102 protein-coding genes, 3 tRNA genes and 2 pseudogenes (1 of these 107 only partly in view) are annotated in these 112,445 nt (G+C 58.7%); 66 read left to right on the top strand and 41 right to left on the bottom strand.

The annotated features are described in order from the left end of the window. Together QSJ36_RS05350 and QSJ36_RS05355 are read right to left on the bottom strand one after the other, a co-directional pair. Window positions 1-78 carry the start of an MFS transporter gene (locus tag QSJ36_RS05350; RefSeq protein ID WP_022396223.1) on the bottom strand. The gene continues 2,475 nt to the left of window position 1, outside the view, so only the first 78 of its 2,553 coding nucleotides appear in the window; its start codon is at window positions 76-78; its stop codon lies beyond the left edge, outside the window. Between the two features lie 35 nt (window positions 79-113). Continuing rightward, window positions 114-965 (bottom strand): hypothetical protein, encoded by an 852-nt coding sequence (locus QSJ36_RS05355; RefSeq protein ID WP_285467521.1) that lies wholly within the window; start codon window positions 963-965, stop codon window positions 114-116. 262 nt (window positions 966-1,227) lie between these two features. Here QSJ36_RS05355 and QSJ36_RS05360 point away from each other — a divergent pair, with 262 nt between their 5' ends. After that, window positions 1,228-2,082, top strand: coding sequence for a hypothetical protein (locus tag QSJ36_RS05360; protein ID WP_285467523.1), 855 nt, complete (start codon window positions 1,228-1,230; stop codon window positions 2,080-2,082). A gap of 157 nt (window positions 2,083-2,239) precedes the next feature. On the opposite strand, the gene QSJ36_RS05365 is transcribed toward QSJ36_RS05360, so the two are convergent. Continuing rightward, window positions 2,240-3,049 carry a histidinol-phosphatase gene (locus tag QSJ36_RS05365; protein ID WP_285467525.1) on the bottom strand — a complete coding sequence of 270 codons (810 nt, stop codon included), beginning with the start codon at window positions 3,047-3,049 and terminating at the stop codon, window positions 2,240-2,242. Between the two features lie 141 nt (window positions 3,050-3,190). On the opposite strand from QSJ36_RS05365, the gene QSJ36_RS05370 reads away from it, so the two are divergent. Beyond that, window positions 3,191-4,282 carry a phosphate acyltransferase gene (locus tag QSJ36_RS05370; protein ID WP_022396219.1) on the top strand — a complete coding sequence of 364 codons (1,092 nt, stop codon included), beginning with the start codon at window positions 3,191-3,193 and terminating at the stop codon, window positions 4,280-4,282. Here QSJ36_RS05370 and tilS read toward each other — a convergent pair. Beyond that, on the bottom strand, window positions 4,236-5,243 hold the full coding sequence (gene tilS, locus QSJ36_RS05375) for a tRNA lysidine(34) synthetase TilS (RefSeq protein ID WP_285467527.1): 1,008 nt from the start codon (window positions 5,241-5,243) through the stop codon (window positions 4,236-4,238). The genes QSJ36_RS05370 and tilS overlap by 47 nt on opposite strands. Window positions 5,244-5,347: 104 nt before the next feature. Next, entirely contained in the window at window positions 5,348-5,623 is a 276-nt protein-coding gene (locus QSJ36_RS05380) for a type B 50S ribosomal protein L31 (RefSeq protein WP_022396217.1), read from the bottom strand. A gap of 159 nt (window positions 5,624-5,782) precedes the next feature. Between QSJ36_RS05380 and QSJ36_RS05385 the strand changes: the two genes are divergently transcribed. The 3 genes from QSJ36_RS05385 (at window position 5,783) to QSJ36_RS05395 (ending at window position 6,971) form a co-directional block, all read left to right on the top strand. After that, a complete protein-coding gene (locus QSJ36_RS05385) occupies window positions 5,783-6,649 on the top strand; it encodes a hypothetical protein (protein ID WP_146018163.1) in 867 nt (288 codons plus the stop codon). A 134-nt stretch (window positions 6,650-6,783) separates the two neighbouring features. Then, window positions 6,784-6,859, top strand: a tRNA-Phe gene (locus QSJ36_RS05390). A gap of 35 nt (window positions 6,860-6,894) precedes the next feature. Further along, window positions 6,895-6,971: transfer RNA gene (locus QSJ36_RS05395), tRNA-Pro, on the top strand. Between the two features lie 45 nt (window positions 6,972-7,016). Here the strand turns inward: QSJ36_RS05395 and QSJ36_RS05400 are convergent. Beyond that, a complete protein-coding gene (locus tag QSJ36_RS05400; protein WP_285467531.1) occupies window positions 7,017-10,373 on the bottom strand; it encodes an ATP-binding protein in 3,357 nt (1,118 codons plus the stop codon). Window positions 10,374-10,619: 246 nt separating this feature from the next. Between QSJ36_RS05400 and QSJ36_RS05405 the strand changes: the two genes are divergently transcribed. After that, window positions 10,620-10,904, top strand: coding sequence for a hypothetical protein (locus QSJ36_RS05405; RefSeq protein ID WP_285467533.1), 285 nt, complete (start codon window positions 10,620-10,622; stop codon window positions 10,902-10,904). A gap of 54 nt (window positions 10,905-10,958) precedes the next feature. Continuing rightward, on the top strand, window positions 10,959-11,939 hold the full coding sequence (locus tag QSJ36_RS05410) for an Amuc_1434 family mucin 2-degrading aspartic protease (protein WP_285467535.1): 981 nt from the start codon (window positions 10,959-10,961) through the stop codon (window positions 11,937-11,939). Between the two features lie 109 nt (window positions 11,940-12,048). Here QSJ36_RS05410 and QSJ36_RS05415 read toward each other — a convergent pair whose 3' ends face one another. Continuing rightward, window positions 12,049-13,371 (bottom strand): UDP-glucose/GDP-mannose dehydrogenase family protein, encoded by a 1,323-nt coding sequence (locus QSJ36_RS05415; RefSeq protein ID WP_285467537.1) that lies wholly within the window; start codon window positions 13,369-13,371, stop codon window positions 12,049-12,051. A gap of 189 nt (window positions 13,372-13,560) precedes the next feature. Here QSJ36_RS05415 and QSJ36_RS05420 point away from each other — a divergent pair, with 189 nt between their 5' ends. From QSJ36_RS05420 to QSJ36_RS05440, 5 genes are all read left to right on the top strand, one after another. Then, window positions 13,561-14,550: a malate dehydrogenase gene (locus tag QSJ36_RS05420; RefSeq protein WP_022396209.1), complete on the top strand. Its 990-nt coding sequence runs from the start codon at window positions 13,561-13,563 to the stop codon at window positions 14,548-14,550. A 281-nt stretch (window positions 14,551-14,831) separates the two neighbouring features. Next, complete coding sequence (locus QSJ36_RS05425; protein WP_285467539.1) at window positions 14,832-16,844, top strand: hypothetical protein; 2,013 nt, start codon at window positions 14,832-14,834, stop codon at window positions 16,842-16,844. An 18-nt stretch (window positions 16,845-16,862) separates the two neighbouring features. Beyond that, entirely contained in the window at window positions 16,863-18,767 is a 1,905-nt protein-coding gene (locus QSJ36_RS05430; protein WP_180970969.1) for an NPCBM/NEW2 domain-containing protein, read from the top strand. 77 nt (window positions 18,768-18,844) lie between these two features. Next, on the top strand, window positions 18,845-21,244 hold the full coding sequence (locus QSJ36_RS05435; protein ID WP_285467542.1) for a hypothetical protein: 2,400 nt from the start codon (window positions 18,845-18,847) through the stop codon (window positions 21,242-21,244). Between the two features lie 533 nt (window positions 21,245-21,777). Next, window positions 21,778-22,419: an NAD(P)H-dependent oxidoreductase gene (locus QSJ36_RS05440; protein WP_215443170.1), complete on the top strand. Its 642-nt coding sequence runs from the start codon at window positions 21,778-21,780 to the stop codon at window positions 22,417-22,419. Window positions 22,420-22,430: 11 nt separating this feature from the next. Here QSJ36_RS05440 and QSJ36_RS05445 read toward each other — a convergent pair whose 3' ends face one another. Then, window positions 22,431-23,207: an RNA pseudouridine synthase gene (locus QSJ36_RS05445; RefSeq protein WP_102730620.1), complete on the bottom strand. Its 777-nt coding sequence runs from the start codon at window positions 23,205-23,207 to the stop codon at window positions 22,431-22,433. A 14-nt stretch (window positions 23,208-23,221) separates the two neighbouring features. Next, the gene (locus QSJ36_RS05450) at window positions 23,222-23,914 is read right to left on the bottom strand and encodes a pseudouridine synthase (protein WP_102728915.1); all 693 of its coding nucleotides are present in this window, start codon (window positions 23,912-23,914) and stop codon (window positions 23,222-23,224) included. Window positions 23,915-24,051: 137 nt separating this feature from the next. On the opposite strand from QSJ36_RS05450, the gene QSJ36_RS05455 reads away from it, so the two are divergent. The 3 genes from QSJ36_RS05455 (at window position 24,052) to QSJ36_RS05465 (ending at window position 27,053) form a co-directional block, all read left to right on the top strand. After that, complete coding sequence (locus QSJ36_RS05455) at window positions 24,052-25,434, top strand: tetratricopeptide repeat protein (RefSeq protein ID WP_022396202.1); 1,383 nt, start codon at window positions 24,052-24,054, stop codon at window positions 25,432-25,434. A 302-nt stretch (window positions 25,435-25,736) separates the two neighbouring features. After that, a complete protein-coding gene (locus QSJ36_RS05460; protein ID WP_022396201.1) occupies window positions 25,737-26,288 on the top strand; it encodes a cysteine hydrolase family protein in 552 nt (183 codons plus the stop codon). Window positions 26,289-26,537: 249 nt separating this feature from the next. Beyond that, on the top strand, window positions 26,538-27,053 hold the full coding sequence (locus tag QSJ36_RS05465) for an adenylate kinase (RefSeq protein ID WP_102727386.1): 516 nt from the start codon (window positions 26,538-26,540) through the stop codon (window positions 27,051-27,053). Between the two features lie 95 nt (window positions 27,054-27,148). On the opposite strand, the gene QSJ36_RS05470 is transcribed toward QSJ36_RS05465, so the two are convergent. Further along, window positions 27,149-27,547 carry a hypothetical protein gene (locus QSJ36_RS05470; protein ID WP_285467548.1) on the bottom strand — a complete coding sequence of 133 codons (399 nt, stop codon included), beginning with the start codon at window positions 27,545-27,547 and terminating at the stop codon, window positions 27,149-27,151. A 109-nt stretch (window positions 27,548-27,656) separates the two neighbouring features. Here QSJ36_RS05470 and QSJ36_RS05475 point away from each other — a divergent pair, with 109 nt between their 5' ends. The 4 genes from QSJ36_RS05475 to QSJ36_RS05490 all read left to right on the top strand — a co-directional run bounded on the left by QSJ36_RS05475 (window position 27,657) and on the right by QSJ36_RS05490 (window position 30,982). Continuing rightward, the gene (locus QSJ36_RS05475; protein WP_146019571.1) at window positions 27,657-28,190 is read left to right on the top strand and encodes a hypothetical protein; all 534 of its coding nucleotides are present in this window, start codon (window positions 27,657-27,659) and stop codon (window positions 28,188-28,190) included. Further along, on the top strand, window positions 28,187-29,104 hold the full coding sequence (locus tag QSJ36_RS05480) for a hypothetical protein (protein ID WP_250715828.1): 918 nt from the start codon (window positions 28,187-28,189) through the stop codon (window positions 29,102-29,104). Before QSJ36_RS05475 ends, QSJ36_RS05480 begins: the two co-directional genes overlap by 4 nt. 104 nt (window positions 29,105-29,208) lie before the next feature. Next, complete coding sequence (locus QSJ36_RS05485; protein WP_102728912.1) at window positions 29,209-30,075, top strand: hypothetical protein; 867 nt, start codon at window positions 29,209-29,211, stop codon at window positions 30,073-30,075. 1 nt (window position 30,076) lies between these two features. Beyond that, window positions 30,077-30,982, top strand: coding sequence for a hypothetical protein (locus QSJ36_RS05490; RefSeq protein WP_285467555.1), 906 nt, complete (start codon window positions 30,077-30,079; stop codon window positions 30,980-30,982). A gap of 82 nt (window positions 30,983-31,064) precedes the next feature. Here QSJ36_RS05490 and QSJ36_RS05495 read toward each other — a convergent pair whose 3' ends face one another. The 4 genes and pseudogenes from QSJ36_RS05495 to QSJ36_RS05505 form a co-directional block, all read right to left on the bottom strand. Next, on the bottom strand, window positions 31,065-31,814 hold the full coding sequence (locus tag QSJ36_RS05495) for an amino acid ABC transporter ATP-binding protein (RefSeq protein WP_285467556.1): 750 nt from the start codon (window positions 31,812-31,814) through the stop codon (window positions 31,065-31,067). Beyond that, the gene (locus QSJ36_RS12800; protein ID WP_343123150.1) at window positions 31,807-32,496 is read right to left on the bottom strand and encodes an amino acid ABC transporter permease; all 690 of its coding nucleotides are present in this window, start codon (window positions 32,494-32,496) and stop codon (window positions 31,807-31,809) included. Before QSJ36_RS12800 ends, QSJ36_RS05495 begins: the two co-directional genes overlap by 8 nt. Before the next feature lie 81 nt (window positions 32,497-32,577). Then, window positions 32,578-33,291: pseudogene (locus QSJ36_RS12805) on the bottom strand (transporter substrate-binding domain-containing protein); the annotation flags it as partial. A gap of 159 nt (window positions 33,292-33,450) precedes the next feature. After that, window positions 33,451-34,521, bottom strand: coding sequence for a glycosyltransferase (locus QSJ36_RS05505; protein ID WP_285467557.1), 1,071 nt, complete (start codon window positions 34,519-34,521; stop codon window positions 33,451-33,453). Between the two features lie 461 nt (window positions 34,522-34,982). Here QSJ36_RS05505 and QSJ36_RS05510 point away from each other — a divergent pair, with 461 nt between their 5' ends. The 21 genes and pseudogenes from QSJ36_RS05510 (at window position 34,983) to QSJ36_RS05605 (ending at window position 59,544) form a co-directional block, all read left to right on the top strand. After that, complete coding sequence (locus tag QSJ36_RS05510; RefSeq protein ID WP_180971836.1) at window positions 34,983-36,074, top strand: EpsG family protein; 1,092 nt, start codon at window positions 34,983-34,985, stop codon at window positions 36,072-36,074. Beyond that, window positions 36,071-37,189, top strand: coding sequence for a glycosyltransferase family 4 protein (locus tag QSJ36_RS05515; protein WP_285467558.1), 1,119 nt, complete (start codon window positions 36,071-36,073; stop codon window positions 37,187-37,189). The genes QSJ36_RS05510 and QSJ36_RS05515 overlap by 4 nt, the downstream gene beginning before the upstream one ends. Then, window positions 37,186-37,797 carry a sugar transferase gene (locus QSJ36_RS05520; protein ID WP_285467559.1) on the top strand — a complete coding sequence of 204 codons (612 nt, stop codon included), beginning with the start codon at window positions 37,186-37,188 and terminating at the stop codon, window positions 37,795-37,797. The genes QSJ36_RS05515 and QSJ36_RS05520 overlap by 4 nt, the downstream gene beginning before the upstream one ends. After that, a pseudogene (locus QSJ36_RS12810) lies at window positions 37,794-38,024 on the top strand (serine acetyltransferase); the annotation flags it as partial. The gene QSJ36_RS05520 and the pseudogene QSJ36_RS12810, both read left to right, overlap by 4 nt. A 399-nt stretch (window positions 38,025-38,423) precedes the next feature. After that, window positions 38,424-39,581 carry an aminotransferase class I/II-fold pyridoxal phosphate-dependent enzyme gene (locus QSJ36_RS12815; protein ID WP_345783929.1) on the top strand — a complete coding sequence of 386 codons (1,158 nt, stop codon included), beginning with the start codon at window positions 38,424-38,426 and terminating at the stop codon, window positions 39,579-39,581. Window positions 39,582-39,592: 11 nt separating this feature from the next. Continuing rightward, on the top strand, window positions 39,593-41,575 hold the full coding sequence (locus QSJ36_RS05530; protein ID WP_180972969.1) for a nucleoside-diphosphate sugar epimerase/dehydratase: 1,983 nt from the start codon (window positions 39,593-39,595) through the stop codon (window positions 41,573-41,575). 18 nt (window positions 41,576-41,593) lie between these two features. Further along, window positions 41,594-42,379, top strand: a complete 786-nt coding sequence (locus QSJ36_RS05535; RefSeq protein ID WP_022396187.1) for a polysaccharide biosynthesis/export family protein — start codon at window positions 41,594-41,596, stop codon at window positions 42,377-42,379. Between the two features lie 4 nt (window positions 42,380-42,383). Further along, complete coding sequence (locus QSJ36_RS05540) at window positions 42,384-44,765, top strand: polysaccharide biosynthesis tyrosine autokinase (RefSeq protein ID WP_285467561.1); 2,382 nt, start codon at window positions 42,384-42,386, stop codon at window positions 44,763-44,765. A 21-nt stretch (window positions 44,766-44,786) separates the two neighbouring features. Further along, complete coding sequence (locus tag QSJ36_RS05545) at window positions 44,787-45,920, top strand: glycosyltransferase (protein WP_285467562.1); 1,134 nt, start codon at window positions 44,787-44,789, stop codon at window positions 45,918-45,920. Beyond that, window positions 45,917-47,065 carry a glycosyltransferase gene (locus tag QSJ36_RS05550; RefSeq protein WP_215443148.1) on the top strand — a complete coding sequence of 383 codons (1,149 nt, stop codon included), beginning with the start codon at window positions 45,917-45,919 and terminating at the stop codon, window positions 47,063-47,065. The genes QSJ36_RS05545 and QSJ36_RS05550 overlap by 4 nt, the downstream gene beginning before the upstream one ends. Window positions 47,066-47,071: 6 nt before the next feature. Continuing rightward, window positions 47,072-48,097 carry a glycosyltransferase family 2 protein gene (locus QSJ36_RS05555; RefSeq protein ID WP_022396183.1) on the top strand — a complete coding sequence of 342 codons (1,026 nt, stop codon included), beginning with the start codon at window positions 47,072-47,074 and terminating at the stop codon, window positions 48,095-48,097. Beyond that, a complete protein-coding gene (locus QSJ36_RS05560) occupies window positions 48,090-49,253 on the top strand; it encodes a polysaccharide pyruvyl transferase family protein (protein ID WP_180973700.1) in 1,164 nt (387 codons plus the stop codon). The genes QSJ36_RS05555 and QSJ36_RS05560 overlap by 8 nt, the downstream gene beginning before the upstream one ends. Then, window positions 49,250-50,440, top strand: coding sequence for a glycoside hydrolase family 88 protein (locus tag QSJ36_RS05565; protein WP_285467566.1), 1,191 nt, complete (start codon window positions 49,250-49,252; stop codon window positions 50,438-50,440). The genes QSJ36_RS05560 and QSJ36_RS05565 overlap by 4 nt, the downstream gene beginning before the upstream one ends. After that, a complete protein-coding gene (locus QSJ36_RS05570) occupies window positions 50,437-51,951 on the top strand; it encodes a hypothetical protein (protein ID WP_285467567.1) in 1,515 nt (504 codons plus the stop codon). Before QSJ36_RS05565 ends, QSJ36_RS05570 begins: the two co-directional genes overlap by 4 nt. Next, complete coding sequence (locus QSJ36_RS05575) at window positions 51,948-53,135, top strand: glycosyltransferase (protein ID WP_285467569.1); 1,188 nt, start codon at window positions 51,948-51,950, stop codon at window positions 53,133-53,135. Before QSJ36_RS05570 ends, QSJ36_RS05575 begins: the two co-directional genes overlap by 4 nt. A gap of 1 nt (window position 53,136) precedes the next feature. Next, window positions 53,137-54,252: a glycosyltransferase family 4 protein gene (locus QSJ36_RS05580; protein WP_102727404.1), complete on the top strand. Its 1,116-nt coding sequence runs from the start codon at window positions 53,137-53,139 to the stop codon at window positions 54,250-54,252. Beyond that, window positions 54,249-55,289, top strand: coding sequence for a glycosyltransferase family 2 protein (locus QSJ36_RS05585; protein ID WP_285467571.1), 1,041 nt, complete (start codon window positions 54,249-54,251; stop codon window positions 55,287-55,289). The genes QSJ36_RS05580 and QSJ36_RS05585 overlap by 4 nt, the downstream gene beginning before the upstream one ends. Continuing rightward, complete coding sequence (locus tag QSJ36_RS05590) at window positions 55,286-56,404, top strand: glycosyltransferase (protein WP_285467573.1); 1,119 nt, start codon at window positions 55,286-55,288, stop codon at window positions 56,402-56,404. The genes QSJ36_RS05585 and QSJ36_RS05590 overlap by 4 nt, the downstream gene beginning before the upstream one ends. Continuing rightward, entirely contained in the window at window positions 56,401-57,291 is an 891-nt protein-coding gene (locus tag QSJ36_RS05595; RefSeq protein ID WP_285467575.1) for a glycosyltransferase family 2 protein, read from the top strand. Before QSJ36_RS05590 ends, QSJ36_RS05595 begins: the two co-directional genes overlap by 4 nt. Before the next feature lie 5 nt (window positions 57,292-57,296). Continuing rightward, window positions 57,297-58,457: a glycosyltransferase family 4 protein gene (locus QSJ36_RS05600; protein ID WP_285467577.1), complete on the top strand. Its 1,161-nt coding sequence runs from the start codon at window positions 57,297-57,299 to the stop codon at window positions 58,455-58,457. Window positions 58,458-58,476: 19 nt separating this feature from the next. Then, window positions 58,477-59,544, top strand: coding sequence for a glycosyltransferase (locus QSJ36_RS05605; protein ID WP_285467579.1), 1,068 nt, complete (start codon window positions 58,477-58,479; stop codon window positions 59,542-59,544). A 22-nt stretch (window positions 59,545-59,566) separates the two neighbouring features. Here QSJ36_RS05605 and QSJ36_RS05610 read toward each other — a convergent pair whose 3' ends face one another. The 3 genes from QSJ36_RS05610 to QSJ36_RS05620 form a co-directional block, all read right to left on the bottom strand. Then, complete coding sequence (locus QSJ36_RS05610) at window positions 59,567-60,520, bottom strand: retropepsin-like aspartic protease (RefSeq protein ID WP_285467581.1); 954 nt, start codon at window positions 60,518-60,520, stop codon at window positions 59,567-59,569. A 419-nt stretch (window positions 60,521-60,939) separates the two neighbouring features. Beyond that, window positions 60,940-61,689, bottom strand: a complete 750-nt coding sequence (locus QSJ36_RS05615) for a tail fiber protein (RefSeq protein ID WP_285467583.1) — start codon at window positions 61,687-61,689, stop codon at window positions 60,940-60,942. Between the two features lie 357 nt (window positions 61,690-62,046). Continuing rightward, window positions 62,047-62,123 (bottom strand) — tRNA-Pro (locus QSJ36_RS05620). A gap of 102 nt (window positions 62,124-62,225) precedes the next feature. Here QSJ36_RS05620 and argC point away from each other — a divergent pair. From argC to QSJ36_RS05635, 3 genes are read left to right on the top strand one after another with little or no spacing between them, the layout of a single operon-like run. Beyond that, on the top strand, window positions 62,226-63,269 hold the full coding sequence (argC, locus tag QSJ36_RS05625; protein WP_102722594.1) for an N-acetyl-gamma-glutamyl-phosphate reductase: 1,044 nt from the start codon (window positions 62,226-62,228) through the stop codon (window positions 63,267-63,269). 32 nt (window positions 63,270-63,301) lie between these two features. After that, window positions 63,302-64,555, top strand: coding sequence for a bifunctional glutamate N-acetyltransferase/amino-acid acetyltransferase ArgJ (argJ, locus tag QSJ36_RS05630; protein WP_285467585.1), 1,254 nt, complete (start codon window positions 63,302-63,304; stop codon window positions 64,553-64,555). A gap of 11 nt (window positions 64,556-64,566) precedes the next feature. Then, on the top strand, window positions 64,567-65,070 hold the full coding sequence (locus tag QSJ36_RS05635) for a YkgJ family cysteine cluster protein (protein ID WP_285467587.1): 504 nt from the start codon (window positions 64,567-64,569) through the stop codon (window positions 65,068-65,070). A 159-nt stretch (window positions 65,071-65,229) separates the two neighbouring features. Here QSJ36_RS05635 and QSJ36_RS05640 read toward each other — a convergent pair whose 3' ends face one another. The 5 genes from QSJ36_RS05640 to QSJ36_RS05660 all read right to left on the bottom strand — a co-directional run bounded on the left by QSJ36_RS05640 (window position 65,230) and on the right by QSJ36_RS05660 (window position 71,386). Beyond that, window positions 65,230-66,372, bottom strand: coding sequence for an SEL1-like repeat protein (locus QSJ36_RS05640; protein ID WP_180971835.1), 1,143 nt, complete (start codon window positions 66,370-66,372; stop codon window positions 65,230-65,232). Window positions 66,373-66,503: 131 nt separating this feature from the next. Next, window positions 66,504-67,499: an IdeS/Mac family cysteine endopeptidase gene (locus QSJ36_RS05645; protein WP_102722591.1), complete on the bottom strand. Its 996-nt coding sequence runs from the start codon at window positions 67,497-67,499 to the stop codon at window positions 66,504-66,506. Window positions 67,500-67,575: 76 nt separating this feature from the next. After that, window positions 67,576-70,077 carry an excinuclease ABC subunit UvrA gene (locus QSJ36_RS05650; RefSeq protein WP_102722590.1) on the bottom strand — a complete coding sequence of 834 codons (2,502 nt, stop codon included), beginning with the start codon at window positions 70,075-70,077 and terminating at the stop codon, window positions 67,576-67,578. Between the two features lies 1 nt (window position 70,078). Further along, window positions 70,079-70,717 (bottom strand): polymer-forming cytoskeletal protein, encoded by a 639-nt coding sequence (locus tag QSJ36_RS05655; protein WP_102727423.1) that lies wholly within the window; start codon window positions 70,715-70,717, stop codon window positions 70,079-70,081. 72 nt (window positions 70,718-70,789) lie between these two features. Next, window positions 70,790-71,386 (bottom strand): polymer-forming cytoskeletal protein, encoded by a 597-nt coding sequence (locus QSJ36_RS05660; RefSeq protein WP_251827961.1) that lies wholly within the window; start codon window positions 71,384-71,386, stop codon window positions 70,790-70,792. A 211-nt stretch (window positions 71,387-71,597) separates the two neighbouring features. Between QSJ36_RS05660 and QSJ36_RS05665 the strand changes: the two genes are divergently transcribed. Continuing rightward, on the top strand, window positions 71,598-72,611 hold the full coding sequence (locus tag QSJ36_RS05665; protein WP_285467594.1) for a hypothetical protein: 1,014 nt from the start codon (window positions 71,598-71,600) through the stop codon (window positions 72,609-72,611). A gap of 76 nt (window positions 72,612-72,687) precedes the next feature. Here the strand turns inward: QSJ36_RS05665 and QSJ36_RS05670 are convergent, their stop codons facing one another. Next, window positions 72,688-73,137, bottom strand: coding sequence for a hypothetical protein (locus tag QSJ36_RS05670; RefSeq protein ID WP_285467596.1), 450 nt, complete (start codon window positions 73,135-73,137; stop codon window positions 72,688-72,690). Between the two features lie 147 nt (window positions 73,138-73,284). On the opposite strand from QSJ36_RS05670, the gene hisA reads away from it, so the two are divergent. The 6 genes from hisA (at window position 73,285) to QSJ36_RS05700 (ending at window position 78,010) form a co-directional block, all read left to right on the top strand. Continuing rightward, a complete protein-coding gene (gene hisA, locus QSJ36_RS05675; RefSeq protein WP_285467599.1) occupies window positions 73,285-74,076 on the top strand; it encodes a phosphoribosylformimino-5-aminoimidazole carboxamide ribotide isomerase in 792 nt (263 codons plus the stop codon). Continuing rightward, window positions 74,073-74,363, top strand: coding sequence for a DUF167 domain-containing protein (locus tag QSJ36_RS05680; RefSeq protein ID WP_285467601.1), 291 nt, complete (start codon window positions 74,073-74,075; stop codon window positions 74,361-74,363). Before hisA ends, QSJ36_RS05680 begins: the two co-directional genes overlap by 4 nt. 135 nt (window positions 74,364-74,498) lie before the next feature. After that, window positions 74,499-75,053: a nucleotide exchange factor GrpE gene (locus tag QSJ36_RS05685; RefSeq protein ID WP_285467603.1), complete on the top strand. Its 555-nt coding sequence runs from the start codon at window positions 74,499-74,501 to the stop codon at window positions 75,051-75,053. Window positions 75,054-75,077: 24 nt separating this feature from the next. After that, a complete protein-coding gene (gene dnaJ / locus QSJ36_RS05690) occupies window positions 75,078-76,235 on the top strand; it encodes a molecular chaperone DnaJ (protein ID WP_102730601.1) in 1,158 nt (385 codons plus the stop codon). 22 nt (window positions 76,236-76,257) lie between these two features. After that, window positions 76,258-76,995 (top strand): 16S rRNA (uracil(1498)-N(3))-methyltransferase, encoded by a 738-nt coding sequence (locus tag QSJ36_RS05695; protein ID WP_102722582.1) that lies wholly within the window; start codon window positions 76,258-76,260, stop codon window positions 76,993-76,995. 22 nt (window positions 76,996-77,017) lie between these two features. Continuing rightward, a complete protein-coding gene (locus QSJ36_RS05700) occupies window positions 77,018-78,010 on the top strand; it encodes an HAD hydrolase-like protein (RefSeq protein WP_285467606.1) in 993 nt (330 codons plus the stop codon). Between the two features lie 13 nt (window positions 78,011-78,023). On the opposite strand, the gene QSJ36_RS05705 is transcribed toward QSJ36_RS05700, so the two are convergent. The 5 genes from QSJ36_RS05705 to QSJ36_RS05725 all read right to left on the bottom strand — a co-directional run bounded on the left by QSJ36_RS05705 (window position 78,024) and on the right by QSJ36_RS05725 (window position 84,180). Then, window positions 78,024-79,814 (bottom strand): hypothetical protein, encoded by a 1,791-nt coding sequence (locus QSJ36_RS05705; RefSeq protein ID WP_285467608.1) that lies wholly within the window; start codon window positions 79,812-79,814, stop codon window positions 78,024-78,026. Window positions 79,815-79,916: 102 nt separating this feature from the next. Then, entirely contained in the window at window positions 79,917-80,837 is a 921-nt protein-coding gene (locus tag QSJ36_RS05710; protein ID WP_022396152.1) for a squalene/phytoene synthase family protein, read from the bottom strand. 39 nt (window positions 80,838-80,876) lie between these two features. Further along, window positions 80,877-82,160: a signal peptidase I gene (gene lepB, locus QSJ36_RS05715; RefSeq protein ID WP_022396151.1), complete on the bottom strand. Its 1,284-nt coding sequence runs from the start codon at window positions 82,158-82,160 to the stop codon at window positions 80,877-80,879. Window positions 82,161-82,215: 55 nt separating this feature from the next. After that, window positions 82,216-83,592, bottom strand: coding sequence for an FAD-linked oxidase C-terminal domain-containing protein (locus QSJ36_RS05720; protein ID WP_022396150.1), 1,377 nt, complete (start codon window positions 83,590-83,592; stop codon window positions 82,216-82,218). 3 nt (window positions 83,593-83,595) lie between these two features. After that, window positions 83,596-84,180, bottom strand: a complete 585-nt coding sequence (locus QSJ36_RS05725) for a DOMON-like domain-containing protein (protein WP_022396149.1) — start codon at window positions 84,178-84,180, stop codon at window positions 83,596-83,598. Window positions 84,181-84,272: 92 nt separating this feature from the next. On the opposite strand from QSJ36_RS05725, the gene QSJ36_RS05730 reads away from it, so the two are divergent. Continuing rightward, window positions 84,273-84,926 carry an alpha/beta hydrolase gene (locus QSJ36_RS05730; RefSeq protein WP_285467610.1) on the top strand — a complete coding sequence of 218 codons (654 nt, stop codon included), beginning with the start codon at window positions 84,273-84,275 and terminating at the stop codon, window positions 84,924-84,926. 20 nt (window positions 84,927-84,946) lie between these two features. Here the strand turns inward: QSJ36_RS05730 and QSJ36_RS05735 are convergent, their stop codons facing one another. Next, window positions 84,947-85,669, bottom strand: a complete 723-nt coding sequence (locus QSJ36_RS05735) for an EpsI family protein (protein WP_022396147.1) — start codon at window positions 85,667-85,669, stop codon at window positions 84,947-84,949. Window positions 85,670-85,683: 14 nt separating this feature from the next. After that, on the bottom strand, window positions 85,684-86,634 hold the full coding sequence (locus QSJ36_RS05740) for an exosortase/archaeosortase family protein (protein ID WP_102722575.1): 951 nt from the start codon (window positions 86,632-86,634) through the stop codon (window positions 85,684-85,686). Window positions 86,635-86,716: 82 nt separating this feature from the next. On the opposite strand from QSJ36_RS05740, the gene QSJ36_RS05745 reads away from it, so the two are divergent. The 6 genes from QSJ36_RS05745 (at window position 86,717) to QSJ36_RS05770 (ending at window position 93,043) form a co-directional block, all read left to right on the top strand. Then, window positions 86,717-87,646 (top strand): ribose-phosphate pyrophosphokinase, encoded by a 930-nt coding sequence (locus QSJ36_RS05745; protein ID WP_102722616.1) that lies wholly within the window; start codon window positions 86,717-86,719, stop codon window positions 87,644-87,646. A gap of 133 nt (window positions 87,647-87,779) precedes the next feature. Further along, window positions 87,780-88,385, top strand: coding sequence for a 50S ribosomal protein L25 (locus QSJ36_RS05750; protein ID WP_102727434.1), 606 nt, complete (start codon window positions 87,780-87,782; stop codon window positions 88,383-88,385). Between the two features lie 143 nt (window positions 88,386-88,528). After that, on the top strand, window positions 88,529-89,755 hold the full coding sequence (locus QSJ36_RS05755) for a hypothetical protein (protein ID WP_022396142.1): 1,227 nt from the start codon (window positions 88,529-88,531) through the stop codon (window positions 89,753-89,755). Between the two features lie 290 nt (window positions 89,756-90,045). After that, the gene (gene hisB, locus QSJ36_RS05760; protein ID WP_102722573.1) at window positions 90,046-90,636 is read left to right on the top strand and encodes an imidazoleglycerol-phosphate dehydratase HisB; all 591 of its coding nucleotides are present in this window, start codon (window positions 90,046-90,048) and stop codon (window positions 90,634-90,636) included. A 4-nt stretch (window positions 90,637-90,640) separates the two neighbouring features. After that, window positions 90,641-91,249 (top strand): imidazole glycerol phosphate synthase subunit HisH, encoded by a 609-nt coding sequence (hisH, locus tag QSJ36_RS05765; RefSeq protein WP_022396140.1) that lies wholly within the window; start codon window positions 90,641-90,643, stop codon window positions 91,247-91,249. A gap of 246 nt (window positions 91,250-91,495) precedes the next feature. Further along, window positions 91,496-93,043 carry a serine hydrolase gene (locus QSJ36_RS05770; RefSeq protein WP_102727455.1) on the top strand — a complete coding sequence of 516 codons (1,548 nt, stop codon included), beginning with the start codon at window positions 91,496-91,498 and terminating at the stop codon, window positions 93,041-93,043. 122 nt (window positions 93,044-93,165) lie between these two features. Here QSJ36_RS05770 and rpsF read toward each other — a convergent pair whose 3' ends face one another. Further along, the gene (gene rpsF / locus QSJ36_RS05775) at window positions 93,166-93,450 is read right to left on the bottom strand and encodes a 30S ribosomal protein S6 (RefSeq protein ID WP_022396138.1); all 285 of its coding nucleotides are present in this window, start codon (window positions 93,448-93,450) and stop codon (window positions 93,166-93,168) included. A gap of 154 nt (window positions 93,451-93,604) precedes the next feature. On the opposite strand from rpsF, the gene QSJ36_RS05780 reads away from it, so the two are divergent. Beyond that, a complete protein-coding gene (locus QSJ36_RS05780) occupies window positions 93,605-94,627 on the top strand; it encodes a hypothetical protein (RefSeq protein WP_146021171.1) in 1,023 nt (340 codons plus the stop codon). Here QSJ36_RS05780 and QSJ36_RS05785 read toward each other — a convergent pair. From QSJ36_RS05785 to QSJ36_RS05795, 3 genes are all read right to left on the bottom strand, one after another. Beyond that, entirely contained in the window at window positions 94,624-95,493 is an 870-nt protein-coding gene (locus QSJ36_RS05785) for a 4-hydroxythreonine-4-phosphate dehydrogenase PdxA (RefSeq protein ID WP_102728880.1), read from the bottom strand. The two genes, QSJ36_RS05780 and QSJ36_RS05785, sit on opposite strands and share 4 nt — an antisense overlap. Window positions 95,494-95,512: 19 nt before the next feature. Beyond that, window positions 95,513-95,782, bottom strand: coding sequence for a hypothetical protein (locus tag QSJ36_RS05790; protein ID WP_285467616.1), 270 nt, complete (start codon window positions 95,780-95,782; stop codon window positions 95,513-95,515). A 244-nt stretch (window positions 95,783-96,026) separates the two neighbouring features. Next, a complete protein-coding gene (locus QSJ36_RS05795; protein WP_285467618.1) occupies window positions 96,027-96,437 on the bottom strand; it encodes a hypothetical protein in 411 nt (136 codons plus the stop codon). A gap of 175 nt (window positions 96,438-96,612) precedes the next feature. On the opposite strand from QSJ36_RS05795, the gene QSJ36_RS05800 reads away from it, so the two are divergent. Then, the gene (locus tag QSJ36_RS05800) at window positions 96,613-97,584 is read left to right on the top strand and encodes a serine hydrolase (RefSeq protein WP_102722569.1); all 972 of its coding nucleotides are present in this window, start codon (window positions 96,613-96,615) and stop codon (window positions 97,582-97,584) included. A gap of 44 nt (window positions 97,585-97,628) precedes the next feature. Continuing rightward, window positions 97,629-98,708 (top strand): ATP-dependent 6-phosphofructokinase, encoded by a 1,080-nt coding sequence (locus tag QSJ36_RS05805; RefSeq protein WP_022396132.1) that lies wholly within the window; start codon window positions 97,629-97,631, stop codon window positions 98,706-98,708. Window positions 98,709-98,778: 70 nt separating this feature from the next. Here QSJ36_RS05805 and QSJ36_RS05810 read toward each other — a convergent pair whose 3' ends face one another. The 5 genes from QSJ36_RS05810 to QSJ36_RS05830 all read right to left on the bottom strand — a co-directional run bounded on the left by QSJ36_RS05810 (window position 98,779) and on the right by QSJ36_RS05830 (window position 103,501). Continuing rightward, complete coding sequence (locus QSJ36_RS05810; protein ID WP_285467620.1) at window positions 98,779-100,014, bottom strand: DUF805 domain-containing protein; 1,236 nt, start codon at window positions 100,012-100,014, stop codon at window positions 98,779-98,781. 100 nt (window positions 100,015-100,114) lie between these two features. Then, entirely contained in the window at window positions 100,115-100,927 is an 813-nt protein-coding gene (gene zupT, locus QSJ36_RS05815) for a zinc transporter ZupT (protein ID WP_102722568.1), read from the bottom strand. A 51-nt stretch (window positions 100,928-100,978) separates the two neighbouring features. Continuing rightward, a complete protein-coding gene (locus QSJ36_RS05820; RefSeq protein ID WP_285467622.1) occupies window positions 100,979-102,001 on the bottom strand; it encodes a thioredoxin family protein in 1,023 nt (340 codons plus the stop codon). 16 nt (window positions 102,002-102,017) lie between these two features. After that, the gene (locus tag QSJ36_RS05825; protein ID WP_285467624.1) at window positions 102,018-103,019 is read right to left on the bottom strand and encodes a hypothetical protein; all 1,002 of its coding nucleotides are present in this window, start codon (window positions 103,017-103,019) and stop codon (window positions 102,018-102,020) included. 20 nt (window positions 103,020-103,039) lie between these two features. Next, window positions 103,040-103,501 carry a hypothetical protein gene (locus QSJ36_RS05830; RefSeq protein ID WP_146018153.1) on the bottom strand — a complete coding sequence of 154 codons (462 nt, stop codon included), beginning with the start codon at window positions 103,499-103,501 and terminating at the stop codon, window positions 103,040-103,042. A 108-nt stretch (window positions 103,502-103,609) separates the two neighbouring features. Between QSJ36_RS05830 and QSJ36_RS05835 the strand changes: the two genes are divergently transcribed. The 5 genes from QSJ36_RS05835 to QSJ36_RS05855 all read left to right on the top strand — a co-directional run bounded on the left by QSJ36_RS05835 (window position 103,610) and on the right by QSJ36_RS05855 (window position 108,982). Next, the gene (locus QSJ36_RS05835; RefSeq protein WP_022397290.1) at window positions 103,610-104,884 is read left to right on the top strand and encodes a valine--pyruvate transaminase; all 1,275 of its coding nucleotides are present in this window, start codon (window positions 103,610-103,612) and stop codon (window positions 104,882-104,884) included. Window positions 104,885-104,904: 20 nt separating this feature from the next. After that, on the top strand, window positions 104,905-105,780 hold the full coding sequence (locus QSJ36_RS05840) for a YicC/YloC family endoribonuclease (protein ID WP_215442174.1): 876 nt from the start codon (window positions 104,905-104,907) through the stop codon (window positions 105,778-105,780). A 5-nt stretch (window positions 105,781-105,785) separates the two neighbouring features. Then, entirely contained in the window at window positions 105,786-106,382 is a 597-nt protein-coding gene (gene gmk, locus QSJ36_RS05845) for a guanylate kinase (protein ID WP_285467629.1), read from the top strand. Between the two features lie 178 nt (window positions 106,383-106,560). Next, on the top strand, window positions 106,561-107,901 hold the full coding sequence (locus tag QSJ36_RS05850) for a hypothetical protein (protein WP_215451227.1): 1,341 nt from the start codon (window positions 106,561-106,563) through the stop codon (window positions 107,899-107,901). Further along, window positions 107,894-108,982: a hypothetical protein gene (locus QSJ36_RS05855; RefSeq protein ID WP_022397286.1), complete on the top strand. Its 1,089-nt coding sequence runs from the start codon at window positions 107,894-107,896 to the stop codon at window positions 108,980-108,982. Before QSJ36_RS05850 ends, QSJ36_RS05855 begins: the two co-directional genes overlap by 8 nt. A gap of 59 nt (window positions 108,983-109,041) precedes the next feature. Here QSJ36_RS05855 and QSJ36_RS05860 read toward each other — a convergent pair whose 3' ends face one another. Continuing rightward, window positions 109,042-110,916 (bottom strand): SLC13 family permease, encoded by a 1,875-nt coding sequence (locus QSJ36_RS05860; RefSeq protein ID WP_102722561.1) that lies wholly within the window; start codon window positions 110,914-110,916, stop codon window positions 109,042-109,044. A 131-nt stretch (window positions 110,917-111,047) separates the two neighbouring features. On the opposite strand from QSJ36_RS05860, the gene gluQRS reads away from it, so the two are divergent. Continuing rightward, complete coding sequence (gene gluQRS / locus QSJ36_RS05865; protein WP_285467630.1) at window positions 111,048-111,893, top strand: tRNA glutamyl-Q(34) synthetase GluQRS; 846 nt, start codon at window positions 111,048-111,050, stop codon at window positions 111,891-111,893. A gap of 56 nt (window positions 111,894-111,949) precedes the next feature. Here the strand turns inward: gluQRS and QSJ36_RS05870 are convergent, their stop codons facing one another. Continuing rightward, window positions 111,950-112,444: a hypothetical protein gene (locus QSJ36_RS05870; RefSeq protein ID WP_285467631.1), complete on the bottom strand. Its 495-nt coding sequence runs from the start codon at window positions 112,442-112,444 to the stop codon at window positions 111,950-111,952. Window position 112,445 lies beyond the last annotated feature (1 nt).

Here is a 112,445-nt window from a genome sequence, read left to right on the forward strand (position 1 = left end):
GGCCGCCATCAGCAGCAGGGCGGCGAAAGCGGAGCCGCATGCCCTGGAAAACCGGGTAAGGTGACGTGAAATGTGCATATGCTGGAAGATAGGGATGGGATGTGGGTGAAAAATCAGGAAAGGGTGATGCTCCACACTTCAGGGGAGCGCCTGCCGGGTTTAAGTTCTCCGTTCACGGCTGCAAAACGGCCCTGCCACGCGCAGCACGGAAGGACCGCCCTGGGCGCCGCGATGGGCCCTGCGTCGTGCCATTCCATGGCGGCTGTATCCAGGCACAGGGACTGGTTGTTGAAGCCGGGGTTGGTCTGCGGGGTATACTTCTTTCCGGAGCCGTCGTCCCCGCCCAGCAAATAAATCACGCCGTTCCGGGAAACCGGGGCCGGGGTGGGGGCCGCGGCGATGGCGTAAGGCATCTCCGGCAGGCGCGTCCATCCGCGTTCCGGCGTGAAGCTCCAGGCTTCCGTCAGCAATTCCCGGGCCTGTTTACCGTCCTCCTCCCGGAGGCCGATGCCGCCGAGCACGTAAAGGACGCCGTCCGCTGCGGCCATCTGGTGCAGGAAGCGTCCGCGGCCCGGCAGCGGGTCCAGCTCCTGCCAGCCCTGTTCCGGCTGGCGCGCATCCAGCATGAACATCCGGTTGGTGCAGTCCTGTTCCCCCGGGCGTTCACAGCCCCCCGTCAGGTAGACCTTTCCGTCCAGAACGGCGGCGGCCGTATAAGCCAGGGCGGCGGGGAGGGAAGGGAAGGGAGTCACGGTCACGGCGCCTTTTGCCGCGCTCAGCAGGTAAACGTCTCTCCGGTGGCCTTCCTTGCCGCAGCCGCCGATGCACAGCAGGCCTTCCCTGGTGCTGGCGGAGGCTCCGTACGCGTAAGGCGCAGGGAGCGTTCCTGCCTCCGTCCACCCATTCTCCCCCGGAGACAGCGTGAAAATGCGGTCCGTCCACGTTTTGGCGCCGCCTTCAAGCATGGGTTTGTCCGGGAAATTGGTGCCGCCGGCACAAATCATTGTTTCTCCGCATGTTCCGGCATACATGCCGGCGAAACCTTCCGGATCGGGAAGAGAGGGTAAAGGGGACCAGGATGAAGAATAGAGACTCATAACATGTGTAAATGACTCGCGTGATGCTAGCGAAAACCGGGCCGCGGCGCCAGTATTAACCTCTGGTTCTATTTTTTTTGAATAAATTTCTTTCCTCACGCCTCTTACCAACGTAGAAGAGGAGAATCATATGAAGCCTGGAACCTGTTTTTTGATGTTGTGCGCCCTGCTGCCTGCGGCCCTGGCGGAAAATATGACCCTGCGGTCCGGCAGGGTGCTGGAAGACGCCAGCGTGGTGTCTTCCGGAGACGACTTTGTCAGCGTCCAGTACACGGACGGGGTGGCCAAGGTCCCCTACAAGGAGCTGACGGACGAACAGCAAAAGGATTACAGGATGACGCCGGAGGAAGTGGAGGCCAGGCTGGGCCAGCGGCGCCTGGAGGACGCGGCGCGCAGGAAAAAGGCGGAAGAGGCCAGAAAGGCGGCTGATGAAGAAGCCAGGAAAATCAGGGAATCCCTGTCTGAAGCGGAGCGGCATCCCCGTTATCTGGAAGGAGCGGATATCTCCCGCATGTTTCTGCTGCTGGGGGAACTCTCCCAGGTGGAGGCGGAAGTCATGGCCCTGCAATGGAATGCCCTGGAAGCGGACCGCGTGGGACTGCCGGAGGATGCCCGTACCTTCCGTGCGAGGATGGGAACCTATCAGGAACAGGTGAACGCCATCCGTAAAAAAAGGGAGACCGCCGAACAGTACTGGCAGGATTTGGAAAAGAAATACCTGGCTCTGAAGGACGGAACCCAGAAGAAAATTGCGGACTTGAACAAGCAGGTCTCCCAGTTGCAGGGGGAAGTAAGGGAGGTGGCCAGCCAGCCGAGAACGGAGCGCATCATTGTCCCTCCGATTATCAGGACGTGGAACTATCCGCCGCCGCCCGTCATTATCCGGCCTTCCCCCCTGCCGCCAAGGCCCCATCCCGTCCCTCCCCGCCCCGTTCCACCTCGTCCGATGCCTTTGCCTGTGAAGCCTGGCTTGTACGGTGGTTGAAAGTGCGTCCGCGGGTTCCTCCTCTTCTTCCGGAAAGCGTGCGCCAGCCTCCGCAGCAAACGGACTGCCGGAACAGGAAACTCAAGGCACGGGCTGCCCAGGCGGCAGACGCCGCGGCCCCGGGAAGCATTCCCTTCCCGCAGAGGAAAGGGGAAGGTCAGATTCCGGGGAGGGGATACAGCTCCATGCGGCCCTCCTGGAAGGAGGCCAGATGCGTGAAGCCCGCCTGGCGGGCCAATTCCGCGGCGCGCTCAAAATCCCGGCCCACGTCCTCCGGCTTGTGGGCGTCTGAGCTGATAGTGAGGGGAATGTTCATCTCCGCCGCCATCTTTAAAAACTGCGCGTCCGGATACTGTTCGGCGCACTTGTTGCGCCAGCCGGCGGTATTAAGCTCCAGGCAGGCGCCGGACTCCTTCATGGCTTCCAGAGACGGTTCGTAATAAGGACGCAAATCTCCGGAAGGGCGGAAGCCGAACTTCTTGATCAGGTCTGCATGGCCCATGATGTGGAACAGGCCTGAAGCCGCCATCTCCCGGAAGCGTTCCCAATACTGCCTCCATGCGTCCTCCACATCCGTCCGGTTCCAGAAATCCATCTTGTAGGGATTGTCAAACTCCTCCTTCTCCCCCAGATAATGGACGGACCCGATCAGGTAATCCCATGCGTGCAGGCTCTGCAAGTGCTCTATCCATGGCCCAATGCCGGGAAACCAGTCGCATTCCAGCGCGGCGCGGACCGTCAGGCCGTGCGGTGCGGCGCATTCCCGGGCCTCCGTGAGCCAGTCCAGATAGGCCGGCATGTCCGCCTGCTTCATGCGCCAGTCGTCAAAAGGCTCCCCGGGCATTGGGGCGTGATCTGAAATGCCGTATTCCCGGAGGCCGGCGCGGACGGCTGCCTGCACATATTCCTGCGGAGTGCCGGAGGCGTGCAGGCACAGGGGGGTATGGGTATGGTAATCGCAGTACATGGAGGAATGCCCATGTTAGCACGGCGGCGCAGGCGGTTCAACCCGGAGGACGTATTTGCCGATTATTTGCCGTCTTTGACATTATGGGTTGATTTTATGGACAGGATTTTTTAGAGTCACGTTAAATAGGACACGTGACATATGAGTGATTGGCAAGGCTTTTCCCCGCTGAATGATTTTACAGGACCGCTCCTGGACAACCTGAAGCGTCATCCCAAGCGCATCGTTTTCCCGGAAGGGGAGGATGTTCGCGTGCTGCGCGTGTCCGAACGCTTCGTGGCGGAACAGGCAGGCGTGCCCATCCTTCTGGGCAGGAAGGAAGTCATCAGGAGGATGGCGGAAATGAACGGAATTTCCCTGAAATTCGTCCGCATCATTGAGCCGGAAAAAAGCTCGGACCTTCAAATGTTCTGCGACCGCTATGAACGGGCGGAACAAATGTTCGGCAACGGATTGCCCATGAACACCCGTGAAATCGTCTCCGAGCCGGTCCACTTTGCCGCCATGATGGTGCTTTACGGCCAGGCGGACGCCATTGTGGCCGGGAACATGAAAAGGGTGGCCTCCGTCTTCCGCGCCGTGAACAAATACCGGCAGGAACCCGTTCCTACCAAGCCCCTCTTTGCCATCTCGATCGTTCTCGTTCCCGAATTTGCCAAAAAATTCGGCGGCCGCGGCATCTACTTCCTGGCTGATACCGGGGTGACCCCTGATCCCACCGTGGAAAACATGGCCTACTTTGCCGTGGAAACGGCCAAAATGGCCCGCCATATGCTCGGCAAAAGCGTTCGCGTCGCCATGTTGAGCGCCTCCACCGCCGGGTCCGTGCCGGAACTGGCTGCGGACCGCACCAGGGCCGCTACCGCGCTGGCCCGGAGCATGGTGCAGAAGGACTGCCTGAACAATGAAATCTCCGTGGAAGGGGAAATCCAGATTGACGCCGCCCTGTCCCCGGACTCCTACAGCGTGCGCGTTCACCGCAACTCCATGCTTCAGCCCAGTGACGTGTGGGTCTTCCCGACCCTGGACGCCGCGGACATCTCCAAAAAGCTGCTCTGCATGATGCCGTCCGTATACAACTACGGCCTCATTCTGGGAGGGCTGCTCTTCCCGATTGCCCAGCTCCCGCGGCTGACGGATGAAGACAGGATGTTCGGCACCGCTCTGGTGGTGGGGAATGAAGCCATTAAATTCCACCTGCTGTACCCGCAGGGGGTTGCTCCCCTTTATTGATTGGGCGCGGCGCATCCGTGACCATCAGGCGCTTCTCCTTGCGTACGGCCAGCTTGCCGCCGGGCAGGGAAGTCCGGGAAGGACCGTCCGTATCCAGAATGCTCATCACCCGGAGCACGGCGTCCTCCGTCAGGTCCGGAATATGCTGCCGGCGCAGGTAATCATGCACGGCGCATTGCCTCAGCTCCGCGGGAAGCTGGTTGACCTTGGGCAGGAACAGGCGCCCCTGGGGGTCTGCCAGATTCATGGAATCCAGCGCCTGGGAAAGCGCCGTGCGGATTTGGTTCTCAATACGGCAGGCGCGTGAAAAGGAAAGGCTGGTGTCTCGCTGGAACAGCGTGTCCAGCCTGGGAATGACCTCATGGCGCAGGGCGTTCCTGGTATACTCTGCAGACTGGTTGCTGGAATCCTCCCGCCATGGAATATGGAGATGCTCCAGGTAGGCGGTAATATCCTTCCGGGAAAAATCCAGCAGGGGGCGTACGACAGTTAATCCGTTGGCCCAGGTGGAAACGGGTGACATGCCGTGAATGCCGGAAGCCCCGCGGCACAGGTGGAGAAGGGCTGTCTCCTGCTGGTCGTTCCGGTGGTGGGCCAGGGCCACGAAAGCCCCCGGATAGCCGGCAGCCCATTTCAGGAACAAGGCCTGCCGGGCATCCCGCGCCGCTTCTTCAATGGAAATTCCACGGGAACGGGCCATGCCGCGGACGTCCGCCCGTTCCCGGACACAGGGAACCCCCAGGCAGGCGGCGTACCGGCATACGAACTGTGCCTCCTCCTCCGCCTCCGGGCGCAGCCCGTGATTCACGTGGCAGGCAATGAGGTGGCACCCCGGCATTTGGGAAAGCAGGGAAAGCAGCGCCATGGAATCCCGTCCGCCGCTGATTCCGGCAAGGACGGGACGGCCGGAGCGGAGAAGCTCCGCAGACTGCTTGTCAAAATGGTCTGGTGTCAACGTCATGCTGCCGCCAGTGAAGCAGGAAAAAGGGGCAAAGAGAAGCCTGCAAATAAAAAACCCCGCTTTCCGGAAAGGAAACGGGGTTGGAAAACTGTTGGGGACAAGCCTTACTTGTTGAGCTTGGGCTTGCCGCCGCTGCGGCGGACAGCGCCGAAACGCTTCTGGAACTTGTCGATGCGGCCTTCCGTGTCCACGAACTGGTTCTTGCCGGTGAAGAACGGGTGGGAGTCGGAGGTGATGCCGCAGGAAACCACGAAATGTTCAACCCCATCAATAACTTCCGTTTTGGGGGAGCGAACGGTGGAATGGGTGATGAAGCGGCGTCCGGTGGTGATGTCGACAAAAACGACCGGATTGTACTGGGGATGAATATCTTTCTTCATGGTGATGTATTGCGTTTCCGACGCAAGGGGAGCACCAGTATAGGAGTGTTTTATTGCATGTCAAGCATCCCCGCATAAAAATGCGGAAGTTTGTGAATGACGGTTCGGGAGCTTGCGGGAGGAACGGTTATGGGGATGATGTAACGGAAAATGGAGCAGGTGCTGAAGAGACCCCCCTGGTGGGCGTGGTTTTCCCTGATGGGACTGGAGATTCCTTCTGCAGCCATTGCATGGGCTTTTGCCGTCAGCCAGTCCCATCTGGTGGTAGTCTCCACCCCCTGGCTGTACCAATTCCTCTTTGTGGCCGTCTGGTGCGTCAACATGCTGGACCGGGTGCTTAAAATATTCCGGGGAGGCCCTGCGGCATACTCGGATGAATGCCTGCTGTTTGCCAAAAAGCACTGCTTCGTCATCTCCCTGCTCATTGTGGTGGCGGCCGTGACGGGGCTGTGGATCATGTTCTTCCAACTGGGTGTGGTCATCTTCCAGTTTGCCCTGCTTCCGGGTATTTGCAGCCTGCTCTTCCTCTACTTTTCCTCCAATCCGCACAAAAAGGGGAGCCTGTCCTCCGGATTCGTCATGGCATCATTCTTTGCCGCCGTCTCCTTTTCTACGGGAGCGGGAATCCCTGCCTACTTCTATGGAACGATGGGCGGAGGCTGGGGCGGCCAGCTGTCCACGCCCACTTGGTATCTCGTCGCCCTGGTCATCCTCAGCATGTTCAGCCGCAAACGGTGGAATGAAGAAGAGGAGGAAGACGGGCAGGACTCCGCCGCCCGGGACATGGTTTCCCTGGTCTGGATGGGGGTGATTGTGATCTACGTCGTCTTCTGCCTGGCCGCCGCCGCCCGGGAATACACCGGTGACGCGTGGATCTATTACGGGCTGGCCATGGCGGGGGTATTCATGTTCGTGCTGGACAGGTTGAAGAAGAACATGCCCCCTCTCCTGCTGTACACCCTCTCCTGGGTGGCGCTGATCTTTCCGCTGTTGCTGAGCGGTATTCTGGCTCAGGCTTCCTCCTGATTGACAGGGAAGAACTTCCTTGGGCCGGACACGGCAAAACGCAGGAAAATTGGAAAAATGATATTTTGTGGTTGCAATACCGGAGATGCGGTGCTAGATTCTGCCCCGCAAACACGTTCTGCGTGCAAGCAAGTGGCTCGGTAGCTCAGTCGGTAGAGCAGGGGATTGAAAATCCCCGTGTCGGCGGTTCGATCCCGTCCCGAGCCACCATTTTTTTCTCCCAATTTTTTAATCCCTCTTTTATACGGGAAGTAGCTCAGCCTGGTGGAGCGCCTGCTTTGGGAGCAGGATGTCGCAGGTTCGAATCCTGTCTTCCCGACCATTTGCAAAGAATCTAATTTGAGACAGATTCAAATTATTTTCACAATTAGCATAAATCATCTTCCGTAAGGAAAATATTTTCTGGTATGTCGATTAACCCTTCAGGTAAAGTACGCAAATAAAATAGCATTTCATTAATATTTTTTATTAACCCGCTTTCTTCTTCGGATAAGACACGCAATATTTCATTAAAAATTCCTGGCATGGAATTGTTTAATTTTTCACAGTTTTTTATTATGAATTGTGATAAACGATGGTTTATATTACATGAATAACGTGAATGTAATTCTCTAGTTGTTAAATAGGAGCAATTCTTCTCAAATGGTGTAAGGAAAAAAGTAGATGGGAATATATCTTCGTAGTTTTCAGGAGGACTATCGTCTTTAATACTAATATAAATGTTATGTCCGTATTTTCCAAAAGCCGCTTGCAGTGAGAAATTTTCTCGTAGATGTGCAGCACATAGATAATCATATAAATTTGGAGTTGCGCTCCAATGAGGTTGATTAGATAAAAGTGGTGCATTTTCGAATTTTAATTTTTTATATTTTTGTAACATTCCGTGCAAGATTTCTTTTGTGCACCATCCCTTATCAGTCTTAATAATTAATTGATTTTTTAGATCTGATCGTTCGTCTAATAATTTTTTATATTCTTTCATAGGAAGAGAAGAATAATTATTATTTTTTAAATCTAATATATCTTTTTTGAATCTGAATCTAGATTTTTGTCTGTTGATGCAATTTTTTATTATTTCAATATCACAAGCAGTTTCTAACGTAAGAAAGCGGATATTATCTCGTGAAATATCCATAATTGGTCGATATTTGTCTTTTAAAAGAATAATCGCTCCGAGGTTTTCATTCTTGTTTTCTGTTTCAAAGAAGGAATCGGCCTCACCACATGAAATTCCATTATGAGCAGCAATGCTATTTATCCCGCTTTTTTTGCGGGTAGAGACAAAATATTTTTTATACCAATCAAATTTTGATAATTTGCATACTGGAAATCTCCAACTTTGCTTAAAATTTCTATAATCTAAGTAGGTTATAATATCTGTTTCATCAGTTTTATTGATTTTTTTAAAGATTTTACTTACTTCATTAATCTTTTCTCTTAGTATACTGTATGAAATATTAAAACGATTAATTATAGATTTTTCCCATTGGGTTCTACAAATATCTTTATGTAGGAAATATTTTATAATTTCGCTTCGATAGTCGTCTTTATCATAAAGATTGTAAAAATTATTATATTTGGGTAAGAGCTCAAGATGTTTTTTCTGAATAAGATCCATCTGCTGATAAAAGTTTGGCGTAAAATTTAAAAATACGTACAAATATAATTCGTTGGTTGATTTATTTTCTTCTAACCGAACTCTAACATTAGCTTGGACTTTTTGATCTCCAAGACGAATAAAAATGGGAGCATGTTCTCCCACTGCTTTAGCAATTAAAAGGGCTCCTGACAAATAAGGGGAATTTGTATATTGGTCTAAAGAAATACATTTGAGAATAATTTTAGGGCATTCTTTAAACGAGATTTCTGGTCGCTCACTATATATTTCAGAAAGCTGATCTTTTGTGAGACTAAATTCAATGAGACCATTTTTATCAATATCACCCGATGGTTGAATCTGATGAATATCATTTATAAATTCTTTTTCCGTTAGATAGTCAAATGATCCTTCTGTTCCATCATAGTGAATAGCTACAGGAGGGTAGACAACAAAACGATCCACAATTTCTTTGAAGCTTCTATATTTTCCCATGTCGTAGAGATTAGTGCGCACTGCTATAACGGTTCCTGCTTGTTTTAGGTATGGATCTTTTTCTTGTGGAGTAACACCTTTCATAGGTCCAGGTAAATGGTTTTTGGCCTTACTGGCCATATAATAATATCCATTCATTCCGTGCATGCTTAACCTTAGAGCTGGAGAATAATGCCCATTTTCATTAAAATGTTTTGTGCTGAGCTCAATTTGATTAGTGTGTTTATCTCCCATGAAGCAAGAGAGAATTCCAATTCCGAAACGGCTAATAGGCATATAATCTTCATTTGCTTTACAGCGAATTTTTGCTTGTTTGAATAAATCAGAATTATAATAAGAACATCCTATTTTCAGGAAATAATTCTTAATGATATTTTCTGTCATTCCAATTCCGTTATCCTCAATACGAAACCAGTGATATCCTTCATTGTCCATCCAGCAGCGAATATTTATTTGCGGTCTCCAGTCTGATGGTAAATTTTTATCCAATTGTTTTCTTGTTCTTACCGCATCAATTGAATTTTGAATTAGTTCACGGACAAACACAGAAGGATCACTATATAGATCTCTACCTACAAGAAGTTCTATAATTTGATCTTGATCAAGAGTCAATCTATACTGTCCTGATACATAACCTTCAGTTTTAATATTTCTTTTTATTTTTCCTGGAAGAATGAAAGTACTCCATTTTCCTGTAAAACGCCTTATTTGTTTACTGCAATTGATTAGTTCTTGATCGACCCAATCAAGATAGCAATTGATGGCTTGTTCCACTTGCATGGCTTTACTAGTTGCGCTATAGTTCAACAAATATGGATAAGATCTATTAATAACATGCTCAAAATCAAATCCATTTGAAGACATGTGCTTATTCCATTCTTCTTTACTTTTTATTGCATCAATACTTTCCTTTTTTTCAAAGTTACTGTATTCATATACTGCTTTAGGAGAACGACTCGTATCAAAATCCAAAATGTCAGCCAACCTTAACAATATAGCGCAAAAACGTAGATCAATGGTAGATGTTGGTTCTAGCTCTTCCAAAGAAGAGATGTCTTTTCCGTGACTTTGGCAAACACATATTAAATCTTCGCATTCCACTTTTCCTTCCATTACAGAAGGCCATTCAAAATTGGATAGTAAATCCTTAATTCTTTCGTGATGGATACTGCGTAAATATTTCTGTATCATTTCATCAGTTAAGATGGGTTTTTCTCCTCCTGATATATAAGCTTTGATATATTCGCTGTGATTATGGTCTAGATACTGGTTCAATCTGTCAATGTCAGTGAATAATTCTTCTTTCTCATTATCACTATAACTCATTCCTATATCATGACAGCAGGCTGCTAAAACAAGTAAGGCTGTTTCGTCACGTGACAGTTTTTCTAGATCATTTCCCAGCAAAGAGGCCATTAACCGCATGACGTTGCAGATATGTGTTTCATCATGTAAGGTATACATGGGAAAGCTATCTCTAATGGTGATAGATCTTTTTATGCCAAACAAGCAGATGTTTTTGATCCCAGAAAGGTATTCATTGCTAATTTGCTGATCAGGACGAAGTTTACTATCTTCTTTTTCAGCTTTGTCTTTTAAAGCTGTCCAAAGTTGTTCATCAAATACTCCCATGGTTTTTATACTTTAAATTTGTATTATTTTTTAATTAGAATAATACTATAAATTTATATAGCAAATAGAATAACTATCAAATTTTTGATAGAAAATCAATGTTTTTTGACGTTCGATACGTAGATGTCTTTCAAATCACAGTGACGAGGAAAATCTATTTTCCATTTATTTGAAAGGGGAGGAGGGATTAGGAGTACATGGAACTTTAAGGCTTGTGGTTTTTTGAGTAAGCGGCAGAGTGGGTGCATGAGTGAGAATCGGCAGAAGGCGGCAGCTTTTTCCTGGCTGGCGGGGTTGAGGTGGTCGTTTGCCGGGTATGTGATAGGGACGCTTCTTGCGGCGGGGGCAGGGGCGCTGGATTTTCCCATGCTGGCGCGGGCCATGCTTTTGGCGGCGGCGGTTTGTTTTGTCGTGTCTCTTGTTTGTGCGGGGGCGTGTATCCGGAGCAGCAAAGCGGCCCGCTGGTACTTACTTCTTGTACTCGTGATGATTATGATCGCGCTGCTGTTCGGGCGTGAAAATATTAATTAGTCATTTGTATATGTTTTGATTGACCGAGTGTGCACTGATATATAATTTCCGATCATGTTCCTTCGATTATTATCAAGTTTCTCTCTCATGGCTGGCATGACTCTGGTCGCCCAGGCGAACGCCCAGCCTTATCCGGATTCCGATTCCTCAGACGGTTATGATACCGGCTATTATGCGGAAGCTTATTCCGGAGGCTACAATAGCTCTCCGGCTCCCACGGGGGAGAACGCCTCCAAGCCCGTTTTTCCCACGCAGTCCTATTTTGAGCTGCTTGGCCCCATGGATTCCAGAAACGGACATGGGAGCGTGAATATACAGAATTGGATGACGGACTTGAATTTGTGCCGGATGTCCAGCGGTTCCTGGGGTTTTTCCTCCACGGCCGCCCTTCGTTTGAGCTGGTTCAACGGAGAAGGCGCGCGCGAGATGGATGTGGATGAGCTGTACACGATTTGGCTGAATGTGACCGCGTCTTACAAGCTCAGGGGGAAGACGAGCCTGGTTTTCGGCGTAACGCCGCAGATTTCCACGGATTTCGATACCTGGACGACCCATAATTTGTTTTTCGGCGGCCATGCCCTTCTCGCAGGTCCCTTGAATGACCGGTTCAGCTATGGTATCGGCGTCGGCTGTTATCCGCAGCTGGGAGATTTTCCCCTCCTTCCCCTTATCCAGTTTGAATGGAAGGCAACGAATAATTGGACCCTTCAACTGGAAGGAGCCCGGCTTTCCTATACCAGCAAGGTCAGCGACGGCCTGACGTGGGGGCCTTTCGTTTCCGTGGTGTCCGGCACCTGGACGATTCACCATGACCGCCGCGTCCGCCAGTTCGAGTGGATTTCCGGCGTCGCCGGCGTGGGCGCCGACGTAGGCCTGGGACACTGGGGCAGCGTTCGTCCCAGACTGGTGGCGGACGTCGGTTTTTCCTTTGGGAACTCCGGCACCATCAAGACCAGCAACGGGAGCCATGAGCTGGAGAAGTACCATTACGATCCCGGTTTCTACCTGCGCGCGGGATTGCAGTTTGAGTTTTGATCGGCCAACAGGATTAGCGAATACATAACAAAGGCCCCCGGAGCATTCAGCGCTCCGGGGGCCTTTCTGCAAATGGGGCGTTTGGAGCCGGAATTATTCCCGGCAGCGGTCAGGCTTCTTCAATGGAGGGCCTGCCCACGGAATGGTACTCAAATCCAACGGCCCGGATGTTGGCCGGAGAGAGGATGTTCCTTCCGTCAAAGATGATGCGGTTGCGCATGACGTCCGCCAGCTTTTGCAGGTCCGCATTCGCGTATTCGCTCCATTCCGTGGCGATGATCAGCACTTCCGCATCCCGGGCGCATTCGTACATGTCTTCCTCCAGCGTGACACCCATGGGTTCCAGGATTGGGGCGGCGGTGTGCATGGCCCTGGGGTCCGTAGCGGTGACGATGGCTCCTTCCCTGCGGAGCTTTTCGCACAGCTTGAGGGCGATGGATTCCCGGATGTCGTCCGTGTTCTGCTTGAAGGCCAGGCCCCAGACGGCTATTTTTTTATCCTTGAGCACCCAGAGGCGGTCCCTGATCTGGTCCAGGAAGTGGGTGTGCTGGGTGTCATTGATATGTTCCACTTCCTCCAGCAGGGTGAAGGGGATGCCCAGCGTGCGGCTGATGTTGATGAAGGCTTTGACGTCCTTCGGGAAGCAGGAGCCCCCGTAGCCCAGTCCCGCGTTGAGGAAGTGGCGGGAGATGCGCTTGTCCATGCCGATGCCTTCCGCCACCAGTTCCACGTCCGCTCCCGTTTTTTCGCAGACCTTGGCGACGGCGTTGATGTAGGAAATTTTCAGGGCCAGGAAGGAGTTGGCGGCGTGCTTGATGAGCTCCGCAGAGTTGACGTCCGTTTCCAGAATGGGCGCGTGGATGGGCTGGTAGACGCGCTTGATGACGTCCATGGCGCGTTCCGAGTTGGCGCCGATGACGATGCGGTCGGGATGCAGCAGGTCGTCCACCGCGCATCCCTCCCTCAGGAATTCAGGGTTGGAAACGATGTCGAATTGCACGTCCGTTCCTGCATAGCGCTTGATGGTCTGGCGGACTTTTTCACCGGTTTTGACGGGTACGGTGGATTTGTCCACAATGACCTTGTAGCCCATTTCCGGTTGGAGCACCTGGGCGATTTCCCGCGCCACTTTTTCAATGTAGGTCAGGTCCACGGAGCCGTCCGTATTGGGCGGCGTGGGCACGGCAATGAAGATGACTTCGCTTTCCGCAATGGAATCAGCAATGGAGGGGGAAAATTCCAGCCGCCCGACGGCCACGTTTTTTTTCACGAGTTCTTCCAGCTTGGGCTCGTAAATGGGAATGGACCCGGATTGGAGGGTGCGTATTTTTTCCGCGTTATTGTCCACACAGATGACGTGGTGGCCCATTTCCGCAAAACAGGTGCCCGTGGTAAGCCCCACGTAGCCACTGCCGATGATCGTTAAATTCATGGTATCAGTGCAAATATATGGTAAAAACTTGGTTGATTTAAAGGATAAGGCCTGCAGGGCTGATGTTCAAGCATAATGGGGAAGAGGATTTTTTCTGTCAAAATAAAAAGTTCCTGATTGAGCGCCGTTCTTCCCTGTGCTATAACCGGGACCAGACAGAAAAGATCTGTTTATTTTAATTTGAACGTTATGAAAACACCTATCACCGTTACCGTTACAGGAGCCGCCGGCCAAATTGCCTATTCCCTGCTGTTCCGTATTGCTTCCGGCAGCATGCTGGGACCGGACCAGCCGATCAACCTGCGCCTGCTGGAAATTCCCCCAGCCATGAATGCTCTGGAAGGGGTGGTAATGGAACTGCGTGATGCCGCGTTCCCGCTGGTCAATGAAATCGTTCCCACCTCTGATCCGGATGAAGCCTTCGCCGGCGCCAACTGGTGCCTTCTGGTAGGCTCCGTGCCCCGCAAGGCCGGTATGGAACGCAAGGACCTGCTGGACATCAACGGCAAGGTGTTCATCGGCCAGGGCCAGGCCATCGCCCGCAGCGCCGCCAAGGACGTGCGCGTGCTGGTCGTCGGCAACCCCTGCAATACGAATGCCCTGATCGCCATGCACAATGCGAGCGGCGTTCCCGCCGACCGTTTCTTCGCCATGACCCGCCTGGATGAAAACCGCGCCAAGAGCCAGCTTGCTGAAAAGGCTGGCGTCCATGTGACGGAAGTGACCAACATGACCATCTGGGGCAACCATTCCTCCACCCAGTACCCGGACTTCACGAACGCCAAGATCGGCGGCAAGCCCGTGACGGAAGTCATCAAGGATACGGAATGGCTCAAGGGTGATTTCATCACCACCGTGCAGCAGCGCGGTGCCGCCATCATCAAGGCCCGCGGCGCTTCTTCCGCCGCCTCCGCCGCCTCCGCCGCCGTGGATACCGTCCGCAGCCTGGCTACCCAGACGCCGGAAGGCGACTGGTATTCCGTGGCCGTGTGCTCCGATGGCTCCTACGGCATTGAAAAGGGCCTCATCTGCTCCTTCCCGGTCCGCACCACCAAGGACGGCGGCTGGGAAATCGTGCAGGGCCTGCCGATCAACGCGTTCTCCCAGGAAAAGATTGACGCCACCGTCAATGAACTGAAGGAAGAACGTGACGCCGTTTCCTCTCTGTTGAAGCATTAAAGTTGATTTGCTCTTGCGCCGGGCTTCCCGTTTTCGGGGAGCCCGGTTTTTTTGTGCCTTGAAAGCTCCGTAAGCCTCATTTTCTGCGGGACAGAAGTTTTCCCCCGTGTTAAAAAGAAAGATGGATGCAGCATCCGCTTATTTATGGACCAAGACCGCATATTATACCGGGGTGAGGCCTTTACACTGACCGGAAATTCCGTGCGCCAGGATGCCGCGCATTGGGCGGAGGTGCAGCCGGACGGCCAGGTGAAGACCATGAAGAACGGCCGTTATTCCGAATGGCGCGTTCTGCCGGAGGCCGGGAATGCCCCGCATTACCGGGGAGCTTTGAAGTGCTCAATAAGGCCTACAGCCTGGCGCTTAACGAGGCCGGCTCCCTGCTCAATGAAGAAGGGACGTTCCGGACGGGAGCCAACTGGCCCACCGTGTGGACCCGGGATATTTCCTACGCCACTCATCTGGGGCTGGGGTTGTGGAATGTCCATGCCTGCATGAAGAGCCTGAATGCCCGGGTGCGGAACGGGGAGGTGGAGCAGGATACCGGCACGGGCGGTTCCTGGCCCATTTCCTCTGACCGCGTGGTGTGGGGAATGGCCGCCTGGGAGGTTTACTGCCTGACGGGGGACGCCGGCTGGCTGGCCCGTTCCTGCCGCGTGCTGGAAAAGACGTGCATGCGGGATGAACAGGTGCTTGCGGCTACCGGCGGCCTGGTGAAAGGGGAGTCATCTTTCCTGGACTGGCGGGAACAGAGTTACCCGGCGTGGATGACTTCCGCGGACATCGGGGATTCATGCAGCCTTTCCACCATGGTTCTGCATGCGGAGGCCCGCAAGGTTCTGGCACGGATGTTCCGGGAACTGGGGCTGGAGGAGAAGGCGCGGGAATGGGAGGAAAAAAGCGTCTCCCTGTCCGCCGTCATCGAGCGGTTTTTCCGGATTCCGGAGCATGCCCTGTACGGGCAGTACCTGTATGGCCGGGGTTACCCCGTGCTGTCGGAAAAGGTGGATTCCCTGGGCAATCTGCTTTGCGTGCTTCTGGGGCAGGCTCACGGTCCGCATGCCGCCGGAATGGTAGCCGTCCTCCCCCATTGCGTGTACGGCATTCCCTGTTTCCATCCCCAGATGCCGGACGGCGTGCCGCCTTACCACAACCGTGCCATGTGGCCGTTCCTGGAGGGCTATTACGCGCAGGCCGCCGCCGCGGTGGAGAATGAGTCCGCCCTGGCCCTGGCGTTCGCCTGCATGGTGCGCGCCGCCCTGCTGTGTGGAACGAACAAGGAGAACGTGCTTCTGGAAACGGGCCTGGATGAAGGGCTGCTGCTCAGTTCGGACAGCCAGCTCTGGAGCATTGCCGGGATGCTGGGCAGTTTTTACAAGGGGTTGTTCGGCATCCGCCTTCAGCCGGATTCCATGGAGTTCCGCCCCTGTGTTCCGGAGTCTTTTGAGGGAGTTCATGAACTGGCCGGGCTGGAATACCGCGGCATGACGGTGGATGTGCGCTTGCGCGGCCACGGGCGCCGGATAGCGCGGTGCCTGGTCAACGGGCAGGAGGCTCCCCCCGTGCTTTCTCCGGGCATGAAGGGCCGCGTGTTCGTGGAACTGGAGCTGGTTGCCGCAGAAGAAGGGGCGGGGCAGGTGAATCTGGCCCACATGGGCGGCAGCCTGGAGGCTCCGGAGTGGAAGGCGGCCCGCCATGGAATCGCCTGGGAGGCCGTGGCCGGAGCGGATTATTACCGTGTTTACCGGAACGGCATTCCCGTGTCCCAGACGGAGTATTGCCATTACATGCCTGCCCCCAGCCGGGGGGACGTGTCTTTCCAGGTGATGGCGGTCGCTCTGGACGGCAGGGAGTCTTATCTGAATGAACCCAATGACTATCCTTCCGCGGATGCCCGCATGGAGACGCGCCCCTGCGGGCTGAGCGGGGATGAAGTCTGGTTTTCCCGCGTTACGGAGTCTCCGGACGCCCTGTGCTATAATGTCAACATAGACAAGCCCGGCGTGTACCGGGTGGACGCCTTTTTCGCGAACGGCACTTTTGACGTTTCAGACGGGAACACCTGCGCCCTGCGCAGCCTGTATCTGGACGGGCGGCGCGCGGGCACGCTGGCTTTTCCCCATACGTCACGCTCCGGCAACTGGGAGCATTTCATTTATTCCACGGCGGTGGAGGTGGTGATGACGCCCGGTCCCTGCCGCGTGGAAGTGGTGTACGACTCTTTTTCCGAGAATATGAACCGTCTGGTGAATGATATGGTGATAAAACACCTCCGGTTTACCCGTATATCCTGACATCGGTTCATGGATTTTATGTCGAAACGCTTTTTTGTCTTATTGCTGGCCCTGGGCGCCGGGGCGTGGAACGCCCCCGCCATGGGGAAGGATGCGGAATCAGCCTCCCGGTCTCCGGCTCCCGCGGCCCGGGAAGGGGCGGAGTTCACCCGCCTGCCCGTGAGCTGGACGGTGAATCCCGGGGATGCCGCCAACGCGCGCGCCGCATGGAAGGCCCTGAGCGCCTATCACCAGGGGAAGCCCAAGTCTTCCAGAAAGCTGCACGTGGTTTACGTAACGTTCAAGGACAGGCCGGCTCTTGAAGGATACCGGGAACGGTATGACCATATCCTGAAGAACATCCAGGCTTATTATGCGGACCAGATGCAGGCCAACGGGTTCCCTCCGCTTACGTTCCAATTGGACCTGGACGAACGGGGGAAGCTGGTCATTTACGATGCCTATGTGGACAGGCCCATGAGCGAGATGAACGTGCAGAGCTCCGGTCCCGTCTCCCGGGAGGCGGCCAAGAAGGTGCTGGCGTCCAAGGGGATTGACATTGAAAAGGAACACGTGCTGATCGTGTGCCAGCTGCCGGACGGCGTAGGGCCTTATTACGGCGGCGGCTTCAGCCACCAGGGAACGGGCTGGACCTGCGACCAGGAGGGGCTGGATCCCGCCAGCTTCCTGGATACGGAGATGATGCAGGGTGGCCGCTTCAAAGTGACCAAGGGGAAGAACGCCACCATTTACATAGGCGGCACGGCTCATGAGCTGGGGCATTCCTTCGGCCTTCCGCACACGGGCAACGGATGGGACTACCCTAACGCGGGGGATTCCCTGATGGGCCACGGCAATTCCTCGTACGGCAATGAACTGCGCAACGAGGGGAAGGGGGCTTTCCTGGCGCCTACGGACGCCCTGAAACTGGCCAGCGTTCCCCTGTTCAACGGCGTGGAGACAGAGCTTCCCGCGGATGCCTCCTACGGGCGCATGATCGGCAAATACGTTCCGGGGTCCTTTGAACGGCTGGAGGCCATTCCCGTCAAGGACGGCCTGCGGCTGAAAGGCCGGGTGCGCCTGACGCGGCCCGCTTATGGAATCGTAGTCCACCTGGACCCTCCCGGCGGTTCGGATTATGATTCCAATGCCGTGGGAGCTTCCCTGAATGGAAAGGGAGAGTTTGACCTTACCATCTGCCGGCCCGGCTACAGGGGCGGCTTTATAGAAATGCGGGTGGCCGTGCTGAACTGCGACAGCACCCGCAGCATGATTACGCTGCCCGTGTGGATGGACGCCCAGGGGGCCAAGACTCCTTCGCTGGCCCAGACCGTTTACTTCGGCGATGTTCAGAACCTGTGGATACGCGGCCGCGCGGAGGAAGCCCGGAAGGCCCTCGCGGAGGTGGAGCGCAAGCATGGCTCCCGTCCGGAGGTGAAAGAATGGCTCCCCATCTGGAAGCGCGCCCTGGAGCGCCAGGACCCCTCCCTGGAGGCTACCCCGGCCCAGATTCCTGCGGAAACCGCCAGCGTCAGCCTGAATGACTGCAAGCCCTCCGTGGCTCAAGTGGGGTGGGCCGTTCCGTTGTGGGACGTTCTCTTTCCGTCTGACCTGGGGCCTGTGCCTTTCTTCAGGACGATCGGGAAGCCGGAACGCTTCATCCTGGCGCATGCCCCGGCCGTCTTTTCCTATGACCTGGACGGACGCTGGAAGGAGTTCCGCGCGGATGTGGGGCTGCCCTTCGGTTCCCGCGGCAGCGTCAAATTCGGCGTGTACCTGGACGGCAAAAAGCTTGTGGAAACCCCCGTGCTCAAGGACGGCTCCTCCGTTCCGGTGAAGGCGGCGGTGGAGGGCGGCAGGAAGCTGGAAATCCGCGTGGACGACGCCGGAGACGGCAATGCCGCCGATTGGGGCATCATTGCCAACGGCATTCTGACCCGGTAAATTTCCGCTCCACTGGCGGAGAAATGTGACATTAGGCTTGTCTTTTGTCCTTTCTCATAGTGTTCTGTGGACTAGCCATGATTGGGATGAATGCAAAGCTATGGGGTGCCGCGGCGCTGATTGCCGGCGCTCCCCTGTTTGCAGAGACGCCCGCGGGACAGCCGCCGTCCTCCCCGTCCTCCCCGTCCTCCGGTTCCGGGCAGGAAGAACCCCAGGGGGAAATGGCGGGGAACCTGCTTTCCGGCACGCTCATGCCGCAGATTCCCTCCAATATCTCCATCACCAATGACGGGCCCATCAGGGTGGAGAAAGCCAGGAAGATCATTTTTGAAGGCCCGCGCGTGCACATGGTCACGGATACCGGGGTGGAGGTGTTTGCGGATTACGCGCAGGCGGATATGGACCGGAGCAGGGTTTTTCTGAAAGGGAACCTGTCCATTTACCAGAGCGACAGCAAGACGCGCACCAACAGCCTGATACGCGCCAGCAGCGCGGAGTTCGACTGGGAGAACGAAGTGCTCCTCACGGACGCCATCCGGGCGAAGATGGAAGGGCTGATCCTGCGCAGCGGGAAGTTTGAATCCCGGAAGGACGCCGCCGGCAAGACCTATCTGGAAGCCCGTAACGCCTCCGTTACGGCGGAGGACGTCAGCGAACCCCTCACCTGGATTTCAGCGGACAGGATACGCGTGTATCCGGAAGACAGGTTCTCCTTCAAGAACCTGACCCTGCATTACGGGGGCGTTCCCTTCTTTTACTTTCCCTATCTCAGCCATTCCCTGAATCCGGAGGTGGGCTATCTTCCCCTTCCCGGCATGCGGTCCATCTGGGGGCCTTACCTCCTGAATGAATACGGGTTCCTGCTGGGGGAAAAATGGTCGGACAACGGCATGCCTTCCGCCGACTATCTGGGCACCCTCCATGTGGATTACCGCACCAGGCGCGGCTTCGCCTACGGGCTGGACATCCGTGACGTGCTGCTGGAAAAGGACTGTCCGGACATGACGGGCCTGTCCTTTTACAAAACCCATGACAAGGGGGTGAAGATTAACGCCGGGGATGATGAATACCGCGAGCACCTGGACCCGGACCGGTGGCGGCTGGCGCTCCAGCAGATGTGGTCCCACCGGGTAAACGCCCGCACGGACTGGCGGCTGAAGGCCAACGTCAACATGCTGAGCGACGAGTACATGCTCCGCGACTTTTATCCGGAAATCTATCAGCGCAATTCTTCTCCGGATAATACGGTGCTTCTCTCCCGCACGGACGACACGAATGATTTTTCACTGCTGCAGCGTTTCGTTCCCAACAACTTCTACATGGCGGACCAGCGGACGGAGTTCAGCTATGAACGCATCAAGTCCCCCATTTTCCGTTCCCCCGTCATGTATGAAAGCCGCACCAGCTTCGCCTTCCTGAAGCAGTACGTCCCCCCCTTCATGCGGACGGAAATCCGGGATATGCTGGACGAGATGGAGCCCGGAACCACTTCCTATGATTACTGGGCCCGCATGCTGATGACGGACAGCTACAGCCGGTTCCATTCCTTCCATGAAATTTCCGCCTCCAAGAAAATCATGGGGTTCCTGAACCTGACGCCCAAACTGGGCGGGGGCTACACCGGGTATTACGGCGTGGAGGACTACAAGCCGCTCAACCAGGGGATTTTTTATGCCGGAACGGATGCGGACTTTAAATTTTCCCGCCGTTATTCCTCCGTGTACAGTGATTCCCTGGGCCTGAACGGCATGAACCACATCGTGCAGCCCCATTTTACGCTGGCGTACGTGAAGACCAACCGCCTGAGCGAGCTTTATCCCCAGATTGACGGAGACACCCCCACCACCAATCCGCCGTCCCTGAGCCTGGGCAGGTATACGGAGATTGACTCCCTCCCCACGGGGCTGGTATTCCGGTACGGCCTGCGCAACATGCTGATGACCAGCCGGGACGCCAATTCCCACCGCTGGTTTTCCTGGGATGTGTTCATGGATGCGTACCTGTATGACCCGATCAACCAGCGGGACTTCTCCAACCTCTTCTCCTTCATGCGCTGGAACCCCGTTCCGTGGATGGAATACCGGTCGGAAATGCAGGCCCCCATCCTGGGGAAGGACAAGATTTCCGGCTGCCATGAGTACAACAACTCTCTGCGCTTCATGCCGTGGCGCTCCACGGAATTCGTGGTGGGGCACCGTTACCTGAACCAGCACTCCCTGCTGGAGGACAGCAGCCAGCTTGACCTGCGCGTTTTGCAGCGTTTTTCGGAAGCCTGGGCATTCAGCGGCAAGTGGCGCTTCTCCCTGCTGGACGGAAAGCTGGACATTCAGGAATACAACGTGTACCACAACATGGGTTCCTGGTATTTGGGCGTGGGAGCGTTCGTGCGCAAGAACGGGAATAAAAACGAATTCGGCCTGGGCATCAGCTTCACCATTCAGCAGACCGGGGACTACATGCCGGTCAAGTTCCTCTAATGTCCGGAGAAGGGCGCGGTTCTCTTGTAATAGGTGCGCCGGAAGCGTTTCTCCTTGTTACGGCATCCGTGTTTTTAGGGATGGAAGCTGCCCGGGCTGTGTGACGTTTTTCCGGGGAGGGGGGCTTTTTCTCCGGGGTTGCGTGATTTTACAGGGGCCGGGAAACCGGGATTCCCTGGTTGGAGCGGAATGCGAGACAGGCCGTCCTCAAGGTGAGTGAAGCTGGAAGATGAACGAATCAGCTTTTGTTCATGGCCCCCCCCGGACACGGTCCAAGGCCGCATTTTTACAATTCGTCCGTTCACGTTCATCTTTTTTTCAGGGAGGGCTGGGGCTTCCGGCGTACCGGGTAGGAAAAATTTTTCCGCAAGAACCCGCTGCCGCGCTTGTGCCGGAACCTTGGCTTGCATTCCGGGGAGGAAACGGGGAAGATGCCATGACATGGGGCAAACCGCGGCGCATGCCATGGCGGCAACGCCGCCCGGCGCGCCGGCTACCGCGGAAAGCTCCCGCATCAATCATTTTATACGAATATGAACGCTCAGGAATTGATCAAGACGCTGGAATGGCGCTATGCCACCAAGATATTCAACCCGGACCGCCAAATTCCGGCGGAGGATTGGGAGGCCCTTCTGGAATCCCTGCATTTGAGCCCTTCCTCCCTCGGTCTCCAGATGTGGAAATTCCTCGACGTGCAGGATCCGTCCGTGCGCTCACGGCTCCGGGAGGTTTCCTGGGGACAGCCCCAGGTTACGGACGCCTCCCATCTGGTAGTCTTCTGCGCCCGCAGGGACTTCAAGCCGGAGGACGTGCAGCGCTATCTGGAACGCATCGTGGAAGTGCGCGGCGTCACCATGGAATCCCTGGACCAGTACCGCGCGCGCATTTTTGAACTGGTGGATTCCAAGTCTCCGGAAGTCCTGAAGGCATGGCTGGAACGCCAGGTGTACATCGCCCTCGGGTTCATGATGAGCTGCGCCGCTGACCTCCGGGTGGATACCTGCGCTCTGGAAGGAATGGACCCTGCGGCCTATGACCGCATTCTGAACCTGGAAGGCTCCCCGTACTATGCGCTTTGCGCCCTGGCCCTGGGCTACCGGGATGAAGAGGCGGACAAATACGCCCGTCTGGCGAAAGTGCGCTTTGACCGGGATGACGTCATTCCGGTCGTCTGACGGAATTTTCTTTAATCCCCCGCTTCAAGCAGTTGCCGCATGTCTTCCGGCAGCGGGGCTTCCGCGGTGAAAACTTCTTCATCAAACGGGAACTCCAGCCGGCAGGCATGCAGCGCATGGCGCGGCAGGATCAGCCGTTCTTCCAGCTCCCGGCTCCAGCCGTGCTGGATGTATTCCAGATAGCAGGCTTCAGATGGGCCGTAAATCTTGTCTCCCAGAATAGGGTGGCCGAGGTGCGCCAGATGCACGCGTATCTGGTGCATGCGTCCGGTTTCCGGAATGCACCGGACCAGGGCCAGCGGGCCGCGGGGCGTGTTCCACGTCCGTTCCGTCCGGAAAACGGTGGCGCATGCCTTCCCGGCGGGGTGAACGGCCTGCTTGACCCAGATGGGGCTTTCCGCGACGTCCCCCTGTCTCAGGATGGGGGCGGCGCAGGTTGTTTCCGCCCACTCCGGCCGGCCTTGCACGATTGCCAGGTATTCCTTGTGCATCCGGCGCCTCTGCATGGCCCTCCCCAGCTCGCGCGCCGCCGCCTTGTTCTTGGCGATCAGCGTCAGGCCGCTGGTTTCCCGGTCCAGCCTGTTGACCAGGGAAAGGGCGGCTCCGTTGGCTATTTCATAGCTCAGCAGGGCTTCCACGCCCTCCAGCAGGTTGGGCTCCTTCTTCCCGTTGGACGGGTGGACGATGAGGGGCGCGCCCTTGTCCACCACAATCCAGTCCCCGGACTCCGCCGCCACCTCAAAGTGCGGAAAGCAGGCAATAGGAGCGTCGGAAATGGGAATCCACATGGCGAACAGGAGGATTACAGCGCATCCGGACGGATGGGCATCCATTCCCCCGGCTCCAGGTTCAGGCTGTCCAGATGCAGGGAGCCGATGGAAATGCGGCACAGGGAGGCCACGGGAGCGCCCACGGCGGCCAGCATGCGGCGCACCTGGTGGTACTTCCCCTCCGTCAGCGTCAGCCGGGCGCGGCGCGGTTCCAGGATTTCCAGCACGGCGGGGGCGCAGGGGCGGTCCTCCCCGTTCAGCATGAAAGTTCCGGAGGCGAACAGTTCCACGGCCTCCGCCGGAATGTCCTCTTCCGTGACGGCTTCGTAAACCTTGGCGACGTGATGCCTGGGGGACGTCATGCGGTGGATGAATTTCCCGTCGTCCGTAATGAGAAGCAGGCCGGACGTTTCCTTGTCCAGCCGTCCTACGGAAGAAACCGCGGGGTTCCTGTGCCGCCACTGGAAGGGCAGCAGGTCGTAAATCACGTCCCCCTCCCCGTCGTCATGGCTGCACGTATATCCCGCGGGCTTGTAAAGGGCGGCGTACAGGCCGTCCGGGAACTCCACCGGCTCTCCGTCCAGCAGGATGCCTTCCGCCTGCACCTTGTCCGTGGGGGCGGAGCAGGGTTCCCCCTTGAACGTGATGGAGTGGCGTTTGATCCAGCCCGGCGCTTCCCGCCTGGAACAGTACCCGTAGCGGGATAAAAGAGCATCCAGTCTCATACGGCGTATTTTTTCCTAACGGGAACAAAAAACAAGGTTGAAGTATGCCTCCCCGGCTGATAGCATTAAACTATTACATGCGGAGCCTCCCCGTTTGGAGCGCTGCCGTTGTTCACCATTTACGCTTATATAGTTCCATGATTGAAACGATTACAGAAGAACAGTTGACCCCCCAGCAGGCCGAATTTTGGGTGCGCGCCCGCCAGGCGGTGGACATGAACAATTATCCCTATGCCGTCAGCCTGCTCAAGGCCCTGGTGAAGCAGCTTCCCGGCTTTCTGGAAGGCCGCAGGGCGCTCCGCGCCTGTGAAATCAAGCTGAACCCGGAAGCCAAGAAAGGAGGCCTGTTCAGCGGCATGAAAATCAGCACCAGCAAGCTCACCTCCTCCAAGAAGGATGCGGCCACCCAGCTTTCCGCGCTGGAAGACGAACTGGAAAATGATCCTTACAGCATTCCGGTCAACGAGGCCCTGTACACGGCCGCCATGGACGTGGGCTTCCCGGACCTGGCCGCCTTTGCGCTGGAAACCGTCCGCCAGGGCCATCCCGGCAACAAGAAGATGCTCCACATGCTGGCCTCCCATTACGTTTCACGGGACATGCCCGCCCAGGCTGCTGAGGTGTACCATGACCTCGTGAAGCTGGACCCCACGGACAGCGTGGCCGTGAAGAGTGAAAAAGACTGCATGGCCCGCGCCACGATGCAGCAGCAGAAGTGGGAGGAAGCCAAGAGCTTCCGGGACGTGATGAAGAACTCCGCGGAAACGAACTCCCTGGACAAGAGCGACAAGAAGGGCCTCACCCGTGCGGAGCTGGAAGAACGCCTTGGGCTCCTTTCCGCCCGTTATGCCCAGAACCAGCAGGACCTGGCCGCCGTGCGCGACATCGCCGGCGTCTATGAACAGATGGAGGACTGGGCGAATGCCTATTCCTTCTACAACTACGCGTTCAGCCTCAGCAACAATGATATTTCCCTGGAAAACAAAGCCTCTGAAATGAATGAGCGCTACCGCAAGGCCCAGGTGGAGGAAATCCGCCGCCGCGCCGCCGCGGAGCCGGACAACAAGGAACTTCAGGAACAGCTCGCCCAGTTCAGCAAGGAAGCGGCGGAACAGCAGGTGGCCGTGTGCCGCCAGCGCGTGGAAAACAACCCCACGGACCCGCAGACGCGCTTTGAACTGGGGCAGGCCCTCTTCGACTGCGGCAACTACACGGAAGCCATTCCGGAGCTCCAGCGCGCCCGCAACAACCCCCATATCCGCATCCGCGCCATGCTGTTGCTAGGCAAGTGCTATGACGCCAAGAACATGCATGATATGGCCCTGCGCCAGTTGGAGGAAGCCAACAAGGAACTGATTGAAATGAATGACACCAAGAAGGAAATCCTTTACATGATCGGCCTGCTTTATGAAAAGCTGGGCAAGAAGGAGGAATCCCTGGCGGCGTTCCAGCAGATTTACGACGCCGAATACGGCTACCGCGACGTAGCCAAGCGCGTGGAATCCTCCTACAGCAATTAAGGTTCCGATCCATTCCGCGCCCGCGACGGGACGCCATTCTCAAAGCCTTTGCCGTCTCTGGCAAAGGCTTTGTTGCTGGATGGACGGCCTTCCTGCGGATGGGCTGTCCCGGGCCGGAAGCGGCCGCGGCGGTCTCCTTCCCGGTATGGCCGCTGTGAGGCTCTTTTCCCGGGATGCTTCCGTCAAACGTATTACTTCATTCTGCCAGATTCCGCAAAGGCAGCGGTAGCGGGGAGGAGAGGAGTACACGCGCTCCTTTAATTTTCCTTGCCCGCCTCTGCAAGAACTGGAAAAATGGCCGGATGGAGAAGCTGATGCAGGCATTGCTTATTATTGACGTTCAAAATGATTATTTTCCCGGCGGCCGGTTTGAACTGGCGGGCGCCGTTGAAGCGCTTGAACGGACCAGGGCCGTACTGGACCGGTTCCGGGAAAAGGGGCTTCCCGTTATCTTTGTCCAGCACATCAACACCCGTCCGGACGCTTCGTTTTTCCTCCCGGATACCGTCGGCGCGGAAATCCATCCGGACATTGCTCCCGCGGGGGATGAGCCGGTTGTCGTGAAACATGCTCCAAACAGCTTTTTCCGGACGAATCTTCTGGAGCTCTTGCAAGCCAGGGAAGTGAATGAACTGGTTGTCTGCGGAATGATGACCCATATGTGCATTGATACCACCGTGCGCGCGGCGAAGGATTACGGCATTCCCGTCACGCTCCTGTATGACGCCTGCGCTGCCAGGGATTTGAAGATCATGGAGCATTCCATCCCGGCCCAGGCAGTACAGGATGCGTATATGGCAGGCTTGAATGGAATGTTTGCGGAAATCAAGCTGGCGGAGCAACTGGAACTTTAGGGTCCCTAGCCGCAGAACGTGCCTCCGGAAAGCAGGGCAAAATGCCTGTAGGGAGGGGCGCCCCTTGTTCCCCCTCTGTGCGGCCCGGCCCGTTTTTTTGGCAAAACACGCGGCTTGCGGGAAATCCTGTAAAATATATCCACAGTTAGTCAACATGAACCTGGATAACGGAAATGGAACAATGCCGGACGTTGCCCGCATCGGGCTAATCGAGCATCCCTCGCAGGGACGCCGGGGGAGGGATTTCCGGTGATTCTGCTGATTGGCGGCGGCACGCATACCGGAAAAACGCTTGCGGCGCAGCGGGCGCTTGAAAAATATTCCTATCCCTATTTATCCATTGACCATTTAAAGATGGGGTTGATACGCAGCGGAATATGTCCCCTTGCACCTGAAAGCCCAGATGAAGAGCTCACCCCCTTCCTTTGGAGCGTTATCAGGGAAATTGTAAAAACCGCCATGGAAAACGGGCAGAATCTGGTGGTGGAAGGGTGCTATATCCCCTTTGACTGGAAGAAGGATTTTACACCGGCCTGCCGGGAGCAGATCCGGTATGTTTGCCTGATTTTTTCAGAGGATTATATTCAAAGGCATTACCATGACATCATGGACCATGCAAACGCGATTGAGCAGCGCATGGATGAGGCGTCCTGCACACGGGAGAGCCTGCTGCGTGAAAACAGGGACAACCTTGAGAAATGCAGACAGCATGGGTGTGACTATCTGTTGATTGAGGAGTCCTACAACGTGGATATCGTGTTATAAAAACGGAGGTCTCGTGTGAGGCCTTTCCGGAGAGAGGCGGCGCCATGCCTGCCTGCGGCTTTCCATAGCGTCAGGCATTGATCGGGATGGACATTTCACCCGGGCGGAGAAGTTTTCCGGCAGCGGCTTCCCGGTTTTACAACATGGCTGGAAGGCGGCTCTGCGGAAACGGAATGCTGCGCTGCCACCGTTCCCATGCGGCGGCAGAGGGAGTGAATTCCTGACGTTTTCATTTTACCCTTGATCCTTGAAAGGGAAATGCTAGCGTGAATTACTGTAACAACTGCCCTGATGAAAATCTTTTTCGCAATCCCCGTTTTTTGCCTGTTTGCGGGCGTTTCCTCGCCGGGTGACGAGGCGCCGGCGGAAAAGGCGGTTTCCGTCATTCTTCTGTCGGCTACAAGTAAAATCCCTTGGGAACCCGGAATAAAAAAACCGGAAAGAACGTTCCAGGTCGTGCTGGGTTTTTCCAATCCCGGTCCCGGCAAAATCATAGGGAGCAGAAAGGAGGGCATCCGTCTGGAGATACGTGATTCCACCGGTGGAGGGAACGTTCCTTCCGATTATGTTGATTTCCTGCATGCCCGCGATCCCGAATTCAGGATGGAAACGGAAGATTGGGTTCCCGCTCCGGATGCCCGCTGGGTGAGTGTAAAGGGGAATATGCTGCTGGTGACAGCGGAGAAGGAGGTGACGTCCGAGGGCTGTCTTTTTTCCATGGACAAGGAAAAGGAAGAACGCCATGTTGTTCTGAAAGGCGGGAGCCTGATGGATGACGGCCGGCAGGGAGACGCGCAGGCTACTCTGAAAATAACAAGGTCGCTCAATAAGGATTCCGGAAAAATAAACCTGAACGTGGAGCTGGTTTCGTCACGCATGCTGGGTATTTGCGGAGTGACGCTCATGAAACCGGACGGTACTCCCGTGATGGGAAAAAATTGGAGCTGGGGCTATTCTGCCGGTTCCGGCGGTTCCCTCTCCTGGGAATGGGATTACAGGCTGGAACCGGAAGAAAAGGGGGAGATACAGGTCTTGGTGAATTACATGACTGAGCTGAAACGGATTGACGTGCCTGTCGACCTGAAATTCGGTCTGTCCGGAATGGTCCGGGAAACTTCACGGCAGCGGAAACCATGAAGGCGATACATTGTTTATGGTGCGGCATCGTCTTCTGCCTGCCGGGCTGGCAGCCGTGCCGGGGAGCGGAAGAGGGGAAAATGGAGGAAAAAGTGGGAATCGTCTTTAGGGAAGCGGGGTTGGAGCGGGACACGGGGAATGACGGCGGGGAAGGGGTACTGCAATGGAAGTGCAGCGCCGTTCTTTTCATCCGCGAACCCTGGGGGTTTGGAGAGAGTAGCGTGGTGGAAAACCAGTCTTTGGGAAGGTGGGCTGAGGATGGCAGGGAGCTGGCCCCTGTGGAATTTCAAACGGCATGGCTGAATGAAAATAGTAGAAAAGGAGTGAGTTTCACGGTAATTGAAGGCACTGCGGCCAATCTGCCCCCTGCCGGCTGTGCCTGGATCCGGCTGAAGGGATGCCTGAGGGTCCCGGTGGCGCGCACGCTGGAAAGCCCTGTTTACGAACTGCCTTTAAGGCAGGGCGCCGCCGCCTTCATTCCGCTTCCTGGCATTGAGGAAGAGAACGGCGGGAATGTGAACGATGTGGTGGAACCGTGCGAGCTGCCGGTGGGGAACCTGTATGTGAAAAAATGCGAGCGGGTGACGGAGGATGGAAAAAAACAGCTCATGCTCAGCATTTGTCTGGACGCGAATAACGCGTTCCGTCCGGAAAAATTCCAGCTTCTTGACGAGAATGGGAAAGTGCTGGAGTACCAGTCCCTTGACAATTCGGAGATTGATGATGAGTCAACAACCTGGACGGCCGATTTTACGTTTTCCCCTCCGGAAAAAATGAATGCAGACAAATGCAGGGTCCGGCTGGTTTATAAAACTGCCCTGAAGTATGTTTCCGTTCCTGTAGATGCCAGGTTCGGCATAGGCGGGGAAATACGGGAGGAGGCGGAAAAGCGGGGAGGAAAGAAAGCAGGCTAGCGTTTTGCCGGAACCGGCGCTTCTTCCTTGGCGGCGGTCTCTTTTCATCTTGTGCCGTTCTGCGAACGTGTTATGCTGGAAAAGTACCCTTACCCCCCCTGCCTATGCTTCACTATTGCCTGCCCTGGCTGGCCGCGTTCTGCTGCGCGGCTGTTTCCGGCCCCGCTGCCGGAAAGGAAAGCCCTGAAGAACCTGCCGTAACCGTTTCCCTGGATGGTTGGAGAACGAACCTCCAGGAGGCCGGGCCGTTTTCAAAAGCCAGCCGGTCGTTTTCCATGGATTTGAAGGTCAGGGAAACGTCTTCTTCATGGAAGGTGGCTTATGGCGGGGAGTCCGGTTCCGAGCTGGCCCTGACGGATTCCGAAGGAAGTTCTCCTGCCAAAACGAATTGCCGTTACAGTGATTCCCGTTCCTACCAGCAGAGCAACATAGCCGGAACAATTTTTTTAAGTACGCCGTCCTGGCTGCCTTCGGAAAAAGCCAGGTGGGTGGAAGTCAAAGGGGAGGTTCCCTTGGTGATATATAGCAGCCCCGCCGTTTCAGAGAGCGTGACGCTCAAGATGACGGTCAAGGATTTCTCCGTTCCGCTGGTGCTCAAGAACGCCGGACTGGACGGCGGGGACGTGAAGGTCAAACTGAAAGGCCATTATGATGAGGGCGGAGACGACACGAAGGGGTATATGCTGAGGGTGGAAGTCCATTCTTCCACTCCGCTTGGCTTTCTGGATTTTGAACTGCATTCCCCGGATGGCGCTCCGCTGGTGACGGAAAATTACGGTTCCAGCTCCGGACGCTCCCTGAAGAGTTATGACTGGGGCCGGTACTTCCGGATGCAGGGGAAGAAGCAGGAGGAACTGAAGGTGGCCGTTCAATATGCGGAGGGATTAAGGAAAATCATGGTGCCCGTCCGTATCCGGTGCGGCCTGTCCGGCGCCGTGGAACAACAGGATACCCCGAACAAGGAGAACTAGGATGAACAGGCAGAGTATTATTGTTGCCCGGTTTTTGCTGTGCGCCGCTGCGGCTTTGGGAGCGGCGGCGTGGGGCGGCGGCAAGCCGGAGGAAAAAAATCCGGTGAAGGCCGTTTTTGTTTCCGTCGGCATGGAAAAAAACAGCATGTGGATTAACGGAGCGCCCCAGGAATCCCCTCTGCAGCTGAAGTTCGGAGTGAATTTCAGCGTCAAGTCCCCCTTGGGCTTTGGGTCGCGATACGATGACGGTATCCAGTATCTGGAGGCGACCGATTCCACCGGCAGGAAGCTGGCTCCGGCAGAGTTTAGGATGGGCAGCATGTACCCGCGGAGTGAAGGCGGAATAGTACAGGCAACCGTCAATGGAGTTGCCGGAGAACTGCCTTCTCCGGACGCTTCCTGGGTACGGCTGAAAGGGGTGTTCCGCGTTCCCGTCTCCCGTTCCGTGGAGAGCCCTGTTTACGAACTTCCCCTGGCAGAAGATGCGGAAGAGCATGTGCCGCTGCCGGGAGCCAATGACCGGGAGGAAGCGGGCGGCGGAGACATCGTCCTGTCTGAAAGCGTGCCTACAGGCAGGCTTTTCCTGAAAGAGTGCAGTACGTTTGAAAGGAACGGAAAAAAGATGAGGAAAATGATTCTGGGGCTGGGGGTGGAAAGCTCCTTCGACCTGGACCGTTTTGAAATTCTCAATGAGAAGGACGAAGTTCTGGAAACCGAATCCCGGGGCGGGGGGAGCAGAATGAACTCCTCCTACCGTGAATGGACAAGGCGCCTGCAGTTTGAAGAGCCGGAGAATATGCAAAAACTCAGGTTCCGGATGATTTACAAGGTTCCTGTGGAGCCGGTCTCCGTCCCCGTGGACGTCAAGCTGGGCATGAGGGGGGAGATCAGGGAGAAGAAGAAGTAAGGCGGTCTTCGCTGCCTCCTGCTTCGGCGGCAGGAGGGCGCGGGGCAGGTCTCCTGCGGAGAATTTTCCGGGACTGGCCGCGTCAGAGCACCTTGGAGAAGAATTCCTTCAGCCTGGGGTTGGCGGGGTGGTCGATCACCTGGGCGGGAGGCCCTTCTTCCACAATTTTTCCTTTGTCCATGAACAGGACGCGGGAGGCCACCTCCCGCGCAAACCCTATTTCATGGGTGACCACCACCATGGTCAGCCCACCCTGCGCCAGGTCCTTCATCAGGGAGAGCACTTCCCCCACCATTTCCGGGTCCAGGGCGGACGTCGGTTCGTCAAACAGGATGACGTCCGGATTCATGACCAGGGCGCGCACGATGGCGATGCGCTGCTTCTGCCCCCCGGAAAGCTGGAGGGGATAGGAGTTCCTCTTGTCGTACAGCCCGATGCGCCGGAGCAGGGTTTCCGCCTGGGCCACGGCCTCCTTCCTGGTGGAGCGTCCCGTTTTGACCGGGGCGATCGTGATGTTTTCCAGGATGGTCAGGTGCGGGAAAAGGTTGAAGTGCTGGAAGACCATGCCCACGTGCCGGCGGAATTGGTTGATGTCCGTGCGGGGGGAGGTGACCAGCTCTCCCTTGAAGAGGATTTCCCCGGAGGTGGGTTCCTCCAGCAGGTTCAGGCAGCGCAGGAAGGTGCTTTTCCCGGAGCCGGACGGCCCTACGATGAAGACCACTTCCCCCCGGTCAATCTGCGTGGTGACGTCATTGACCGCAGGCACGGAGTTGAATTCCTTCACCAGGCGGCTGATCTGGAACATGGGGGTGTTTCCGGGCTGTTCATTCATTGTTTTTCAGTCTCCTTTCCAGTTTGCCGAGCAGCCAGCTGAACAGCATGACCACGGAGAGGTAAATCAGGGCTACGGCCGTCAGGGGCATGAAGGCGGTGTAAGTCTGGCTCCGGATGATGTCGCCGCCCTTGGTCAGGTCCTGAAGGGCAATGTAGCCGGAGACGCTGGTCTCCTTCAGCAGCACGATGAATTCGTTCCCCAGCGCGGGCAGCACGTTTTTAAAGGCCTGGGGCAGGATGATGAAAATCATGGTCTGGGCGTATCCCAGGCCCAGGCTGCGGCCGGCTTCAAACTGCCCCTTGTCAATGGCCATGATGCCGCCGCGGATGATTTCCGCCACGTAGGCGCCGGAGTTGAAGCCGAAGGCCACCACGGCCACCAGCACCTTGCTGACGTCCACGGTCCCGAAGATCACAAAGTAGATAATGAGCAGTTGCACGACCACGGGCGTGCCGCGGATCACCGTCAGGTACAGTTTGCAGAGGGCGTTCAGGAAGCGGAAATTGCCCGTCTTGTCATGCGTGGCGCGGATGACGGCTACCACAAAGCCCATCAGGATGCCCAGCAGGACGGAGAAAAAGGAGACCTCCACCGTGACCAGGAAGCCGTTGGCCAGGTATTTCCAGCGGCCTTCCTGCATGAAGTTGACGTCAAAGGAGTCCTTCAGGTCCAGCCACATGTTTTCCAGCCAGTTCCCCCCGGCGGCGTGTTTTCCGGCTCCCGCGGCGGACTTGACCTGCATGGCCGCGTACGCGGTCCTTATTTCCTCCAGCCTGCCGGAGGCTTTCAGGTCCGCAATGGCGCTGTTGATGTCCTGGAGAAGTTCCGGATTTCCCTTGCGGACGGCAATGGCATAGGATTCTGAGGTGAGGGGTTCCGGCAGGATTTCCAGCCGGTCATTGCCTGCCACGTACATTCTGGCCGGGTCCTGGTCAATTACGGCCGCGTCCACCTTGCCCGCCGCCACGGCGGCTACGGCCAGCGCCCCGTTGGGGAAGCGTTCCGGCTGCTGGATGTTCCGGGTGACGTAGATGTCTCCCGTGGCTCCGTGCTGCACGCCGATTCTCCTGCCGCGGATGTCTTCCCGGCCCCGGATGGGGGAGCCTTTGGGGACGATGATGACCTGCGCGGCTTCCACGTAGGGAATGGAAAAGTCCACCTTTCCCCTGCGTTCCGGAGTGACCGTGATGCCGGAGGCGGCCACGTCCGCCTTTCCGGAGACCACCGCCGTAATCACGGAGTCAAAGCTCATGTCTTCAATGACCAGCTCCCTGCCGGTGCGCCGGGCCACCTCCCGCATGATTTCCGGGTCAATGCCCATGATGGCGTTCCCCTCCCGGAATTCGTAGGGCGGGAAGGTCGCTTCCGTCACCATCAGGATTCTGCCGTTTTCCGCCGCTCCCGCGCCGCAGCATAAGAGGAGCCAGCCCGTCAGCAGGACTCCGAGGTTTTTCAGGAAGGAAATGGAGGGCATGGAAGGTAGGAAAAAACGGTGGAGGCTGAACTGCTGGGATATATGATTTACCCGCCCGGAACGCAATAAAAAACTGTTTCTTCCCGGCACCGGCTTTTTCCGGCCCTGCGGCGGCTGTGCCGGGGAGCGTGGGGACGTTCCCACGGTGCGGGAATAGATTCAGCGGACCAGCCGCAGAAGGATCCGGCGCAGCCTGTAGGCGATTTTTTTCAGGAAGGTATGGCGGCTGAGTTCCGCGTAGGCCGCCGCGGCGTCATTCCGGCGCATGGCGGAAAGGAAGGCGTCGTCACGGGCGAGATGGGCTTCCAGCGCGTGGCGCCAGATGGAGCTGGCGTGCAGTTTTTCAAGCGCCTGCGGCATGCCGTCCGCCTTCAGTTTTCCGGAGACGGCCAGGGTTGCCAGAAAGCTGCGCACGTTGTTCAGGAAGGCCCCCAGTTCGCTTTTTTTCCAGTCTTCCCGGTCCGTCAGGGTCAGCTTGAGGGAATGAAGGCGGAGCATGTCGTCAAACAGGGAGAGGGACAGGTTCCCGGTCACCCCTCCGAATTTATAGATATACACCTCCTTTGCCAGCACGGCGATTCGTTCCGCCCTGGGGAATACCTGAAGGTTGAACAGCTGGTCTTCCGCGTACCTGAGCCCGCTGGGGGCGGGACGGCTGGACAGAAGGAATTCCCTTCTGTAAAGCTTGATGCACATTTTCCCGTAGGTGTAGAACAGGCCGTGCCTGTCCATGCCGAAGAAGCCGGAATGGTAGGAGGACAGGAATTCCTCCCTTTCCACCACCCGGCTGTGCGGGATATGGCCGTCCTTCCTGCGGAAGAGGCCGAAGCGGTCCAGATGGCGGACGTAGTCTCCGATGACGACGTCCGCCCGTTCCCGGACGGCCATTTGAGCCATGGCTTCCACGCTGTCCGGAAAAATGGCGTCGTCCCCGTCCACGAACATCACATACTCTCCCGCGGCCATGTCCATGCCGGCGTAGCGCGCGGCGTCCACCCCCGCGTTCTCCCGGGTGATGACCCGGATGTTCTGATGCCGCGCCGCATAGGCGTTCAGAATGTGCGCCGTGCGGTCCGTGGAACCGTCATTGACCAGGATGATTTCCAGCGGTGACCAGGTCTGGCGCAGCAGGCTGTCCAGGCAGGAGGAAACGCACGTTTCCAGGTTGTACACGGGAACGATGATGCTGACGAGGGGAGCCTCCGGAATGGTTTGAACAGGGTGGTGCATGGGCGCGGTCGTAAAGGCTCCGCCGCCATGAACAGGATGCCTGCCGGAACGGAAGCAGGGGACATGGCCCGGACCGGAGGAAACGATAGGGCATCCGGGCGCGTCAAACAATGCCGAAAAGCTGTTTTCTACATTATCGTATAGTTAGAGTCATTTGCTATTTTCTTCATATTCAATATATAATGATAAAGGGAAAGAAAAATCGTTTTTTGAGGGCCAAATATTAAACCGGATTACCAGTCCGCTGTCAATCGAAGATTCTGACAATATAAACTTTAAGGAGTTTCTGGATTTTTATCCCAACGGAAAAGCCGTTTTTCCTCCCCTGCCTAAGAGGCTGAATTTGCCAGCTTTTCCGGGCCTCTATTTTCAAACGGACTGGTAATCCGCTAATGTCCGGCCGCGCCCGTTTTTGCCTTGGCATGTGTTTCGATTTTATTCCCATTTCCTCATACACTGCATTGTTTAACTGGACCATTCTTTTTTTAATCCTTGGTGCGGTTTATCAGGCGGGAACGGGAGGAATCTTTTCCGCTTCCACCGCCAGGCTGGACAGCCTGGCCGGCTTTTTATTCGTCGTCGCCCTGATCATGTACATGGGCGCGCGTCCCGTCAGCGCAGAGTTTGGAGATACCATCAATTACGCCGCGGAATTCCAGACGCTTCAGCAGGGAGAGGCGGGCAACTGGAAAGCCCAGTTGACGGGCATGAAGGGGGAATGGCTGTTTGCCGTCATTCTGCATGCGTGGGTGCAGCACGGCAATGTGCACGATTATTTCCTGACCTGTTCCGCGGTATACGTGGGAGCGCTGGCCCTGGCCAGCTACAGGATTTTCGGAGCCCGGTGGTTCATTCCCTTCCTGATTACGTGCGCCATGTTCACCTTCTGGGTATACGGGGTCAACGGCGTCCGCAACGGCATGGCCGCCTCCGTGATGATTCTGGGCCTCACCTTCCGCAGCAACCTTAAAATGCTTCTCCTTTGCACCGTGCTCGCCGTCAGCCTGCACAAGTCCATGATGCTGCTGGCCGCCGCGGGAGCCTGCGCCTGGTTTATCACGGATACGCGGTATTACGTGGCGGCGTGGGTAGGGAGCATCCTGGCCGTCATTCTGGCCGGTCCCGCCATCGGGGAGATGATCGCCTCCTCCGGCTTTTTCGATGATCCGCGCCTGACCCTTTACATCAACCAGGCGGATGAATTGAAGGCTTCCTCCGCATTGTTCAGCAGCGTGGGTTTCCGCTGGGATTTCCTGATTTACAGCGCGCTCCCCATTGTGACGGGCTGTTACTTCCTGTTCCGGGAGGAATACCGGGACGTGATGTATACGTGGCTGCTGAACATCTACATTGCGGCCAATGCGTTCTGGATTCTCTGCATGTACGCGGCGTTCAGCAACAGGTTCGCCCAGCTTTCCTGGTTCCTGATGGGCTTTGTCTTCATCTATCCCTTTTTCAAGCAGAGGTTCTGGGCGGACCAGGAAAAGAAACTGGCCTGCTTTATCCCGGTGGTTTACGCCTTCACCTTTTACATGAATATTTACAACGCATGAAAAGGAAGCTCATCCGGGTTGCGGCGTCCCCTATCTCGCTGGACCTGCTGCTCAAGGGCCAGTTGAATTACCTGAACGGGTTTTTTGACGTTCTTGCCGTGGCTTCCCCCGGAGCGGAGCATGCGCGCATCCGCCGCCGCGAAGGCGTGGAAACCGTGGAGCTGGAGATGGAACGGGCCATTTCCCTGTGGAAGGATTTGAAAAGCCTGTGGCGCCTGTTCCTGCTGTTCCGCAGGGAACGCCCGTGGGGAGTGCATTCCGTGACCCCCAAGGCCGGACTGCTGAGCATGGCGGCGGCGGCTCTTGCCCGCGTTCCGGTCCGCGTCCATACCTTCACCGGCCTGATTTTTCCCTACCGGAAGGGGGCCTTCAAGTTCCTGCTCAAGCAAATGGACCGCCTGACCTGCCTGTTTGCCACCCACGTTATTCCGGAGGGGGAGGGCGTCCGGCAGCTCTTGATGGCGGAGAAGGTGACGGGCAAGCCCCTGGAAATCCTGGCCCACGGGAACGTCAACGGCGTTGATCCTGATTATTTCCGCCGTTCCGGCTGCCGGGAGGAAGTGAGGAAACGTCTGGAACTGCCGGAAGATGCCATGCTGTTTGTTTTTGTGGGGCGCATTACGGAAGACAAGGGCATCCGTGAGCTGCTTGCCGCGTTTTCCGCCCTGCGCGCAGAGACCGGGCGTACTCCCGTTTTTCTGGCTCTGGTGGGATGGACGGAGGATTACGCCGGAGACAAGCTGGACGTGCCCGGCGTGTTCCGCCCCGGTTTTCAGGAGGATATCCGGCCCTGGCTGGAAGCCGCGGACGCGTTCGTGCTGCCCAGCTACCGGGAGGGATTTCCCAATTCGCTGCTGCAGGCGGGTGCCATGGAACTGCCCTCCATTGCCACGGATATATGCGGGTGCAATGAGATTGTGAAAGACGGCGTGAACGGCCTGCTGGTTCCGGCACGGGATGAAGAGGCTCTCCGGCAGGCCATGGCGGCCATGCGGGACGACCCGGAACGGCGCGGGAGGATGGGCGCGGAAGCGGCGGAACAGGTGAAAAGCCGTTTCAGCTGCCGGATGGTGTGGGAAGCATTGCTCCATTTTTACGGGAGGGCGTCGGCATGATTTACGGTAATTGCGTCAAGAGGGTGCTGGATTTTTCCGCCGCCCTGATTGTGCTGGCGGTGCTGCTGGTTCCGTTCCTGGCGCTGGCGGCGCTTCTGGCCGCCGCCAACCGCGGCACGCCGTTTTTCCGCCAGACGCGGCCCGGCCGCCACGGCAAGTTGTTCCGCATCGTCAAATTCAAGACGATGACGGATGAAAAGGATGCCCGGGGAGAACTGCTGCCGGACGAACGGCGGCTGACGCGCGCGGGGCGGCTGGTGCGCTCCCTGTCCCTGGATGAACTGCCCCAGCTGTTCAATGTGCTGGCGGGGCAGATGAGCTTTATCGGTCCGCGCCCGCTGCTGCCGGAATACCTGACCCTGTACAGTGCGGAGCAGGCGCGCCGCCATGACGTGAGGCCCGGCATTACGGGCTGGGCCCAGGTCAACGGGCGCAACTCCATCGGCTGGGACCGCAAGTTTGAACTGGACGTCTGGTATGTGGACCATCTGAGCTTGTTGCTGGATGCGCGCATCATTCTGTTAACGCTGGCGAAGGTGGTCCAGCGCCAGGGCATCAGCGCTGAGGGAAGCGCCACCATGGAAAAATTCACGGGTTCCGGAAAATGAAGAAGAATATAGCAATCATCGGCGTCGGGGGATTCGGCAGGGAAACGGCCTGCTGCCTCCGCGCAATCAACGGAGAGTCCCCCTCCTGGAATTTGATAGGTTTCTTTGATGACGGGGTGGCCGCCGGAACGGAAAACGAGTACGGCCGCGTGCTGGGCACGGTGGAAGACCTGAATGCCTGGAAGGAGCCTCTTTCCGTCGTGATCGCGATTGCTTCGCCACGGGCTTTGGAACGCATTTCCGGCCTGTTGGATAATCCCCTGCTGGATTTTCCCAATATCATCGCCCCTGATGTGAAGTTTTATGACCGCGGCCGGGTGGCCATGGGGAAGGGGAATGTCATCAGCTTCGGCCACATCTTCAGCTGCCATGTGGACATGGGGGATTTCAACCTGTTCAGCTGCGGTTCCCTGATCGGCCATGACGTGACGCTGGGAAACTGGAACGTCGTGGCCAACGGCTGCAAGGTGTCCGGAGGCGTGACGCTGGGTAATGCCAATTTCCTGGGGGCCGCGTCCGTGGTGCTCCCGTGCCGCACGGTGAAGGAAAACGTCGTCCTGGGCGCCAATTCCACCCTGGTCCGGGATGCGCTGGTGGGAGGCACTTATGCGGGCTGTCCCGCCGTGCTGAAAAAGAAGCCGTCCCCTGCGCCGGAGAAGAAATCCACCGTCTGGCTCTCCCTCGCCTGCACGGGGGAGGCGGAGGAAAGGTTCGTGCATGAAGCCTTTGAATCAAAGTGGGTGACGACGGTGGGGCCGAACGTGGACGCTTTTGAACGGGAACTGGAGGAATACCTGGGGGAAACGCATGTGGTGGCCCTGGCGTCCGGCACTTCCGCCCTTCATCTGGGGCTGGTGATGCTGGGAGTGGGGCCGGGGGATGAAGTCCTCTGCCAGTCCATGACCTTTGCCGCTTCCGCCAATCCCATCATTTACCAGGGGGCTTCCCCGGTGTTTGTGGACAGTGAGGAAAAGACGTGGAACATGTCTCCGGAGATGCTGGAGGAAGCCATCCGGGACCGCATCAGGCAGACGGGCCGCACCCCCAAAGCCATCATTCCGGTGGACCTCTACGGCATGCCCGCCAGCATGGGGGAGATCATGGAGATTGCCGGGAAATACGGCATTCCCGTGCTGGAAGACGCCGCGGAAGCGCTGGGTTCCGAATACCGGGGGCGGAAGTGCGGGGTGTTCGGCACGTACGGGGCCTTTTCCTTTAACGGAAACAAGATCATCACCACCTCCGGCGGGGGCGCCCTGTGCTGTCCGGATGAGGAATCCCGGAACAGGGTCAAGTTTTACGCCACCCAGGCCAGGGACCAGGCGCCGCATTATGAACACACGCACATAGGCTACAATTACCGCCTCAGCAACGTGTGCGCGGGCATAGGCCGCGGGCAGATGCTTTCCCTCCCCTCCTTCCTGGAAAAAAGGCGCGGCATCCATGAAGAATACCGCCGCCGGCTTTCCGGCGTGCCGGGGCTGTCCCTGCTGGAAAATCCGGATTCCCGCTACCATTCCAACCACTGGCTGACCTGCGTTCAGGTCAATCCGGAGGAGGCCCGGTTTGACCGGGAAACGCTGCGGCTGGCGCTCCAGAAGGCCGGGGTGGAAAGCCGCCCTCTCTGGAAGCCCATGCATTTGCAGCCCGTGTTCCGCTCCTGCCCGTTTTATGGCTCCGGCGTATCGGACCGCCTGTTTGAACAGGGCCTGTGCCTGCCTTCGGGCGCTTCCCTGGCCGGGGAGGACGTGGACCGCATCATTGACGTCTTGTTGAATCTTTAATGTTCGCTCTTATGACCGAGACTCATAGCCAGATTTCAAAATTCCTCTATTACGCCCGGCATTATCTGCTGAATGCCAGCGGGAAATTCATCTTCCTGCTGGATTTGGGGCTTTCCTCCCTGGTCACGCTGCTGGCCTGCTATTACGGGGAATGGATTTACAAGGGTGACTGGGTGGACAAGCACATGGGGGTAGCCCTTCTCTTCGATCTCGCTGTCACGGGCACCATGCTCTGGCGGTCCGGCGTTTACAAGACCCTAGTCCGGTTCACGACCATGAAGGACTTGCAGAAGCTGATGGCGGCCATCCTGCTGGCCAGCATGCTGCTGTGCCTCTTTAACATTCTTCTCTGGCCCGCGTATTACAAGGGGCATGTCGTTTGCGCCATTTTCAATTTCGTCATCACCTTCCTGGTCCTGATCGGGTGCCGCATGGCGTGCATCGGCGGGAGAAGATGGCTGGAACACCTCAATTCCAGCGAATCCGTTTCCTCTCTCACGACGACCGGACGCAAGAGGATTGCGCTGGTGGGCAAGCTGGACGCCTGCCTCCTGAAAGCCTCCCTTATCAGAAGCCTGAAAAGTGAGGAATATGAAGTGGTGGGCATCCTGACTTCCGCTCCGGAGGCGGACGGCAAGGAAATCAAGGAGATTCCGATACGGTTGATCAAGGAGGCCGCGGAGGTGGAGACGGCCTTGAATGTGTTCCAGGCGTCGGGAGTCATTTTTGTGGGGAAGGACGATTTGCTGGGAGATAAGAAGCTGGCGGACGTCTGCCTGGAAAAGGGGATTGAACTGATGATTTCCCACGACCTGTTCCAGTCGTTTCACGAATATTCCGGCGTGGCCGTGGATGAAGTGCAGATTGAAGACCTGATGGAGCGGGAGGAAATCAGCATCGACATGGAAAAAATCTCCGGCGGCATCAAGGGCAGGGTGGTGATGGTGACGGGCGCGGCCGGTTCCATAGGAAGCGAACTGGTCAGGCAGCTGTGCCGGTTTTCCCCGCGCCGGATCGTTCTGCTGGACCACGCGGAAACGCCGCTGTGGCTGGTGCGCCAGGAGGTGGAAAAATCATATCCCCACGTTCCCGTTGCCACTTCCATCACCAATGTCTGCCACCGCCGCCAGCTGGAGGAAAGCATGAAGCTGTACCGGCCGGATGTGATTTTCCATGCGGCCGCCTACAAGCATGTTCCGCTGATGGAGGAGAACCCGTGCACGGCCGTGGTCAATAACGTGAAGGGGGCCATGCATCTGGCCTCCCTGGCCGTCAAGTACGGGGTGCAGCGTTTCGTCATGGTCTCCACGGACAAGGCGGTGAACCCCACCAGCGTCATGGGCGCTACCAAGCGGCTGGCTGAAATGTACGTGCAGAGCCTGGGGGAAGCCCTGCTGAAAAAGAGCGGAAAAGGAGCCACCGTATTCATTACCACGAGGTTCGGCAATGTGCTGGGAAGCGCGGGCTCCGTTATTCCCCTGTTCAAGGAGCAGATCAGGAAGGGAGGGCCCGTTACGGTCACCCATCCTGAAATGATCCGCTATTTCATGACCATTCCGGAAGCCTGCCGCCTGATTCTGCAAGCGAACGCCATGGGGCAGGGCGGGGAGATTTTCGTCTTCGACATGGGGGAACAGGTCAGAATCGTGGAGCTGGCTAAAAAAATGATTCGCCTGGCAGGGCTCTCTCCGCTGAAGGATATCCGCATCGTCTTCACCGGACTGCGCCCCGGCGAAAAACTTTATGAAGAACTTCTGGCGGACTATGAACATACGCTGGAAACCTCCCACCAGCGCATCCGCATTTTCCAGACCCGGAAATATGACATGTCCGAGCTGAAGGAAGCCTTTGAAGAGCTGGTGCGGCATGCGGAAGCCCACCATCTGGAGGATACCATCCGCGCCATGAAGCAATTGATACCCGAATACAAGAGCAACAACTCTCCCTACGCTAAGTACGACTACCTGGACTTGAAGAAACCCCTTACCATCTAACCTCTGCTTAATCATCCAATGAAATACCTACATCTGTTCCGCCATCCCTCCCTGTGGAGCCGCCTGCTGGTGGCCGCCGCCCTGGCGTGCGCGCTTCCCGCCTGCGTCAAGCCTGAAGAAGTCAATTACGTCCAGAACCTAGTGCTGGACCAGAAAGCGTCCATCGGGAAGGAATATAAGATAGTCATCAAAAAGGATGACCGCCTGTTCATTTCCGTCAGCAGCAAGAACCCCACGCTCGCGCAAATGTTCAACAAGGACAGCGGCAGCGTTTCCAGCCCCAGGGATGACGAGCGCGGGTACTTCGTGAACACGGACGGCGACATCGTGTTCCCCGTTCTGGGGAGAATCAAGGCCGTGGGCAAAACCTGCACCCAGCTGGCGAACGACATTGAAAGTGAAATCATCAGGGAAGGGTACATCAAGGACCCCGCCGTCAGCGTGCGCCTGATGAACTTCAAATTCTCCGTGCTCGGGGAAGTGTCCAAGCCGGGCAATTATGAAATCAAGGGGGAACGCCTGACGCTGCTGGAAGCGCTGAGCAAGGCCGGAGACCTGAACATGGACGGCAACCGTGACATTTACGTTATCCGGGAATCACAGGGAGAGCGCATTGCGTCCAAGGTGGACCTGCGGAACAGCGACCTGTTCCATTCCCCTTACTACTACATCCAGCAGAATGACGTCATTTACGTCACTCCGTCGGACAGGAAGGTGAACACGCGTAGCGAACAGCTCCAGATTTATCCCTACCTGATTTCCGGCACTTCCATTGCCATGGTCATTCTGGCCTTTTGCATTTAATCCCATGAAAGACCTCTCCCCCAAGAAGGAATCCCTGGATGCCGGCGGCGCCGCACCGGTATCCCTGCTTCCCAGCCCCAGGGCCATCATGGGCCGGATTGTCCGGAAATGGTACTGGTGCGTGCTTTCCCTTTGCATTTGCCTGCCCCTGGCCTATCTGTACGCGGCGCGGCAGCCCCAGGTGTACGGAAAGGCCACCACCATCCTCATCAAGGATGATTACCCCAGGGAATCCGTGGCCGCCACGGTGCTGGCCTCCACCAACGGAATAGTCAACACGGGCGCCACCAATCTGGACAATGAGATTTTCCTGCTTTCCTCCCATTCCCTGCTGAAAACGGTAGTCCGGAATTTGAAGCTGGACGTCACCTACTGGAAGAAGAACGGGTTCCGGAAGGTGGAAATTTATCAGGACTCCCCTATTGCGGTGCAGTTTACGCAGGAGGGAAAAACGGCTGACGCCCGGTTCCTGGTGATTCCCGTTTCCGGAACGGAATTCCGCTTGGAAAAGGATGAGAAGGATCATCACGGGCATGAGACGGGCGTCTTCGGCAAGGAAATCCGGTTTGACTCCCAGGCCTTCATCGTGGAGAAAACTCCCAAGTTTGACGAAAGCAGCCTGAACGTTCCCGTGATTGTCAGGAGAACTTCCGTGAAGAATGCGGCGATGGGGCTGGGAAGCGGCCTGACCGTCAGAAAGGCGAGCGGAAAGAATGATTTGATCAACATTTCCATGCGCTGCAATAATCCGGTGAAGGCGGAGGATATTCTGTACAGCATCGTCCATTTTTACAATGAGGCGTCCCTGGAGGAAAAGAACAAGCGCGGCACGAAGACGAACGAGTTCATCGGAGATCGCCTGGACGTCATCAGTGAGGAAATGAAGAAAAATGACCTCGCCATTGAAGATCTGAAAAAGGAGACGGACGTTCTGACGGACCTGTCCACGGCCCTCACGGAGGAATATGAGAACAGCCTCAATGACAAGAAGGATTTGAGAGAGCTGGAGCTTGAAATCAAGTCCATAGAATACCTGAAAGATTACCTGGAGCAGGAGGCCGAGCATGACGCCAGGCTGGTCCCCATCAATTCAAAGATAGCGGACATGGGCATCCGGGACCAGATCAGCGTTTTTAATGACACCCTGCTGAAAAGGACGAGCCTGAAGGTGAATGCCGGGGACAATAATCCGATTATCCGCGAATTGGAGGCCAATTTGAACTCCCTGAAGGATGCGTTGAAGCGTTCCGTGAATAACTACTATACGTCCCTGCTGGTCAAGAAGAAGAACGTGCAGGACCAGCATGAGCAGACGCGGGAGCATATCAGGAATGTTTCCAGCAGGGAAAGGGCCGTCAACCACATTGAACGCGAGCAGCGCGTCCGGGAATCCCTGTACGTTCTCCTGCTGAACAAGAGGGAGGAAAATTCCCTGGCCCTGGCCGCCACGGAAGACAACGCGCGGATGGTGGACGGCGTGCGGGGCGGCAACGGTCCGCTGGAGCCGAACGTTCCCAAGATTCTGATGGTGGGATTTCTGGCCGGGATGGCCATTCCCGTGTTCCTGTGCGTGGTCGCGGCCATGCTGGATTCCAGCGTGAAGCGCCGGAAGGAAATAGAAACCCTGACCTCCATTCCCGTGTACGGGGAACTGCCGCGCAAGCCGCGGAAGCTGAAGAACCAGGAAATCGTGGTGAATCTGGAAGAACCTTCCGAGCTGTCCGAATGCTTCCCCCTGCTGGCGGAACGCATGGTGGCCCTTTCCGACGGGAACGGGGGGAACCCCCTCAGCGTCCTGATTACGTCCACCTGTTCCGGGGAGGGGAAAACCTATCTTTCCGTGAACCTGGCCCTTTCCCTGGCCGTGGCCGGAAAGAAGGTGCTGCTGATGGATATGGATTTAAGAAAAGGGGCGCTCAGCGCCCTGCTGGGCGGAGCCGGAAAGCCGGGCCTGGGAGACCTGGAGCAGGCCGGGGAAGGCGGCTGGCGTTCCCTGGTGGAACAATCCCCCGTTTCCGACCACCTGGATTACCTGTTTGCGGGAACCGTGCCGGACCATCCCTCCCGGCTTTTGCTGCATGACCGCATCAGGAAGCTGATGGAGGAAGTGAAGGAGCAGTATGATTTCATCTTCATGGACTGCGTTCCCTACTCCTCCCTGGCGGATGCGCGCATCGTCGCCCGGCTGGCCGACGTCACGCTGTACGTCATGCGGGCCGGCTGCGTGAAGAAGCGTGATTTGGCCGGATTGCAGAAGATCTGGAAAAACGGAGAGCTGAAGCGCATGGGCATCGTCCTGTGCGACGTGGAGCCCCATGGCCGCTCTTCCCGCGGGTATGCCGTGTACAGAAGCCTGGACACCTCCTCCCCGTGCGCGGGAAAATAATTCGTTTCAGAAGCCCGTCTTATGCCGCGTTCCCGTCTGAAAGTCCTGTTCCTGGTGGAATCCCTGTCCGGGGGAGGGGCGGAGAAAGTTCTCTCCGGGCTGGTGCGCGGCCTGGACCGGGAGCGTTTTGACGTGACGGTGTGCACGGTGGTGGACTGCGGTCCGTACCGGGAGGAAGTAGGAAAATACGCGCATTACCGCACCATCGTGGGCGGCCGGGGCTGGCTCTACCGGCTCAAGTACGCTCTGGTGTACCGTTTTCTGCCTGCGGGCTGGATTTACAAGTGGTGCATTGCCGGGGATTACGATGTGGAGGCGGCTTTTACGGAAGGGTTTCCCACGCGCCTTCTTGCAGCCGCTCCGGAAGGGAAGGCCCGGAGGCTGGCGTGGGTCCATGTGGACCTGGAGGCCCGGCCCTGGACGCAGGGGCCGGTGTTCCGGTCGCTGGAGGAGGAAAGGAAGGCTTACGCCCGTTTTCAAACCGTGGCGCATGTGTCGCAAACCGTCAGGGAAGCGTTTGAACGGCGCTTTGGAGCGCATGCCGGGTCCGTCGTCCTGCACAATCCGGTGGATCGGGATGCCGTGCGTTCCGGAGCCTCCGCTGCGGAGGAAGTGCCGGAAAAAAAGTGTTTCCGCTTTGTTTCCGTGGGGCGTCTGGAAGAACAGAAGGGCTTTGACCGGCTGATTGCCGCGCTGGCCCGCTTGAAGGAGCGCGGTTGGCAGGCGGAACTGGTGATTCTGGGGGAAGGGAGCCGGAGGCGGGAGCTGGAAGGCCAGGCCGCCGCTCTGGGAGTGGCGGACTCCGTGCTGATGCCCGGCTTCCGGGAGAATCCCTACCCGTGGATGGCCACTGCCGATGTATTCGTATGCAGCTCCCGCAGCGAGGGAATGAGCACCGTGGTCACGGAGGCGCTGGCGCTGGGCCTGCCTGTTCTGGCCGTGGAGTGTTCCGGCGTGCGGGAACAGCTTGGCATGGGAAAGTTCGGGCGCATTGTGGAAAATCATGATGAGGCGCTGGCCGGCGGCATGGAGGATTTCCTTTCCGGCAGGGAATCCTGTGAAGATTGGAGGGAAAGGGCGGCCCGGGGCGGCGATGCGGTTGCTTATGAAAGCGCCGTGCGGAAGGTGGAGCATTTGCTGGAGGAAATGAAATGAAGAAGGTGGCGTTTTTTGTCAACAGCCTGTCCGGCGGCGGTGCGGAAAAAATTCTGCAAACCCTGCTGAACCGCTGGAACGGAAATCGGTGGCAGGTGGTCGTTTATTCCATCAGGAAGGAGGACATCCCGTCCGGCTACCCCCGGAATGTGTCCGTCCGTTTTCTGTTTGACGCCCTCCGGGAGGAGGACGGCCCCTGGGCGCGCCTGCTCGTCAAAATCCGGAACGGTCTGAAATTGCTGGTTTACAGGCATTTCCCTCCTTCCGTTTTCTACCGCTTGTTCATTCGCGGAACCTATGACGTGGAGGCCGCCTTCATTGAAGGCTACGCCACGCGGATAGCCGCCGGCTCCCCCCATGCCGGAAGCCGGAAACTGGCCTGGGTCCACATTGACCTGGCCGCCAACCACTGGACGCTGCCGGCCTACCGGAACGCGGAAGAGGAAAAGGCCGTTTACCGCCGTTTTGACACGGTGGCCTGCGTCTCCCGGAATGTCCGGGACTCCCTGCTGGCCCTGGCCGGTCCGTTGCAGGATGCGCGGGTGGTTTACAACCCCGTGGACGTTCCGCGCGTCCGGGAAAAGGCGGGGAAATCCGTTCCGGAACGTCCGGAAGGGGCCGTCCTGTTCTGCGCTTCCGGCCGTCTCGTGCGCCAGAAGGGATTTGACCGGCTGGTGACGGCGTGCCGCTATCTGGCTCAGGAGGGCTTCTCCTTCCATCTCTGGATTCTGGGGGAGGGGCCTGAAAGGAAGACGCTGGAACGCATGATTGCGGAGGGGAACTTGCAGGGCAGGATATCCCTGCTGGGGCAACTGGAAAATCCGTATCCCTACGTGAAGGCGGCGGACTGGCTGGTCTGTTCCTCCCGCAGCGAGGGGTATTCCACCGTGATTTCCGAGAGCCTGATTCTCGGCACGCCCGTGGCGGCCACGTTGTGTTCCGGAGTCCGGGAGCAGCTTGGGGACGGGGAATTCGGGTTGATTGCGGAAAACCACCTGCTGGGGCTTTACCGCGCCCTGGAAGATATTCTGACGGGAAAGGCGGACCGCCGGGACTATTGCGGGCGGGCGCTCCGCGGGGGGAGCCGGTTTGACCTGGATGGGCAGATGAATGCCGTGAAAGAACTTTTTGAAGAAACGCGCTGAACCGCCATGCCCTCCGTATCCGTCATTATTCCCGTGTTCAACGCCGCGCGTTTCCTTGAAAAATGCGTGGGGTCCGTGCTGGACCAGACCTTCACGGATTTTGACGTCTGCCTGGTGGATGACGGCTCCACGGACGGGAGCGGCCCGCTGTGCGACAGGCTGGCTTCCGGGGACGAGCGCGTCCGGGTCATCCATCTGGACAGGAACATGGGGGTTTCCGCCGCCAGGAACCGCGGCATGAAGGAAACGGACGGCCGCTGGCTGTGTTTCATTGACGGGGATGACTGGGTGACCCCCTCCTACCTTCAGGAACTGGTCTCCGCCGTGGAGGACGGCGCCTGCGACCTGGTGGTGGAAGGGCTGTGCTCCGTCCGCGCCGGGAAAAAGGATGAAGTGACGGTGCCGCAGCCCATGGAACTGGACGCCAGGCCCGGAGAGGAGGAAGCCTGGGTACGGCTGTTCCGCTCCTTCCTGCTTTTTGGCCCGGTGGTGAAATTGTACCGCCGCACTCTGCTGTCCCGGCATTCCATACGCTTTCCGGAGGACGTTTCCTATGGAGAGGACCTGATGTTCAACATGGCGTACCTGAAATACATCAGGCGTTTGAGAACGGTGGACAAGGCCGGATACTTCTACCGCCGGGCGGAGGAAGGCACCCTGTCCACGCGTTTTGTCCCGGAAAAATTCATCTGGATTGTCAGGCAGTTCCGCCTGGAGCGGAAGTACTTCCATACCAGGGGGCTGGAAGGGGCGTCAATCGAGGAATACCTGGCCTTCCGCTGGTGGGGGCTGGTGTACAACGCCCTGTTTGAAATCTACCGTTTCAGGGACCGGTACGGCTTGGCGGAGCGCATGAAAGCGGTGAGGACCATTGTGGGAACGCCGGAAAACAACCTGCTGCGCGCTTATCCCGGGGTGTTCCACTGTCCCGGGTGGATGAGCATGTGTTTATTCAACCGCTGGCCCTTCTGCCTGTTCCTGCTGATGGAAGGGGCGCGTGCCGGAAAAAATAAATCGAATGGGCATGCATAAGATTCTTTTATATCCCCATGGAGGCAGCGGCAATCACGGCTGCGAGGCGATTGTCAGGTCCACGATGCTGCTGCTCCGTCCCGGACAGGGTGTTCTATTCTCCTCCGCGTGCGGGGAAGACAGGCGTTATGGACTGGAACAAGTGGTGAGGGTGCTGCCGGAACAGCGGCCCATCCGGAGGTGCTCCTCCGGGTATGCGGGCGCGTGGCTGCGGCGGCGCGTGCTGGGCGTCCGTGACGCCTTTGACCGGCTCGCGTTCGGCGGCATCGTGAAGGAGGGTGCGGACCTGGCCCTGTGCAGCGGCGGGGACAATTACTGCTACGGGGAGCCCGTGCATATTTATTTGCAGAACGACCTGCTGCGCCGCGCCGGCGTGCCCACCGTCCTGTGGGGGTGTTCCCTGGAACGGAAGGATATGAAGGGGCGGATGCTGGAGGACCTCCGGGCCTTTGACCTGATTGTGGCGAGGGAAACCCTGACCTGCGACGCCCTGTTGGAATGCGGGTGCCTCCGCACGGTGCTGTACCCGGACCCGGCGTTTGCCCTTCCGGTGAAGGAGGGGCCTTTGCCGGAGGGCTGGAAGGAAGGGAACATGGTCGGCATCAACGTCAGCCCCCTGATTATCGGCCATGAGGGAAGGGCCGGGTCCGTGATGGAAAACTATGTGCGGCTGGTGGAATACCTGCTGGAAGCTACGGATATGAATGTAGCCCTCATTCCCCATGTGGTGTGGCCCGGCAACGATGACCGGAAGCCGCTGGGCGCGTTGCGGGAGCGTTTCCGGCACACGGGGCGCGTCGTTATGGTTGGGGACGCCCCCTGTGAGGAATTGAAGGGCTGCATTTCCCGGTGCCGTTTCCTGGTGGCCGCCCGTACCCACGCCTCCATTGCCGCCTATTCCACGGGCGTTCCCACGCTGGTGGCAGGATATTCCGTGAAGGCCAGGGGGATTGCCCGCGATTTGTTTGGGACGGAAGACGGCCACGTGCTGCCCGTGCAGGCGATGGATGACCCTGGCGAGTTGAGGAAGGCGTTTGTCCGGATGATGGAAAGGGAGGACGGACTGAAGGCCGCCTATGCGGAAAAAATCCCCGCGTATCGGGAACGCCTGGCGCGTTTGCCGGAAGAACTTTCAACCCTGTTGAAGCGGTCATGATTGCGTACGTTTCCATCTTGTCCGTCCTGCTCCTGCTGGTTCTGGCCGTGGTTTGCGTGGATGCCTGGCGATTCCTGGGGACGCTGGCGGGGCGTTTCCATATCGGGCGCTGGCAGGACCGGCGCGCGTGGCAGGAGGCCCTGGCCCGGACGGCCGCGGCATGGACGCGGCGCATGCCGGCCGTTCCCAAAAGGGACCAGGGCAGGCGCATCCTGTGGGAGATGGCGCGGGGAACCTACGCGGACGCCGCCATTCAGGGGTGGCAGGCGGCTGGGTTGTTCCTGGGTCTGCACGCCTATGCCGCGGACAGGAAGGATGAGGCATTGAAGGAAAAGCTGCGCCGCAGTCTGGAGGAACATGAACTGGTTAGGAATTGCCTGGCCGTTCCGGAGCCGGAACGGTGGGAGGCGGACCGGCTGCTGCTGGATTATGCCGTGCTGGAGGCCGGATGCCGCGGGGCGGACCAGGTGGCGGAGGCTTCCGCCGCATTGCTGGAATCCCTGCGGACGGGGGCGGGAACGCTGGCCTACAGGCGCAGGCAGCCCGGCGTGCGTTACGTGGATGCGATCGGGCTGGCCTGCCCGCTGGCGGCCGCCTGCGCGGCACGTACGGGAAAAGGGGAATACTGGAACCTGGCGGTGAAGCAGGTGGAGGAATATGACATGGCCCTGCTGCCGGGTTCTTCCTTCCCCGCCCATGGCTTTGAAATGGAGCGCGGCTACCCGCTGGGGCTGTATGACTGGTCCCGGGGCCTGGGCTGGTACGCGCTGGGATTGTGTGAGCTTTACCGCCTGATGGCTCGGCACGGGAGGCCGGAGGCGGCTGGAATGGCCCGGCGCATTCTGGCGCTGGCGGAGGAACTGCTGCCCCTGCAAAAGAAAAACGGCGGCTTCGGCTGGATGGTTGCCAGGCCGGAATCCGTGTTTGAATCTTCCGGAACGGCCCTGCTGGGCCTTCTGCTGCTGGCCGCCTACCGCATTTCCGGAGAGGAGCGTTTTCTGAAAGCCGCCTTCCGTGCGGAAAAGGCGCTGATGGGGGTGACGCGCCGCAACGGCGTGCTGGACATGTGCCAGGGGGATACCAAGGGCATCGGCATGTATTCCGACGTGTGGAGCCTGATGCCGTTCGCCCAGGGAATGGCCCTGCGGCTGAGCGTGGAACTCAACGGGGAGGAGGGTAAGGCGTGAGAACGCTGAACTCCGGCAAGAACTTTCTGGTGACCATCAGCCTGATGGTCACGATGACCCTGCTGGGCTTTGTGACGCGCAAGCTGTTCGTCAATGAAATAGGGGTGGAGTACCTGGGCCTCAACGGCCTGCTGACCAACATCCTGGCCGCTGTCACGCTGCTGGAGTCCGGCTTTGGAACCAGCGTGGTTTTTCACCTCTACAAGCCGCTGGCGGAGAACGACCGGCCGCGGATTCTGGCCCTGCTGCAATTTTACCGGAAGGTGTACCGCATCATTGCCGCCGCCGTGTTCATCCTGTGCCTGTGCCTGTACCCCTTCCTGGGCTGCTTCATCAAGGACGAGGGGCATCTGGACTACCTGACGCTGGTGTATTTCATCTTTGTCTTCAACTCCATCCTTCCGTACCTGACGGCATACAAGAACTCCCTCATCAATGCGGACCAGAAGAACTACAGGCTGGGGACCATCAACTTCGTCTACCAGGTGGGGCTGAACCTGTCCAAGCTGGCCATCCTGTACTATACGGCCAACTACGTGCTGTACCTGGTGGTGGAATCCCTGTTCCTGGCGGGGTTCAACGTGGCGATGGTGCGCAAGGTGGATGCCCTGTACCCCTACGTCAGGAGCAGGGTCTCCCATGCCCTGGACGCCGTGACGAAAAGCCAGATCGTCGTCAACGTCAAGGCCCTGTTCCTGCACAGCGTGGGCGGCTACTTCATGCATTCCACCAGCAACATCGTCATTTCCAGCTTCGTGGGGCTGGCGGCGGTGGGCTTCTATTCCAACTACATGCTGGTGGTGGGAACCATCTCCACCTTCATCATGCAGGTGATCAACAGCATGGCGGAAAGCGTGGGGAACCTGATCGCCAGTGAGGACAGAGGGCATGTGTACGAGATTTTCAAGAGGGTTTTCCTGATTAACTTCCTGATTTCAGGGGTGTCCTCCATCGTTCTGCTGAACACGCTGAATCCCTTCATCGTCTGGTGGCTGGGGCCTGAATACATGCTCTCCGGGGCCTGCTCGTTCGTCATCATCCTGAACTTCTTCGTGGTGGGCATGAGGCGTTCCGCCATGGTGTTCAAGACCAAGGCGGGCATCTTCCACCAGGACCGGTACTCCCCGCTTCTCCAGGGCGTGATCAACGTCGCGCTTTCCGTCACGCTGGTGCAGTGGTGGGGGATTACGGGCGTGCTGCTGGCCGCGACGCTCAGCCTTCTTTCCATCGGCGTCTGGCAATTCCCCCGGCTGGTGTACAGGCATGTATTCCACCAGCCCCTGAGGCGGTACTTCATCACATACGGATGGTACCTGCTGCTGGCGGCGGCGGGATATGCGCTGACGTATCCCCTCTGCGCCCGTTCCTATTTTTCCTCCCCCCTGGCGAACCTGTTCATGTGGGGCATTATTTCCGTAGTCATTCCGCTGGGCCTGGACGTACTCGTGCTGTTCAGGACGTCCCCCTTCCGCGGGCTGATGGGCCACATGCGCACGCTGGCATGCAGATGAAACGTATATTCATAGCCATTCAATACATGGAGCTGGGGGGCGCGGAACGCGCTCTTCTGGGGCTGCTGGATGCGCTGGACGCCTCCCGTTTCCAGGTGGACCTGTTCGTTTACCGCCATTCCGGAGAGCTGATGCCGCTGATTCCGGATAAAGTGAACCTTCTGCCGGAACTTCCCTCCTACCGTGCGCTGTCCCGTCCGGTAAAGGACATCCTGAAGGAAGGGAGGCTGGGCATTGCCGCCGCGCGCCTGTGGGCCAAGCGGCGTTCCGCCCGTTTTGGAAAACGGCTGGAAGGCCGTGAAAACTACGCCGTCTTTGACGATGCCGCCGCCGCCGTCTCCCCGTTTCTTCCTTCCCTGAAAAAGCTGGGCGTGTATGACTTGGCCATCAGCTTCCTGACGCCCCACCGCATCGTCCGGGACAAGGTGCTGGCCCGCAGGAAAATAGCCTGGATTCATACGGACTACTCCTCCATCGGAATCAATGTGGAGCGTGAATTGCCGGTGTGGCGCAGCTATGACCGCATCATCTCCATTTCCCCCCAGGCCGGGAGGGGCTTCCTGTCCCGCTTTCCGGAACTGGAGGATAAGCTGGTGGAGATGCAGAACATCGTTTCCCCGGAAGCGGTGAGGGAACAGGCCGCTCTGGAAGACGTTTCCGCCGTGATGGAGGGGGCCCCGTCCCTGTGCACCGTGGGAAGGTTCTCCCATGCCAAGGGGATGGACCGCGCCGTCAGGCTGGCCGCGCGCCTGGTGGCAATGGGGATGGAAAAACTGCGCTGGTACCTCATCGGCTACGGGGATGAAATGTCCCTGCGCCGTGAAATTGCCGCCTGCGGCATGCGGGAACACGTGGTCATTCTGGGAAAAAAGGCCAACCCCTACCCGTACATGGCCGCCTGCGGGCTGTATGTGCAGCCGTCCCGGTATGAGGGAAAGGCCGTGGCGGTGAGGGAGGCGCAGATATTGGGACGGCCCGTAGCCATTACAAACTTTCCGACCTCCGCCGGGCATCTGGAAGACGGCGTGGACGGAATCATCATCCCCAATGACGAGGAAGGCGCCGCGCTGGCCCTGTTCCGGCTGCTGAAGGATGACGCGCGCCTGGAAAGCCTGTCTGAGGAATGCCGGAGGCGTGACTACGGCAACCGTGATGAAATCCTGAAACTGGAGGCATTGATCTGACATGGGAAGACGGCTTTTATACATCACCAACGGCATCGCCGGAGCGGGAGGGCTGGAACGGGTGCTCTCCGTCCGGACGCGCCTGCTGGCGGAACGGTACGGGGATGAAATCCATATCCTGACGCTGAATGAAGAAGGAAAGGAGCCTTTTTATGACTTCTGGCCCGGCATTCACGTTCATGACGTGCGCATGCAGGGAAATCCTGCCGCGAGGCTGAAGGCCTGGGCAAGCGGCGTTCGGAAGGCGGTGCGCGCCGTCAAGCCTGCTGTCGTTTCCGTTTGCGACGACGGCTTCAAGGGGTTCTGGATTCCCTTCCTGCTGACGGGCTGCGGCTGCCCCGTGGTCTATGAACGCCACGTTTCCCGGCTGATTCAGGCGGACGGCCTGAAATCTTCCGCTCTCATGAAACTGGAATTCGCCCTGATGCGGTTCCTGGGAAAACGCTTCTCCCGTTTTGTGGTGCTGACGCCCGGCAACCGGGAGGAATGGCCCATGGCGAATGTGGAGGTGATTCCCAATCCCCTGCCGTTTTATCCGGAGGCACCCTCTTCCGGAAAAGAAAAAAGAGTGATTGCCGTCGGCAAGGTTTCCCCCCAGAAAAACTACGGAGCGCTTCTGGCCGCCTGGAAAAAGGCGCACGGTAAATTTCCGGAATGGAAGCTGGAGCTGTTCGGAGCGGAGCGGGATGGTGGAAAGCTGAGGGAGGAAATACGCCGGGAAGGGCTGGAAGAAAGTTTTCTGCTGCATCCGCCCACCCGGAGGATCATGCGGGAATATCTGCGGTCTTCCATCTGCGCCATGTCTTCCCGGTATGAAGGCTTCGGCATGATGCTGGCTGAGGCCATGGCGTGCGGCGTGCCGTGCGTGGCCTTTGACTGCCCCTGCGGCCCCGGCGACATCATCCGCCATGGGGAGGACGGCCTTCTGGCGCGGCCGGGAAAGGTGGCGGAACTGGCTTCCGCCCTGGAACTTCTGATGGGGAATGAAAAACTGCGCGCCTCCATGGCCGCGAAAGCGCGGGAAAATGTGAAGCGGTACGCGGCTGAAACGGTGGCGGCCCAATGGGACGGCCTGTTCCGCCGCATCCTTCAGGAAAGGAAAGGAGGCAAGCCGTGATTTCCGTCATCGTTCCCGTCTATAACGCGGAGGCTTATCTCTCCCGCTGCCTGGAAAGCATTCTGAACCAGACGTACCGGGATATTCAGGTCATCTGCGTGAATGACGGTTCCACGGACTCCAGTGGGGACATGCTGGAAGAACTGCGCCGCCGGGATGGCCGGGTGCAGGTGGCTTGCCGGGAAAACTCCGGCTTGTCCGCCTCCCGGAATGCCGGGCTGGAGCTGGCGGAAGGGGAATACGTGATGTTTGTGGATGCGGACGACTGGCTGGACGAACACGCCTGCGCGCACGCGATGGAAGCCATGCTGGGAAGGGACGCGGACATCGTGTTCTGGAGCTATGCCAGGGAATATGGAACGGCGTCCGCCCCGGTGCTGTTCTGGCGCGAGGAGCGGGTGTTTGAAGGGGAATCCATGGAATGGCTGAGGAACCGGCTCCTGGGGCCGTCCGGGGCTGAACTGGGGCGTCCGGAACGGCTGGACTCCTACGGTACGGCCTGGGGCAAGCTCTACAGGCGTTCCCTGTTCCGGGAAGGGGAAGCCTCCTTCGTGGACACGGCCCTGATCGGCTCCGCGGAAGACGTGCTCTGCAATCTTTCCCTGTTCCGGGCGGCCCGCAGGGCGGTGTACATCCCCACCACCTTCTACCATTACCGGAAGACGGCGCCGGGAGCCCTGACCAAGCGGTACAAGCCGGAGCTGGCGGACCAGTGGGAGGAACTCTTCCGCCGGATGGAGCGGCAGGTGCGGGAAAGCGGAGCTTATCCGGAAGCGGAGCAGGCCCTGCGGAACCGCATGGCGCTCTCCGTCATTTTCCTGGGCTTGAACGTCTGCGACGCTCCGGCCTCCTCCTTCCGGAAATGCCGTATTCTCCATGAACTGCTGAAACGGGACTGGTGCCGGGAGGCGGTGAAAGGACTACCCACAGCATCTCTCCCTCCCCACTGGAAAGCGTTTTTCCTGACCGTGAAGCTGGGGTTCGTCCCCGGTTTGTACCTGCTTCTTCTGACCATTAAAAAAATTCTGGCAAAATGACCCCTCAACGAGTGCTCATGGTATTCTCCATCATGAACCGCGGCGGAGCGGAAACGATGGTGATGAATTATTACCGCCACATTGACCGCAGCAGGCTCCAATTTGATTTCCTGGTGCACCGGGAGACGCCCGGCATTTATGAAGAGGAAATCCGGAGGCTGGGAGGGCGGATTTACAGGCTGCCGCCCATCACCCTGCGCGGTCTGGCGGCGTATCAGGAAAAAATAGCGGCTTTTTTTGACGGACATCCGGAATACAAGCTGGTTCACGGCCACTGTTCCGAGCTGGGCTACTGGGTGTACCGGGCGGCGGCGGCGCGGAACATTCCTTTCATTGCGGCGCATGCCCACAGCTCTCCGGTAGGAATTGATAAAAACTCCCTGTTCCGCTTCGTGCTCAAGCACCTGATGCGTCCCTGCCTGACGCACCGCTTCACGTGCAACGAACTGTGCGGGCGCTGGCTTTTCGGCCGCAGGGGCGCGCGTGACGCCATCGTCGTCCGGAACGCCATTGACGCGGGGCGGTTCACCTATTCCCCGGAGGTCCGGGAGCGGGTGCGGAAGGAAATGGGCTGGGAAGGCAGGCTGGTAGTGGGCCACATCGGAAATTTTTCCTGGCCCAAAAACCACGAATTCCTGCTGCGCGTCTTCCGCGCCCTGCTGGCGGTAAGGCCGGACGCCCTGCTGGCGCTGGTGGGAAGCGGCGGGGAAGGAGAGGGCAGGATCCGGCAGGAGGCGGAGCGGCCTGAATGGGGCGGCAGCATCCGCCTGCTGGGCGGCAGGGATGACGTTGCCGCCCTGGTGCAGGGGATGGATGTCTTTGTCTTCCCCTCCCGGTTTGAAGGCTTCGGCATTGCGATGCTGGAAGCGCAGGCGGCGGGGCTGCCCGTGGTTGCGTCCGACCGGGTGCCGGGGGATGGCGCGGTGGTCCCGGGCCATGTGAATTTTATGTCCCTGAAAAAATCCCCCGCCGCCTGGGCGCGGAAAATAGCGGAACTGGCGGACGTCTGGCAACGGACGGATGCGTCCGCCTTCATCCGTGAAGCGGGGCTGGACATCGTCCGCAATGCGGAAAAGCTTCAGGAACTCTATCTGTCACAGGGAGGTGAAGCGTGAAACCCCTGCTCACCGTCTTCACGCCCTCCTTCAACAGGGCGGACTGCCTGCGCCACTGCTATGAAAGCCTGCGGCGGCAGACCTGCCGTGATTTTATCTGGCTGGTGGTGGACGACGGCTCCACCGACGGCACGGAGGAACTGGTGAAGGAATGGATGCGGGAAGGCGCGCTGGACATACGCTGCCACCATCAGGAAAACGGAGGCATGCATGCCGCCCACAATGCCGCGTATGAATTGATGGACACGGAACTCAATGTCTGCCTGGATTCCGACGACCTGATGCCGGAAGACGCCGTGGCCTCCATTCTGGAATTCTGGGAACGTCACGGAAGTGACCGTGTGGCCGGACTGGCAGGGCTGGATGCGGACGTGAAGACGGGGGAACTCATCGGCACGGCCTTTGCAGGGGATGTGCAGGAAACCACATTGACCGGGTTTTATGCGGCGGGAGGCCGCGGAGACAAGAAGCTGGTGTACCGCACCGCGCTGATGAAGCAATTGCCACCGTATCCCGTCTTTCCCGGTGAAAAATACGTGGGGCTGGGCTACAAGTACATGCTGGCGGACCGCGTCGCCCCGCTGCTTACGATGAACAAGGTGCTTTGCCTGGTGGAATACCGGGAGGACGGCTCCTCCAGGAACATGTTCCGCCAATACGTGCTCAACCCGCGGGGATTCGCCTTTCTGCGGAAGGAGGGAATGAAATACCAGCCCTCCCGGCGTCGGCGGTTCATGGAGGCGGTTCATTACGTCTCCGCCTCCCTGCTGGCCCGCAATCCGGTTTTTTTGCGGGAATCACCGCGGCCGTTGCTGACTCTGGCGGCCCTGCCGTTTGGAGTGGTCCTGACGGGCCTCATTCTGGCCAAAAACGGAAGAAAGGAATAACGGAGATGAAAATAGCCTATGTACTGGATGATCTGGACGCGGCGGGCGGCATTCAGGCCGTGACGCGCGCCAAGGCTGCCGCCCTGGCCGCCATCCCCGGCAATGAAATAATGCTGGTGACGGCCAATGATTCCCGGAGAACCGCTTCCTCCCTCCCTCCGGGCGTGAAGGTGGTTCACCTGGATGTGAACTACTATGAGGACGACTGGAAGGGATTCCTGTATGTGCTGAAGGGCATTCTGGTCCGGCGCAGGAGGCATGCGAAAGCTCTGCGGAAGGCGCTGGATGAACTCCGTCCGGATATAGTCGTCTCCGTAGGGCAGTCGGAAAAATTCATGATACCGCGCCTGTCGCGCGGCAAGCCGTGGAAAACCGTGCGCGAATTCCACTACTCCGGAACGTACCGGAAGGACTATGCGCGGCTTCAGGGGGGAATCCGTGCGCGCGTAATGGCTGCTCTTTCCGACTTCTATGAATTCGGCCTCCGCAGGGGAACCTATGACGCTACCGTCGTTCTCACCCGGCAGGACCGGGAAGAAAACTGGAAGGGCAGGCGGGGAGTGCATGTCATTCCCAATCCGTGCGTATGGCGGCCGGAGCGGGTTGCCTCCCTGGACCGTCCGACAGCTGTGGCCATTGGGCGGCTGGTTCCGGTGAAGGGATTCGGCCTGCTGGTACGCGCGTGGGAAAAAGTGGCCGCCGTTCATCCGGACTGGAAACTGGAAATCTGGGGGGACGGTCCGGAGCGCGGCTCTCTTGAGCGCCTGGTCCGGGAAAAAGGGCTGGAAAAAAACGTGCTGCTGCGCGGAGCCACAGGGGAGGTGCAGGAAAAACTGCTGCAAGCCTCCATGCTGGTATTCCCCTCTCTCTTTGAAGGCTTCGGCATGGTGTTGGTGGAAGCCATGGCATGCGGCGTGCCGTGCGTGGCTTTTGAATGCCCGTGCGGTCCGCGGGACGTCATTTCCCCGGAAGAAGACGGCCAGCTGGTTCCCCCCGGGGATACGGACGCCCTGGCCCGCGCCATCATCCGACTGATGGAACAGCCGGAGCTAAGGAGCCGCATGGGGGCAGCCGCCCGGAACAAGGCGGCCCGTTATGCGATGGATGCCGTTTGCGCCGCGTGGATGGACCTCTTCCGTCAATTAAACTCTTCTTCATCACGCTAACCTTTATTTTCATAAAAACATGCCGCTCGTTTCCATCATCATTCCCTGCTACAACGTAGCCCCCTTCATGAAAAAATGCCTGGATACCGTCTGCGCCCAGACGCTCCGGAACATTCAAATCATCTGCATCAACGACGGCTCCGGGGATGGAACCCTGGACATCCTGAGGGAATATGAAGCCGCGGATGAACGGTTCGTCGTCATCGACCAGCCGAATGCGGGCGTGGCGGCGGCGCGGAACGCCGGGCTGGATGCGGCTTCCGGGGAATACATCGGCTTTGTGGACCCGGACGACTACATTTCCCCCGTCATGTTCCAGCGCCTGTATCTGGCGGCGGAGGAATACCGGGCGGACGTGGCGTGCATGGGGGCGACGATTGCGGGGGACATGCCCCTCTCCGTCCGCTGGAGCATGCTCAACGGCCTGCAATGCCCGGAATGGCATTGCGGCCACTATGACTTTGCAACGATGGGGCCGTTCAGCGAACTGTGCTGGGACAAGCTGTACCGGGCGGAATTCCTGAAAAAAACGGGCCTCCGCTTCCGGTCCGGAATGAAGCAGGGCAGTGACGCCCTCTTCAACAACCTGCTCCAGCCCTATGTGAAAAGAATCGTGAAAATACCGGACTGCCTGTACATCTACCGTCCTACCCGCCCGGACTCCCTGGTGAACGTGTACAAGGCCCCGGACAAAAAGGGTTCCGGCTTTTATCCGGCTCTGGAACGCATCGACCTGATTGCGGCGGCCTACCGGGAACAGGGCGTGCTGGAAAGAGCCGGGATTACGGTGCTGAACTGGCTGAACGGCAGCATCCAGCTCTTTTCCTCCAACCTGTTGAACCAGACGGCGGCAGAAAAAAAGGAGGCTCTGGACGCCGTCCGGACGCTGCTGGACAAATATGAATGGCGTGAGTTCGTCAAATCCCCGGAATCCCCCTTCCGCCTGTTGAGACACATTGCGAAAGGGAACGACTTCCGCGTTCGGTGCGCCCTCTTCGGCATCTACCGCGTTCTGCATTCCCGGCTGGGAACGAAGCTGGTGGACCTCTGCACCCGCATCATCAACCTGCGCGGAAGCGCCCGGTAGGGTAGGGTGGTGCCGGAATGCCTTACTTTCCGGAAGAAAAGGCCGCGTCCGGCTGCGGGCGGAGCAGGCAATCATAAAACGGAGTGTAAAGCAGATTGTTGGGAATCAGGTAAATATACCCTTCCCGGGAATCATAGACCATGTTGAACCGTTTCAGCAGGTTGTTGCCCATGACGCCGTCCATTTCCGCGATGCTCTGAATACCGCTGGTGACGGTGGAGAAGGCACCGGGGATGAGCGGAAGCTTGCAGCCGCCCAGTTGGATGCTGTCGAACATGACGTTTTCCAGAACCCCGGTATGGGAATCCGAACTGGAAATGCGGGAAATGGAAAACGGCTTTTGGCTGCCCAGCAAATGATGTTTTTTGACGAAAGGCGTGTTGAGGTCCAGGACACGGTCAGAGCCGGTATCCACGGATAAACGGAGCTGGTGGGTTTTTCCGTTGACCGTCACTTGTGCGGGGACAACCGGAACGCCCATCACGTACTCAATCTTCAGGCGGATGGCATTCGCCGGCGGCGTATAGGAACCGTGCGGATACAGGTAAATCTTCCGATCGGTGTAGTTCACTTCCGTTACCTGCTGATTAATGAACCAAAGGCCCAGCACGCCGTCCCACTGGTCCGGTGAATAGGGAATGGCAATAAAGGGAACGTGCTCCATGGCTTGTTCCCCGATGGCGAATTGGTTCTCCGTGCTTCCGCGGACTTCATCGGACCCTGTGGCGCCGTGGTTGACGACGGTCTCGTTGAATTCCATTGGAACGCCTTTCAGGGAATTGGTGCTGATGACCATGGATGTGGCTCCGGTATCAAAAAGAAAACGCAGGGGACGGCTGCCATTGACGCTCCCCTTCACGTAAATGCGGCTGGCAGTGCCCAGCTCAAAGGGAATGCTGTCAATAGGAACATTGGCCGCCTGTGCAGGGAAAAAAGGGACCAGTAAAATAGACAGAAACGACAGGATTTTTTTCATACGCATTATCTTTTATACCAGTGAGGTGGGGTTTTTCATGAGAACAGATGTCCGGACATTTTACGATGTCAGCCTATCTTTTGTTCAGCAACAGGTGGTTTATAGCAGGAGACTACCGGAGCCAACAGTGTAAAAAATGTTTTTCATCAAATATTAAGAATATTCTTTTTTCAGAAGAAGGATGGATGCAAATGTGATTCGTTTCGTTACATGATGGTGAAATACAGCTTCTGAGTAAAGAAAGGCTCTATTCGTCCCTTAAATGGAAAGAAAAACCGCCGAAAGCAGGATACTCGCGGCGGTTGGAGATGGTTGCTGCCACTGGTTTTGACGCTGAAGCGTTCAAATATTCCTTTGGGTAAAAGATAAAACAGGCGTGAGATTCAACCAACTGTAATGTTTTTATTAATAGATATAGTCTAGTACTTGATAATGGGTATCAAAGCCATATTGACAGGGCGGTTTTCGTCGGCCGTCGGAACAGAGTCGGAGGCGTCAAAAATTAGAGTGCTGGTAAATCTGTCCGTATATTGTGTATGTCCTCCGTATGTTTGATTTTTACCTGTCATTTTTGAAAACACGCCAGTTCCCCCTGATGGGCCAATTGAAATATTTGTTTGCAGTTTCCCTGTAATATTGCGGATAGCATCCCCTTGCACGCTACCTACAGTTCTCTCTGTAGAAGTGGAACGGATGAACAGCCCGCTGTCTTTTGTCAAGTCGGGAAGGGCGAAGGTAGTTATGCCATCGCCGCCATAGGTGGTGCTGATTGCCGCGTACAATTCCGGATACTGACTGATTTGGAGAGTCGTGCCATTGCATTCCAGCCAGCCGTTCGGGGCTGTGCTGCCGCAGAACCACATGAAGCAGCCAGGAGGCACGCTGGAACCTTGCGGACCTTCGGGACCTGCATCCCCTTTATCTCCCTTGTCCCCTTTGGGGCCCTGTGGACCGGCAGGGCCCTGGATGCCGGGTTCACCCTTGGGGCCTTGGGGGCCTTCCGGTCCCGGGGCTCCCGGATCGCCCTTGTCTCCTTTAGGTCCTTGACCGCCTGAGTTCCATTTTTCCTTTTCCTGTGCCGTGACGTGAATGCTTGCGTTTCCTGCATGAGCGGAAAATTCATTCTGCGTGGTCATCAGGATTCCGTTAATCGTGATAATCTCATTCATGATTGTTGTCTAATTGGTTCGGGATAACCCCGGCTGGTGAACATCCTGTTTTTCTTTGGATACATATCTCCTGATTACTCGGGAACCTGTTTCAGGACAGACACCTTGCGAAAGGAATTTGCATGTATTTCAAAAAGAAGTCATCCCGCATGCAACGTCAGGCGGAAACGCCAAATGGGCAGAATACAACGATTCCACGTGCTTTTCTCCTTTTCCTAATTTTTCCGCATTGACGCGGGCTCATGGATAGAAAGACCCACATCCCCATGATGTTGAGAGGCAGGCGGACGGCAATTATTTCAATATGCCTGAAAATGAAAAACCGCCGTAAGCTTTTCAACTTACAGCGGTTAAAAGTGGTCGGGTTGACAGGATTCGAACCTGCGACCCCCTGCACCCCATGCAGGTGCGCTACCAGACTGCGCTACAACCCGATAAAATCGGACCGACCGGGGCCGTGTCTTGCGACGGCGAGGTGTATATAGGAAAACTTTAGTGTTGGCAAGAGTCTTTTTTCATAGCATATCTTTTTTGTCATGAAGCAAGTTCAAGTTGCAGTCGTCGGGGCCAGTGGCTACACCGGACAGGAGTTGTTGCGCATCCTGTTGAATCACCGCGGAGTGAAGCTGGTGTGCGCTACCTCCCGCCAGTATGCCGGACAGCCGTTGTGGGAGGTGTTTCCCCGTTTCCGGCAGGTTCCGGGTTCCGACCTGAAGTTTACGGATTCCGATGTGGACGCGATTGCCGCCACGGGCGCGGAGGTGGCTTTCCTGGCGCTGCCGCATGGCGTGGCCGCTTCCTATGCCCGCGGCCTGGTGGACCGCGGCGTGCGCGTGATTGACCTGAGCGCGGATTTCCGCCTGGACAGCCCGGAAGTGTACGAGGAGTATTACGGCAACGCCCATCCGGATACGGCCCTGATGCAGGAGGCCGTGTACGGCCTGCCGGAGTGGCGCGGGGAGGAGATTGCCCGGGCGCGCATCGTAGCTTCCCCCGGCTGCTATCCCACCAGCATCCTTCTTCCCCTGATTCCCCTGTTCAAGGCCGGCATTCTGGAGCCGGAGGACGTCGTGGTCTGCTCCGGCAGCGGCGTGAGCGGCGCGGGGCGCAAGGCGTCCATTCCCCTGCTGTTCTGCGAGTGCAATGAGAGTTTCCATGCTTACGGCGTGCCGAAGCACCGCCATTTGAGCGAGATTGAGCAGGAGCTTTCCCATGCCGCCGGGAAGACGGTGGTGATGTCCTTTACCCCCCATTTGATTCCCGTGAATACGGGCATTTGCTCCACCATTACGGCCAGGGTGAAGAAGGGAGCGGATCCCGAGTCCGTCGGCCGCCTGTTGGAAGAAGCTTATGCGGCGGCTCCGTTCGTGCGCCTTCTGGGTCGCAACCAGCCTGCGGATACCAAGAATGTGACGCGGACGAATTGCGTGGACATCGGCTGGGCCTATGATCCCCGGACGAACCGCGTGATTCTGATGAGCGCGGAGGATAATGTGGTGAAAGGCGCGGGCGGCCAGGCCGTCCAGTCCTTCAATATCATGTGCGGGTTCGATGAAACGGAAGGCTTGTGGGTCCTGTAGTTTTTTGATACGCTGGAAGGCACTTCAAGACGATGAATGATTCATCCTATATTCCGGTTGACGGGGGCGTTTGCGCGCCCCAGGGCTTTGTGGGGAGCGCCGTAAGCTGCGGCATCAAGAAGCCTACGGCCACGCGCCTGGACCTGGCCCTGGTTTATTCCACGGAACCCTGCGTTTCCGCAGGCACGTTCACGACCAACCGAGTGCAGGCCGCCTGCGTGAAGGTGAGCCGGGAGCACCTCCGGAAGGGGAATATCCGCGCCATCGTGGCGAACAGCGGGAATGCGAACGCGTGTACCGGAGCCCAGGGGGTGGAAGACGCCAGGGGCGAGTGCAGGAGCGTTGCGGAACTTCTTGGGCTGAAGCCTGCGGAAGTGGCCGTGTGCTCCACCGGCGTGATCGGCCTGCCGATGCCCATGATGCGCATTTACCCGAAGTTCCCGGAATTGGCGGAAGGCCTTTCCCGCGACAAGGGGCACGAGGTGGCCCAGGCCGTGATGACCAGCGATACGAAGGAGAAGATCATTGCCATTGAATTCATGGTGCAGGGCAGGCCCGTGCGCATCGGCGCATGCTGCAAGGGTGCGGGCATGATCAATCCCTGCATGGCTACCATGCTGTGCTTTATTACGACGGACGCGGGCATTTCCCGCGACGTGCTGGAGCTGTGCGTGCAGTCCGGCGTGAAGAGTTCCTTCAATTGCATCACCATCGACGGCGACATGAGCACGAACGACACGGTGCTGGTGATGGCGAACGGCGCTTCCGGCGTGAAGCTGGAATCCCCGGAAGATATTTACGCGTTCCAGCAGGCTCTGGCCCATGTGATGCTGGAGCTGGCCAAGCATATCGTGCAGGACGGCGAACGCGTGACCAAGTTTGTGACCGTGCATGTGACCGGAGGCCGTACGGAGGATGAAGCGAAGAAGGCGGCGGAAGCCGTCGCCAAGTCATCCCTGGTGAAGAGTTCCTGGAACGGGAACGATCCCAACTGGGGGCGCATTATCCATGCCGTGGGCTATTGCGGCGCGAAGGTGGATGAAGAGAAGATCGACATCGACATCGCCGGATTGGCCGCCTGCCGCGGCGGCATGCAGGCGGATACTCCGTCGGACGAATTGCGGCAGGCCGTGCAGGTTCCCGCATTCCAGGTGGATATCAATTTGAACCGGGGCGAGTTTTCCCATACGGTGTACACCACGGATTTGTCTCCGGAGTATGTGGACTTCAACCGTTCCGAGTACGCGTATTGGAACCAGGCGAAGGCCGATGGCCTGACGCATTAACCGCCGTAGTCATGGCGCCGGGAAAGTGCCGTCATGGAAGAGCGGAGGGAGCTGTTCCCTCCGCTGAAATGCTGATGGAAGTGCGGCGCCTTCTGGATGAAGGCGCTCTCCGCGCTTCCCGGGCGCAGCGTTCCTGCACGGGCGTGGCGGATTGCTGCCGGTTCCGGCTGACAGGAGAGACGCCGCATGTGACGCTGGGGGAGGCGTGGATGGCCTGGAAGGCGTGGCGCGCCGCCGGACGCACGCGCGTGGAGCTGCCGCCGGACGGAAGCTGCCCATTTCTGAACGGGCAGGGGAAGTGCATGATTTACCAGGGAAGGCCGCTGGCGTGCCGCACCCATTTCTGCATGTCTGCGGGTGGGGCCTTGCCCCGGCGGGAAGTGATCGATCTGATTCGCGCTCTTGAGGATATTGACGTCGTGCTGGGCGGCGATGGCGCAACACGGCTGCCGGAGGCGGTGGAAAGGTTGTCCCGGAAAGGCCCGGCGGGCGGTGGGAGGAAGAGGCGGCGGTGATGGAATGCGGCGGCTTCTTGATGAAGGCCGGGGGCCTTCAATCCCAGGCGGACGTTTTTTCTTTAAGCCATGGGGATATGTTTTTTCCCTGCGTTTTTTGATGGCTGCTGCGCTGCGAAAAGGGATTCTCCGATTCTTGTAAAAAGAAGAAGCGTTTTTTCAGGCCTCCGCATCCGGTTTTTTCTCTTTTTCCTGCTTGGAGGCCAGGTGGCGCAGGGCGCTGGCGGCCTTTTTGTTGCCGTGCCTGACGGCTTTCTGGTACCATTCCGCCGCCTGTTCGTCATCCTGCGGAATGCCGTAGCCGTGGGCGTAGCAGTTGCCCACATTGAACATGGCTGTGGCGTTGCCCTGTTCCGCCGCCTTGAGATACCATTTCAAGGCTTCCTCCCGGTTGACGGGCGTTCCCTTGCCGTTCAGGTGGCACCACCCCAGGTTGAGCTGGGCCGTTGTATGGCCCTGTTCGGCGGCCTTGGTGTACCAGTGGACGGCTTTGGCCATGTCCACTTCCATGCCCCGGCCGTTGCCGTAGCACCAGCCCAGCGTGTATTGGGCCGTGATCTGGCCCTGGAGGGCTGATTTGTGGTACCATACCAGCGCCTTGTCGATATTCGGCTGCACGCCGAAACCGTTTTCATAACACCAGCCCAGGTTATACTGGGCCGTAGCGTGGTTCTGCATGGCGGCCTCCTCATACCAGTAGGCGGCTTTTTGCGGATTTCGGGGAGTGCCGCTTCCATTGCCGTAGCACCAGGCCAGGTTGTACTGGGCACGGGGATCCCCCTGTTCCGCGGCCTGCTTGTACCAGTACACGGCCTGTTCCCAGTTTTTCTGGCTGGCGCTGTTGGCGTAAATCCAGCCGAGGTTGAGCTGGGCTACCGCGTGACCTTGTTCCGCCGCTTTTTTGTACCAGGTGATGGCCTGGTTTTCGTCTTTTTCCACGCCCAGCCCGTTGATATAGCAGAATCCGAGGTCGAATTGCGCGGTGGGATGGCCTTGCTCGGCGGCTTTCCGGTACCAGTAAAAGGCTTTGTCATTGTCCTGCGGGGCGCCTATGCCGTTGGAGTAGGCCCAGCCAAGGTTGAGCTGGGCTGTCACGTGGCCCAGTTCCGCCGCCTGCTGGTAGCAGTAGAAGGCTTCCTGCTGGTTTTCCGCTACCCCGCGCCCCTGTTCATAACTGATCGCCAGTTGGAACAGTGCCTGGGCGTCTCCTTTCAGGGCTATCTGCTGAAGGGTTTCTATGTCGACGGAATAGGTCGAGACGGTGCTTTCCAGCTCGCCGTGGTTGTTGGAAGCGTCATTCATTTCACAGGTAACCGCACTGGAGAACATTGGAACAATTCATGCTCTTCTGAACTTATGCGTTTCCCGATTCTGCACATTTCCCCGGCAAGAATCAAGACCCGTTTTTGAGAGAGAAAGGAGTTCGGATGGCCTTACCGCAGGATGCGCCTGCGGCGGGACACGGCAAGGAATACGCCGCAGAGGGAGAGAATTCCAGTGCCGGGTTCCGGAATCCTGAGGTCTCCCAGCGGGGCGGTGAAGCTTTGAAGTTCGCCCAGCCGCGTGCCGGTCAGGCCTGCTTCACCGTAATTATAGCCGTACACGTTGTTTTCACCGTCCACGCTGGTCAGATAGATGTGTTTCTCATCGTCCACGATAACTTTCTGCCGGAACATTCCCAATGCATAGTCATCGGAATCCGTCAGGTAGATAATCAGGTTCCCGTCCGCGTCCATATCATAGCCCCACATGGTGATGGCGTGGCCGGTTCCGTACTCGCCGATGCTGAGCGTGGTTCCCCAGTTGTTGTTGATGCTGTTTTTCAAAACGCTGTAGATTCCGTCCCTGGTATCGCCCTCCCAGAAGGTGTAGGAATTGAACAGCGGGGTGTTGTCCGGCGTTCCCCACTTGTCGTAGGTCACGGTCAGGTTCAGCTCTTTCCAGTAGCCTCCTTCGGAGGAGGGGTTGTCCCTGATCGTGGAGTCGGTCCCATAAAAGGCGGAGGGAAGCATTCCTCCGTTGAACCACCAGTTGTAAGCCTGTTCCACGGACCCTCCCTTGTCAGTCCAGCTCGTCGCCAGGGTTTGGTAAATGCGCAGCTGGCAGGCTTCCGGCATGTTGCCGTAAGTGGAGGATTTTCCGTTGGGGGTCGTAGGTGAGAGGTCGCTTCTGGTATTCTGCCACCATTGAAGAACGTTGGAGGCCGCCGCTGCCCAGCAGAGCTGGCTGTCTACGGGATTGTCCGGGCTGTAGTAGCCGGAAGGACGGTCTGTCATGGAACCGCTGCCCCACTTCCATTTGGTTTTCTTGTTGCAGTCATACCATCCGCCGGATTCGGAGACGTTTTCAAGGAATACGGGCGTGGCATGGAGTGTTTCAGGAAGAAGAAACAGCGCCAGCAGCGCTAGGGAAAAGGAACGGGGATTCATCGGAAAAGCAGAGAGGAATTCCCATATTGCTAGATAAAAGCCTGAAAAACGTCAAGATAATAATAATTATTCTTCCTTAACGGGCGAGAAGCCACGGCGCCGTGGGGGCTTCCGGCATGGCTGCTACGGCGGCGGGCGTTCCTTCCGCCACGATGTTTCCGCCATGTCTTCCGGCTCCGGGGCCCATGTCAACCAGGTAGTCCGCGGCGTTCAGCAGGTCCTTGTGGTGTTCCACGCAGAGGATGGTGTGCCCGGCGTCCCTCAGACGGAAAAGAGCCGTCAGAAGAAGGGCCACTTCATTGAAGTGGAGGCCGCTGGTAGGTTCGTCAAGAATGAAGAGGGCGCGCTTGCCGTCCTCCGCCAGTTTCCAGGCCGGGGCCTTGGCCAGCTCCGCGGCTATTTTGATGCGCTGGGATTCCCCGCCGGAGAGGGTGTCTGCCCGGCGGTTGAGGCTGAGGTATCCCAGGCCTACGTCCTGCATGCTTTTCAGGATAGCGGCGGCCCGGGGCAGGGAGGAGAAGAATTCCGCCGCTTCATCCACCGTCAGCGCCAGCGCCTGGGCGATGGATTTTCCCTTCCAGGTGACTTCCAGCGTTTCCCGGTTGTAGCACTGGCCCTGGCAGGCGTCGCAGGGCATCGTGACGTTGCCCAGAAAGTTCATGTCCACTTCAATCATGCCCGTGCCCAGGCACCGTTCGCAGCGCCCCCCGCGGATGTTGGGGGAAAAGCGCGCCGCCGTGTATCCCCTTTGCTTGGAAAGAGGGAGCTGGGCGTAAAGGGGGCGCAGAACCTGGAGCAGTCCGGTGGCTGTGGCCGGCGTGGAGCGCGGCGTCCTGCCGATGGGCGACTGGTCGATGACGACGAGGCGGTTGAAGTGTTCCGAGCCCTGCACGCGGCGCGGAACGCCCTTTTTCCCGGGGATGTCCTGCCTGACCGCGGGAATGAGGCAGTCCCGGACAAGAGTGGATTTTCCGGAACCGGAGGGCCCGGAGATGCAGGTCAGCGTGCCTACCGGGATGTTCAGGGTGACGTTGTTGAGGTTGTGCTTGTCCGCCCCGGCCAGGACCAGATGCCCGGTGGGAACCGTCCTGTGTCCGGAGGCGGGCATGCTCCGTTTGCCGGAGAGCCATGCTCCGGTAGGGCTCTCGGCGTTTTCCAGAATTTCCGGAAGGGGACCTTGCGCCAGAATACGGCCGCCGTGGGTGCCGGAGCCGGGGCCCATGTCCACCAGATGGTCCGCCGCGTTCAGAATTTGTTCGTCGTGCTCCACTACCAGGACCGTGTTGCCCTGGTCCCGGAGCGTCCGGAGCGCGCGGAGCAGGCGGTCCGTATCGGCGGGGTGAAGTCCGGCAGTAGGTTCGTCCAGGATGTAAAGGACCCCGGAAAGACCGCCGCCCAGCTGGGAGGCCAGGCGCGCCCTTTGCAGTTCCCCGCCGGAAAGAGTGTTTGCCTGCCGGTCCAGGGAGAGGTAGGAAAGGCCCAGTTCGTTCAGGAAGCGCACGCGCTTGTTGATCTCCTTCATGAGCGGGTCCAGCGCCGCCGCCAGGGAGGCGGGCGTCTTCAGCCGTTCCAGCTCTCCGGCCATGTCTTCCAGCGGTAGAGCCGTCAGTTCCGCCAGGTTATAGGCGCGGTCCGGCGTGTGCATGGTGACGGCCAGCGCCAGGGGGGAGAGCCGCAGGCCGCCGCAGGCGGAGCATGGGCCTTTTTCCCGCTCATTCAGGCCGGAGCCCTGGCAGGAAGGGCACGCGCCCAGTGGAGAGTTGAAGGAGAAATGGCGGGGCGTAAGCTGGGGAAGCAGGAAGCCCGTTTCCGGGTTGCGGTAGCGGGTATGGAAGGCCTGGACGGTAGTTTCTTCCCCCGGCCTGGTGATGATGGCCCGCACCTCGTCCGGATTGATCCGGAGGGCCGTTTGGAGGGAGTCCGCCAGGCGGGAGGCCGTGTTTTCCCCGCGGACGATGATGCGGTCGATGACCAGGGCGGCATCCGGCGGGGGAGGAGCCGGGGAGCCTATTTCCTCAATATCCTGCATTTCCCCGTTCCAATAGACCCGCAGAAAGCCCTGGCGCTGGAAGTCGCCCAGAGTCGCCGCAGGGTCCTGGGCCAGCAGGGCTTCCGCCGGAGCGGCCAGGACCAGGCGCGTCTGTTCCGGCAGGGAGACGAGTTCCTCCGTAATCTGGTCCGGGCTTTTGCGCACCAGTTCCTTGCCCGTTTCCGGGTCATGGGGAGTGCCGGCAGCCGCATACAGGATGCGCAGGTAGTCCAGAATTTCCGTGATGCTCCCCAGCAGGGTGCGGGAACTCTGCTGCCTGGCGGATTGTTCCAGGCACAGGGCCGGGGGCAGTCCGGTGATGCTGTCCACCTCCGGCTTTTCCGGCTGTTCCATGCCCTGCCTGGCCCGTGCCGAAAGACAATCCAGGAAACGCCTGCGGGATTCGGAGAAGAGCGTGTCGAACGCCAGGGAGGATTTTCCGGAGCCGGAAGGGCCGCTGAACACGATCAGCTTGTTGGATGGAAGGTCCAGGTCCAGGTTCCGGAGGTTGTGCTGGCGTGCGCCGCGGATGGAGATGGGAAGGTTCATGTCACGTAAGCCGGGTAAAGGAGCCCTGGTGCGCCCCCCCTTCCTCAATGATGAGGCGGCGCGCCGTGATGTCCCCCAGGAATTTGGCGTGCCGGTGAATGGTAACGGTTTCATCCGCCGTGAGCGTTCCTTCCAGGGAACCCTGGATCCAGATGTTTTCCACCTGGATGGCTCCTGTGACCAGCACCGTCGTCTTTTTTTCCACCACCAGCCTGCGGGCGGAGATGGAGCCGGAGATGTGCTGGTCCGTTTTGATCTTGCAGACGCCCCGGCACAGAAAATCGCCGGACGCCCTGCCGTATAAGACCAGGTCCCGGCATTCGATGTTCAGTCCCTTCAGGTCTGCATTGGCCTGCACGGTGACGCTTCCGCAGGTCTGCACCTTCGTTCTGTGCGTCCTGCTGTGCAGGATGACGTCGTCCAGCTTGATGTAGGCGGAGCAGTGCCCGCATCTGGCGGAAACGGCCGTGACGGGAACGGAAGTGTTTTTGCGGCAGGAAAAGCATTCTACCTCCCGGGTGGGCGCAGGCCTGCTTTCCGCGGCTGCCGGGAGCGTCCAGGGCGGGGCCGGAGCGGGACGCCTGATTTTCCCGGAAGGCGCGCTGCTGGTCCGTGGAACGGGATGGAAGGAGGGAGTCATGGAACAAAGAGGGCGGCAAAAGAACGATCCGTTCCTTTGACGCCCCTGAAAATGGCTGGTGGAAGGTTTTTCTTATTCCGCGTCAATGTCCAGCGTGCTCTGGCTGGTCGGGGCGGGGGCTTCCGGTTCCGGAGTGAAGGTATGAACGGGGGCCGCTTTCTTCGCGGCGGAGGCTCCGGCGGTGCCTACCGTGGGGGCGCCTACGGTGGAATGGCCGATGAAGATCGCGCCGCCTTCAATAGCCAGGGAGGCGGCCTGGATGTCGCCTACGAGTTCCGCGGTGCTTTTCAGTTCCACGCGGTCCGTAACCGTTACATTGCCAATGACCTTGCCGTGGATGATGACGGACTTGGTGTTGATTTCCGCGCGGATGACGGCATTCTGGCCTACGGAGAGCACCCCTTCGGAAGAAATGTCGCCTTCAACGGTGCCGTCAATCAGCAGGTCGTCGGAAAAACGCAGGGAGCCGACAACCTCCACGTCGGAGTTCAGCACGTTGCGGGTCAGTTGCTGGACGCGCGTAGTGGGGGCGTAGGAAGCGGGGGAGGGTACGGCTTCCGCAATCGGTTCGGGGGTGTCCTGGCTCTTGGCTACGTCCATCCAGCTGGGGGTGGATTCAGGATTCTTGTTGCCCTTGGGGGCGGGAACGGTGGTGAATGATCCAAACATGGCGTTAAAAAGAGGGAGGGGTGAAAGGTAAGGTGGGAGTTCTTGAAACTCGTCCGGTTTAATGTACATCACCCGCTTGTGGATGTGAAACAATTTTCTCCGGAAGGGATAAAAAAATGTGTCTGTTTTTTATCGTTGCGTTACCCTTGGCGTTCCGGTAGTGTTTGACCATCCTTCCGCAGTTGTTTTCTGTGGGTATTTCCGGTTTAAAATGAGTGATTTATCTGACAATAAACCGCCCCTTTCCCCTGCCGCGCGCAGGAGCGGCGGAAAAGCGGGCGGCGCGCTGGGGCGCATTCTTTCCGTCATCTTCTTCATGATGGCGCTGGGGCTGTTTTTCGGCGGCCTTTTTTTCTGGCTCCAGAAGCGCCAGGCATCCCGGGATTCAGGGGCCGCCGCGCGGATTTGCGCCACGCCGGAGATGCTGTTCGGGGAATTGCAGGCCACGCTGAAGGACAAGGTGGACTACAGTTTCTGGCCTCCCTGCCACATCCCCCCGATGGAGCGGCAGGACCTGCTGCGCAATTGCCTGGTGGAGGCGCAGAAATATTTGAGCGCTCCGGACGTAGTCCAGAAATCCTCCTTCGTGTGGAATTCCCTGCAATCGCTTCCTTTGATGGTCAGGCATTACGCCGTATCTCCGCCTGAGGTGATTGCCAGCAAGCCCGTGGGGCCTAAAAGTTTCGCCGTGCTTGAGGTGGAGGGGCATCCCTGCGCCCAGCTGCTGATAGGCTTTGAAAAGACGCCCGACATGGAATTCTGCTTTTTCAAGGATGGACAGGATGGCGCCTGGAAGCTGGACTGGCAGCAGTTCGCCCGCTACCAGCCGGTGAACTGGGAGGATTTTGTCCGTGGAAAAGGGGAGGACATCGCGGAATTCCGCGTGTGGATGATCCGGGACCGCATGTCGGAGAATAAGGACAACTACGCGTTCAAGCTGATCGCTCCCGGAATGAACGGGTCGGAGGAGCGCAGCATTGCGCGGCCCATGGTTTATGTTCCCAGAAAATCGGAAACGGGCAAGCGACTGTTTATGCTGTTTAAAATCAATGAGGAAATGGAGCATTCCCCATACCGGGTGCTGAACGCTAATGACGAGCTTGACATGCTCCGCGTGCGCGTCCTGCTTTCCCGCAGCAAGGAGCCCAACCGCAAGGGGGAATATTCCTTCACCCTGGTGAAGCTGCTCGGGGAAGGGTGGTACGGCCTTTCCTTCCCTGAATAAAGGAAAGGATGTGCCGGAAGGAGCGTTATTCCATGAGTGGCCTTTTTCCGTTCCGTATTTCCGCGGCGCGTGTTGTTTACCGGCGGTGGAAATGGGACGGCGGCCCGCCGTAGGGAGGCCTGGGGCGGCAGGGCCGGCAGTGGGGCCGCGGCGGCCCTGGCATTCCGCACCGCGGATGCGCGGCATGGCGCCCGCGGCAGACGCCCGCAGGCCAGAAGGGGCCGTGATAATGCGGCCTGGGATTCCAGGCGGGAACGTAGCAGCCGCGGTAGATGCCCCTGATGACGTAGATGGGCATGCCTGCGGGGGAATAGGCGTAAATGGGCCGGCCGCATGCGGAATAGCCCCAGACAGGGAATCCGGAGGAGTCATACAGGAGGCTGACTTGTCCTCCCGGGGCCATGCGCATTTCACCGTGCAGATGGATTCCGGCTTCCGCAACGGAAGGTGGGAAGGCCAGGAGGGCAAACAGGGCGCTCCCGGCGCAGTAGGAAAGGAGGTTGTTTTTGACGAGGTTGTTTTTCATCGGCTTCTTGAACGATGTTCAGGGGCGGTTATCCGGTAAAGCGGAGGCCCGGGACTGTTTTGTGTAATTTTCCGCGCCCGTTTTCCGGACGGCGCCGGAGGGTAATCCCTTCTTGACCTGCGGGGACGGGGCGGGCAAAGTGGCCGCGTGACGAGATTCAGACCATGCATTGATTTACATGACGGGCGCGTGAAGCAGATCGTGGGCGGTTCCCTGACGCAGGACGGAGCTTCCCTGCGCACCAATTTCGTCTCCGACCGCGGCGCGGCATGGTATGCGGATTTGTACCGCAGGGACGGCCTGCACGGCGGCCACGTGATCAAGCTGGGACCCGGCAACGACCTTGCGGCGCGGGAAGCCCTGGCGGCGTGGCCGGGCGGCCTCCAGGTAGGCGGCGGCATAACGCCGGGGAACGCGGAGGAATGGATTTCAGCCGGAGCCAGCCATGTGATCGTCACCTCCTGCCTGTTTGATGCGGAGGGGAAATTTCTGGAGGGGAAGCTCAAGGACCTTGTTTCCGCCGTAGGCGCGGAACGCCTGGTGCTGGATTTGAGCTGCCGCAGGGTTCCGGGCGGCTGGACCGTGGCCATGAACCGGTGGCAGACCTTGACGGAGCTCCGGGTGACGGCGGAGACGCTGGACATGCTGGCGGAGCACTGCGCGGAGTTCCTTATCCATGCGGCGGACGTGGAAGGCCTCTGCACGGGCATTGACCGGGAACTGGTGGAGATGCTGGGAAGCTGGCGCCGCCTGCCCATGACCTATGCCGGCGGAATCAGCCGTATTCAGGATTTTGACGAGATAGACGCCCTGAGCGGCGGCGCGATGGACGCCACGGCGGGGAGCGCCCTGGACCTGTTCGGGGGCGGCCTCATCAGGTACGCGGACCTGGTGGCGAGGCAAAGCGGGAAATCCGGGACGGAAAGGCGGAAGGCATGAAGCTGGCCCTGAAAGTCATTCCCAATGCGAAGAAGAGCGAAGCCGCGGGCTGGGAGGACGATCCCCGTGCCGGACGCGTGCTGAGGCTGCGCATTGCCGCGCCTCCCGTGGAGGGGAAGGCGAACAGGGCCGTCATCCTGTTCCTGTCCGCCTGGCTGGACGTTCCCCGGTCCGCCGTCAGCCTGCTGCGCGGAGAGTCAGCCCGGCTGAAAGTGGTGGAGCTGCCGGACGGCTGCGCGGAAAAGCTTGCCCGGCTGCTGCCTGCGGCAGGCGTTCCGGAAGCTTAGGGAGGCTGGCCGGAAAGCCGCCATTCCCTTTTCTGCATAGATGAGTTGCATCATGTTCCGGTCATCACGCGTCAAACGTCATCCATGTCTTAGCAGGCCGTTGACGCATTCGGTAAAAGTATCTACATTGTCCGCATGAGCAACGAAGAGAAAGAGAAGAACGCGGAAGCGGAAGAGCAGGAAGTTCTGGAACAGGCCCAGGACGCCCCCGCAGAGGAAAAAGGAGCGGAAGCTTCCCTGGAAGAGGAATTGCTTAAATGGAGGGATACCGCCATGCGCACTGCCGCGGAATATGACAATTACCGCAAGCGCATGGTGAAGGAAAAGGAAGAATGCGCCAAGTTTGCCAACCAGCGCCTGCTGGAAGAATTGCTGCCGGTGATTGACAATTTTGAAATGGGCATGGCGGCGGCCAGCGCGGATACCGCCTCCATGATTTACATCGGCATGAGCATGGTGAAGAAGCAGTTGGACGAATTCCTTTCCAGCAATGGCGTGAGCGCCATTGAACCGGTAGTGGGCAGCATGTTTGACCACGCCACGGAGGAAGCCCTCCAGCGCGAACCCTCCGACCAGCCTGAAGGCACCGTGCTCCGCGTCATCCGCAAGGGATACAAGCTGAAGGACAGGCTTCTGCGCCCGGCAAACGTCGTGGTGGCCGAGATTCCGGAACCCGAACCGCAAGTTTGACCGTTTTTTTAACATTCACGCCACATGGCTAAGAAAGATTATTACGAGATCCTGGGCGTTTCCAAGGACGCCACTGATGATGAGATCAAGAAGGCCTACCGCAAGCTGGCCTTGAAGTACCACCCGGACCGCAATCCGGACGATCCTTCCGCGGAAGAGAAGTTCAAGGAGCTGGGAGAGGCCTACGAGGTGCTTTCCGATGCGGACAAAAAGGCCGCTTACGACCGCTTCGGCCATGCCGCCTTTGAACAGGGCGGTCCCGCCGCGGGCGGCGGCTATGGCGGAGGCGGGTTCCAGGACCCGATGGATATTTTTGCCCAGATGTTTTCCGGAATGGGCGGTTTTGCGGACATGTTCGGCGGCGGTGGCCACGGCGGCCAGAAGAGATCCTCCAAGAGACCCGGTTCCGATCTGCGCTATGACCTGGACATTACGCTGGAAGAAGCCGCGAAGGGCTGCACCAAGAAGCTGGAGATTGAACGCCTGGTGACCTGCAAGGCCTGCCACGGCACCGGAGCCCGGGATGGAAAGGAAGCGTTCAAGACGTGTCCCACCTGCCAGGGGCGCGGCATCATCACCCAGCAGAGCGGCTTTTTCGTCCAGCAGTCCACCTGCCCCACCTGCCACGGCACCGGGGAAATCATCTCGGACCCGTGCCCCGTCTGCCGCGGGGAAGGGCGCGTGAGGGAGGATTCCCACATCACCATCCGCATTCCCGCAGGCGTGGCCACGGGCAGCCAGCTCCGCATCGCCGGGGAAGGGGATGCCGGGGTGCACGGCGGCCCCACCGGGGACCTGCACGTGTTTATTGACGTAAAACCTCACGATATTTTCCAGAGGGAAGGCAACGACCTGAGCTGCACGGTTCCGGTTCCGCTTTCCCTGGCCGTCTCCGGCGGCAGGCTGAAGGTTCCCACGCTGGAAGGCGCGGCCACCATCAAGCTGCCGGAAGGCACGCAGAACGGCATGATCTTCCGCCTGCGCGGCAAGGGCATGAAAGCCCTCCGCAGTTCGGACGTAGGGGACATGCTGGTGGAAGTGGAGGTGGAAATTCCCACCCAGCTCACCAAGGACCAGATGGACAAGCTGAACGCCTTTGCCTCCACGGTGGATGAGAAGCGCAACCAGCCGGCCTGCGTGGCGTTTGCCGACAAGGCGGCGCGCTACCTGAAGAACAAGTAAGGTCCGTTTTTCCCTTTCACGCATGGCTCGCTTTTACCTCCCGGCTTCGGAATGGGCCGCTCCCTCCTGGGAGCTGCGCGGGGATGAGGCGCACCATGCCGCCAAGGTTCTGCGCCTGAAACAGGGTGATTCCTGCGTCGTCTTTGACGGTTGCGGCCGCGCCGCCCATGCCGTGGTGGCGGAACCTCCGCGCAGTTCCGGGGTGCTGCTGGCTCCGGGGGAGGAATGTCCTCCCGCTCCAGAATTGGCCCATCTGACGCTGTGCCAGGCGGTCCCCAAAGGAGCCAACATGGACCTCATCATTCAGAAATCCGTGGAACTGGGCGTTTCCGCCATCGTTCCGCTCCTGACGGACCGCACGATCGTGCGCCTGAACGCGCGGGAGGCGGAGGCCAAGAGGCAGAAGTGGCAGCGCATCGCCCTGGAGGCCTGCAAGCAGTGCGGCCAGAACACGCTTCCCGAGGTTGCGGCTCCCGTTCCCTTTGCGGAATGGCTGCGCCGCGGAGCGCCGGAAGGGCTGAACGTGATCGCCTCCCTGGTGCCCGGCGTGCGCCCGGTCAGGGACGTGCTGGAGGAAGCCCGCTCCCGCTCCGTGCGGAGTGCTGCCCTGCTGGTGGGGCCGGAGGGCGACTTTACGGACCAGGAGACGGCCATGGCGCTGGAGGCCGGATTCTCTCCCGTTACGCTTGGCCCCATCGTCCTCCGGGTGGAGACGGCCGCCTTCTTCGGGCTGGCCGCCATGCGGTACGCCCTGGACTGAGTTTTTCCCGATACGCATTCCCATGTTCAAGAATCTCATTTTCGACTGGTCCGGCACCCTGGTGGATGACCTGGCCCTGACGCTGGACGCGTCCAATTACGTTTTTTCCCAGTACGGAAAACCCTGCATGGACAGGGATGAATTCCGCGCGGAATTCCAGCTTCCCTATCCGGACTATTATGCCCGCGTGCTGCCCCAGGCGGATTTGAATGAACTGGAAGACCATTTCCGGTACGCCTTCCGCGTTTCCAACGCGCCGGTGGAGGTGCTGCCGAACGCGCGGGAATTCCTGGAGTTCTGCCGCGCGCGCGGCGTGCGCTGCTTTATCCTCACCAGCGTGGACGCCAAGGAGTTCGACATCCAGTGCCGGGAGCTGGGCATGATGGAATATTTTGAAGCTATTCACGCGGGCATCCGCCATAAGGACGCCCATATCCACACCCTGCTGGCCCAGCACGGGCTGCATGCCCATGAAACCGCGTTCATCGGGGACATGCAGCATGACATAGAGACCGCCCACCATGCGGGCATCACGTCCATCGCCGTGCTGACCGGCTATAATGACGCTGCCCAGCTTTCCAAGGCCAGGCCGGACATCATCGTTCCGGACCTGCTTGTCCTGCGCACGCTGATGCGCCGCTATGCCCTGCCTTCAGATACGCAGGATTCCATCAACATCAACGGCCTGGAGCTGGATACCTTCATCGGCGTGCCGGAGGAGGAACGCGCCTCCATGCAGACCCTGAAGGCGGATATCACTTTTTATCCGGATGAAGCCCTCTCTGGCCTGAACGACGATTTTTCCAGGACCGTCTGTTATGATTCCATCGCCCGCGCCCTGAGGGAGGAAGCCATGGCGCGACCCCGCAAGCTGGTGGAAACGCTGGCGGAGGACATGGGAAAGGTTTGCCTGAAGGAGTTCGGCGCGCGTCACGTGATCGTCACCCTGCGCAAGTTCATCCTGCCGCGGACGGACAGCGTCTCCGTGACGGTGCATGTTTCACGGCACCGGTAAAAGGGGAGGCTCCCTACCGGATATCCACCGCCTTCTCCGCGGGAATGTTTTTCCCGTCTTTGGTGAAGGTGTTTTTCTCCGCCTTTACGTTGCCGGTATGGCGGGTGCGGATGGCGGTGCCGTTCCTGAGGTCAAACGTATTGCCGGTGATGGTGATGTTCTCGTGAACGTTTCCTTCCGGCTGGGGGGCGTGCGGAACGATCTGGATGACGGCCTCCCCGCATTGAATGAAGGTGTTGCGGGAGATGGCCATGTCCTTGACCACACCGGATTCATACCAGCCGGAGGCGTCATCCTCCACCAGAATGGCAGGCATGCCCGTCTTCTCAAACCGGCACCGTTCAATCAGCACCGGCTTCCTGGTGGTAAGCAGGAAGCCCCTGGTGGGAATGTGGCGGCAAACCGTGTTGCTGACGTGGACGGAGGGCGTCCAGGTGGTGTTCTCCACGGCGTCGTTGGGCTGGATGTTCCCGGGGTTGGGCTGCCGCAGCGTGAGTTCTATTTCCTTCTCATTGAGCTTTTTGATGCCGGAAACGGTATTGGAGGCGTAAGGAACCAGCGTCTTGCAGGAAACGTAGTCAATCCGGTCCCCTACCGCGAAGGCGTCAAAACCGAAGGTCTGGGGGTGCATGAACCGGACGGTGATTTTATTGGGCGCCGGCTGGTCCACAATGCGCAGGTGGGTGCCGTGCACGTTGATGGCGTCGTCATGGGAGGCTCCCAGCACGCAGTCCCTGACGATGATTTTCCCCCTGCATCCGGAAAAATGCAGGTTGTCCGCCCAGGAGGAATTGGTGCGCAGGGAGCCGGGGCGCGGCGCTATCTTCAAGTTATTGAATATGATATTCTCGCTGAACTGGGAAACCACGCCCATGCCGTGCATGTAGTAGATATGGCAGTTGTTCCAGACGATGTTCCTGCTCCTGTGCTGGAAAAATCCGCAGCAGTCCCGCCGCGTGTTTCGGTTCTGGTAGGATTGTCCCGCCCGCATGGTCGGGGCGCCTTCCTTGAACGTGATGCTGATTTTTCCGGGGGACAGTTCTTTAATGACTGTTTTTCCCGGGTCAAAGCGGCCCTGGAAGGTGCCGGAGGCGGCATCGAAGACCTTGGAATATCCTCCCATCCGGAATTCCCAGCCGGGGCCGCGCCAGGTCAGGGAGCCGTCCTTCACCGTATACAGGGTGCCGTCCGGAATGGTCGCCTTCATAGTGTTTCCTTCAACTTCCGTCACCAGGAATTCCCCCATGGTAGGGTGCACGTAGTCAAAGCCCAGGCCGTTCAGGGAAACGTTTTCCGCGTGCTCCATGCAGACGAAAATGGCTTTTCCCTCCAGCAGGATGTCGGTGGCTCCCGGCTTGCCCTCCAGTCGTACGTTTTTGGCCTCCACCAGGCGGATGGCCATAGCCTTGGCCTCGTTGGGAGTGTCATTGGTGTTGGAAATCTGCGGCTTTCCGGTGACCAGGGCGCCGTGCTTGAAAACGTGCCTGCCGGGCATGAACCGGATAGTGACCGGGGCCTGTCTGGAGCCTTCCCCCATGAGCGCCAGAGAGGCCGCATGCTCTCCGGGCTGGATGACGAGCGTGTCCCCGCGCGACATGATGAGGCGGTTGGCCGGGGACATGCTCTTCCAGGCCGTGGAGGGGGAAGTTCCGGGGTTGCCGTCGTTTCCCTGGTCCGGGTCTATGTACCAGGTATGGTTCCCGGCGGATTGTGTGCGCTGCGCCCGTTCCGGGTAGTCCGCTGCCGCGCACAGCCCGGTTAGTGTTGTGAGAACAAGAAGCAGGGCGGCTGCGGGAGTTTGCATGCTGCACTCCTACAGGAACACGGCTTTCAGGACAAGCATAATGCCCGCAGGGCCGGAAGGAAAGGCCGTGGTTTTCTGCCCTGCGCGCCGGGAGAGCGGCCCTTACTTTTCATCCTTCCTGCCGGGGCGGGAAAGGAAGCCGACCAGCTTGTCATAGTACGCCTTGGACTTGTCGTAGTAGGACTGGGGGTCGATGTCCAGCTTGGTGCGGAACAGAAGCCAGAGCTTGTGGAAGGTGTTGACGCGGTAGCGGATGTCGAAGATGCGGAAGCCGCCCGCCTTCATTTTGTCCAGAATGGTGTGGTAGATGAGCGCCATGGCCTGGGCGGGAACGAGCGCCGCCCTATCCTCCGGGCTGAGGCGGTTGTATTCCTCCTCCGCCTCCGCGAAGAACTTTTCCGCCAGGTCCGCTTCATATTGCAGCAGTTCCTGAAGCTGGGGGGAATAGACTCTGCCGCGCAGGTCTTCCAGGGTGTAGCCGAAGCGGTCCATGTCCTCTCTGGGCAGGTAGATGCGGTTGGATTTGCCGCAGTCTTCCGCCACGTCACGGATGATGTTCACCATTTGCAGCGCGTGCCCCAGGGCGATGGCGTACGGGTAGGCGGCTTCCCCGGCGCCCATGATGCGGGCGGAGGTGAGGCCCACGCAGCAGGCCACGCAGTAAGTGTAATCCAGCAGTTCGTCACGGTTCAGGGGCTGTTGCTGGCAGATGTCCGAACGGCAGCCTTCAATCAGGTGCAGCATGGGGGTGGTGTCCAGCTCCAGGTCCTGGATGAGGGCGATGATGTCTTCTTCCAGCTCCGTCAGCTCCAGAACGTCTCCGCCGTTGATGACTTCTATCCAGCGGTTCAGGGCGTCGTGGCGTTCTCGGGGCGTCATTCCCGGTTCGTCCACGATGTCGTCCACCGTACGGCAGAAGGCGTAAAATTCCGCCATGTGGCGGCGTTCTTCTTCAGGAAGGTCAATGAGGGCGAAGGCCAGGTTGGACTTGGCCTTGCTTGTAATAGTCTGAGCTTGAGTCATGTCTTGACGGGGAAAGCGTGCCTGCGGAATGGCCGGGAATCAGGGGATAAGCCCCCAGTGGGAAGTGAAGGGCCACAGGCAGAAGCTGGCGGGGCCTACGATGTTGTATTGGTGAACGGGCCCCCAGTACCGGGAGTCAAAGGAATTTTCACGGGTGGAATTGTCGCCCAGGGCCACGTACTCACGCAGGTAGGGGCGTTTTTTATCATTGGAGAGGTGCACGGTTCCCCCTTCCGTGATGTAGGCCCTGCCGTCCAGCAGGCTGAGGGGGGCGGGAAGGGCCACATAGCCGCAGGGCTGGTAGGGGGGCTTGCCGGAAGCTACCCTCTGGATGGTCCATTCCGTGGCCGGTTTTCCGTTGACGATCAATTGGGAATCCCGGATGGACAGGGAATCTCCCGGTACGCCGGAGAGGCGTTTGACGTAGTGCGTTCCGCCTTCCTGCCCGGTGCTGCTTCCCTTGTTGGCGATGCCTTCAATGCCGCGCGTGTCAAAGACGAAGACTTCCCCGCGCTCCGGCTTGCGGAAGTGGTAGGCCATCTTGTTCACCACGATCAGGTCACCGGCGTCAAAGCGGGCGTTCACGATCGTATCCCCCGGCAGGTAGCTTCTGAACGGCGTGTGCCGTTCGGACTCGAAGCGCGGTTCCTGGTTGAGGAAGTAGCGGCGCGTCTCCGCCTCCGCCGCCGGAATTTCCAGCTTGGAGCCGTCGTCGAAAATCACGTTGGTTACCGTGAGCAGGAGGTATTTGGTAGCGGGCTCGAAGCGGACGATTTTCTTTTCCTTGGAGGCCGTTTCATGCACATAGGAGCCGCCGTACAGGATCATGTCCCCGATTTTCTTCATCAGGGTGGGGTCTCCCTCCTGGGGGACGGCGCGGATGCCGTTCAGGGAGGGCTGCATGGAGCCGGTCGGGATGCGGAAGGGCTGGACTACATAACAGCGCAGGCCCAGGAAAATGGCCAGAATCACGAACAGCACCTCCACGTTTTCCGCCAGTCCGGAGGGCAGCGCGCCGGGAATGGATTCCAGCGTGGATTCCAGTTTGGCGGTGATGGTTTCCACCTGCTGCCTGTCACCTCGGCGGAGGGCCGTTTTCAGCAGGTTGCGGTTTTCTTCAAACTCCGCCAGGCGCTCGGGCGGCAAAAGGTCGCGGTTGTAATTGACGTAGCGGCGCACCGCTTTCAGGGCCATGCGGCCTTTCCTGCGCCATTTGGGCGTAAACCAGGCCAGGGGATGGTCCAGAATAAACACCAGGATGGCATCTGCGACCGGGAAATGGTCGTAAAGGGCAGCTAGGATGGACTTGTGCGGGCTGTTCATGAAGTGCGGTTGCCATGATGCCCCGTCCGGGGGCATCATGGAAGTCTATTTTACGTTACGGGAGTCCCATTTTGCCCGGATTCAGCAAATTCCGGGGGTCCAGGGCGGATTTGACCAGTTCGTGCAGGTGGAAGGCTCCTTCTCCCACGGCTTCCCGGAACCATTTGGCCTTCGCCAGGCCGATGCCGTGTTCCCCGGTGATGGTGCCCCCGTGTTCCAGCACCCAGCGGAACAGCCTGTCCACGCAGGCGTCCGCCAGGGCTTTCTTCTCCGGGTCCGCGTAATCGTCCACCATGATGTTGGTGTGAATGTTGCCGTCTCCGGAATGGCCGAAGCATGCGATGTCCAGCCCCGTTTCCCGGTTCATGGCCTCGCAGAATTCCACCAGGTCCACCAGGCGGGACCTGGGGATGACGATGTCTTCATTCAGCTTGGTCATGCCGGTGGCTTTCAGGCTGTAGGAAAATTCACGCCGCAGCTGCCAAATGGCTTCCGCCTTCTCTTCCGTGTCCGCGCGCAGGATGTCGGTTGCGCCGCATTCTTCCAGCAAGGCGCAGAGGGAATCCAGTTCTTCCCGCACGGCGGCCTGCCTGCCGTCCACTTCCACAATCAGGTGGCCGCGGCTGCCGGAGGGCAGGGCGCTGTCCCCCAGGTAGGCCCGGGCGGCGCGGAGGGTGAAGCTGTCCGTTATTTCCAGGGCGGAGGGAAGGTGCCCGCTGTTCAGGATGCGCTGCACGGCGGCGGCGGCCAGCGGGAACTGAGGAAAGCTGGCGCTGAGCGCGCCGAAGGCTTCCGGATGGGGGATGATCCGCAGAATGGCCCGGGTGACGATGCCCAGCATCCCTTCCGAACCGATGAAGAGGTCTCCGAGGTCGAAGCCCGTTTTGTTCTTGTGAGTGCGCCCTCCGCATTCCACCACTTCCCCGCTGGCAAGCACTACGGTCAGGCCCAGCACGTAGGCCTTGGTGACTCCGTATTTCAGGCATCTGGGGCCTCCTGCGTTCGTGGCGATGTTGCCTCCGATGCTGCATTCCTTCCTGGACGCCGGGTCCGGTGGGTAGAACCAGCCCAGCGCGCGGGCTTCCCGCTGGAGGTCCGCCGTGATGACGCCGGGTTCCACCACGGCCACGCCGTCTTCCGGGGAGATTTCCAGAATGCGGTTCATCCGTTCCAGGGAAAGGCTGATGCCTCCGCGCACGGGAACGCAGCCCCCCACGTATCCCACGCCGCCGCCGCGGGCCGTGACGGGAATGTTCATGGAGGAGGCGTAGCGCAGGAGCAGGGAGACGTCCTCCGTGCTTTCCGGGAAGACGACTGCCTCCGGCAGCACGGACGCGTACCATTTGTCCCCGGCGTGCGCGGCCAGCACATCCGGAGCCCCGGAGACCTTTTCAGGCCCCAGGATGCGGGAAATGTCTTCTTCCAAAGACATGGATTATTTGAGAATGGGGGTGCAGAAGCAGTCCGGGCGGTGGAAGTCCGGGTTGCCGGAAAGGTCGTCCGCCGTAGTCAGGAAAATCTGGTCCGGGGTGTCCAGGATGAACGTGGCGGCCAGCTTGCAGTCGCGTACGTCCACGCCGCGCAGTTCGTTCAGCGGAATGCGGGCCATGGCGCACCAGCCCTCGTCCGTCAGGATGCACTTGGTATCCACGGCCAGCGGGGCGGGAATGTCTTCATTGGCCCGGCGGGTGTCGGAAAAGGCGCAGGCCCACCACGCGCCGTTGGGCGCAAGGTTGAATTCCCAGTAATTGGTGCCGTCCCCGGCGGCCATGAACCATTCCGCCAGGTCGTACCGCCACAGCTCCGGCAGGAACTGGCCGGGCCGGGCGTCCGGATGGACGGTGGCTTCCTTGCTGCGGGAGGCCAGGAACCAGAGGTATTCGCCGTCCGTGGCGAAGGCGAACTCCGCGCTTGGCTCCACGTCGTAGCCGAACCAGTCGTTGACGAGTTCCTGGCGGGGCAGGGAGGCAAGCTGGTCAAAGCTTCCGTTGAAGGCCCATTGGTGAATGATTACTTGCATACCATCACATTTGGACAGTTTGCAGGTTTTATCAAGCCAGAACGTCTTATGGACTTGGATATTGACGTGATTTCTCCATCATGGGCTCCGTCATGCATTTTCAAAGGACACTGAACCTGCTTTCCCGCGGAAGCGCTCCCGGTTACCTGGCCGTGTTCATCGGCGGCTTCGGGGACGTGGTGGCGGGTTGCCTGAGCCGGGTGGAAAAGAGGTTTCCCGGTTTTTTGCCGGGAGTGGCGCATGCCACGGCCTATTACCACTGGGACGGGGGCGGCTGCGGCGTGTTCCTGGACAGGTGCGGAAAAATTGCGGCGGAGCTGGAAGAGCTCCGCCGGAAATGCCCCGGGCTGCCCGTCGTGCTGGTGGGCCACAGCTATGGCGGCTCCTGCGCGGTGGAAGTAGCCAGGCGCCAGTCTGTTCAGGCCGCTCCGCTCTGCCTCCTGACCATAGACGCCGTGGCGCGCCGTCAGAAAAACGCGCGCCCGGCCTGCGTGGAATGGTGGGGGAACGCCTACTTGCGGGACGGGGGCGGCTTCATGGACGTGGTGCCCAGGATCGGCGGCCGCTGGGGGCACTGCGCCGGGGCGGACGCCAACCTGGCTTTTTCCGGCTACCGGCGCGACCGGGAGGGCCGCCTTTATTCCCACCGGAGGCCCGCTCCCATGCTGTATGAAGCCCCCGCGGAAGAAACGTGCAGCCTTTTCCAGGCGGCCTCCGCATGGCTGGAAGGCCGTCTTCCGGGCTGACCGCCGCGGGGCGGGGAGCGCTACCGGTCCAGTTCGTCCCACTTCACCAGTTGGGAAAGAAGCTGGCTGATGAGGCGCTCCGTCTGTTTCCGGGCTTCCTCCTCCGGCACCTTGATCTTGTCCCCGTACGCGGTGGAAATCTGGAAGTAGCACCAGCGCTGGTCCACGCCGTACAGCACCCTGTCCTTCATATCCGTCAGGGTACGGGCCAGGTGGTCCTCCGTCATGTGGTGGTGGCCAATGAACACGTAATAGTGCATGCTGTCCAGAATGATGGGCTGCGGCTGGTCCGGAGTGATGTTTTGCTGGGATTTCAGCTTGGTCATCCTGATAATTCCGTGGCCTTCCACGGGCACCTCCACCTTGGTTCCCGTCAGGTTGAAATGACCCTGGGCCGGAAGGCAGCGTTCCGGGCGGTGGATGGAGTTGTTCAGGTCATGGCCGGATTTGACGATGGAGACGCGGCACAGCACGGGAGCGGTTTCCGGCGCGTCCAGGCTGATGGGGACTTCCTGCACGTAATCCGCCTTGGAGAATTCCGTGTCCGGAGCCAGGATGCCGCGCTCCTGTTCAGACTCCTGCCGGCGCGTGCCGTGCCAGCCGTCCGGATTCATGCCGGTGGGGAGGGCCATGCTGATGGACGAATCCTGCACCTCTCCCTTGCGCGGCATCAGGTAAATGCCGCCGAGCGTGACGGCCAGCAGGAGGGGAAGGACGAAAATCTTGAGCGTTTTAATGTTCATGGCGGCGGAAACGCTTAGTGGGACTTGTTCATTTTAACGACCAGCTTTTTGCGCCGGGACGGCTTCCAGATCAGCTCCCCGGCCAGCAGGGAGTGGACGGCCGCCAGGCCGAGAAGGCAGATGGGGAAGAAGAACAGCAGGCCGGACCAGTCGTGCCAGGTTTTCGCGGCAAACTCGGGGTCCCCGTATTCCGCCAGCACCACAATGCTGGTGATGCGGACGCCGTTGCCGATGACGGCCAGGGGAATGGCGCTGAGGAAGAGCACGCATTTTTTCCAGAACTTCAGGTCGGACAGGTAGGCCCAGGCGGCGGACAGCATGAGCAGGGCCATCAGGGAACGCATGCCGCTGCACCCCCCTGAGATGTTGAAGGCGTCCCAGTGGCCGCCGGTGGAGCGGATGTTGGTGCCTTGCAGGTAGGTATCCACGCCGAAAAGGGCCGCACCCAGGTGCCCCAGCTCCGTGGCGACGATTTGCAGCTCCACCGTGGCCTGCTGGAAAGAGGGAAGGGGAATGCACAGCCAGAAGAAGAGCAGGGGGAAGGCGCACAGCCTGGCGATCTGCGGTCCGGCCAGGTACCAGGCTCCGCCCAGCAGGATCAGGGGAAGCGCGCCCACGGCCACGCGGGGCTGTCCCACGCGGAAGGAGAGCGCCAGAAGCAGGGCCGCCGGGATGAAAAGGATCAGCCCGCGCCAGTCCATGCGCCTGGGCGCCTGGGCAATCTTCTTTCTGGCGTGGTACAGCATGAAGGCGATGATGGGGACCACCAGCCAGCCGTGTTCGTAATCCGTCTGCTTGTTCCAGGAGGAAACGAGCCACTGGATGCTGCTTTCATTCCCGGTAGAGCCGAATTCGGGAAACGCCAGGTAGGGCACCGCCAGCAGGATGGCGCACACGGCCAGGGCGGCAATCATGGGGACGGTTAGAAATCTCTCTTTGGCATCTGGAACGGGGGAACCCATCATGGAGAAAAATCAAATTGTGAGAATTAAGTATTGCGATTATGTGGACCTGTGTTCAGAATGCGTCCGCTTTTCAGTTTCCGGTATGAAGATTATCAGCGGTACAGCACACAGAGAACTTGCGGAGCGCATTGCGCAAAGCGTAGGCATTCAGTTGACGGACGTCACGGTGAACACTTTCCCCGATGGGGAAAGTTTTGTAAAGATAAATGAAAACATCCGCGGCAAGGATGTTTTCCTCATTCAGCCCACCTGCCCCCCCACCAACCATAACATCATGGAATTGTGCGTGATGGTGGACGCCGCCCGCCGTGCCAGCGCCGGACGCATCACCGCGGTGGTCCCCTTCTTCGGGTACGCCCGCCAGGACCGCAAGGACCAGCCCCGCGTTCCCATTACCGCCAAGCTGGTGGCCAACCTGCTGACCGCCGCCGGCGTGGACCGCGTGCTGACCATGGACCTGCACGCCGCCCAGATCCAGGGCTTCTTCGATATTCCGGTGGACCACCTGTACGCCGCTCCCGTTTTAATCCGCCACTTGCGCGAGCACTATGTAAAAGACCTCCAGAACCTGGTCGTCGTCTCCCCGGATGTGGGCGGCGTGAAAATGGCCCGCGCCTATTCCGACGCCCTGGGTGCGGAGCTGGCCATCGTCGCCAAGCACCGCGTCAACGCCACGCATGTGGAAGCCATGAACGTCATCGGTGATGTGGAAGGCCGTGACGCCGTCCTGATTGACGACATGACGGAGACCGCCGGCACCCTGTGCGCCGCCGCCAACATCCTGAAGGAACGCGGCGCCCAGCGCGTGTTTGCCTGCGTGTCCCACGGCGTGCTGGGGGACATGGCCCGCGAACGCATTGCCGGCTCCTGCATTGAACGCGTTCTTACCTCCGACACCGTTCCCATGGCCTATGGCCCCAAGGTGGACTGCATCAGCGTGGGCGACCTGCTGGGCCATGCCGTGCAGCGCATACATGACGGAGAATCCGTATCATCATTATTTGACATTTAGCCAATTTTAGTGCAGAGTCCTGCGCCCTGACCTGAGTACCGGTTTACGCGGGTTCAGAAATCCCGGCGGGGCCTCTGCCTGAACCCGATTAGGAAACATTATCAATCAACACTCAATATTGCCTCTATAAAACATGGCTACATCCCATTCCCTCAAGGCCGAAACGAGAGCCTGCGGCTCCGGTAATCTGAAGCAACTCCGCAGCCAGGGCCTGGTCCCCGGCGTGGTTTACGGTCCCGGTTTTGACAACGTCAATATCCAGGTTGACGCCCGCGAATTCGCTCGCATGCTGGCTTCCGCCGTTTCCGAACATATCCTGGTGGCCCTGGACATTAACGGCAAGATCGTGAAGGCCCTCCTCAAGGAAGTGCAGCACAACCCCATCACCAACGCCTGCCTGCATGTGGACTTTCAGGCCGTGACCGACACCACGGTCATTCACTCCATCGTTCCCGTTATTCTGGAAGGCGAAGCCGCCGGCGTAGCCCTGGGCGGCGTGCTGGACCAGACCATTCATGAACTGGCTATCGTCTGCCAGGTGAAGAACCTGCCGGAAGCCATTACTGCCGACATCTCCGGCCTGAAGCTGGGTGAAACCCTGCGCATTGCCGATCTCAAACTGCCCTCCGGCGTGAACACGGAACTGGCCGGCGACGTGATCGTGGCCATCGTGGAAGCCCCCCGCGTTTCCAGTGAGGAAGCCGCTCCGGCCGCTGAAGAAGCCGCTGCCGAGAAGTAAGCCAGAAACAGCCTGTTTTTTATCTCTCCGGGCCCGGAACCGTTTTTACGGCTCCGGGCTTTTTTTTGTCGCCAAGAGGGCGTCTTCTGGTAAAGTGCAAGATACGTATTCGTCAGATTACTCTGGAAAAAAGCCTTAGATTTATGAACAAGTCCCTCATATTGGCGTTGACCGCACTCGTTCCGCTTGCCGCGGCGGATGAAGTAAAACTCAAGGATGGAACCGTTTACAAGGATTGCACCGTGGAGGTGGAAACGCCGGAAAGCGTCAGCCTCCTGGTCCCCGTAGCCGGCGGGATCAAGGATTCCGTGACCGTTAAAAGGGAACTGATTGAATCCATCAAGAAGGCGACTCCGGATGAACTGGAGGCCGCCAAGATCAACAAGACGTACGCCAAGCCGGAAACCATGAACGCCAAGGACCTGGAAAGCGCCCTGGCGGACCTGGACAAGACCATCAAGAAGAATCCCCAGGGGCTTGCCCATGACGCCGCCGTCAAGGCCAGGGCCAGGGTGGTGGTTCTGCTGGAGGAGAAGAAGCTGGTGGAAGGAGCCCAGGCCGCCCAGGAAGCCAAGGAGGAAGCGGAAGTGACCGTGCGCACCAAATACGACCATGAGGCCAACAAGCTGTTGAAGCGCTTCAAGGCGCTTGCCGTGCGCAATCCCTACCAGGCCATGGCTGTGTACGACCGCCTGCGTGACGGCTACCCCGGCTCCGCCGCTTTGGCGGACGCCTATCCGGATGCTTCCAGAATCGCCGGCCAGCTCAACCGCAAGCTGGAGGTCATGATAGCCGCCAAGGAAAAAGCCCTGGAAAAGGAACGTGAAACCTTGAGAAAGGAAGAGGAAAAGCGCCGCGGAGACCCCAAGCTGACGAAAGAGCAGCGCCAGCTCCTGATGGACGCTTTCCAGAAAAGGCAGACCGCCATCCGGGAGCGTGAAAACCAGCTCACGGAAGTGCACCGGGCCTTGCGCAAGAAGGTCAAGGAGCGCGGGGACCGGTGGTTTGAACCTGCGGCCGGCTCCCTGGAAGCCATGAGGGACGTCAAGCTGGTGGCCGCTACGGATGCGGAACGCCTGAAAAACCAGGACCCGGAAAACGGGGCTGGCTCCGCCGCACTGGAAAAGGCCTGGAACCTGTGTGACGAGAAGAAATTTGACGAGGCCATGGAGGCCCTGACGGAAGTCCGCACCGCCCAGGTTCCCAGGGAATACTATGAGGAACTGACGGAGACGGTGCGCGCGGGCCTGCAGGAACAGCGTGCCCGCGAACGCGCGGAACGTGCGGAAGCGGCGCGCAAGGCCCGTGAAGACCGGGATAAGAAGCGCCAGGAGGAACGGGCTGCCGCTGCCAAGGCCAGGAAAAAATAATCCGGCTGTTTCCCGGAGAAAAGACCCTCCGGGGAGCGCCGCAGAAATGGCCTTCATGGACAGGATGGATCAAGTAAAGCTGGACCCATTCTGTTTGTCGGGCCTGTTTAGTCCATTTACCCCGTGTTGTTTAATATAAAAGCCTCCTGGAATTCTTCTGATGGAGGGGGCTCCGGTGGCATGGCCCTATTACTGGGCCATGCGGTTTTTTGCGCGGAAAAGCGGGCAAATCTTACCCCATGCGGTATTTCCTGCTTTCTTCCGCCGCGGCTTCGGTATAGAAGAGTCACATGAGGAACGCTTCTTGCAAACGGGTCACCGGTGAAACGGACATCAGCATGGAACTGAACCTGGACGGCACCGGGTGCGCCGCCGTCGCCACGGGCCATGCGTTTTTTGACCACATGCTGGATTTGCTGGCTCGCCATTCCCTGATGGACCTGACCCTCCAGGCCCGCGGCGACCTGGAGGTGGACGCCCACCACACGGTGGAGGACGTAGGAATCGTTCTGGGGGAATGCATCAAGAACGCCCTGGGGGACAAGAAGGGAATTGCGCGCTACGGCTGTTCCTACCTGCCCATGGATGAAACCCTTACGCGCGTGGTGATGGACCTGAGCAACCGCCCGTATGTGGTCTTCCGCATTCCGGAAGGGGGCCTTCCGGACGCACCCAACTTTCCGCTGACCCTGTGCGAGGAATTCTGCCGCGCCCTGGCCAACAACCTGCGCTGCAACCTGCATGTGGAAGTGCTCTACGGCAGGGACGGCCACCATATTGCGGAATCCGTCTTCAAGGGCATCGCCCATGCGCTGCGGCAGGCCGCGGCCATTGACCCGCGTGCCGCCGGGACGCTGCCTTCAACCAAGGGAATGCTGTAAGTCCATGAAGCTCGGCGTGATTGATTACGGCGCGGGCAACCTCCGCAGCGTGCTGAACACCTTTGAGGCTGCCGGCGTGACTGGCCATCTGGTCCGCACGCCGGAGGATGCGGCAGGCGTGACCCATCTGGTTCTTCCCGGTGTGGGCGCCTTCGGCGACTGCGCGGAAAAGCTGCGCAGCCAGGAGCTGGTGCCGCTGATCCGGACGTGGATAGGGCAGGACAAGCCTTTTCTGGGCATCTGCGTGGGCTACCAGGTTCTCTTTGAAACCGGGGAGGAAGACGAACAGGTGCCCGGACTGGGCATCTTCAAGGGCCGCGTGGTCCGTTTTGCGGAATCGGAACTCAAGGTGCCCCACATGGGATGGAACAGCCTGACTCTTTCCAATCCCGCCGATCCCATCTGGAAAGGCATGGGGCCGGAGCCGTACTTCTACTTTGTGCACTCCTATTATCCGCAGCCGGAGGATGAATCCCTAGCGGCCGCCTTCTGCACCTACGGCGTGCGTTTTGCCGCCGCCATCAGGCGCGGCAACCTGGTCGCCACGCAGTTCCACCCGGAAAAAAGCCAGAAACTGGGCGTGAAGCTGCTGGAAAACTTCGTTTCCCTGTAGCCCGCAAATCACGGAACCGGGACGGGAGGACCCTTTTCCTGGAGGACGGGGCAGGGGAGGATTGCATTCTCCCGCCTTTGCGTTATTTTGGGGATAGTGATGACAAATTGAATGAACCGTATGCGCGGAATGCGGTCTTATAAAAAGACACCCATGAATAAATCATTCAGGTTAACAGGAGGGATTCTCGCATGCGCGTGCATGCTGGGCGGCCTTCCCGCACATGCAAATAACATCCCCACCAAAATGTCCGCTCAAGAATCTGCAACCATCCAGCTCCCGGCTCAGGGCCGCGGAAATTCCAGGGTAGAGTACCTTGGGCAGTCCATGGACCAGTTGATTTACGACTTCATGCAAGAGGAAAAAATTCCCGGCATGACCCTTGCGATTGTCCAGGCCCCCTACATTCCCCGCGTGGTAGGATACGGCTTGTCCAATGCGGAAACGGGCCTGCTGTCTTCCACCAATACCTTGTGGCCTGCGGCGGAAATCTCCCAGGGATATGCCGCCATTGCCGCCTTCCAGCTCGTGGAAAAGGGCAAAATGGACATCCATGACAAGGTGTCCCGCTATGTGGCCGGCCTGCCGGAAGCCTGGCAGAATGTCTCCGTGCTCCAGCTTCTTCAGCATTCCTCCGGCATTCCGGACTACAGGAAATCCCCCCAGTTCGATATAGGCCGGGATTATGATCCGGCGGAACTCCTTTCCCTGGTCAGGCTGAACGATTTGGAATTCCCCTCCGGAACGGACGTGCGCCAGAGCGCCACGAACTTCCTGCTTCTGTCCATGGTCATTGATGCGGTGGCGGGCATGCCTTATGAGGAATTCGTCCGGGAAAACCAGTTCCAGCCGCTGGGCCTCCAGCACACCATGTTCGGGAAGGATCTGGGAGCCGTGCAGCAGGACAACGTGCGCGAACACGGCAACAGGCATTCCCTGTTCAAATCCCGTGTGGAATATGTGGACCCGGCGGAAACGGCGGCGGGCTATGCGGTGAAGGACGGCGCCGTTAAATCCGTTCCGCCGCCCGCGCGCTCCTCCCTGCGCGGTTTTTCGGACATCTGGTCCACGCCGCAGGAAATCAGCTTCTGGGACATTTGCCTGGCGGGCTCCATCCTGGTGAAGGATGAAAAGCACCGGGACATGATTTACAAGCCCATCCGGCTGGACAACGGGAAAATCGTTCCGGCCATGGCCGGCTGGCAGTTCCCTCACCACAAGGGCCTGATGGACATTAAAGGCGGCGTTCCCGGCTTCTCCTCCTACATCTGCCGGTTCACGGACCCGTCCGAACTCGTGTGCGTGACGCTGACGGCGAACAAGGAGGGCGTGGACCTGACCAATCTGGCGCGCCGCATCGCCGGGGCGCTGGATCCCAAGCTGGGCTCCGGCCATCTGGACGACGATTCCCTGTATCTTTATGAAAGCGTCTTCGGCGTGGACGAAACCATGGAGCGCATTGAAAAAATTCTGGCGGAAAAATCCATTCCCGTCTTTGCCAGGATTGACCACGGTAAGAACGCCCGTGAAGCCGGACTGGAAATGCCCCCCTCCAAGGTCGTCATCTTCGGCTCTCCCAAGGTAGGCACCAACCTGATGCTGGAAAACCCGGGCATTGCTACGGAACTGCCCCTGCGCATTGCCGTATGGGAGGATAAGGAGGGCAGCACCTGGATCAGCTTTCCCCACATGGAAAAAATTGCCAGGGCATACGGCGTGGAAAATCTGCCTCCTGTTGCCCCCATCCGCCAGCTGCTGAGGAACATTGTCTCCAGGGCGGCAAACGTTTACTGAACAAGGCTTCCCTGCTTCCGTGCACGGAAGGAACTGGCCATAAGAAAAGAACCGCCTCTTTAGGGAGGCGGTTCTTTTTGATAAAAGGCAAGGAGCGGATGCTTCGTCCGCATGGGCCGGCTTTAGCCGAGCACCTTGTAGTACTGAAGGTGAATCTGGGGATTCAGGCGAAGGCGTTCGCGGATGGTCTTGATGGCGGAAGGTTCCGCAGAGAACGTGTAGGTCACGTACTGGCCGGCGGAAAGGTGGTTGGATTCGTAAGCGAATTCGCGGCGGCCGGTGTTTTCCGTGGCGGTGATGTCGGCGCCTTCTTCCTTCATCGTGGCGGCTACGGTATTGATCAACTCCTCAACGGGGGTTTCCGTACCCTTCATGTTGAATACGATAAGAGCTTCGTAATTTCTCATGGTCTTGTGATAATTAGAAATGTGTCGTGCGAACGGTGCGCACCTTGCGGGCAAGTAAGGTGCAATGATTGTCTTCAGAAAGCAAGCCTATTTTTTACCTTGTTTCCGGGAAGATGCCGTTTCCTGCATTTTATTCCCGCCGGGGAAGGAAAGAATGGGGAACGCCGCAACGGAAGAGATTGACTTTTCCCGTACGGTTGCCAATCATCCATTCATGGTGAAATTGTTCTGCATGGCGCTTCTTGCCGGATTCCTCTGCTGCGGGAGCGCCCGTTCCGGCGTCCGGATGGTGGATGTGGTGGGGGATGAAACGTTTACCAGGGCTCTGGAGACGATTGGCAGCCAGGTGAAGGATTCCTCCTCCTGCAAAAAAGTGGTCAAGGAATTGAACCGGGAGGCTGACCGGATGGAAAAGGCGTGGCGGGAGGCGTTCATGTCCGGACCCCCTACCACGCAGGAGTGGTGCCGTGTGGCTGACGTGGATGTGCAGTTGTTCAGAAAAATGGCGGAAAGCAGGAAACGGGAAAAAAAGGAGGAGATAGTTTCCTTATCGGAATTGGAGGATGACGGCGTCATTACCCATGAGGAGGCGGAAGAGGGATTTTCTGCGCTGCGCAGGATGATGTGGGCGTCCAAGACGGCGATAGACTCCCTGGATAATTTCATCGCGCAGGCGGAACTGCCTTTGCCGTCATCCCCGGAGGGAGACTCCTATGAAAAGCTGCTGGCCTGGAAGTTGAATCCTGAATCTTCCCTATCTTATAAGATAGATCACGACCCGCTGGTCAACGGCAGTCTGGAAGAAACGCTGCAACGGTGCTGGAGTGGCGAAGTTCTGGGGTTGTTGACGGATACGGTTCCCCGGATTTCCCGTGAGAGGCGTTTTTTGTTAATCCGGTGTTATGCAGACCGGCAGGTGGAGATGGCGGAAAGGTTTTCCAGGCTTCCGGCCCTGACGCCTGAACAATGGTGCTGGTTCCAAAAGAGGGAGCATGACAGGGAAGCCTTGGAACGTTCCGCCGCAGATCTGTTAACGATTGCTCTGCTTTTGTGGAATAAAGGAGAAAGGGAGGAAAGTGATCCCCTGATGGAAGAAACCTTCCGGTATTGGGTTTCAGCCTCGGAACGGGTGGCAGAGGTGTGGCGGAAAAAACTCCGGAAAGAAGAGGGGCGTTAACGCGTCTGCGCCATCCTTACGGCCAGCTGGAAGGCGTGGATGGTGCTGGACGGATTGGCCTTTCCGGCGCCCGCCAGGTTGAAGGCGGTTCCGTGGTCCGGGCTCAGCCGGGGGCGGGGAAGGCCCAGCGTGACATTCACGGCGGTATGGAAGTCCACCAGTTTTAGCGGAATCAGCCCCTGGTCATGGTATGGGGCCAGCACGGCGTCATAGTTCCCTTCCACGGCGTCCCGGTACACGCAGTCCGGAACGGACGGACCGTCAAATTCCGCGTCCGGATGAATGGCCCCCAGCCGTTCTACGGCCGGGGCAATGATAGTTCCGTCCTCGTCGCCGAAGGCGCCGTGTTCCCCGGCGTGGGGGTTCAGGGCCGCCAGGGCGATGCGCGGGCGGAGGATTCCCTTGCGGAGGCAGAAATTTTTCAACAGGGTTCCGATGCGGACCAGTTCCTCCGTGTTCAGCAGGGACGGCACGCTTTGAAGGGACGTGTGGATGGTGGCCAGGCCCACCGTCAGCCGTTTTCCGGTCAGGCACATGGCGTAATTGCCCGTATCCAGGCGTTCCGCGAAGAATTCCGTCTGTCCCGGCCAGCGGAAGCCTGCCTCGTGCAGGGTTTCCTTGCAGACGGGCGCGGTGACGACGGCGTCAACCGTTCCTTCCCGCAGGGCATGGGCCGCCTGTTCCAGATGGTCAAAGGCGTGCTTGGCGGATTCCGCATTCGGCCTGCCGAGGCGGACCTGCACCCTCTTGCCGATGAGGCGGTATTCCGCCCCTTCCGGGAGCTCTCCGGAGGCAAGAGCTGCGGAGATGACTTCCGGGCCTATGCCTGACTGGTCGCCCAGCGTGTATCCGATAACCGGTTTCATGGTGTGGAAAGTGGCGCCCTTACAATTCCGTGGCTTCCGGTATCCCCGCGGCGGGAGCCGGAACTTCTTCCGCAGGGGGGGCAGCGGGAGCAGGGGCTTCTGCCGGCGGGGCCGCCTGGAGGGCGGCAGCCCGCTTCTCCATGTTGATGACCTGCGTGGTTTTTTCCGGTTCGTCAGGGTTGCGGAGTTCGAACTCCAGGTGGGAGTTGGTGGACCAGTGGTAGTAAATGGTGGCGCCAAGGGCGGCCAGCACCAGAATCAGGAGAATGGAACCGAAGAAGGAGCGCATGCCGTTACTGTGTCCTGACGGAAAGGGGAATTCAAGAAATTATCAAGACCGCCTGCATGGGCTGGAAACGCCGTAAACGGCCACGTAAAACTCCGCCGCTGCGCACGCCCATTTCCGGAAGGGGCGGCGGCGCAGAAAGAAGGCGCCCAGAAGCAGAGCGGCGACTGCGCCGGCGCATGCCGGCCCAATCCCGGCGCGTGGGGCAGCTGTAAAAAGAGGGAAGACGAAGGCGGCGTGGAAAGATTCAGGACAGTATTTTAACCGCAAGGAACAGAATAATGAGCAGGATCACGAAGCCGATAATCCTGCCCGCCACGCTGCCGCCTTCCCCGTGCTGGCCGCACATGGGGCAATGCTCCGTGCCGTTCACGCCGCCGCACTCCATGCCGCACGCGCCGCAGGCGGAATCTTCCTCCCCTTCCTGCGCGTGGTCTTCAAAGAGGATTTCCAGCTCGCGCACGGAGGGCTCCATGCCGGAAACGACGATCTCCCCGTCAATGGCGAGGGCGGGAAGCGGAGCGCCGACCTGCTCCGGCGCGGCTTCCGTTTCCCGCATCTCCGGTTTCATGCCCAGACGGTCCAGCGCCTGGCGGGCGTTGGAGCGCAGGGCGTTTCCCGGAAAGTCCCGGTTGTAAAAAAATTGAATGCTGGTCATGGCGGTGGGGATGTCCGGACTGCTTCCGTTTGCGGGAAACGGCTTCCTCCAACAAATAGGATAGCAGCCGAAAGGTCAATGCGTTTTTCCGTGTCATGACATATAAGTGTTGTACGGAAAATATTTTAGACTTTTCAAACGTGGGGGGAACGGGCACTATCCCGCCGGTCCCGCCATGAAAAAGCTATCTCTATTCCTCTTGACCCTGGCCTGTGTATTCCAGTTCTCCGCCCAGGCGCAGGAACGGCCCAGTTACATCGCCATTGAGGCCAATTCCGGCAAACTCCTTTTCAGTTCCAACGCGGAAGCAAAACGGCCCGTAGCCAGCCTCTCCCAAGTAGCTACCGCCATGGTGACGCTGGACTGGGTGGCCCGCACGCGCCTGCCGCTGGACACCTTCATTGCCGTGCCGCAGGAAGCCTTCGGCCTCCGCGCCGGAAATCCCATGGACCTCCAGCCGGGAGACCGCCTGACGCTCCGGGACGCGCTGTATTCCACCCTGCTGGGCTCGGACAACGTGTCCGCCCTGACCATCGCCTCCTTTGTGGGCCGTGACCTGGTGTCCCGCCGGGGCGGCGGCTCACCCATTGCCGCCTTCGTGACGGAAATGAACAACCTGGCTCGTTCCCTGAGGATGGCCAAGACGCGCTTCACCGCTCCCCACGGCCTGGACGCGGGCAACTCCGTTTCCACCTCCTGCGCGCTGGACATGGCCCTGCTGGGTGTTTACAGCATGCAGAACCCGGCTTTCTGCTACATCGTTTCCCAGGCGAGCCGCCGCATTGAGGTGCAGTCCCAGACCAAGGGCAGGACGATGTATGATATTTCCAACAACAACAAGCTCATGAGCTCTCCCGGCGTGGACGGCATCAAGGCGGGAACCTCCCGCGCCGCCGGCCCCTGCCTGCTGCTCAGCGTGACGCGCAACGCCATCTCCCGCCGCAGCCCCCAGACGGGGACGGAGGTGATTTACCCGCAGCGCATGATTATTGTGGTGCTCGGCTCTGCGAACCGCTATCCTCTGGCCAAGCAGATGATGACCACCGGCTGGCGGGTGTGGGAAAACTGGCAGGCTTCCGGCATGGACATGAAGGATCCCAAGGAGTTTGTCCAGCTTCCCGTGAAATCTGGTACAGAAAAGAGATAGGAAGTAGACGGCCCCGGAATTTTCTGCTATAAGAGGCACCGAATATGAACATCGGTGTTTTGAATAGCGGGGGTGACTCTCCCGGGTTGAATGCAGTCATTGAAGGTGTGGTAGGCGCGGCTTCCCGCCGCGGCTGGAACGTTGTCGGTTTTTACGACGGTTTTGAAGGGCTTCTGTCCGAGGAAGGCAATGAACGGTTTGAATGGCTGACTCCTGTCTGCTGCCGCGGCTTGCGCGCCAAGGGCGGCACCATCCTGGGAACCGTGAACAAGGGGAACTTCGCCATCAAGGTGGGAGTGGACCAGAAGGGGGCGATTGAACCCGCCGTGCTGGAAAAGACCAAGGCCACCATCCGGCGGCTGGGCCTGGACGCCCTGATCGTCGTGGGCGGAGACGGCTCCCAGTCCACAGCTCTGCTGCTTTCTGAAATAGGCCTTCCCGTGGTAGGGGTGCCCAAGACCATTGACAACGACCTGGGCGCGACCGATGTCACCTTCGGCTTCTACAGCGCCGTTTCCATCGTCTCCGAATCCCTGGACCGCCTGGAAACCACCGCAAACGCGCACCAGCGCATGATGGTGGTGGAAGTGATGGGGCGGCATGCGGGGTGGATTGCCCTGGAAGGCGGCATCGCCGGAAGCGCGGATGTGATCCTGCTGCCGGAAATTCCCTTCTCCATTGAAAACGTGGTGAAATGCATCAAGGACCGCAAGGCGGCCGGGCAGCGGGAAATCCTGGTAGTGGTCTCTGAAGGCGCCCGCCTGGCGGACGAACTGGTGCTGCTGGATGAAAAGACCCAGGGGGAAGTGCGCCTGGGAGGCATCGGCAAGGTGATCTCCAAGAAACTGGAGGAAGCCACGGGAATTGAAACGCGTTCCTGCGTGCTGGGCCATATCCAGCGCGGCGGTTCCCCCTGCGCCTATGACCGTATTCTGGGCGTGCGGTTCGGCAGTTACGCCGTGGAGCTGGTGGAAAAGCGCAAGTTCAGCTGCATGGTTGCCCTCCGGGGAACGCAGATGACTGCCGTGCCCATTGAGGAAGCCGTGAAAACCCTGAAGCTGGTGGACCCCGACTGCCAGCTGGTGCGCACGGCGCGCGACCTGGGCGTATGCTTCGGGGACTGACGTTCCCCCATTTGCAGGCGAACAACGCGGCCTCCTGCGGCGTTGACTGTTTTTCAACCGTATCCTGGAATCAGGATACGGTTATTTTTTGCGGAAGCACGCCATATTCATTGGGGCCGGGAGAGCTTTTAAGCAGCATCATGGACAGGAAGAGGATGGAAAACAAGTCCATCAGGCTGGAGGCCATCCCCAGATAGCCCAGGTAGAGCGTCATGTCCTCCGGAATCAGGCGCAGCAGGAAAATCAGCAGGAAGGTAACGATGAAAATGAGGATGGGAATCAGGATGAATTTTCCGCTCAGGCTGCTGTCATGCAGGCGGCGCACGGCCACCGGCAGGTTGAACAGGATGTTGAGCCCCGCCACAGCCGCCAGAAGCTCCAGGGAAAGCATGCTCAGCTCTCCGGACTGGTAGAAAAAGTAAAAGGTGGGGTTAAAGCAGGCGTGCGCCAGCAGGATCAGGGTATCCTGCGGGTGGGCGGCGTACAGCAGGATTTGGCGGGACGGGGAGACGTAAAAGCCCAGCGGGTTGCTGTCCACGTCTATCATGCTGTAGCCCAGCGGCAGGAACAGGAGGACGGAAAGGAGGAAGAAGGACCAGAATTCCGCCCGTGAGGCGCGCCCGGCCACCGTGGTCAGCTTCCGCAGGCTGATGAGCCAGTAAAGGTAAAACGGCGTGAAAGGCGGCTTTTTCCGTTCTCCGGGAGTAACGGAGGCGTTTGCCGGCTGTGCGCCCGCGCGGCGGCAGTACTTGTTGCCGTCCGTCTTGCTTTCTCCCAGCGTCAGGTAGAAAAAGATCAGGTGCCCCAGGCCGAAGGGAAGCAGCACGGAAAGAATCCAGAGGCCGCTCCTGCCCGTATCATGCAGGCGTCTGAATGCCGCCGCCGCGCAGGGAACTATCAGGGCTGCCCACAGGAGGATGGTCAGGGCGTCCCCGTAAACGCTCAGCCTTGTATCCGGAATGTGCAGCCAGTCCGTTAGGATGTAGCCTGCCAGGGCCGGAATCAGGGCCAGGAGGGGAAGAGCCATGAACCACCAGAATTCCGCCCGGGAAGTGCAGCCCCGGAAATCCGCATAACGGCGGAAGCCTTTTTTCCAGCAGGAAAGGGGGGAAGGGGAGGAAGATGGCTGTGGAGCGGCGGAAACGGCAGGAGTAGCAGGAGTAGCAGGAGTAGCAGGAGTAGCAGGAGTAGCAGGAGTAGCAGGAGTAGCAGGAGTAGCAGGAGTAGCAGGAGTAGCAGGAGTAGCAGGAGTAGCAGGAGTAGCAGGGGTAGCAGGGGTAGCAGGGGTAGCAGGGGAGTCCGGCATGGATGAGAAGGGGGTTTCCGTTTAGACCCCCTGACGCCGGGAAATGCTCAATATGCCCGCATCCAGGACACGGAAAATTTCTTTCCCGCAGCAGGGCCGGTCAGATCAGGACAACCGCCATCAGCAGCATCCCGGCAATGATGCCCATGATGGAAATGTGGTGGTGCCCCCAGCGTTCCGCCATGGGCAGCAGCTCGTCAAAGGATATGAAGACCATGATGCCCGCCACGGAAGCGAAGAGGATGGCCAGCACGGTGGGGGTGAGGAAGTGGAACAGGAAGAGCATGGCGATGGCCGCGCCCACCGGTTCCGCCAAGCCGGAGAGGAAGGAATAGAAGAGGGCCTTTTTACGGCTGCCCGTGCCGTAGTAAAGAGGCACCGCCACGGCAATCCCTTCCGGAATGTTGTGGACGGCTACGGCCAGGGCGATGGACGTGCCCAGCGTCAGGGAGTCCAGCCCGGCGGCGAAGGTGGCGACCCCTTCCGGAAAGTTGTGGATGCCGATGGCCAGCGCGAACAGGATGCCGGACCTTTTGATTTTGGAGGAGGAAAATTCCCCGCTGCCCTGCCCGTGGATGTCTTCCGGGCCGCGCGCTTCATGCGGGTTTTCGTCTTCCGGCACCAGGTAGTCAATCAGGGCCGCCACGGCAATGCCTCCGAAGAAGGAGGCAATGGCAATCCATGCGCCTGCCGTGTGGCCTTCAAATTCCATCAGCCGGTGCTGCGCCTCTCCCAGCAGTTCCACCAGGGAAATGTACACCATCACCCCGCCGGAAAACCCCAGGGAAAAGGTAAGCGTCTTCGTATCCGTCCTCTTCATGAAGAAGGCGATGAAGCCCCCTATGCCGGTGGCGAGACCGGCCAGCGTAGTGAGCAGGAAGACGACGAGGATGTGGTTGGCGGAAAGGTCCATGTGCGGACCTGCCGGGCAGGGAGAACCCGGTACCCGGCAGGAAAAAATAGGTTATTTTTTCGCGGGCGCCGGAGGAACGATCATTTTAGTGGCCCGGATGGCTCCGGGGGGAAGCGGGGGCTCTTCCCCCGGCTTCAGCTGGCCCCGTTCCTTCTTGATTTCGGGCAGTTTTTCCAGAAGCCTGCTGCACATTTTTCCTTCAAAGCTGTCCGGAAGAAGCGCAATGGCTTCTTTAAGAGGCCGTTCCAGTTCATTCACCCTGTTTTGCTGCATAAGCAGGTTCACCTCTTGCATGAGGACAGCCTGTTTGACTTCCGGAAGCAGCCCGTCCTTCTTCAGGTAGCCGTCCATGATGGAAAGGGCTTCGTCAGGCTTTTGCTCCGCCAGGATGTGGACGTTTTTCTGCCGGAACGTATCGGCCAATTCCTCTCTCTGGGTATTGAGCAGCTCTTTCCTGTTCAGTTTGGCGCGGATGCCGGAAGCATCCTGCGGGTCCAGTTTCGCCAGTTCTTCCAGAGCCGGCTTATAGAAGGTGCGGATGCTGGACTGGGGAACCGTGTTCAGCAGCTGGACCAGGGCGTCCCGGCGCTCTTGCTCTGTAAGCTGTCCCGCCAGTTTGGCCGTCAGGGCCTGCTGCGTTTTGAGGGCTTCCGCCGCCTTTTCCGTATCCTGCATGACCTGGTCCGGATTGGAGTAGCCTACGACGGTATGGACGGGGCGCCCCTGGGCGTCCGCAAACACCAGCGTGGGGAATCCGGTGATGCCGTAGGATTTCTTGTAGGTTTCCAGAGAAGCTTTTGTCTGTTCGTCCTGCTGCTTTTTACGCGGGTAGTCCAGTTCCACGGGAATGAAGGAGCGGGCGATGTCTTCCTGAACCTTGGGGAGGGAAAGGGCCTGCTTTTTCTGCATGATGCAGGCTCCGCACCAGTCGGAACCGGTGAATTCCAGCATCACGCCCTTTTTCCGGGCGGCGGCCTGCTGCATGGCCTCTGCGGGGTTGGTGCTCCAGGCTTCGGAAGCTCCGGCGATTCCGGCAAGGAGCGCGGCCACGAGGGGTAATATGAGTGTTTTCATAATATGGAGATGATTGTTACATGGGGGGCAGCGGAGAATGGGCGGGAGGAACCCACATGTTCCCGGAAGAGGATCCGTCCGAATCTCCCGTGTGTGTGGGCGTTTCAATTTGCGGCTTCCCGGCGGGCGGGTCCAGGTCCTCCACCACCACTTTCTTTTTGGGGGGCTGTGGAGCGGGGGAGGGAGCCGGGGCCGGAGAAGGCGCCCGGCGGATCACGGGGGCTTGAAGGGAGGCGTCCGTCTGGTTCATGGCCGTGATGTTCAGGGGGTCGCCGTAGGCCAGCATTTCCCGGATGTCGTCCGGGAGGTCTCCGGCCGGAATGGAGGTGCTCCCCTGTTCGTGCATGATGCGCACGAATTCATTTTCCACGCGGGTGATTTCCACGTTCAGGTAGGTTTTGCCGGAATGGGATGTTCTGAGGATGTCGAACTTGCGGCCGCGGGCCTTGGCCCTGGCGTCCTGGCGGTAGCGTTCAAAGTAGGAGCGGATTTCCCCCCGGATGCCGGCCACGCGCATTTTCTCCTTATCAATGGACTTCTGCGTCTCTTCCAGATCGGATGCCGTATGTTCAAAAATGTCCAGCAGGCCGAGGAGCTGTTCCTTGGGGGCAGTCCTGTTCCGTATTTCCATGAGCTGTACCTGCTTTTTCAGGAGCTGGGCGTGATTGGCCTCCAGCGCCTCCCGCGCGTCTTTGACCGGGTCCGGGAGCTGGGAGAATTTTTCATAAACGATGTAGCCGGCCCCGATGACGATGAGGGCGAACAGCCCAAGGCACAGATTCCAGAAAAGGGCGTCTCCCCTGGCTTTCCGTTCGGCGTCTTCCTGCCGGGCCGATTCTTCTTCCGCGGCGTGTTCGGACACAACGTCCAGGGAGGTTTTCAGGCGTTTTTTAGCCGCAGGGGCGGAGGGTCCGTCCTTGTGTTCTTCGCCGTTCTCCCTGGGGGCGAAGCGGGTTTCGTCTTCGGAAGGAGGGAGGGCCTCGTCGGACGGCTGCTTGGGGGAAGGTGAGTCAGTCATGGGTTGCGTGGGGGGTGGGGTTAATCTACCGGGTGGGACTGCTTGAATTCGGCCAGTTTGGCGGCATACGCGTTATACTGGTATTGCAGGGCGTGGAACTCCTGCTTGCGCTGAGCCAGCGTCTTGCGCATGTCTTCAATGTCAAAGCACAGGTGCTCGAAGTCGCGGCGCTTGGAGGGCAGAATGTCAATATCCTTCACCGTGAAAGGCGTGGTGACTTTTCCCGGGGTGGAAAGCCGTTTTTGAAGATTGTAGTTCACGCGGGCGTCGTGGGATTCCGCGCGGCTGATTTCCTGGTCTATCTGGGCCAGGGCGTCCTTCGCCTGCTGGAGCTGGGCCTGGAGCTGCTGGTGTTCCGAGGAGGAATTTCCCGTAATAAAGGAGGTAAGGGCTTCATTCGTACCGCTGTCGCACGAGGTGAGGGCCAGCGCAAGGGCCAGCGCCGGACAGGTACGCCTAGTGAATCGCACGATATTGAACATGCCGGGGATTATGAACATTAACGGGGGGGAAAGTCAAACTGTTCATGCGCCCTGCGGAACAATGATTTTTCTCGCATAAAACGCGCATGCGGCTACAATGCCCGCGGCATGATGCAATTATCGGAGATTGGAGGCCACCTGACGGCCAGAACGGGTATTGATGATTTGATGGAGGATTTGTTCAAGGCCCTCCATTCGGAGGAAACAGGCCTGTGCCAGTTGAACGGTGGGAGCCCCGCCGTCATTCCTGAGGTGACGGAACTCTGGCGCCGCAGCATGGCGGAGCTGGTGCGGAATGGAAAGTTTGACGTGCTGGTGGGCCATTACGCCCATCCGGGCGGTGACCCCGCCTTCATTCGCGCGCTAGTCCGTTTTCTCAATGAACGCTGCGGCTGGAACCTGGCGCCGGAGAACGTGGCGATCACCCAGGGCGGCCAGATGGCCTGCTTCACGCTGTTCAACATGCTCGCGGGGCCTTGCCCGGGCGGAGGCATGCGTGAAATCCTTTTTCCGCTGTGCCCGGATTATGTGGGCTACCAGTCCCAGTCCCTGTGCGGGGGCGTGATGTTCCGGGGCATCCGGCCCGGCATCCGCATGCTGGACGGCCATACGTTCAAGTACGTGATTGACTTTGACCGCCTGGACATACGCCCGGAAACGGCCGCCGTCTGCATGTCCCGCCCCACGAACCCCACCGGCAATGTGGTGACGGATGAGGAGCTGGACCGCCTGCGGGAAATGGCGTCCCGCGCCGGGGTGCCCCTGATGATTGACAACGCCTACGGACCGCCGCTGCCCAACATCTGCTTTGTGCCCGTGAAGCCGGCCTGGGATGAAAACATGATCCTGACCATGAGCCTTTCCAAAATCGGTCTGCCCGGCACGCGCACCGGCATCGTGATTGCGCGCCCAGACGTCATCCGGGCCGTGGTCAGTATGGTGACCACCTCCTCCCTGTGCCCGAACAACCTGGGCCAGGCGCTGGTAACGCCCTATCTGGAAGACGGCACGCTGGAGCGCGTCTGCCGTGAAACCCTCACGCCGTTTTACCGCGGACAGGCGGAATTCGCCCTGTCCCTGCTGCCGGAACTCTTCGGAGAATCCATCCCGTGGCGCGTCCACAAGAGTGAAGGCGCCATGTTCCTGTGGCTGTGGTTCGAGGGGCTTCCCATCACGTGTCAGGAACTCTACGAACGGTGCAAGGCCCGGGGATGTTTTGTGAATCCCGGCCACCACTTCTTCTTCGCCCTTCCGGAGGAGGGGGAACCCTGGCCGCACCGGCATGAATGCATCCGCATCAGCTTCACCCAGACGGAGGAACTCCTGCGCAAGGGGCTTTCCATCGTGGCGGACGAGGTGAAGAAGGCCTACTCCCATTCTTAACCTAAATCTGACCCGTAACCATGAACAGCATGACCGGCTTCGGCAGAGCCGTTGCCCAGACAGACCGTTACAACATCCTTGTTGAAATATCAGGCGTAAACCGCAAACAGACGGAAATTGCCGTCAACGTGCCGCGCAGCTATGCGGAATGGGACGCCCCCGTGCGCTCCATCGTCCAGGGGGCCGTATCACGCGGCCGCGTGGGCGTCTCCGTCTCCGTGGAACGGCTGGCGGAAGCGGACGGCTCCCTCCAGCTTGATGAAAACAAGCTGGCCTCCCTCGCGGGGCTGCTGAACCGTGCGGCTGACCTGGCCGGGCAGCCCATGCCCCTCCAGGCGTCCGACTTGCTGCGGCTGGAAATCATCGCTTCCACGGCGGAAGCCGCCCTTTCTCCGGAGGAGGCTTGGCCGGTGGTGGAAGAGGCGCTCAAGGCCGCCCTGAAAGATTTTACCGCCATGCGCGCGGCGGAAGGAGCCAATCTGAAAGCGGACGTGCTGGGCAAGCTGGATACGCTGGAACAATTCCGCCTCAGCATCGCGGAGCACGCCCCTTCCGTGCCCGTCAGGCTGCGGGAAGCCATGCTCAAGCGTCTGGCGGAGGCCGACCTGTCCGTTTCTGCGGACGATGAACGCATCATCCGGGAAGTGGCCCTGTTTGCGGACAAGTGCGACATTTCCGAGGAAATCACCCGCCTTTCCTCCCATTTTGACCAGTTCCGCACCTTGTGCGGTTCGTCCGCGCCCGCGGGCAGGCCCCTGGACTTCCTCTGCCAGGAAATCTTCCGGGAATTCAACACCATCGGCTCCAAGGCGAACGACTCCACGCTGGCCCATCTGGTGGTGGCGGCCAAGACGGAGCTGGAAAAAATAAGGGAACAGGTTCAGAACATCGAATAACAGCCATGAAACAGCCATTGGGAACTTTGCTGGTGGTGTCCGGGCCTTCCGGTTCCGGGAAAACGACCTTGTGCCGCCGCGCGACGGAAAACGGACTGTGCGTGTACAGCATCTCCTGCACGACGCGCCAGCCCCGGCCCGGAGAGGTGAACGGGGTGGACTACCACTTCCTGACTGCCTCCGAATTCGCCGCCAGGGTGGAGCGGGGGGACTTTCTGGAATATGCGGAGGTGCACGGCAACCGTTACGGCACGCTGAAGGCGGACATCCTGAATCTTCTGGAACAGGGGAAAAACGTGGTGATGGACATAGACGTGCAGGGGGCGGAGCAGATCCGCGCCTGCGTGGACGGCATTCTTCCCAAATGCTATACGGACGTCTACATCTACGTGCCTCAGGAAGAGCTGAGAAACCGCCTTTGCGGCCGCCAGACGGATGAAGACGAGGTGATCTCCCTGCGCCTGCGCAATGCCGCGCGGGAGGACGCCTGCCTGCCCCGGTACCAGTATTGCCTGGTTTCCTCAGACCGGGAAACGGACTACGCCGCCTTTGCCGCCCTGCTCAAGTGCCAGTCCATGCGCGTGGCGCTGATGAGGGAGTAGGACTCCCGGGTGCTGGATTTTTAAGGGGCTGTCTTTCTTTTTACAGGAGAGACAGCCCCAAATAATGAAATGGGTCCACATCTGAATCACCACGGAAGGTAAAATGTACCGTGGGATCAGGCTCCGGATTCCGGATTTGCCGGACCAGCTCAACATTGATAGATACTTCTCACTGAGAATGTTCAAGAGTGGGATTGTATTGGAAGGCCATGTCAAAAAACCTAACTCAACCATTGTTGATGATCCTCGAAAACCTCACAAGGAGAATTATTCCGTCTCCTTCACTTTTAAGGAGGCTCCCAATTCCCGTAAACGCCCTGAATATGACGACGACAAAAACAACGATTTTTCTGGTCAGCCTTGCGGTATCGGTTTCGTGACTCTGGTATCAGATGACGGTTGCACTATTTCCATTACGGACGATAAGGGAAAAAAACAGGAATGGCTGAAAGAAAGCGGCAAAGGTCATGATATTTCCAAGGGAAGAAGGGATTATCCCCACATTTTGATGCCCGGCACCCATACGTTTGACATTGAATATTCCCAGACCTATTACAATCCGGCTCCGGGGAAAAAAGATCTAGACGGAATTACCCTTTTCGTCACTCCTGTTGTGGTGGACATTTCCGTGCGGAAGCAAAATGCGCCTACGGAGAACAGTAGAGTATTGCTGATTAAGGGAGAATGCATAGAAATGGCGTTGAATAAGGATATGCTGGGACAAAAAAGCAAATTTAAAGATATTATCACATGGGAAATATGCCGGCTTCGAGCATCAAAGACACTTAATTTTGAAACCCAATGGGTTGAAGTTGGAAATGGAACAACATGTACCTACCAGTGCAATACTCCGGGAATTTACCGTGTGCGTTCTAAAATCAATGGTAAAATTTTTACATATACTCGGCGGGAAGATGCGTATGGTGGAAAAAAATCTCCTTTTTTGTGTAGGGGAGACCCGGATTGCGTAGGGGTAGTCAACAGTCAGCATGAGAAAAACCTTATTAATAGTGCCATCGCAGATTTGATGAAAAAGACTTATGCCAAATTGACCCCGTGGTATGATTTTGACAAATTGGAAGATGTTTTCCGTAACGCTTCTCCTCCATTGGATACCGCAACAAAACAGCTTTATACGGAAGCGGCTCTTCTTAAAAAAGAAGTAAAGAATTACGGGCATAATGCCTTTGGAATGAATAATTTTTATAATCAGAGCAAATGTAATATATTTGTATTTTACCACTGCCATTCCTGTGGTATTGATATTCCTACCTTCACCATCAACCTCGTCCAATCACGGGCCCCCATAGTTGCAGAATGGATATCACCAAATACAACAATAAAAGGGTGGAAATGGTTCAAGGCTTCCACTGTTTTACCTGAGCCTGGATGGCTTTGTTTCGATGATGCCCACTGTGCTATTATAGACTATGACGGTGCAGGAATTAGTGGCGGAGTTTCTGATAACAATAAAATTCTCTATTTAATATTCCCGAATTATTTTAGAAAACATGAATAAACTATTATCTTATTTCTTGCTGAGCCTGCTTTCCTTTCCGGCTTTTTCCAATAATCAGGAGAGTCCGGATTATTGGAAAAAAATAAAAATTGTTCAGCAACAGAAAAGTCAATGCATCAAGGAGAAGCAATGGAAGGCCGCGGCAAAGGCGGATGCCGAATGCCGTCAGCTTATTCTTAAGAATATTCCCTTTATCTTCAATGATCTTTCCCGGTTTTCCAGGGTGGAGCTTACACAGATGGCTGACTACATCAGAAAATTTCCGGATGAAGACTATTTGCAGGCAGTTCAAGAACTGGCCAGGCGTGCAAAAGCCACGGATCCGCTTCATCAAGGTTTTCTTGAAAAAATCATTTTTGATCCTTTTGAAGGTCCCAGGGACAATTTTTTCGCCCTGAATTGGAGAGACCGGCAAATCAGAGATATTTGTAAGGAGCTGGACTCCAAACTATCTCCGAACAGCCCCTCCCGGAAACAGATCGCGGACATTCTCAACGGCCAGCAGTTCCAGGCGATGATTGCCGAGGGATTGGAAGGCGCAACCCTCCGCATGCCCTCCCGATTATCCAGAGAGGGTTATGATCCCCTATTCCGTGACAAACACGCGGGCGCTTCTGAAAAACAGCAACGTCAAGTCATCCTGGACCTTCAAAAGGCATGGAATGCCGCGTGCGCCCTTACGCTGGCCATGGATGGGGAAAAAGATATGTCCAAGACAGTTGACGCCTGGAAAGCCGCTATTAACGCCGGTCAGAACGTGATGTCCCTTCAGCCACCCGCCTCAGAGAAGGAACAGCAGGCTTTGGGCCAATTCTTTTATAAATCAGTATTTCTTCAGTACAGTAACTTGTCACCTGTGATTCACCAGCCTGATTCCCTGTATGTGCGGGTAAGTGAAAAGCTTGCTTCGTTAACAGAAAAGAAGGAATTCACGCCCCTGATTGAGACCATTCTTTCTTTTTTCCATACGATGGCCCAGCCGGATTCCTACTTGAATGAGGAGGCACTTTATCTTCATTCAGAACCCATGCGTCAGAAGATACGGAAAGAACGCCTTTCCTGTGATCCGGATGAATCCTGACTTTTTACACGGAAGAGCGGATTGCCCGCCGGGAAGCCTTTTCCGCAGAATCGTCTTTTCTACTTGAGCGGGTACAGCCAGCCGACGGTGCAGGTGAAGATGATCCACAGAAGAATGTTGAGGGGCAGCCCTACTTTCACGAAGTCCTTGAATTTGTAGCCGCCTGCGTTGTACACGTAGGTGTTGGTCTGGTAGCCGATGGGGGTGGAGAAGCTGGCGCTGGCGCCGAACATGACGGCCAGGATGAAGGGGATGGGGTTGGCGTCGAATTGCAGGGCCATTTCATAGGCCAGCGGTCCCATGACGGCGGCTACGGCATTGTTGGAAATCATTTCCGTCAGGATGGAGCAGATCAGGTAGAGGCCGGAGATGGCGACCAGGCAGCCCATGGGGCCTATGTTGTCCACCACGCCGAAGGCGATGGCCTTGGCTAGTCCGGTCTTGCTCATGGCTTCCCCCACGCACAGCATGCCCAGAATCAGGAAGATGATGCCCCAGTCCACCGCCTGGTAGGCTTCCTTCGGCTTGACGCAGCCGGAGATGACGACGATCAGGGCGCCGATGAACGCGAGGTAGAAGGGGTTGAAGCGCGCGAAGAACTTGAAGAATTCCCCGTACTGCTCAAAGGAGCCCAGCAGCCCGATGAAGATGAACAGCCCCATGGCCAGGATGGCCCAGCCCTGCTTGCTGCGGTTGTGCGCGTCCGCGGGGCGCTGGCTCAGGGGAATGATGCGCTGCTTGGTCAGGATGCGGTTCATCCCTTCCTGCGGGCCTTCCAGCAGCAGGGTGTCCCCGGCGGCCAGCTTGGTATCCGGCCCCATGTCCGTGATGTTCTTGCCCTGCCTGTGGATGGCGAGCACAAAAATGTTGAACCGCTGGCGCAGCTTGAGTTCGGACAGGGACAGTCCGGCGAATTCGGAATTGTTGGCAATCATGCCTTCCACGATTTGCACGTCGCGCTGTTCCAGCGTTTCCAGTCCGCGGCTGTCGTCCCAGCCCAGGTCCACGCCCCTGGCCTCCCGGACCTGGTTGACTTTTCTGGCATTGCACAGGAAGAGGATGCGGTCGCCCTCCTCCAGGTTGATGTGTTGCAGTTCCTCCTGCATGGAGAAGCCCTTGCGGCGCACTTCCACGATTTTGGTGCCCAGCAGTTCGGACTGCATGAGGCTGACGGGAGTGGCGCCGATGTGCGGGGAGTCCGCGGGGATTCTGACCTGGAGCAGGAAGTCGCGCTGGATGCCGCCGGGGAGCATGGTGGACAGGGTGGGGCGGGACGGGAGCCATTTGCGGCCAAAGGTCCAGAGATAGAGCAGCCCCGCCGCCGCGTAAATGAGCCCCATGGGCGTTACCGTGAACATCTGGATGCCTTCATAGCCCAGTTTCTGCACCTGGCCCAGCACGACCACGTTGGTGGAGGTGCCCACCACGGAGCAGGTGCCGCCCAGGATGGTGGCGTAGGAGAGGGGAATGAGGAGTTTGGAGGCCGCGATGTTGTGGTCCCGGCAGAAGGCCAGCACAATGGGCATCAGGATGACGACCACCGGGGTGTTGTTGACGAAGGGGGAGACCATGAACGCCCCCAGCGTGATGACCAGCAGCGCGGTCAGCTCCCGGCCTTTGGCTACCTTGTTGAAAAGCTTGGAGAGGTCCCCGATCAGCCCCGTCCTTTCCAGGGAGGCGCTCAGGATGAACATGCAGACCACCGTCAGCGGGCCGCTGTTGGCAAAGCTGGACAGCACGTCCCGCGTGCTCAATATCCCCGTAAGCATGAGCGCGGCGGTTCCTGCCAGGGCCGTGATTTCCACGGGCATCCATTCCTTGATGAAGCAGATGAACAGGAGCAGCAGCAGGATGCCCACAATCCATTGCTGGGTGGCCGCTGATTCCAGCCAGCCCATGACGGAGGCGGAGTTGATGTTGAGAAGAGAAAGCATGTACTGAAAGTTGAAGGTGCAGGGAAAGGGACCAACTCTCCTACTTTCCCGGCCTCTTTCTGTCAAGCCGCAATAATTTTCCGGAAAGGGTTTGAAAAGGCGGCTGCGCTTTTTTATGGTGGCGGCGCCGCATGGATTCCCCCATAGTAACAAGGTTCGCCCCCAGCCCTACGGGCCGTCTCCATCTGGGGCATGCCCTGGCCGCGTGGGAGGCCCGTTCCCTGGCGGACCGTTTTTCCGGAAGGTGCGTGCTGAGGATGGAAGACATCGACCGGACGCGGTGCCGTCCGGAGTTTGTAGGGGGCATCCTGGAAGACCTGGACTGGCTGGGCATTCGCTTTGACGGGACGATGATGGTCCAGTCTTCACGCTTCAGCGCTTATGAACATGCCCTCCAGGCGTTGAAGGACCGCGGGGTGCTGTACCCCTGTTTCTGCACGCGCCGGGAGATTGCGGAGGAGGTGGCCGCCATGGGCGGCGCGCCGCAGGGCGGCCGCGTGGACGTTTATCCGGGAACCTGCCGCTTGCTTGACAAGGGGCGCCGGAAGGAGCTTCTCAAATCCGGCAAGCCCTTTTCGTGGCGGCTGGACTGCCGCGTCGCGGCGCGGATTACGGGCCCCCTGCTGTGGCGGGACATGCGGTCCGGAGACCAGGTCTGCCGCCCGGAGGAACTGGGGGACGTGATTCTGGGCCGCAAGGATTGTGCGGCCAGCTACCATATTGCCGTGGTGGTGGATGATGCGGCCCAGGGCGTCACCCATGTGAGCCGTGGTGAGGATTTGTTCCCTGTGACCGGCATTCACCGGACGCTCCAGGCCCTGCTGGGGCTTCCAGTGCCGCAGTGGTACCATCACCGGCTGGTGAAGGACGCCTCCGGCAAGCGGCTTGCCAAGAGGGACCGGAGCCTGAGCCTTCATGAGATGCGTGCCGCGGGGATGCGTCCGGAAGACGTGTTCCGCCTGATGCGGGAGAGTTAGGGGATGTTCATCCCCGTATTTCCGGAGTATCTTCTTGGCGTCTTCGGCGGCTTCCGTCAGGAAGGCCGGGTTCGGGAGTCCGGTTGCGTTTTTTCCGCGGTGGGGCGGATTCCGCGTTTTCCGATGCAGAGAAGGCATGCACAGGCCGCCGCCATGGTTAGCAGAAGAAGGGCACAGAAGGTCACCAGCAGATTCAGGTGACCCAGCGGGATAATCCATGCGGGCGGCATGATTGCCGTTCCCGCCAGTACCTGGGGAAGCCAGTTGAGGGCAGCCTGGGAAAGCTGGGTGATAAGCGTGAAGGCCAGCCCAGCGGCCAGCGTGAGACGCACCGCCGGAAGAACCGGGCGGAAGGTTTCACGGACGTTTTTTTTCATGGCCCATGCCGTTCCGGCGAACAGGGCCGCAAGGAGCAGGGGGGTCAGCAGCGCTGTGGAAGGAATGCTGTTCCAGTAGTTCCACGCACAGAGGGGGGAGACGGCCACCAGGAGGCCGGCGATTTTAATCAGGAGGCCCCGGTGTGGCGAGGCGGGTGCCGCAGCGTGGTTCATT

Source organism: Akkermansia sp. NBRC 115031, assembly GCF_030268505.1.
Taxonomy (GTDB): domain Bacteria; phylum Verrucomicrobiota; class Verrucomicrobiia; order Verrucomicrobiales; family Akkermansiaceae; genus Akkermansia; species Akkermansia massiliensis.

What these genes read in the sequence shown, in the direction of transcription:
- QSJ36_RS05355 (WP_285467521.1), bottom strand. Translation starts at nt 965, where the DNA reads ATGCTTGAAGGCGGCGCCAAAACGTGGACGGACCGCATTTTCACGCTG.
- QSJ36_RS05360 (WP_285467523.1), top strand. Translation starts at nt 1,228, where the DNA reads ATGAAGCCTGGAACCTGTTTTTTGATGTTGTGCGCCCTGCTGCCTGCG.
- QSJ36_RS05365 (WP_285467525.1), bottom strand. Translation starts at nt 3,049, where the DNA reads ATGTACTGCGATTACCATACCCATACCCCCCTGTGCCTGCACGCCTCC.
- QSJ36_RS05370 (WP_022396219.1), top strand. Translation starts at nt 3,191, where the DNA reads ATGAGTGATTGGCAAGGCTTTTCCCCGCTGAATGATTTTACAGGACCG.
- tilS (WP_285467527.1), bottom strand. Translation starts at nt 5,243, where the DNA reads ATGACGTTGACACCAGACCATTTTGACAAGCAGTCTGCGGAGCTTCTC.
- QSJ36_RS05380 (WP_022396217.1), bottom strand. Translation starts at nt 5,623, where the DNA reads ATGAAGAAAGATATTCATCCCCAGTACAATCCGGTCGTTTTTGTCGAC.
- QSJ36_RS05400 (WP_285467531.1), bottom strand. Translation starts at nt 10,373, where the DNA reads ATGGGAGTATTTGATGAACAACTTTGGACAGCTTTAAAAGACAAAGCT.
- QSJ36_RS05405 (WP_285467533.1), top strand. Translation starts at nt 10,620, where the DNA reads ATGAGTGAGAATCGGCAGAAGGCGGCAGCTTTTTCCTGGCTGGCGGGG.
- QSJ36_RS05410 (WP_285467535.1), top strand. Translation starts at nt 10,959, where the DNA reads ATGTTCCTTCGATTATTATCAAGTTTCTCTCTCATGGCTGGCATGACT.
- QSJ36_RS05415 (WP_285467537.1), bottom strand. Translation starts at nt 13,371, where the DNA reads ATGAATTTAACGATCATCGGCAGTGGCTACGTGGGGCTTACCACGGGC.
- QSJ36_RS05420 (WP_022396209.1), top strand. Translation starts at nt 13,561, where the DNA reads ATGAAAACACCTATCACCGTTACCGTTACAGGAGCCGCCGGCCAAATT.
- QSJ36_RS05425 (WP_285467539.1), top strand. Translation starts at nt 14,832, where the DNA reads ATGGCGCGTTCTGCCGGAGGCCGGGAATGCCCCGCATTACCGGGGAGC.
- QSJ36_RS05430 (WP_180970969.1), top strand. Translation starts at nt 16,863, where the DNA reads ATGTCGAAACGCTTTTTTGTCTTATTGCTGGCCCTGGGCGCCGGGGCG.
- QSJ36_RS05435 (WP_285467542.1), top strand. Translation starts at nt 18,845, where the DNA reads ATGATTGGGATGAATGCAAAGCTATGGGGTGCCGCGGCGCTGATTGCC.
- QSJ36_RS05440 (WP_215443170.1), top strand. Translation starts at nt 21,778, where the DNA reads ATGAACGCTCAGGAATTGATCAAGACGCTGGAATGGCGCTATGCCACC.
- QSJ36_RS05445 (WP_102730620.1), bottom strand. Translation starts at nt 23,207, where the DNA reads ATGTGGATTCCCATTTCCGACGCTCCTATTGCCTGCTTTCCGCACTTT.
- QSJ36_RS05450 (WP_102728915.1), bottom strand. Translation starts at nt 23,914, where the DNA reads ATGAGACTGGATGCTCTTTTATCCCGCTACGGGTACTGTTCCAGGCGG.
- QSJ36_RS05455 (WP_022396202.1), top strand. Translation starts at nt 24,052, where the DNA reads ATGATTGAAACGATTACAGAAGAACAGTTGACCCCCCAGCAGGCCGAA.
- QSJ36_RS05460 (WP_022396201.1), top strand. Translation starts at nt 25,737, where the DNA reads ATGGAGAAGCTGATGCAGGCATTGCTTATTATTGACGTTCAAAATGAT.
- QSJ36_RS05470 (WP_285467548.1), bottom strand. Translation starts at nt 27,547, where the DNA reads ATGATTTTGCCGGGACCGGGATTGGAAAAACCCAGCACGACCTGGAAC.
- QSJ36_RS05475 (WP_146019571.1), top strand. Translation starts at nt 27,657, where the DNA reads ATGGAAACGGAAGATTGGGTTCCCGCTCCGGATGCCCGCTGGGTGAGT.
- QSJ36_RS05480 (WP_250715828.1), top strand. Translation starts at nt 28,187, where the DNA reads ATGAAGGCGATACATTGTTTATGGTGCGGCATCGTCTTCTGCCTGCCG.
- QSJ36_RS05485 (WP_102728912.1), top strand. Translation starts at nt 29,209, where the DNA reads ATGCTTCACTATTGCCTGCCCTGGCTGGCCGCGTTCTGCTGCGCGGCT.
- QSJ36_RS05490 (WP_285467555.1), top strand. Translation starts at nt 30,077, where the DNA reads ATGAACAGGCAGAGTATTATTGTTGCCCGGTTTTTGCTGTGCGCCGCT.
- QSJ36_RS05495 (WP_285467556.1), bottom strand. Translation starts at nt 31,814, where the DNA reads ATGAATGAACAGCCCGGAAACACCCCCATGTTCCAGATCAGCCGCCTG.
- QSJ36_RS12800 (WP_343123150.1), bottom strand. Translation starts at nt 32,496, where the DNA reads ATGTGGCTGGACCTGAAGGACTCCTTTGACGTCAACTTCATGCAGGAA.
- QSJ36_RS05505 (WP_285467557.1), bottom strand. Translation starts at nt 34,521, where the DNA reads ATGCACCACCCTGTTCAAACCATTCCGGAGGCTCCCCTCGTCAGCATC.
- QSJ36_RS05515 (WP_285467558.1), top strand. Translation starts at nt 36,071, where the DNA reads ATGAAAAGGAAGCTCATCCGGGTTGCGGCGTCCCCTATCTCGCTGGAC.
- QSJ36_RS05520 (WP_285467559.1), top strand. Translation starts at nt 37,186, where the DNA reads ATGATTTACGGTAATTGCGTCAAGAGGGTGCTGGATTTTTCCGCCGCC.
- QSJ36_RS05530 (WP_180972969.1), top strand. Translation starts at nt 39,593, where the DNA reads ATGACCGAGACTCATAGCCAGATTTCAAAATTCCTCTATTACGCCCGG.
- QSJ36_RS05535 (WP_022396187.1), top strand. Translation starts at nt 41,594, where the DNA reads ATGAAATACCTACATCTGTTCCGCCATCCCTCCCTGTGGAGCCGCCTG.
- QSJ36_RS05540 (WP_285467561.1), top strand. Translation starts at nt 42,384, where the DNA reads ATGAAAGACCTCTCCCCCAAGAAGGAATCCCTGGATGCCGGCGGCGCC.
- QSJ36_RS05545 (WP_285467562.1), top strand. Translation starts at nt 44,787, where the DNA reads ATGCCGCGTTCCCGTCTGAAAGTCCTGTTCCTGGTGGAATCCCTGTCC.
- QSJ36_RS05550 (WP_215443148.1), top strand. Translation starts at nt 45,917, where the DNA reads ATGAAGAAGGTGGCGTTTTTTGTCAACAGCCTGTCCGGCGGCGGTGCG.
- QSJ36_RS05555 (WP_022396183.1), top strand. Translation starts at nt 47,072, where the DNA reads ATGCCCTCCGTATCCGTCATTATTCCCGTGTTCAACGCCGCGCGTTTC.
- QSJ36_RS05560 (WP_180973700.1), top strand. Translation starts at nt 48,090, where the DNA reads ATGCATAAGATTCTTTTATATCCCCATGGAGGCAGCGGCAATCACGGC.
- QSJ36_RS05565 (WP_285467566.1), top strand. Translation starts at nt 49,250, where the DNA reads ATGATTGCGTACGTTTCCATCTTGTCCGTCCTGCTCCTGCTGGTTCTG.
- QSJ36_RS05575 (WP_285467569.1), top strand. Translation starts at nt 51,948, where the DNA reads ATGAAACGTATATTCATAGCCATTCAATACATGGAGCTGGGGGGCGCG.
- QSJ36_RS05580 (WP_102727404.1), top strand. Translation starts at nt 53,137, where the DNA reads ATGGGAAGACGGCTTTTATACATCACCAACGGCATCGCCGGAGCGGGA.
- QSJ36_RS05590 (WP_285467573.1), top strand. Translation starts at nt 55,286, where the DNA reads ATGACCCCTCAACGAGTGCTCATGGTATTCTCCATCATGAACCGCGGC.
- QSJ36_RS05600 (WP_285467577.1), top strand. Translation starts at nt 57,297, where the DNA reads ATGAAAATAGCCTATGTACTGGATGATCTGGACGCGGCGGGCGGCATT.
- QSJ36_RS05605 (WP_285467579.1), top strand. Translation starts at nt 58,477, where the DNA reads ATGCCGCTCGTTTCCATCATCATTCCCTGCTACAACGTAGCCCCCTTC.
- QSJ36_RS05610 (WP_285467581.1), bottom strand. Translation starts at nt 60,520, where the DNA reads ATGAAAAAAATCCTGTCGTTTCTGTCTATTTTACTGGTCCCTTTTTTC.
- QSJ36_RS05615 (WP_285467583.1), bottom strand. Translation starts at nt 61,689, where the DNA reads ATGAATGAGATTATCACGATTAACGGAATCCTGATGACCACGCAGAAT.
- argC (WP_102722594.1), top strand. Translation starts at nt 62,226, where the DNA reads ATGAAGCAAGTTCAAGTTGCAGTCGTCGGGGCCAGTGGCTACACCGGA.
- argJ (WP_285467585.1), top strand. Translation starts at nt 63,302, where the DNA reads ATGAATGATTCATCCTATATTCCGGTTGACGGGGGCGTTTGCGCGCCC.
- QSJ36_RS05635 (WP_285467587.1), top strand. Translation starts at nt 64,567, where the DNA reads ATGGCGCCGGGAAAGTGCCGTCATGGAAGAGCGGAGGGAGCTGTTCCC.
- QSJ36_RS05640 (WP_180971835.1), bottom strand. Translation starts at nt 66,372, where the DNA reads ATGAATGACGCTTCCAACAACCACGGCGAGCTGGAAAGCACCGTCTCG.
- QSJ36_RS05645 (WP_102722591.1), bottom strand. Translation starts at nt 67,499, where the DNA reads ATGAATCCCCGTTCCTTTTCCCTAGCGCTGCTGGCGCTGTTTCTTCTT.
- QSJ36_RS05650 (WP_102722590.1), bottom strand. Translation starts at nt 70,077, where the DNA reads ATGAACCTTCCCATCTCCATCCGCGGCGCACGCCAGCACAACCTCCGG.
- QSJ36_RS05655 (WP_102727423.1), bottom strand. Translation starts at nt 70,717, where the DNA reads ATGACTCCCTCCTTCCATCCCGTTCCACGGACCAGCAGCGCGCCTTCC.
- QSJ36_RS05660 (WP_251827961.1), bottom strand. Translation starts at nt 71,386, where the DNA reads ATGTTTGGATCATTCACCACCGTTCCCGCCCCCAAGGGCAACAAGAAT.
- QSJ36_RS05665 (WP_285467594.1), top strand. Translation starts at nt 71,598, where the DNA reads ATGAGTGATTTATCTGACAATAAACCGCCCCTTTCCCCTGCCGCGCGC.
- QSJ36_RS05670 (WP_285467596.1), bottom strand. Translation starts at nt 73,137, where the DNA reads ATGAAAAACAACCTCGTCAAAAACAACCTCCTTTCCTACTGCGCCGGG.
- QSJ36_RS05680 (WP_285467601.1), top strand. Translation starts at nt 74,073, where the DNA reads ATGAAGCTGGCCCTGAAAGTCATTCCCAATGCGAAGAAGAGCGAAGCC.
- QSJ36_RS05685 (WP_285467603.1), top strand. Translation starts at nt 74,499, where the DNA reads ATGAGCAACGAAGAGAAAGAGAAGAACGCGGAAGCGGAAGAGCAGGAA.
- dnaJ (WP_102730601.1), top strand. Translation starts at nt 75,078, where the DNA reads ATGGCTAAGAAAGATTATTACGAGATCCTGGGCGTTTCCAAGGACGCC.
- QSJ36_RS05695 (WP_102722582.1), top strand. Translation starts at nt 76,258, where the DNA reads ATGGCTCGCTTTTACCTCCCGGCTTCGGAATGGGCCGCTCCCTCCTGG.
- QSJ36_RS05700 (WP_285467606.1), top strand. Translation starts at nt 77,018, where the DNA reads ATGTTCAAGAATCTCATTTTCGACTGGTCCGGCACCCTGGTGGATGAC.
- QSJ36_RS05705 (WP_285467608.1), bottom strand. Translation starts at nt 79,814, where the DNA reads ATGCAAACTCCCGCAGCCGCCCTGCTTCTTGTTCTCACAACACTAACC.
- QSJ36_RS05710 (WP_022396152.1), bottom strand. Translation starts at nt 80,837, where the DNA reads ATGACTCAAGCTCAGACTATTACAAGCAAGGCCAAGTCCAACCTGGCC.
- lepB (WP_022396151.1), bottom strand. Translation starts at nt 82,160, where the DNA reads ATGAACAGCCCGCACAAGTCCATCCTAGCTGCCCTTTACGACCATTTC.
- QSJ36_RS05720 (WP_022396150.1), bottom strand. Translation starts at nt 83,592, where the DNA reads ATGTCTTTGGAAGAAGACATTTCCCGCATCCTGGGGCCTGAAAAGGTC.
- QSJ36_RS05725 (WP_022396149.1), bottom strand. Translation starts at nt 84,180, where the DNA reads ATGCAAGTAATCATTCACCAATGGGCCTTCAACGGAAGCTTTGACCAG.
- QSJ36_RS05730 (WP_285467610.1), top strand. Translation starts at nt 84,273, where the DNA reads ATGCATTTTCAAAGGACACTGAACCTGCTTTCCCGCGGAAGCGCTCCC.
- QSJ36_RS05735 (WP_022396147.1), bottom strand. Translation starts at nt 85,669, where the DNA reads ATGAACATTAAAACGCTCAAGATTTTCGTCCTTCCCCTCCTGCTGGCC.
- QSJ36_RS05740 (WP_102722575.1), bottom strand. Translation starts at nt 86,634, where the DNA reads ATGATGGGTTCCCCCGTTCCAGATGCCAAAGAGAGATTTCTAACCGTC.
- QSJ36_RS05745 (WP_102722616.1), top strand. Translation starts at nt 86,717, where the DNA reads ATGAAGATTATCAGCGGTACAGCACACAGAGAACTTGCGGAGCGCATT.
- QSJ36_RS05750 (WP_102727434.1), top strand. Translation starts at nt 87,780, where the DNA reads ATGGCTACATCCCATTCCCTCAAGGCCGAAACGAGAGCCTGCGGCTCC.
- QSJ36_RS05755 (WP_022396142.1), top strand. Translation starts at nt 88,529, where the DNA reads ATGAACAAGTCCCTCATATTGGCGTTGACCGCACTCGTTCCGCTTGCC.
- hisB (WP_102722573.1), top strand. Translation starts at nt 90,046, where the DNA reads ATGAGGAACGCTTCTTGCAAACGGGTCACCGGTGAAACGGACATCAGC.
- hisH (WP_022396140.1), top strand. Translation starts at nt 90,641, where the DNA reads ATGAAGCTCGGCGTGATTGATTACGGCGCGGGCAACCTCCGCAGCGTG.
- QSJ36_RS05770 (WP_102727455.1), top strand. Translation starts at nt 91,496, where the DNA reads ATGTCCGCTCAAGAATCTGCAACCATCCAGCTCCCGGCTCAGGGCCGC.
- rpsF (WP_022396138.1), bottom strand. Translation starts at nt 93,450, where the DNA reads ATGAGAAATTACGAAGCTCTTATCGTATTCAACATGAAGGGTACGGAA.
- QSJ36_RS05780 (WP_146021171.1), top strand. Translation starts at nt 93,605, where the DNA reads ATGGGGAACGCCGCAACGGAAGAGATTGACTTTTCCCGTACGGTTGCC.
- QSJ36_RS05785 (WP_102728880.1), bottom strand. Translation starts at nt 95,493, where the DNA reads ATGAAACCGGTTATCGGATACACGCTGGGCGACCAGTCAGGCATAGGC.
- QSJ36_RS05790 (WP_285467616.1), bottom strand. Translation starts at nt 95,782, where the DNA reads ATGCGCTCCTTCTTCGGTTCCATTCTCCTGATTCTGGTGCTGGCCGCC.
- QSJ36_RS05795 (WP_285467618.1), bottom strand. Translation starts at nt 96,437, where the DNA reads ATGACCAGCATTCAATTTTTTTACAACCGGGACTTTCCGGGAAACGCC.
- QSJ36_RS05800 (WP_102722569.1), top strand. Translation starts at nt 96,613, where the DNA reads ATGAAAAAGCTATCTCTATTCCTCTTGACCCTGGCCTGTGTATTCCAG.
- QSJ36_RS05805 (WP_022396132.1), top strand. Translation starts at nt 97,629, where the DNA reads ATGAACATCGGTGTTTTGAATAGCGGGGGTGACTCTCCCGGGTTGAAT.
- QSJ36_RS05810 (WP_285467620.1), bottom strand. Translation starts at nt 100,014, where the DNA reads ATGCCGGACTCCCCTGCTACCCCTGCTACCCCTGCTACCCCTGCTACT.
- zupT (WP_102722568.1), bottom strand. Translation starts at nt 100,927, where the DNA reads ATGGACCTTTCCGCCAACCACATCCTCGTCGTCTTCCTGCTCACTACG.
- QSJ36_RS05820 (WP_285467622.1), bottom strand. Translation starts at nt 102,001, where the DNA reads ATGAAAACACTCATATTACCCCTCGTGGCCGCGCTCCTTGCCGGAATC.
- QSJ36_RS05825 (WP_285467624.1), bottom strand. Translation starts at nt 103,019, where the DNA reads ATGACTGACTCACCTTCCCCCAAGCAGCCGTCCGACGAGGCCCTCCCT.
- QSJ36_RS05830 (WP_146018153.1), bottom strand. Translation starts at nt 103,501, where the DNA reads ATGTTCAATATCGTGCGATTCACTAGGCGTACCTGTCCGGCGCTGGCC.
- QSJ36_RS05835 (WP_022397290.1), top strand. Translation starts at nt 103,610, where the DNA reads ATGATGCAATTATCGGAGATTGGAGGCCACCTGACGGCCAGAACGGGT.
- QSJ36_RS05840 (WP_215442174.1), top strand. Translation starts at nt 104,905, where the DNA reads ATGAACAGCATGACCGGCTTCGGCAGAGCCGTTGCCCAGACAGACCGT.
- gmk (WP_285467629.1), top strand. Translation starts at nt 105,786, where the DNA reads ATGAAACAGCCATTGGGAACTTTGCTGGTGGTGTCCGGGCCTTCCGGT.
- QSJ36_RS05850 (WP_215451227.1), top strand. Translation starts at nt 106,561, where the DNA reads ATGTTCAAGAGTGGGATTGTATTGGAAGGCCATGTCAAAAAACCTAAC.
- QSJ36_RS05855 (WP_022397286.1), top strand. Translation starts at nt 107,894, where the DNA reads ATGAATAAACTATTATCTTATTTCTTGCTGAGCCTGCTTTCCTTTCCG.
- QSJ36_RS05860 (WP_102722561.1), bottom strand. Translation starts at nt 110,916, where the DNA reads ATGCTTTCTCTTCTCAACATCAACTCCGCCTCCGTCATGGGCTGGCTG.
- gluQRS (WP_285467630.1), top strand. Translation starts at nt 111,048, where the DNA reads ATGGATTCCCCCATAGTAACAAGGTTCGCCCCCAGCCCTACGGGCCGT.
- QSJ36_RS05870 (WP_285467631.1), bottom strand. Translation starts at nt 112,444, where the DNA reads ATGAACCACGCTGCGGCACCCGCCTCGCCACACCGGGGCCTCCTGATT.